This window comes from Pseudomonas sp. 21LCFQ02, from assembly GCF_024129895.2.
GTDB lineage: Bacteria > Pseudomonadota > Gammaproteobacteria > Pseudomonadales > Pseudomonadaceae > Aquipseudomonas.
Map to the genome: position 1 here is coordinate 1 of NZ_JAMYEA020000002.1, position 115,343 is coordinate 115,343.

General features: G+C 59.2%; 81 protein-coding genes and 8 pseudogenes (1 of these 89 running past the window's edge). 42 read left to right on the forward strand and 47 right to left on the reverse strand.

Annotated features, from left to right (window positions below; genetic code table 11):
• The 5 genes and pseudogenes from NJC40_RS28125 to NJC40_RS28145 all read left to right on the forward strand — a co-directional run.
• A pseudogene (locus tag NJC40_RS28125) lies at positions 1-981 on the forward strand (MBOAT family O-acyltransferase); the annotation flags it as partial.
• 10 nt (positions 982-991) lie between these two features.
• Complete coding sequence (locus tag NJC40_RS28130; RefSeq protein ID WP_253141012.1) at positions 992-2,125, forward strand: alginate O-acetyltransferase AlgX-related protein; 1,134 nt, start codon at positions 992-994, stop codon at positions 2,123-2,125.
• A 326-nt stretch (positions 2,126-2,451) separates the two neighbouring features.
• Positions 2,452-3,855: an MBOAT family O-acyltransferase gene (locus tag NJC40_RS28135; RefSeq protein WP_253141013.1), complete on the forward strand. Its 1,404-nt coding sequence runs from the start codon at positions 2,452-2,454 to the stop codon at positions 3,853-3,855.
• 49 nt (positions 3,856-3,904) lie between these two features.
• Positions 3,905-4,963, forward strand: a complete 1,059-nt coding sequence (locus NJC40_RS28140) for an SGNH/GDSL hydrolase family protein (RefSeq protein ID WP_253141014.1) — start codon at positions 3,905-3,907, stop codon at positions 4,961-4,963.
• A gap of 151 nt (positions 4,964-5,114) precedes the next feature.
• Complete coding sequence (locus NJC40_RS28145) at positions 5,115-6,227, forward strand: SGNH/GDSL hydrolase family protein (protein WP_231906520.1); 1,113 nt, start codon at positions 5,115-5,117, stop codon at positions 6,225-6,227.
• A 218-nt stretch (positions 6,228-6,445) separates the two neighbouring features.
• On the opposite strand, the gene NJC40_RS28150 is transcribed toward NJC40_RS28145, so the two are convergent.
• From NJC40_RS28150 to wecB, 14 genes are all read right to left on the reverse strand, one after another.
• Positions 6,446-6,802 carry a GFA family protein gene (locus NJC40_RS28150; protein ID WP_253141015.1) on the reverse strand — a complete coding sequence of 119 codons (357 nt, stop codon included), beginning with the start codon at positions 6,800-6,802 and terminating at the stop codon, positions 6,446-6,448.
• A 5-nt stretch (positions 6,803-6,807) separates the two neighbouring features.
• Positions 6,808-6,951 (reverse strand): hypothetical protein, encoded by a 144-nt coding sequence (locus tag NJC40_RS28155; protein ID WP_253141016.1) that lies wholly within the window; start codon positions 6,949-6,951, stop codon positions 6,808-6,810.
• 5 nt (positions 6,952-6,956) lie between these two features.
• The gene (locus NJC40_RS28160) at positions 6,957-7,352 is read right to left on the reverse strand and encodes a lysozyme inhibitor LprI family protein (protein WP_045492879.1); all 396 of its coding nucleotides are present in this window, start codon (positions 7,350-7,352) and stop codon (positions 6,957-6,959) included.
• Between the two features lie 61 nt (positions 7,353-7,413).
• Positions 7,414-7,707: a curli-like amyloid fiber formation chaperone CsgH gene (gene csgH, locus NJC40_RS28165; RefSeq protein WP_253141017.1), complete on the reverse strand. Its 294-nt coding sequence runs from the start codon at positions 7,705-7,707 to the stop codon at positions 7,414-7,416.
• 5 nt (positions 7,708-7,712) lie between these two features.
• The gene (locus NJC40_RS28170; RefSeq protein WP_253141018.1) at positions 7,713-8,219 is read right to left on the reverse strand and encodes a curlin-associated protein; all 507 of its coding nucleotides are present in this window, start codon (positions 8,217-8,219) and stop codon (positions 7,713-7,715) included.
• Between the two features lie 18 nt (positions 8,220-8,237).
• Positions 8,238-9,062, reverse strand: a complete 825-nt coding sequence (locus tag NJC40_RS28175) for a CsgG/HfaB family protein (protein WP_231906518.1) — start codon at positions 9,060-9,062, stop codon at positions 8,238-8,240.
• A 90-nt stretch (positions 9,063-9,152) separates the two neighbouring features.
• Entirely contained in the window at positions 9,153-10,289 is a 1,137-nt protein-coding gene (locus NJC40_RS28180) for a hypothetical protein (protein ID WP_045492871.1), read from the reverse strand.
• A gap of 70 nt (positions 10,290-10,359) precedes the next feature.
• Positions 10,360-10,779 (reverse strand): curli assembly protein CsgF, encoded by a 420-nt coding sequence (locus NJC40_RS28185; protein WP_045492869.1) that lies wholly within the window; start codon positions 10,777-10,779, stop codon positions 10,360-10,362.
• Between the two features lie 10 nt (positions 10,780-10,789).
• Entirely contained in the window at positions 10,790-11,230 is a 441-nt protein-coding gene (locus NJC40_RS28190; protein WP_253116529.1) for a CsgE family curli-type amyloid fiber assembly protein, read from the reverse strand.
• 444 nt (positions 11,231-11,674) lie between these two features.
• The gene (locus NJC40_RS28195) at positions 11,675-12,547 is read right to left on the reverse strand and encodes an alpha-amylase family protein (RefSeq protein ID WP_253141019.1); all 873 of its coding nucleotides are present in this window, start codon (positions 12,545-12,547) and stop codon (positions 11,675-11,677) included.
• A 2-nt stretch (positions 12,548-12,549) separates the two neighbouring features.
• Positions 12,550-14,505 carry an NfrA family protein gene (locus NJC40_RS28200; protein ID WP_253141020.1) on the reverse strand — a complete coding sequence of 652 codons (1,956 nt, stop codon included), beginning with the start codon at positions 14,503-14,505 and terminating at the stop codon, positions 12,550-12,552.
• Entirely contained in the window at positions 14,502-16,610 is a 2,109-nt protein-coding gene (locus NJC40_RS28205; RefSeq protein WP_253141021.1) for a glycosyl transferase family protein, read from the reverse strand. The genes NJC40_RS28200 and NJC40_RS28205 overlap by 4 nt, the downstream gene beginning before the upstream one ends.
• A 12-nt stretch (positions 16,611-16,622) precedes the next feature.
• A complete protein-coding gene (locus NJC40_RS28210) occupies positions 16,623-18,827 on the reverse strand; it encodes a cellulose biosynthesis cyclic di-GMP-binding regulatory protein BcsB (RefSeq protein WP_253141022.1) in 2,205 nt (734 codons plus the stop codon).
• 48 nt (positions 18,828-18,875) lie between these two features.
• Complete coding sequence (gene wecB / locus NJC40_RS28215; protein WP_253141041.1) at positions 18,876-20,123, reverse strand: non-hydrolyzing UDP-N-acetylglucosamine 2-epimerase; 1,248 nt, start codon at positions 20,121-20,123, stop codon at positions 18,876-18,878.
• Between the two features lie 914 nt (positions 20,124-21,037).
• Between wecB and NJC40_RS28220 the strand changes: the two genes are divergently transcribed.
• The 5 genes from NJC40_RS28220 to aroA all read left to right on the forward strand — a co-directional run bounded on the left by NJC40_RS28220 (position 21,038) and on the right by aroA (position 25,058).
• Positions 21,038-22,036 carry a response regulator gene (locus NJC40_RS28220; RefSeq protein WP_045492857.1) on the forward strand — a complete coding sequence of 333 codons (999 nt, stop codon included), beginning with the start codon at positions 21,038-21,040 and terminating at the stop codon, positions 22,034-22,036.
• A 3-nt stretch (positions 22,037-22,039) separates the two neighbouring features.
• Positions 22,040-22,993: a sensor domain-containing diguanylate cyclase gene (locus tag NJC40_RS28225; RefSeq protein ID WP_253141023.1), complete on the forward strand. Its 954-nt coding sequence runs from the start codon at positions 22,040-22,042 to the stop codon at positions 22,991-22,993.
• Positions 22,994-23,067: 74 nt separating this feature from the next.
• Positions 23,068-23,322 (forward strand): FitA-like ribbon-helix-helix domain-containing protein, encoded by a 255-nt coding sequence (locus tag NJC40_RS28230; RefSeq protein ID WP_253141024.1) that lies wholly within the window; start codon positions 23,068-23,070, stop codon positions 23,320-23,322.
• Positions 23,319-23,732, forward strand: coding sequence for a type II toxin-antitoxin system VapC family toxin (locus NJC40_RS28235; protein WP_253141025.1), 414 nt, complete (start codon positions 23,319-23,321; stop codon positions 23,730-23,732). Before NJC40_RS28230 ends, NJC40_RS28235 begins: the two co-directional genes overlap by 4 nt.
• A 63-nt stretch (positions 23,733-23,795) precedes the next feature.
• Positions 23,796-25,058 (forward strand): 3-phosphoshikimate 1-carboxyvinyltransferase, encoded by a 1,263-nt coding sequence (gene aroA / locus NJC40_RS28240; RefSeq protein ID WP_253141026.1) that lies wholly within the window; start codon positions 23,796-23,798, stop codon positions 25,056-25,058.
• 523 nt (positions 25,059-25,581) lie between these two features.
• On the opposite strand, the gene NJC40_RS28245 is transcribed toward aroA, so the two are convergent.
• The 6 genes from NJC40_RS28245 to NJC40_RS28270 form a co-directional block, all read right to left on the reverse strand.
• Positions 25,582-26,235 (reverse strand): ChrR family anti-sigma-E factor, encoded by a 654-nt coding sequence (locus NJC40_RS28245; RefSeq protein WP_253141027.1) that lies wholly within the window; start codon positions 26,233-26,235, stop codon positions 25,582-25,584.
• Entirely contained in the window at positions 26,235-26,747 is a 513-nt protein-coding gene (locus tag NJC40_RS28250) for a sigma-70 family RNA polymerase sigma factor (protein ID WP_045495056.1), read from the reverse strand. The genes NJC40_RS28245 and NJC40_RS28250 overlap by 1 nt, the downstream gene beginning before the upstream one ends.
• Before the next feature lie 161 nt (positions 26,748-26,908).
• A complete protein-coding gene (locus NJC40_RS28255; RefSeq protein WP_253141028.1) occupies positions 26,909-27,799 on the reverse strand; it encodes a glucurono-1,5-lactonase in 891 nt (296 codons plus the stop codon).
• A 1-nt stretch (position 27,800) separates the two neighbouring features.
• A complete protein-coding gene (locus tag NJC40_RS28260) occupies positions 27,801-28,622 on the reverse strand; it encodes an NAD-dependent epimerase/dehydratase family protein (RefSeq protein WP_253141029.1) in 822 nt (273 codons plus the stop codon).
• 174 nt (positions 28,623-28,796) lie between these two features.
• Positions 28,797-29,204 (reverse strand): type II toxin-antitoxin system VapC family toxin, encoded by a 408-nt coding sequence (locus NJC40_RS28265; protein ID WP_253141030.1) that lies wholly within the window; start codon positions 29,202-29,204, stop codon positions 28,797-28,799.
• Between the two features lie 11 nt (positions 29,205-29,215).
• On the reverse strand, positions 29,216-29,458 hold the full coding sequence (locus NJC40_RS28270; protein ID WP_045492834.1) for an antitoxin: 243 nt from the start codon (positions 29,456-29,458) through the stop codon (positions 29,216-29,218).
• A gap of 424 nt (positions 29,459-29,882) precedes the next feature.
• On the opposite strand from NJC40_RS28270, the pseudogene NJC40_RS28275 reads away from it, so the two are divergent.
• Together NJC40_RS28275 and NJC40_RS28280 are read left to right on the forward strand one after the other, a co-directional pair.
• Positions 29,883-30,824: pseudogene (locus tag NJC40_RS28275) on the forward strand (glycosyltransferase family 4 protein); the annotation flags it as partial.
• Between the two features lie 78 nt (positions 30,825-30,902).
• On the forward strand, positions 30,903-33,080 hold the full coding sequence (locus NJC40_RS28280) for an amylo-alpha-1,6-glucosidase (RefSeq protein WP_253141042.1): 2,178 nt from the start codon (positions 30,903-30,905) through the stop codon (positions 33,078-33,080).
• A gap of 137 nt (positions 33,081-33,217) precedes the next feature.
• Here the strand turns inward: NJC40_RS28280 and NJC40_RS28285 are convergent, their stop codons facing one another.
• The gene (locus tag NJC40_RS28285) at positions 33,218-34,006 is read right to left on the reverse strand and encodes a substrate-binding domain-containing protein (protein WP_045492831.1); all 789 of its coding nucleotides are present in this window, start codon (positions 34,004-34,006) and stop codon (positions 33,218-33,220) included.
• 275 nt (positions 34,007-34,281) lie between these two features.
• Between NJC40_RS28285 and NJC40_RS28290 the strand changes: the two genes are divergently transcribed.
• The 5 genes and pseudogenes from NJC40_RS28290 to NJC40_RS28310 form a co-directional block, all read left to right on the forward strand.
• Positions 34,282-34,914 carry a hypothetical protein gene (locus NJC40_RS28290; RefSeq protein ID WP_253141031.1) on the forward strand — a complete coding sequence of 211 codons (633 nt, stop codon included), beginning with the start codon at positions 34,282-34,284 and terminating at the stop codon, positions 34,912-34,914.
• A 426-nt stretch (positions 34,915-35,340) separates the two neighbouring features.
• Complete coding sequence (locus NJC40_RS28295) at positions 35,341-35,574, forward strand: CopG family ribbon-helix-helix protein (RefSeq protein WP_045492828.1); 234 nt, start codon at positions 35,341-35,343, stop codon at positions 35,572-35,574.
• Positions 35,568-36,485, forward strand: a complete 918-nt coding sequence (locus NJC40_RS28300; RefSeq protein ID WP_253141032.1) for a type II toxin-antitoxin system RelE/ParE family toxin — start codon at positions 35,568-35,570, stop codon at positions 36,483-36,485. The genes NJC40_RS28295 and NJC40_RS28300 overlap by 7 nt, the downstream gene beginning before the upstream one ends.
• Positions 36,486-36,629: 144 nt before the next feature.
• A pseudogene (locus NJC40_RS28305) lies at positions 36,630-37,310 on the forward strand (PAS domain-containing protein); the annotation flags it as partial.
• Positions 37,311-37,421: 111 nt separating this feature from the next.
• A pseudogene (locus NJC40_RS28310) lies at positions 37,422-37,853 on the forward strand (methyl-accepting chemotaxis protein); the annotation flags it as partial.
• A gap of 49 nt (positions 37,854-37,902) precedes the next feature.
• On the opposite strand, the gene NJC40_RS28315 reads toward NJC40_RS28310, so the two are convergent.
• Both NJC40_RS28315 and NJC40_RS28320 read right to left on the reverse strand, forming a co-directional pair.
• Entirely contained in the window at positions 37,903-38,766 is an 864-nt protein-coding gene (locus tag NJC40_RS28315; protein WP_492180597.1) for a methyl-accepting chemotaxis protein, read from the reverse strand.
• Positions 38,767-38,805: 39 nt separating this feature from the next.
• Positions 38,806-39,813 (reverse strand): annotated as a pseudogene (locus NJC40_RS28320) (methyl-accepting chemotaxis protein); the annotation flags it as partial.
• Positions 39,814-40,198: 385 nt separating this feature from the next.
• Here NJC40_RS28320 and NJC40_RS28325 point away from each other — a divergent pair.
• The 3 genes and pseudogenes from NJC40_RS28325 to NJC40_RS28335 form a co-directional block, all read left to right on the forward strand.
• Positions 40,199-41,176: pseudogene (locus tag NJC40_RS28325) on the forward strand (cache domain-containing protein); the annotation flags it as partial.
• Positions 41,177-41,485: 309 nt separating this feature from the next.
• Positions 41,486-42,082, forward strand: a pseudogene (locus NJC40_RS28330) (methyl-accepting chemotaxis protein); the annotation flags it as partial.
• A 233-nt stretch (positions 42,083-42,315) separates the two neighbouring features.
• A complete protein-coding gene (locus NJC40_RS28335; RefSeq protein WP_253141036.1) occupies positions 42,316-43,521 on the forward strand; it encodes a tyrosine-type recombinase/integrase in 1,206 nt (401 codons plus the stop codon).
• Here the strand turns inward: NJC40_RS28335 and NJC40_RS28340 are convergent.
• The 3 genes from NJC40_RS28340 to NJC40_RS28350 form a co-directional block, all read right to left on the reverse strand.
• Positions 43,496-44,521 carry a DNA replication terminus site-binding protein gene (locus NJC40_RS28340; protein ID WP_253141037.1) on the reverse strand — a complete coding sequence of 342 codons (1,026 nt, stop codon included), beginning with the start codon at positions 44,519-44,521 and terminating at the stop codon, positions 43,496-43,498. The two genes, NJC40_RS28335 and NJC40_RS28340, sit on opposite strands and share 26 nt — an antisense overlap.
• 304 nt (positions 44,522-44,825) lie before the next feature.
• Complete coding sequence (locus tag NJC40_RS28345; protein WP_253116420.1) at positions 44,826-45,131, reverse strand: hypothetical protein; 306 nt, start codon at positions 45,129-45,131, stop codon at positions 44,826-44,828.
• Positions 45,128-45,760, reverse strand: coding sequence for an AAA family ATPase (locus NJC40_RS28350; RefSeq protein ID WP_045492811.1), 633 nt, complete (start codon positions 45,758-45,760; stop codon positions 45,128-45,130). The genes NJC40_RS28345 and NJC40_RS28350 overlap by 4 nt, the downstream gene beginning before the upstream one ends.
• Before the next feature lie 1,231 nt (positions 45,761-46,991).
• Here NJC40_RS28350 and NJC40_RS28355 point away from each other — a divergent pair.
• The 4 genes from NJC40_RS28355 (at position 46,992) to NJC40_RS28370 (ending at position 52,775) form a co-directional block, all read left to right on the forward strand.
• Positions 46,992-47,738, forward strand: a complete 747-nt coding sequence (locus NJC40_RS28355) for a replication initiation protein (RefSeq protein ID WP_045492808.1) — start codon at positions 46,992-46,994, stop codon at positions 47,736-47,738.
• A 621-nt stretch (positions 47,739-48,359) separates the two neighbouring features.
• On the forward strand, positions 48,360-50,111 hold the full coding sequence (locus NJC40_RS28360; RefSeq protein ID WP_045492805.1) for a type I secretion system permease/ATPase: 1,752 nt from the start codon (positions 48,360-48,362) through the stop codon (positions 50,109-50,111).
• A 7-nt stretch (positions 50,112-50,118) separates the two neighbouring features.
• Entirely contained in the window at positions 50,119-51,453 is a 1,335-nt protein-coding gene (locus NJC40_RS28365) for an HlyD family type I secretion periplasmic adaptor subunit (protein WP_045492802.1), read from the forward strand.
• Between the two features lie 2 nt (positions 51,454-51,455).
• Positions 51,456-52,775 (forward strand): TolC family outer membrane protein, encoded by a 1,320-nt coding sequence (locus NJC40_RS28370; protein WP_231906515.1) that lies wholly within the window; start codon positions 51,456-51,458, stop codon positions 52,773-52,775.
• A gap of 93 nt (positions 52,776-52,868) precedes the next feature.
• On the opposite strand, the gene NJC40_RS28375 is transcribed toward NJC40_RS28370, so the two are convergent.
• Together NJC40_RS28375 and NJC40_RS28380 are read right to left on the reverse strand one after the other, a co-directional pair.
• Positions 52,869-54,704 (reverse strand): O-linked N-acetylglucosamine transferase, SPINDLY family protein, encoded by a 1,836-nt coding sequence (locus NJC40_RS28375; RefSeq protein ID WP_253141038.1) that lies wholly within the window; start codon positions 54,702-54,704, stop codon positions 52,869-52,871.
• 78 nt (positions 54,705-54,782) lie between these two features.
• On the reverse strand, positions 54,783-62,804 hold the full coding sequence (locus NJC40_RS28380; RefSeq protein ID WP_492180596.1) for an SPM autocatalytic domain-containing protein: 8,022 nt from the start codon (positions 62,802-62,804) through the stop codon (positions 54,783-54,785).
• A gap of 431 nt (positions 62,805-63,235) precedes the next feature.
• Between NJC40_RS28380 and NJC40_RS28385 the strand changes: the two genes are divergently transcribed.
• Positions 63,236-63,838 carry a class I SAM-dependent methyltransferase gene (locus tag NJC40_RS28385; RefSeq protein WP_045495035.1) on the forward strand — a complete coding sequence of 201 codons (603 nt, stop codon included), beginning with the start codon at positions 63,236-63,238 and terminating at the stop codon, positions 63,836-63,838.
• Between the two features lie 132 nt (positions 63,839-63,970).
• On the opposite strand, the gene NJC40_RS28390 is transcribed toward NJC40_RS28385, so the two are convergent.
• Positions 63,971-65,080, reverse strand: a complete 1,110-nt coding sequence (locus NJC40_RS28390; protein ID WP_253142608.1) for a glycosyltransferase family 4 protein — start codon at positions 65,078-65,080, stop codon at positions 63,971-63,973.
• A 281-nt stretch (positions 65,081-65,361) separates the two neighbouring features.
• On the opposite strand from NJC40_RS28390, the gene NJC40_RS28395 reads away from it, so the two are divergent.
• From NJC40_RS28395 to NJC40_RS28430, 8 genes are all read left to right on the forward strand, one after another.
• Positions 65,362-67,095: a type I secretion system permease/ATPase gene (locus NJC40_RS28395; RefSeq protein WP_045492791.1), complete on the forward strand. Its 1,734-nt coding sequence runs from the start codon at positions 65,362-65,364 to the stop codon at positions 67,093-67,095.
• A 13-nt stretch (positions 67,096-67,108) separates the two neighbouring features.
• Complete coding sequence (locus tag NJC40_RS28400; protein ID WP_173426704.1) at positions 67,109-68,431, forward strand: HlyD family type I secretion periplasmic adaptor subunit; 1,323 nt, start codon at positions 67,109-67,111, stop codon at positions 68,429-68,431.
• Entirely contained in the window at positions 68,428-69,840 is a 1,413-nt protein-coding gene (locus tag NJC40_RS28405) for a TolC family outer membrane protein (protein ID WP_045492788.1), read from the forward strand. The genes NJC40_RS28400 and NJC40_RS28405 overlap by 4 nt, the downstream gene beginning before the upstream one ends.
• Entirely contained in the window at positions 69,837-70,883 is a 1,047-nt protein-coding gene (gene gmd / locus NJC40_RS28410) for a GDP-mannose 4,6-dehydratase (RefSeq protein ID WP_045492786.1), read from the forward strand. Before NJC40_RS28405 ends, gmd begins: the two co-directional genes overlap by 4 nt.
• A gap of 370 nt (positions 70,884-71,253) precedes the next feature.
• The gene (locus tag NJC40_RS28415; RefSeq protein ID WP_253142609.1) at positions 71,254-74,610 is read left to right on the forward strand and encodes a glycosyltransferase; all 3,357 of its coding nucleotides are present in this window, start codon (positions 71,254-71,256) and stop codon (positions 74,608-74,610) included.
• A gap of 318 nt (positions 74,611-74,928) precedes the next feature.
• Positions 74,929-76,776, forward strand: coding sequence for a DUF4214 domain-containing protein (locus NJC40_RS28420; RefSeq protein ID WP_253142610.1), 1,848 nt, complete (start codon positions 74,929-74,931; stop codon positions 76,774-76,776).
• 140 nt (positions 76,777-76,916) lie between these two features.
• Positions 76,917-77,693, forward strand: a complete 777-nt coding sequence (locus tag NJC40_RS28425; RefSeq protein WP_045492780.1) for an ABC transporter permease — start codon at positions 76,917-76,919, stop codon at positions 77,691-77,693.
• A 334-nt stretch (positions 77,694-78,027) separates the two neighbouring features.
• Complete coding sequence (locus tag NJC40_RS28430; RefSeq protein WP_253142611.1) at positions 78,028-79,941, forward strand: DUF4214 domain-containing protein; 1,914 nt, start codon at positions 78,028-78,030, stop codon at positions 79,939-79,941.
• On the opposite strand, the gene NJC40_RS28435 is transcribed toward NJC40_RS28430, so the two are convergent.
• The 3 genes from NJC40_RS28435 to NJC40_RS28445 all read right to left on the reverse strand — a co-directional run bounded on the left by NJC40_RS28435 (position 79,910) and on the right by NJC40_RS28445 (position 81,774).
• Complete coding sequence (locus NJC40_RS28435) at positions 79,910-80,206, reverse strand: RepB family plasmid replication initiator protein (RefSeq protein ID WP_363321698.1); 297 nt, start codon at positions 80,204-80,206, stop codon at positions 79,910-79,912. The genes NJC40_RS28430 and NJC40_RS28435 overlap by 32 nt on opposite strands.
• The gene (locus NJC40_RS28440; protein ID WP_253142613.1) at positions 80,203-80,616 is read right to left on the reverse strand and encodes a hypothetical protein; all 414 of its coding nucleotides are present in this window, start codon (positions 80,614-80,616) and stop codon (positions 80,203-80,205) included. The genes NJC40_RS28435 and NJC40_RS28440 overlap by 4 nt, the downstream gene beginning before the upstream one ends.
• A 255-nt stretch (positions 80,617-80,871) precedes the next feature.
• Positions 80,872-81,774, reverse strand: a complete 903-nt coding sequence (locus tag NJC40_RS28445; protein ID WP_253142614.1) for a replication initiation protein — start codon at positions 81,772-81,774, stop codon at positions 80,872-80,874.
• A gap of 624 nt (positions 81,775-82,398) precedes the next feature.
• Between NJC40_RS28445 and NJC40_RS28450 the strand changes: the two genes are divergently transcribed.
• A complete protein-coding gene (locus NJC40_RS28450; protein WP_253142615.1) occupies positions 82,399-82,857 on the forward strand; it encodes an REP-associated tyrosine transposase in 459 nt (152 codons plus the stop codon).
• 140 nt (positions 82,858-82,997) lie between these two features.
• Here NJC40_RS28450 and NJC40_RS28455 read toward each other — a convergent pair whose 3' ends face one another.
• Positions 82,998-83,288, reverse strand: a complete 291-nt coding sequence (locus NJC40_RS28455; protein WP_253142616.1) for a hypothetical protein — start codon at positions 83,286-83,288, stop codon at positions 82,998-83,000.
• A gap of 347 nt (positions 83,289-83,635) precedes the next feature.
• Between NJC40_RS28455 and NJC40_RS28460 the strand changes: the two genes are divergently transcribed.
• Positions 83,636-83,893: a DUF6124 family protein gene (locus NJC40_RS28460; protein WP_253142617.1), complete on the forward strand. Its 258-nt coding sequence runs from the start codon at positions 83,636-83,638 to the stop codon at positions 83,891-83,893.
• 66 nt (positions 83,894-83,959) lie between these two features.
• Here the strand turns inward: NJC40_RS28460 and NJC40_RS28465 are convergent, their stop codons facing one another.
• Positions 83,960-86,593: a DUF3616 domain-containing protein gene (locus tag NJC40_RS28465; protein WP_253142618.1), complete on the reverse strand. Its 2,634-nt coding sequence runs from the start codon at positions 86,591-86,593 to the stop codon at positions 83,960-83,962.
• A 272-nt stretch (positions 86,594-86,865) separates the two neighbouring features.
• Here NJC40_RS28465 and NJC40_RS28470 point away from each other — a divergent pair, with 272 nt between their 5' ends.
• The gene (locus NJC40_RS28470; protein WP_253142619.1) at positions 86,866-88,914 is read left to right on the forward strand and encodes an acyltransferase family protein; all 2,049 of its coding nucleotides are present in this window, start codon (positions 86,866-86,868) and stop codon (positions 88,912-88,914) included.
• Between the two features lie 136 nt (positions 88,915-89,050).
• Here NJC40_RS28470 and NJC40_RS28475 read toward each other — a convergent pair whose 3' ends face one another.
• The 8 genes from NJC40_RS28475 to NJC40_RS28510 form a co-directional block, all read right to left on the reverse strand.
• On the reverse strand, positions 89,051-89,998 hold the full coding sequence (locus tag NJC40_RS28475) for a GDP-mannose 4,6-dehydratase (RefSeq protein ID WP_253142620.1): 948 nt from the start codon (positions 89,996-89,998) through the stop codon (positions 89,051-89,053).
• Positions 89,970-91,109: a glycosyltransferase gene (locus NJC40_RS28480; RefSeq protein WP_045492989.1), complete on the reverse strand. Its 1,140-nt coding sequence runs from the start codon at positions 91,107-91,109 to the stop codon at positions 89,970-89,972. Before NJC40_RS28480 ends, NJC40_RS28475 begins: the two co-directional genes overlap by 29 nt.
• Positions 91,106-92,584 (reverse strand): methyltransferase domain-containing protein, encoded by a 1,479-nt coding sequence (locus NJC40_RS28485; protein ID WP_052483552.1) that lies wholly within the window; start codon positions 92,582-92,584, stop codon positions 91,106-91,108. The genes NJC40_RS28480 and NJC40_RS28485 overlap by 4 nt, the downstream gene beginning before the upstream one ends.
• On the reverse strand, positions 92,568-93,806 hold the full coding sequence (locus NJC40_RS28490) for an ABC transporter ATP-binding protein (RefSeq protein ID WP_253142621.1): 1,239 nt from the start codon (positions 93,804-93,806) through the stop codon (positions 92,568-92,570). Before NJC40_RS28490 ends, NJC40_RS28485 begins: the two co-directional genes overlap by 17 nt.
• Before the next feature lie 350 nt (positions 93,807-94,156).
• On the reverse strand, positions 94,157-96,205 hold the full coding sequence (locus NJC40_RS28495) for a DUF7024 domain-containing protein (protein ID WP_253142622.1): 2,049 nt from the start codon (positions 96,203-96,205) through the stop codon (positions 94,157-94,159).
• Positions 96,206-96,309: 104 nt separating this feature from the next.
• Positions 96,310-96,660, reverse strand: coding sequence for an EamA family transporter (locus NJC40_RS28500; protein WP_045492974.1), 351 nt, complete (start codon positions 96,658-96,660; stop codon positions 96,310-96,312).
• Positions 96,661-97,644, reverse strand: coding sequence for a glycosyltransferase family 2 protein (locus NJC40_RS28505; protein WP_045492972.1), 984 nt, complete (start codon positions 97,642-97,644; stop codon positions 96,661-96,663).
• Positions 97,645-97,884: 240 nt separating this feature from the next.
• Positions 97,885-98,751 carry a class I SAM-dependent methyltransferase gene (locus NJC40_RS28510; protein WP_045492969.1) on the reverse strand — a complete coding sequence of 289 codons (867 nt, stop codon included), beginning with the start codon at positions 98,749-98,751 and terminating at the stop codon, positions 97,885-97,887.
• A 990-nt stretch (positions 98,752-99,741) separates the two neighbouring features.
• On the opposite strand from NJC40_RS28510, the gene NJC40_RS28515 reads away from it, so the two are divergent.
• Positions 99,742-102,078 carry a DUF4214 domain-containing protein gene (locus NJC40_RS28515; RefSeq protein ID WP_253142623.1) on the forward strand — a complete coding sequence of 779 codons (2,337 nt, stop codon included), beginning with the start codon at positions 99,742-99,744 and terminating at the stop codon, positions 102,076-102,078.
• 378 nt (positions 102,079-102,456) lie between these two features.
• Here NJC40_RS28515 and NJC40_RS28520 read toward each other — a convergent pair whose 3' ends face one another.
• From NJC40_RS28520 to NJC40_RS28535, 4 genes are all read right to left on the reverse strand, one after another.
• On the reverse strand, positions 102,457-103,344 hold the full coding sequence (locus NJC40_RS28520; RefSeq protein ID WP_253142624.1) for a DUF4214 domain-containing protein: 888 nt from the start codon (positions 103,342-103,344) through the stop codon (positions 102,457-102,459).
• 477 nt (positions 103,345-103,821) lie between these two features.
• The gene (locus NJC40_RS28525; RefSeq protein WP_052483550.1) at positions 103,822-104,715 is read right to left on the reverse strand and encodes a DUF4214 domain-containing protein; all 894 of its coding nucleotides are present in this window, start codon (positions 104,713-104,715) and stop codon (positions 103,822-103,824) included.
• Between the two features lie 48 nt (positions 104,716-104,763).
• Positions 104,764-105,621 carry a DUF4214 domain-containing protein gene (locus NJC40_RS28530; RefSeq protein ID WP_253142625.1) on the reverse strand — a complete coding sequence of 286 codons (858 nt, stop codon included), beginning with the start codon at positions 105,619-105,621 and terminating at the stop codon, positions 104,764-104,766.
• Positions 105,622-105,661: 40 nt separating this feature from the next.
• Entirely contained in the window at positions 105,662-106,567 is a 906-nt protein-coding gene (locus tag NJC40_RS28535) for a DUF4214 domain-containing protein (RefSeq protein ID WP_253142626.1), read from the reverse strand.
• A gap of 449 nt (positions 106,568-107,016) precedes the next feature.
• Between NJC40_RS28535 and NJC40_RS28540 the strand changes: the two genes are divergently transcribed.
• Together NJC40_RS28540 and NJC40_RS28545 are read left to right on the forward strand one after the other, a co-directional pair.
• On the forward strand, positions 107,017-108,435 hold the full coding sequence (locus tag NJC40_RS28540) for a mannose-1-phosphate guanylyltransferase/mannose-6-phosphate isomerase (protein WP_253116492.1): 1,419 nt from the start codon (positions 107,017-107,019) through the stop codon (positions 108,433-108,435).
• A gap of 670 nt (positions 108,436-109,105) precedes the next feature.
• Positions 109,106-111,958 carry a DUF4214 domain-containing protein gene (locus NJC40_RS28545; protein WP_253142627.1) on the forward strand — a complete coding sequence of 951 codons (2,853 nt, stop codon included), beginning with the start codon at positions 109,106-109,108 and terminating at the stop codon, positions 111,956-111,958.
• Positions 111,959-112,006: 48 nt separating this feature from the next.
• Here the strand turns inward: NJC40_RS28545 and NJC40_RS28550 are convergent, their stop codons facing one another.
• On the reverse strand, positions 112,007-113,146 hold the full coding sequence (locus tag NJC40_RS28550) for a glycosyltransferase family 4 protein (RefSeq protein WP_253142628.1): 1,140 nt from the start codon (positions 113,144-113,146) through the stop codon (positions 112,007-112,009).
• 317 nt (positions 113,147-113,463) lie between these two features.
• Here NJC40_RS28550 and NJC40_RS28555 point away from each other — a divergent pair, with 317 nt between their 5' ends.
• The 3 genes and pseudogenes from NJC40_RS28555 to NJC40_RS28565 all read left to right on the forward strand — a co-directional run.
• Positions 113,464-114,672, forward strand: a complete 1,209-nt coding sequence (locus NJC40_RS28555; protein WP_290447762.1) for a Calx-beta domain-containing protein — start codon at positions 113,464-113,466, stop codon at positions 114,670-114,672.
• A 39-nt stretch (positions 114,673-114,711) separates the two neighbouring features.
• The gene (locus NJC40_RS28560; protein WP_231906526.1) at positions 114,712-115,098 is read left to right on the forward strand and encodes a hypothetical protein; all 387 of its coding nucleotides are present in this window, start codon (positions 114,712-114,714) and stop codon (positions 115,096-115,098) included.
• Positions 115,099-115,278: 180 nt separating this feature from the next.
• Positions 115,279-115,343, forward strand: a pseudogene (locus tag NJC40_RS28565) (PAS domain-containing protein) (its annotated part continues 607 nt past the right edge of the window); the annotation flags it as partial.

Here is a 115,343-nt window from a genome sequence, read left to right on the forward strand (position 1 = left end):
CCGGTGGAGCGCAGCTTCATCAACTACGCCACCTACATCTCGATGTTCGGCCATTCGATTGCCGGCCCCATCATCCGTTATGACTGGGTGCGCCGTGAGCTGAACCAGCGTCAGTTCAACTGGACGCTTTTTTCCTTGGGGGCGCGGCGTTTCATGATCGGCATGAGCATGAAGGTACTGGTGGCCGACACCTTGTCGCCGCTGGTGGACGTCGCTTTTCATCTGCCGCAGCCGAGCCTGGTCGATGCCTGGATCGGTTGCCTGGCCTATTCGCTGCAACTGTTCTTCGACTTTGCCGGCTACAGCGCGATGGCGATCGGCCTGGGCCTGATGCTGGGCTTTCACTTTCCGGAGAACTTCAACCGGCCGTACCTGGCGCGCAGCATCCAGGATTTCTGGCGGCGCTGGCACCTGTCGTTGTCGAGCTGGCTGCGCGATTACCTGTACATCGGCCTGGGCGGCAATCGCCATGGGGTCTGGAACACCTACCGCAACCTGTTCCTGACCATGGCCATCGCCGGCCTGTGGCATGGCGGTGACAGCTGGAATTACCTGCTGTGGGGGGCGGCGCATGGTATCGCGCTGTGTGTCGATCGGGCCTGGGCGCATTCGAGCCTGCCGGCGATCCCCAGACCGTTGGCCCATGTGCTGACCTTGTTGTTTGTATGCCTGGCCTGGACGCTGTTTCGCTCGCCGGACTTCCATACGGCCTTGAGCATGTACGCCGGCCAGTTTGGCCTGCACGGCATTGGCCTGGGGGATGCCATGGCTGTGACCCTGCGTCCGGCGCATGGCATGGCGGCCGTGCTGGGGCTGTTGTGCATCGTGGCACCGTTGCTGCAACGCCGCGCCGAACAACGCTGGGCCCAGGCGCGCTGGTTTGTCACCGGCGCGGCGGTGTGGCCGGTGGCGGGTTTCCTGCTGTCGTTCGCGTTGATCGCCAGCCGTGAAACCGTGCCGTTCCTGTACTTCCAGTTTTGAGGGCCTGTTCATGAGCCAGCCATCCAATGCACCGCTCGCGCCCACTGAACTGGCCTTGCGCAGCAGCCCTTTGGCCGGAGTGACCCTGGCGGCATTTCTGGGCATCGGCCTGCTGAGTTGTGGAGTACTGATCGCCAGCGGCAAGCTGCAATGGTTGCCGGCCAACGTCGACCGCGAGGCGTTGCTGCACGGTGAGGTGACCCATGCCCTGGCCAAGCAGTTGTCTGCCACGCTGTTGGCTGAGCAAGCGGCCAATCTGGAACGCGGCGCCAGTTGGCTGTTGTTGCAAGACAGTGGCCCGCGGGTCCGCCAAGGCTGCCCTGGCTGGCTGTTCCTGACCGATGAACGACGCATCCAGCGCAATGCCCAGGCCAACGCCCAGCGCAAAGCCCAGGCGGTGATCGAACTCAAGCAGCGGCTGAAGGGGCAGGGTATCGACCTATGGGTGGCGGTGGTCCCGGACAAGAGCCGCATCGCCTCCGGTCAGTTGTGCGGGCTGTATCGCCCCGAGCAATTACAGTCACGGATCAGCGATTGGACCCGCCAGTTACAGCGCGCAGGCGTCACCACCCTGGACCTGACCTCGAGTTTGCAGCCGTTGGGTGAGGCAGCGTTTCTGCGCACCGACACCCACTGGAGCGAAACCGGCGCCAACGCTGCCGCCCTGGCGTTGGCGCGGCAGATAAAAGAGTCGGGCTTCAGGGCCAGCCCGCAGCGTGACTTCGACACTCGCGTAGCACCTGCCGCGCCGCGCCCCGGTGATCTGGTCCGCCTGGCCGGTCTCGACTGGTTGCCGCTGTCGCTACAGCCCACGCCGCAAAGCGTGGCCGAAACCACCATCAGTGAACAGGCGAAAGCGGCCCAGGGTGACGCTGACAACCTCGATGATTTGTTCGGTGATGCTGAACTGCCCAACATTGCGCTGATCGGCACCTCGTTCTCGCGTAACTCCGGATTCGTGGGTTTTCTGCAACGGGCGCTGGGGGCGCCGATTGGCAACTTTGCCAAAGACGGCGGCGAATTTTCCGGCGCGGCCAATGCCTACTTCAGCAGCCCGGCCTTTACCCAGACCCCACCGAAACTGGTGCTCTGGGAGATACCCGAACGAGACTTGCAGACGGCTTATGTGCCGTTGAAGCCCTGATAACGGGGGCTGTAGGCCTGCCACCTATATTTATAGCTAACTAGATATATTGCTATCTATCTAGATAGCTATAAATCTAAATCCGGTGAACATGCCGGTGATCGCTTCTCTCAAGACGTGTTCTTATCTTGCCAATATGAGCTACCCCTCTGTACAAGAACCGACATTTCAAGCGGCTGTACAACCTATGAGTTAGCGCTTCAGCTTCAACTGCGTTCTATCTTTCAGGCTGCGTTCTTCATACATCCTGTTACAGATCCCTACGCTCTGACATAATCGCGCCGCTTCGCCCAGCCCGCTGAAATCGGACGTAACGGACTACGCGCATGAGCTATTTCTCGATCGAATTCGGTCTCTGTTTCCTGCTTTTTTTCATCCTCTACTGGGGCCTGTGCGCCAGCACGCGCTTGCAGAACCTGCTGTTGCTGGCGGCCAGTTACGGCATCCTCGCCTCGTTTGGCCTGAGCTTTCTCTATGTGCTGCTGGGCTACACCGCGGTGGTATATGGCCTGGGGCATCTGAGCGCGCGATGGCCCGGGCGCTGGTTCATACGGCTGCTGATACTCACGGTGGTGTTTGGCTGTTTCTACTGCTTCAAGTATCAGGACTTGCTGGCCACGACAGTGCAGGCGGCCGGGCAGTCATTGGGTCTGAACCTGGCGTTGCCGGTGTTTCAGGTGCTGCTGCCGGTAGGGCTGTCGTTCTATGTGTTCCATTCGGTCAGTTATCTGGTGTCGATCAACCGGGGCGAGCTCAAGCCGGCGGGGCTGCCGGATCTGGCCCTGTACCTGGCGTTCTTTCCGAGCCTGATTGCCGGCCCGGTGAACCGAGCCTTGCATTTTCTGCCGCAGATTCGTCCCGACGGCCTGCGTCAGGTGCTTGAGCCGCAGCGCGCGCTGGGTTTGATCGGTCTGGCGGCGGTCAAGCTGTTTTTGCTCAGCTCCTGGCTGGCCAACGAGTGGGTCGACCCGATTTTCGACACCCCCTCGGCGGGTTCGCCGGAGCAGATCCTGCTGGCGGTCTACGGTTACTCGCTGCAGATCTACTTCAACTTCAGCGGTTACACCAACCTGGTGACCGGCATCGCGCTGTTGCTGGGCTTTCGCTTGCCGGACAACTTCAACGACCCGTACCTGGCGCATAACCTCAAGGAGTTCTGGGGCCGCTGGCACATCAGCCTGTCGCGCTTTATCCGCGACTACATCTATATCCCGCTGGGCGGCAACCGGCATGGCCTGTGGCTGGGTATGTTGTACATGATGATCGCCATGCTGATCTCCGGTCTTTGGCACGGCGCCAGCGTCAACTTCATCGTCTGGGGCGCGCTGCACGGTATTGGTCTGGCGATCTATAAATTGTGGTCGCACTGGGTGCCTGAGCAGGCCAGTTGGCCGGGCGGACGTCTGTTGGCACGTTTGCTGACCTTCCATTACGTGGCGTTGGCGTGGATCTTCTTTCGCAGTGCGACGCTGGAAGACGCCAGCGAACTGCTCAACGGTCTGGCCGGTCTGTCATTGCACGGCCTTAGCAGTGATGCGGGGCTCAAGGTGTTGGCGTGCCTGGCGGTGCTGGTGTTGTATCCGGCCTGGGTGAGTGTCGTGCGTGAGCTGCTGGCGGCGGGCGAGCGGATGCCGGCGGTGGTGTATCCGGTGGTGCTGGGGCTGTTCATTTCCGTGGTCATCTTTGCCTCGCCTGCGGGCGTGCCGGGTTTCATTTATGCCAGTTTTTGAGTCCACCACTGTTGGGAGCAGTCTGCGGGTTGCGTTGAAGACCCTGCTGATGCTGCTGACGACCATGATCATTCTCTGCTGGCTGAATCAGGACTCGATGCGTCTGTACTGTCAGCAGAAGTACCACCGCAGTTGCGAACTGCCCGGGCTGGGCGATAACCCGGCGTGGCGCCTGGGGGCGGACATCACGCGGGCCATGGGCCAGGGGCGCGATGCGTTTGTCGCCGAGCTTGGCAAGCGTACAGACGGCGTGCCGCCGGAGCCGGTGGTGCAACTGCCCGCCACGGTGGCAGCGGTGACGGTCATGGCCGGTGCTGCCGAGGCACCGGTGTATATTGCGCCGGTCGAGGTTCCTGTGCTGCCGCCGCCTGCTGCATCCCAGACGCCTGTTGCGGCGCCCGCAGTATCGACCGTCGCGCCGGTGCCTGCCCGTTCAATCAATACCCGGCAGGTCATCCTTGAGCCCGGCGACGAGGTGTTCTTTGTCGGCGACTCGCTGATGCAAGGCGTGGCGCCGCATCTGGCCAATACCTTGCTCAAGCGCTTCAACATCAAGAGCATCAACCTGAGCAAACAGAGCACCGGGCTTGCGTATCCAGGCTTCTTCAACTGGCCGCAGACCGTGCATGAAACCCTGGAGGCGCACCGCAACATTCGTCTGCTGGTGGTGTTTCTCGGCCCCAACGATCCCTGGGACATGCCCGAAAGTCGTGGCAAGCCATTCCTGCGTTTCAAGAGCGAAGCCTGGGAAGCGCTATATCGTCAGCGTGTGCAATCGATTCTCGAACAGGCCCGGCAATACAATGCCCGGGTCATCTGGGTCGGCCCGCCGAACATGAACACCCCCAGACTGTCCACGGCCATGCAGTACCTGCGCGAGGTGTATCGCAGTGAGGCGCAGCAGTACCAGCAGTTCTACCTGTCGGCCAACGATGTATTCGGTTACGGCGCCGATGATTTTTCGTTCTACATGACCGACGAGACGGGCAAGAAGAGCAAGATTCGTGGGGACGACGGTATCCATTTCACGCCATTGGGCCAGCGGCTGATCGCCAATAAGGTGCTCACCCTGATTGATGTCCACCAACCTGGTTTATCGGAGCGTTGAGTTGATCAAACATGCCCTTTGGGGTGCTTCTAAAAACGCTGCGATGGCAACGCAGGTCGTTTTTAGAGGTGCCCTTTGTCTGCTGCTGACGGGCCTGTCCCTGAGTGCGGCTGCGGTTCAGCCTGAAGCGCCGCGCCCGCCCACGCGCATCGTGACCAAAGCCTGGACACCCTTGCTGCCGGCCAACCGGGTCGACCCGAACCTGAGCCAACTGGCGCTCAAGCTCAAGAACGCCCAGCGTCAGCCGGTCAATATCGTCCAGTTGGGCGACTCACACACGGCCGCCGACCTGTTCAGCGGCGAGCTGCGCCGGCTGTTCCAGCAAGACTACGGCGACGGCGGGATCGGTTTTATCGCCGCCACGCCGGTCCCGGGCACCCGTTACGAGCAGGTGATCATCAACACCGGCAAACGTCAGTGGGACCTGGTGTCGGCGCGCAATCAGCAAAGCACACAATTTCCGCTGGGCGGCTACCTGTCGCTGCCGATCGCCAGCCGTCCCGGCGTGACCCTGCAAAGCCGTGAGCCGAGCGAACAGCGCTATACGCTGTCGACCCTCTACCAGACCAGTCGCGGCACCATTTTGCAGGCTAAAGACACCGCGACCCAGGCCCGGGCATTGCCGGTCACTCAAGGCCAGTGGCGTTTCAGCCAGCCGATCAGCAATGTGCGCCTGCCTGTCGAGCTGAACTTTGCCAGCAGCAATGGCCTGGCGGTGGGCGGCTGGCTGTTGCAGTCGCAGCGCAACAATGGCGTGCTGTATTCGGCGCTGGGCATCAATGGTGCGACCTTCGATGTGGTCGATAAGTGGCAGGCCGGCTGGCTCGACACCCTCAAACAACTGCGCCCGGACTTGCTGATCCTCGCCTATGGCACCAACGAAGCCTACGACGACAGCCTGGAGCCGGCGCTCTACGAGCAGCGCCTGCGCGAGCGGCTGCAGATGCTCCGCAAGGCCTTGCCCGGCACGGTGTTGTTGGTGGTCAGCGCCCCGGACTCGGTGCGTAACAAGCGTGCGGCGCGTTGTGAAAGCAAACAGGCCAACAACCTGCGCCCGGTGATCCAGATCCAGCGCCGGGTCGCCGCTCAGGTCAATGCGTTGTTCTGGGACTGGCAGGCGTTCATGGGCGGCAACTGCGCCATCGAGCGCTGGCAAGCCCGCGACCTGGCCCGCCCGGACCTGGTCCATCTGACTGCCGAAGGCTACCGGCAGAGCGCAGCCGGGTTGTATGCCTGGTTCAAGGGCCAGGTCGGGAAACGCTAGGTCTTTTCAGCAGACAATAAAAAACCCGCCGAAGCGGGTTTTTTGTCCCAGACCATTCCAACTCCCTGTCGGCAGTATCCTTTCACGGTCGATCGTCCTTGATCCTGGTGAGCATCCTGTTCACCAGTGGTTGGATGTAAATATAGGCCTGTCGCCGGGGGCAGCAAATGGCAATTGTTCTCTGCTGCGTGTAAGCCTTTGGCTATTCGTGCGTACGCTCAAACAAGCCGGTCTTCAAACGAGTGATACTCCGGTTTGAAGTCCAGGCTACGTGGGGCGTCGAAGCAGCCGATCAGCAAGGCAACTGTCGGCGCATCGTCTATCGCGCCGAGTGAGCTGCCGCAGGTGGCGCAGAAGGCCCGGCTCGAATAGTCGCTGGAACGCCAGGTGGCCGGTGCGCCGCCGGGGCCGGTCCAGCGTATCTGGTCGCTGGGGTATTCCACCCAGGGTGCGCTCAGGCTGCCGGTGTGGCGCTGGCAGAACCGGCATGAGCAGTTGTGCGGGTTGCCAGCGGCGCCGTGGGCTTCGAAGCGGATCGCACCACACAGGCAGCCGCCGGTAAAGGTCTGGGCCATGTGTTTCATCCTGTTGAATACTGCACCGTCAGCCATGGTTTCCAGGCCATCGTCGCTCTGTCGGCGGAGGCCGGTTGCTCGGGCGTGGCACTCGTCTGGCGTATTTCCTGAAACTGGTAGCCGGGCAGGTAGTGGTCGAGCAGGTTCATGACGCTCACATACCCGCCAGTCCTTCCAGCTCATCAGCCCGCCGCGCGGTGGCTTCGAGTACGCAACTGCTGCTGTTGAGGCGGTCCATGGTGCCGCCGGTGAGCTGGGCATAGAAGCTGCAGTTGGCATCGCGGTACTTGATCCACTGGCGCTGGGCCTCGCGCAGCAGCGCTTGCTGGGTTTCGCCGTGGGCAGCCAGGGCGGCTTTGTACTGGGCGTTGAGGCGGGCGTCGTGGCGTTTGAGCTCGGCGGCATTGCAGTCGAGCATTTCCACCGTAACGCCGCCGGAGGTGTCCATGCAGCGGTCATAGGTGACGCTGTATTGCGGTTCTTTGGCCTGGACAGGCAGTGCAGGCAGGATCAAGGCGGTGAGAAGCAGCAGCGAGCGTGGCAGCGACATAGGTCCCTCTGTCGATCAGTGATGTTGGCGACAAGCATACTGATTCGCAGCCGGATATGGGCTATTCGCAATCGCGTTCGAGTTGTTTGAGCACCTGATTGTCCTGCAGAACTTGCAGATGGATCTGGCATGTCGCGCCTGAAGGCAGGCTGATTTGCACGACTGAAGAGGCCACGCCGCTGTGCAGGTCGCCGCTCTGGCTGATGCTTGAGGTGCCGTTGCTGCTGGTCTGGCGAACGCTCAGGCGGTATTGCAGGGTCAGCGGCGCAGGGCTTTGCAGCAGCGGGCTTATCAGCACCGCCTCGGCGTTGCGCTGGGTGTCGATCGATACCACCAGTTGGGAGATGTCGATCATCGGGGTCACCATTGTTTGATGCTGGCGGTGGAATTGTTGCCGTACTGGGTGACTGAGGCCGTACCGCCGAAGCCGCTCTGTTGCACGCTGGCCTGGTTGCCATTGCCGTACTGGCTGACCTGCGCCTGATTGTAGGCGCCGCTCTGTTGGACGTTGGCGCTGTTGTTCAGACCGTTTTGTTGCAGGCTGACCTGGTTGTAGCTGCCGGCCTGGCTGAGCACGATGTCGTTGGCGTTGCCGGTCTGCTGCAGGTAAGCCTGGTTGTTCGCGCCGCTCTGGCTGATCTGCGCCTGGTTGCGATTGCCGTCCTGACGCTGGGTCAGTTGCTGGCTGGCACCGCTTTGCTCGACCCGGGTCTGGTTCCAGGAACCGATCTGTTCGATGTTTGCCACTTTACCGTTGACGATGCCGGCGTAGCGGGCTTCAGCTTGCAGATCGGCGGCCTGGCAGAGGCCGCTGCTGATCAGCAGGACGGCGGCCAGGTAGCCGCGCAGGTTGAGATGAAATGCCATGATCTGCTCCGTAGAGGATTATTTGTCGGACCCGGTAAGAGGCATGGCCAGCGTCTGTTCGTCGTAATTCTTCAAATAGGCCTGCAGCAGCGGCTGGTTGATGTCGTCAGGGTTTTTCAGACGCCAGCTGCCGTCACGCACACCTTGGGCAACCATGTGCACCAGCGCGGTCTCGATGGCTTCACGCACACACTGCTGGACCGGTTCATTGCGGCTGATACCGGTCTCGACTTCCAGCAGGTGCTTGAGCGAGACATATTTGAAAACGCCGAAATCGACCTGGATGGAAAAGATCGTTTTGGTCGTGGTGATGCTCTGGATAATCTCGCCCGTGCGGATGTCCACGGCCCGCAGGTTGACGGTGACCTGATCCTGGCGATACAGCTCTGAAGGGCCGATGCCCAGGTAACGCACGCCCAGGCCACCGGTGCGCACGTTACTTTCGTAGCCGACGATGGCGCCTTCAACGATCAGGTTGGCGGGCCGCAGGGGGGGCAACTGTACCTGGGCCTGGTCCTGAGGTTGCTCCAGCGCGCGGATGATCTTGCGCTCGGTGAGCAGGTCCTGCAGGTTTTCACGCTCCATCGGCTTGAACCACTTCGAGTCACGCAGGGCGGTCACCAGCAGTGACGCGGCGCCTTGGGTGACGGCCGTGGAAAACGAGCTGTCTGGTGAAGGCTTGTATTGGCCGGTCTGGTCGCGCAAGCCATAGACTGCCACGGAAATCGGGCCGGCCGGGGCTGGCAGGTTGGCCAGATCGCGGGAAATTTGGGTAGGGGGAGCCAGCGACGCGGGGTTGAAGGTCGCCGCTGGACGGGACGTAGCACAACCGCTGACCAGCATTGCTGCACACACAATTAATGATAACGCGCGGATGTACATGTCCGTGACTCTCCAGAACGCCCCGTCGGGTGAGCGGCGGGGCTACAGCCATTAACGCTGGGTGATAGTGGCGGTGTTGCCGGCGCCGCCGGTCTGGGTAACGTTGGCCACGTTGTTGCTGTTGGCCTGGGTCAGCGCCACGACGTTGCTCTGACCGACCAGGCCGATGCCGCTCTGGTTGACGTTGGCCACGTTGTTGTAGCCGTCCTGCAGCAGGCGGGCTTCGTTGTAAGCCCCGGTCTGCACGGTGTTGGCCTGGTTGTTGTTGCCTTTCTGCTCGACGTTGGCGACCAGTTTCCAGCCGTAGGACTGGTTGACGTTGGCGGTGTTGTTGCTGCCCTGGGTCTGCTTGACGGCGGCGCTGCTCTCAGCCACGGCGGTCTGGGTGACATAACCCTGGTTCTGGTTGCCGTTGGCCTGGGTCACGGTGGCGGTGTTGTTCCAGCCGCCGTTCTGGCCGATGGCCGCTTTGTTGGCACTGCCATAGCTTTGGTCGATGCCGGCCGCGTTGTTGTAAATCGCGTACTGCTGGTTGATCGAACCTTCGTTGCTGTCGCCGCGTGACTGGGCAATGGTGGCGGTGGCCACGTTGTTGCCGACCTGGGTCACCCAGCCCTTGTTGTTATTGCCATCGCGCTGGCTAATGGTGGACTGCGCAGCGTTGTTGACTTGCTGGTTGCTCGACGCCAAATTGTTTGAGCCGGCCCATTGAATGGTGTTGCTGGTGGTGCCGTTGTTACCGTTCTGGGTGGCGTACGCCTGGTTGTTGTTGCCGCCGTAGGTATGGCCCTGGTCGATCTGCACGGTGCTGTTGGTGTTCCAGGTCTGCTCGACGCTGGCGGTGTTGTTCGCGCTGCCCTGTTTCACAGCGGCTGTCTGACCGCCATTACCAACCTGTTTGATGCCGGTCTGGTTGCTGTTGCCGTTTTGCTGGGCTGTCGCGGTGTTGTTGCTGCCGGCCTGCACCGCGCTCACGCTGCTGCTGGTGGCGGTCTGCTCAATACCGGCGGTGTTGCGCCTGCCGTTCTGCTCGGCATAGACCGAGGACTGGTTGGCACCGATCTGAGTCGAAGTAATGGCGTTACTTGAGCCGTTCTGGATGGCGTTGACGGTGCTGTTGTCAGCCAGTGCAGAACCGGACAGGGCAACCAGAACCGCGAGTGAAAGCAGGGATTTTTGAGTGCGCATGGACGTCTTCCTTATTAATAGGATCAGGTTCTTGAGGTCGGTGAATGCAGGAACAGCAAGTACGGCGGTATTACGGTTGGTTCACTTGAAACTGGGTGGTCTGGCCGGTTCTTTTGTCGGTTGTGACAATCTGTAGCAGCCCGCCTTGCAAGTTGGTAATGGCAATACTGAAGTCGGTGGTTTCAACCACGCCGGGCGAAAGTTTGCCATCGGCGCCCACGATGCTGGAGGTCACTGCCGAAGAGACCCGGCTTAAAATGGCGCTCTGCAACATGCTGTTGAACTGCTCCAGCGAACTTTGGGTGGTGGACGCGCTGGACTCTTTGAACTTGTTCTGTGCCGTGGCCTGGTTCATCAACACCGAACCGTTCAACGGATTGCCACCGAATGAAGGGTTGACCGGTGTGTAGACCAGTTCGCTGGCCTGCACGCGACCGCCCAGAATAAAGAGCAGCCCCAAGCTGATAGGCAACAAAGCATAACGGTGCATAACCTTACCTTTAGAGTTCGTCGCGACCGATATCGGGATCGCCAAAAAACTGTGCCACCTGATACTCCAGAATTGCCTGATAAACCTGCTCTGCGGCATTGGCGCCCAACGCCGGGATAAGGCTGCGGTTAGGCGGCAGAAACATCTGCACCAGGCGCCGGTGGCCGTAATCGACAAACACCTGACTGCCCAGCCGGGCCGTGGGCCGTTCGCTGATGGACACGCTAAAGCGGCCATCGGGGTCCTTGTCGTTCCAGGCACTGGCGAAACTGTCGTAGAACGCGCGACCTGCCAGGGTCATGGTTTGCGCCACGACCAGACCGCCCACGTCCTGGTCGAGCGTGCGTTTTTGCGTCAGCGCTGGCGTTTGATCGACACTCGACTGCGCCAAGCCAATAGAGGCCAGTACCAGTTGCAGAACGAGAACGCTCAGGAGCCGGAAGTAGTTCATGGGTCGTTGAGTCACAACAGGTGTGTGATGCCAATTTATAACTGGTTAATTACAAAGTGCTACTGTTTTTTTAAACTAAACAGGAAATAATTTTCTGGCGCCAAATTGTTATTTATAACTAACGAAATGAATGGTCTTATGGGGTGTTTTCTGGCGTCAATAATAGATCTGGGCGCGCCAGCCTTTCATCAGGGGCCGTCAGGCGAAGAGGTGACGTCAATTAATTTGACGGGTTGAGCACATAAGCCATTAAAGGCATGATCTAACGGTGGGCGGGTTATAGATGTTGAGAATCCAGTGGGCGATGAAATATAAAGGCGGCTTATAGGCCGCTGCTTGGATATAAGATGGCGTTATTTGGCATCAAATGAATTATTAGTTGCATTCATTTGAGTGAGGTATTTAACCGTCCCGGTTGTTGTCTTACGGCACCCCGGCAGATGTTTATGGGTTCAGACCCTCGACCAGCTCAGGCGTCACATAGTGCGGGCCATCGAACAGGTACAGCGGATAGCCGGCATACGCTGCCATTTGCGGTTTGAGCTCATCCAGCGTTGCCGGACGAAAGCCGCCGCCCCATTGCGGCCGGAAGGCTTCGACGATCAGCCGTACGCGGTCTTTGCCCAGCCGCTGGCTGAGCACGTCCATGTAAGTGCGGGCCACCGGCGCGGTGCGCGCATAGACGCCCACGCCGTCCTGGAAGAACACCCCGACATCTGCCGGCAGCCAGCTCTGCAGCCAGTCGGCAGTGGCGGCAGGGCCGATGTTGGCACCGTCATAGACACTGATCCACAGCGGGCGAGGCAGTTTGGCCAGTAGCGCGGGCAGCTCTTTGGCGCGGGTCCAGCTGGGGTCGACTTCCGCGGGGAAATACCAGCCGGTGACGTTTAGCGGTGTCTGGACCCTGGCCAGCTGTTCTGACAACGCTGCGAGGTGCTCGATGTTGTCCCGTGAGCGGTTTTCGCTGAAATAGCCGGCCAGGCCGAGAATCACACCCTGCGCCCAGGGTTCGCGGGCGATGCGTTCCCAGTCGGGCATCACCGGCACGCCCGGCAGGCCGGTGCCGGGTATGAATGCCTGATCGTCGACCACTGACCACTGCACCAGCAGCTCTTTGGCGCCGAGTGTGTGCCACTGGCCTTGGATGCCCACCGTCGCGTTGTCCGGCTGCCAGACGATGCCGGCGATGTCGGGCGCGGGCCGCTCGCTGTCGATGGCATAGAGCAATCCGGTACCGAGTGCTATCAAGCCCAGCAGCACGCCGGTGAGCACCCGGGCGCGGGTTGACAGACGACGGAGCAGCGGTAGCTGGGGCATGGTCACCACGAGTAGGTAAAGCGAGCGAAGACGCCTTCGGCGCGATCGTCACCGAAGACCCGCTCGCGATATTGCAACGACAGGTCAATGTAGGACTGTGGTGCCTTGCTACGAGTTTCACGCATCCAGTAGCGCACCCCGACACCGACTCCGACGCCGCCGGCGTTGCCGGATGAGCTGCGCTGGCGGCCCAGGTCATCGACCTGGCTGCGCATCTTCGAGTCGTAGTCGGCGGCCGCCACGATGTGCGGGAAAATCACCAGCCGGCGGCTGATACGGTCCAGACGAATGCTGCGGCCGATCTGCCATTCGCTGTTGAAGTAGTTGCGCCTGTTCTGCAGGTAGCGCCCGGCCTCCATATACAGTTGGGAGGTCCACCAGCCGGGTTTGTCGACCCGCAGGTCGGTGCCGATGCTTGAGCCGTAGCCCAGGCGCACCAGCCAGTCGCCGTCGACATTCGAGCCGGCCAGCGGGAAGGTGCGCTCCAGGGCCAGCATCACGTTGTACGCCGACAACGGCTTGAAGCGGATCCCCAGCGCGCCTTGCAAGGCATCGCGACCGGTGTCGTTGTCGTCCTTGCTCCACAGTGTGTCGGTCAGCCGGCCGTACAGCTCGAAGAACCGCGCATTGTTGTAGCCCAGCGGGCGCCAGGCCACTTCGGTGCTGTTTTGCAGGCTGTCGTTGCTGGCACCGGGTGCGCCGCCCAGACCGCTGCTGGTGCTGGCGCCGCGGTAAGTGCTGGTGTTGGTCAGGCTCCATTGCCGTGACAGGTCGGCTACCGAGCGACGGGTGTCGAATACCTCCTGTTCGCTCATGTCCAGCGTGCCGGCCCGCTGATAATCGAGCACCCGCTCGAAGTAGGCAATCGCCTGCACGTCATCGCCACTGCGCTGTGCGGTGTAGGCCGCGTTGCGCAGGTCGACCGGTTTAAGGCCGGTACTGCGGTCCACCTGGCGAAACGTCGCCAGCGCTTGATCCTGCTCGCCGGCCTGGCTGAGGAAGTAGGCAATCTGCACTTCGTCGCCGGCCTGTAGCTCGCCCTTGGCCCGTGCCTGTTGCAGATAGCGAAGCGCTGTATCGGGTTGGCCCATGGCCGCATACAGCGCCGCGCGTTCACGGTCGGGCAGGTTGCCGACAGCCAATGCCTGGGCGTAGTCCTGGCGCGCGCCGGCGTCGTCGCCCAGGCGCTGGCGCAGCTGCCCGCGCTGGGCCAGTAGCGTGGCGTCATTGCCTTGCAGGGCCAAGGCTTCGCTGGCGGCGGCGCGGGCCGCTTCGTATTGCTGATGGGCGATCAGGGCACTGACCAGCAAGCGCCGGTACGCGACGTTCTGCGGATAGCGCTGCACCACATCACGGGCCAGGCTCACCGCCTTGTCGTTGTCACCCCGGGCCAGCGCCTCGTAGCCTTTGGCGGCAATCACTACCGATTGCTGTTCTTCGATCGCCTGCCGGCGGCGCACCAGCTCCGGTTGCGGCCCCAATGTTGCGATGGCCTCGGTGGTGGCTGCGTGGGCTTGCTCCAGCTTCTGCTGGCGTTGCAGGGCTTCGATCAGCATCAGCCGATAGTCGAGGTTTTCAGGCGCTTGGCTGATGGCCTTGAGTGCAGCCCTGGCTGCGGCATCGTAATGGCCGTTGCGGTATTCGCGCAGCGACTGATTACCGGCCAGATAACCGGGTTTTGGTCGTGCATCGGGGTATCGTTCGGGGTGGTCGCGGCGATCCTTGTCACGCAGCGCCAGTTTGACCAGATCGTTCAGCTCGCTCACATCAGGGCGCTGGCGCAGGGCTTCACGGGCTTTGGCGACCGCCTGGTCGTAATCTTTGCGGTCATAGGCCAGGTAAGCCTCGTTGGCCAAGTGATACGCCGGGCCGCTCAAGGCCAGCGGCAGGACTTCGGCCATGACGCTGGCCGGCAGCAGGGCCAGGCTTGCCATTAACGGCAGCAGTGCGCGCTTCATGGCGTGGACTCCATTGGCTCAAAACGGTATTGGCGTTCAACGGCCTGTTCGATGGTCTCGCGCGGCAACACGCCCAGATCCACCAGGTAGTCGCCGATTCTTCCGTGTTGTTGTGGCTGATAATTGAGCATCGCCCGGTCGAACACCTGACGGTCGATCAGCCCGGCTTCGATCAGCAAGTCGCCGAGCAGCGGCGTGCCTTTGGCAGGTTGCTGGCCTTGTGTGGCGGCGCCGATCCGGCGCAGTAGGGCGTTGATTTCGCTTTCCCGGGCAATCAACTGCAACGGCTCACCGCCCAGCGCGATGCTGATTTGCTGCAGCGCTTCGTCGCTCAGCGGGCTGGTCACGGCGATGCGTGGCTGGCCGTGTTCATTTGCGCCCAGCGCCACGGCACGCCAGCGCAGGACGAGCGCATGGTCGATCAGGTCATCCTGACACTGCGCCTGCAGGTCGAAGATACGTGGCAGGTCATTTTGAAAGGCGATCGCCTCGGCCAGGGTTTCGTCATCCAGCCAGCCACGGCTCAGCAGGATTCGGCCCAGCGGCAGGGGACGGCTGTGCTGTTCATCCAGCGCGCTTTGCAGGCGTTCATCACTGATCGCCTGCCACGACAGCAGCACGCTGCCCAGCTTGCGCGGCGCGCTGGCCACCAGGTCGGTGGAAGGGAAGTCGTGCATGGTCTTGTCCCAGACCAGCTTGCGCCCCAGCAGCTTGCCAGTCAGGAACATGCGCCAGGCGCGGGCGGCGGCCATGAAGTTGACGAAGTTGCCTACCACCATGCGCGGGATCGACAACAGCCCGTGCTGCCAGCCGTACAGCACGCTGGTGAAATAGAAACGGTGGGCCATACGCCAGAGCAGTGCCGCGCCGTTGGCCAGCAACAGGACACTCAACAGGTCACTGTTATCGAACAGGGTCGGAAAGCTGGTATCCCACAGGCCGCTGTAGCGCAGCACGATCAGCGCCACCAGTTGAATCAGGATGAGGTAGGCCAGGATGCTGACGAACGAGGTGACGATACCCTTGCGGTCGCGAAATAACAGATAACGGTTGGCCAGCGAGCCGCTCCAGCCCATCTGCTCCCAGCCCTGCAGGCCGATGCCCAGGGTCCAGCGGGCTTTCTGGCGGAACGCGGTGCGGAAGGTATCGGGAAAGAACTCGCGCACGCACAGCGGCATGTTCAGGGTCGATTCATACGGCTTGCGAAACCACGACTTGCGCAGCACCCGGAACTGCACCGGGAAGCGCACAAAGATCGCGTTCATGCCGTATTTGGCCAAGCGTGCACCGACGTCGTAGTCCTCGGTCAGGCTGTCGGTGTTGAACGGCTGGTTCTGGTTTTCCGCTGCCAGCACTTCCAGGGCGCGCCGTGAGAAACAGGTGCCGACCCCGGCCGAAGGCACGGTGTCGGTCATGCTTTCGCGCACCACCAGATCCTTGCCGTGCCATTCGGCGAACTCGTCCATGTAAGTGCCTGCCACCCACTCGTACCAGTTACGCTCCAGCGATACCACCGGCAACTGGATCATGTCCTTGCGCGGCAGCAGGTAGTTGAACAGGCGCAGCTCCAGCGGATGCAGCACGTCTTCGCTGTCATGCAGCACGGTACCGGCAAAGCTCATACCGTGGGTTTTCTCGTAGTGGAAGATCGCCTGGATCACCCAGTTCAGGCAGTCGGCCTTGCAGGTCGGCCCGGCATGCGGTACCTCGACGCGGTGCAGTTGCTTGTAACGGCGGCGCATCCGTTCGACTTCATCAATGGTGCGCTGGTCATTGATGTAAGTCCCGACGAAGACCACGTAATGCTTGTAGTCCAGGGTCGAGACCATGTTTTCGATCATCGGCGCGATGACGTCGTACTCCAGCCAGGCCGGGACCATGATGGCCATGGGTTGCTGGTCACGGGCCAGCAACTGCGCCTCGGTCAATGGCCGGTAGCGGCGCTCGGCGGTGTACTTGCGGTACAGCCGCCGCGCCCAGTACCACAGGTCGACGATCAGGTCGTCGAGGCTGGAGATGAGGATGATCACCGCGACCACCAGGGTCGCGGCTTCCAGGTAGCTGTAGTAATGAGCCAGCCAGTACGGCCAGTAGAGCGAGGTCATCGAGCGGTCCCGTTACTGGCGTTGACGGCGGGCGCGGCGGCCGGCCAGCAGGATGACGACGAGCAACAGCAGGGCACCGGGGATCAACCACAGCAGTGACGGCTGACGCCAGGCCTCCAGGCCGCGTGGCTCGTCGGCGTCGATCAACTGACTGCCGCTGGGGTCGTGCGTGTCGAAGGTCGACAGCACACCTTCAGAGCCCAGTATCGAGGCGTTGCCGCGGGTCAGCAGCAGTGGCTCATCAAACTGCGGGGCATGGCTGCCCAGGGTGCGATACACCAGGCCCTGCTGACCGCCGGACGTGACCACTTGCAGGGCGGCCATGCCGTCCAGCTGTTGCAGGTCAAGCAGGCGTTGCTGCTTGTGGTTGATCAGCAAGCGGCCCTGGTCATCGACCTGCACAGCGGCATCGCTGTCCTTGATGGGCAATTCGAAGGCCAGAAACGTCTGGTCTGGGGCCACCGCGGCCTTGCCGTCGGCCTGTACCTTGAGCTGCGCACGCAGTGGCGAGAGGCCGGCTGCGTCGGCGATCTTGATCAGGGTTGGCAGGCTGCTGGCGGGTTGCTCCAGCCAGGCTTGCGGTACCAGGATCTGGCTGTTTTTGGCAAAGCGTGCGGCCATGCCGGCGAAGTCGCTGCCCGGCGTGCTGTTCTCCAGCACGATATGGCTGGTGGGCAGCACCGTAACCGGAAACGCCTGCGGGGTTTCCAGGCAACGGTTGCTGACTGGCTGGCGCTGGAACGACACGCGCAGCACGTTACGCGAGCCCAGCGCATAAGCCGGAATCCGCGCCTCGATGCGTTGCTTGTGGCCATCGCTGACCAGTTGTGCGGCGCCGATCAGGTAATCGTTGAGAAACACCGAGGCCACCGGTGCGGTACTTGAAGCGCCCGGTGAACTGGCCAGATCGACCACCGCCTTGACCGGCAGGCGGCCGTCATAGGCAACGTTGCCCAACGGGAAAGTGGCGCTCCAGTCACTCTTGGCCAGCACTTGCAGACCACCCGGTGAGCCGCCCAGACGTGACAGGGCCAGACGCCCGTCCTCGCTCAATGGCAGTTGCGCTTCGGCAATGGTCAACTGACGATTGCGGGCCAGTTTGTTCCACGCCGAGTTGAACAGGCTCATGGCCTTGACCGTGGCGTCGGGGGCGATCAGCAGCATCGGCCGGGCACCGACCAGCGCCAGGCGCGCTTCGTTCTTGCTCAACGCGCCGAGGCCTGCGCCGATATGCCGTTGGCGCCACTGGGTCAGCGCGGCAGCGGCCTGACCATCCAGGCTCTGGACTTCGGCCTGCAAGGCGTCCAGGGCCAGGTTGATGGCCTTGAGCAGCTGCGCATCGTCAATCGCCAGATCAGCCTGCACATTCGGGGTCTGGCCCAGCACCAGCAGGGCACCCACTTCGGCGGGGGTCTTGAGGGTATAGCGGCCCTGGCCTGCCAGGCTGGCGAAAGCCGGCACGTTGCGCAGCGCTGCCGGGATATTCAGGGCGCTCAGATCAAGCTGATCGCCCACGGCGGGCAACGGCAGAATCTGCGCCTGCTTGCCAATGCGCTCCAGCGCCACCCCCAGGCGCCAGACCGCGTCGTAGCTCTGCGCGCTCAGGCTGCCGGGCGCGACCAGCACGCCGGGTTTGCCAGGCAAGGCGTTCCAGGCCGCGCCGATATCACGCAATTGACCGGCGTCGTAGCTGTACTGCAAGCGGGTGTCGGGCTCGATGCGCAGCACGTTACCGATGACCCGTTCGTCTTCGCATAGATCCCGGGAAACGATCGACGACCAAGCCACGCCCAGCCGCACCGAACCACTGTCACGCGGCGCCTTGTCGACGCCCAGACTGACGCTGGCATCGCCTTGGGCTTCGTTCAGGCCTTGGGCGCGCACCGGGTAGCCATCGAGCGACAACAACAGGGTGTTGCGGCCGCCTTCGCCATTCAGGTAACTGGCATCGAACTTCAGGCTGGCATCGAGCAGCGGCACGCCGGCCGGTACCGGCAGGTACAGCTCACGTCGCGCATCGGTCGAGCCCAGGATGATGGGCGCCTTGATGCCCAGTTCCGCCAGGCGGATCTCGCGGTCCTGGCGCAGATCACTGTTGAGCCGGGCAATGGCCTGGGTCAGCGGGCTGTCGGCGGCCAGGGTCAGGTTGGGGGCGAGCACAAACAGGCTCGCACCCCAGGCCAGGGCGCTGAGAGCGCCCGCAGGGATGGACTTCATCAATGTGGTCTCGAACGAATGGAAATCGCGGGTGAAGTAAGCGCCGAACTAGGAGTTGAACGGCCGTGAATACGCTGAGTGCGCCGCCGGTGGCAGGCTTGCGGTATTTTGTAGCCAGTCTGCGCGGGGCCAGTCGGCCTGGCCGGGAACGAAGTCATCGACCGGTCGGCCCATCAGTGCATCGACGATGCGCGTGCAGGCTTTGCCGTCGCCATAGGGATTGTTGGCCTGGGCTGTGCGGCGCCAGAGCAGGTCGTCGTCATACAGCGCACTGACGCCCTCGACAATCGACTGCGGCGCGGTGCCGACCAGCCGCACGGTGCCAGCGGCCACGGCTTCCGGGCGCTCGGTGACGTCGCGCATCACCAGCACCGGCTTGCCCAGCGACGGTGCCTCTTCCTGAACGCCGCCGGAGTCGGTCAGCACTACGTGGGCGCGTTGCATCAGGCGCACGAAGGACAGGTAATCCAGTGGCTCGATCAGGTGCACGTTGCCGAGGTTGCCCAACTGCTCGGTGACCGGGCCCTTGACGTTGGGGTTCAGGTGCACCGGGTAAACGATCTGGATATCCGGTCGCTGTGCCAAGGTATGCAGCGCCTTGCAGATATCGAGAAAACCTGCGCCGAAGTTCTCGCGCCGGTGACCGGTCACCAGCAACACCTTGCGGCTGGGCAGCAGAAAGCTGAACTGGTGGTCCAGGCGCTGGCGCAGTTCGCTGTCGCGTTCGATGCGTCGGGCCGTTTGCTGCAAGGCGTCGATGACCGTGTTACCGGTGACGAACGAACGGCCCTGCTGGCGTTCGCCAAGCAGATGGCGACGCGCCTCAGCGGTGGGGGCGAACAGCAGGTCGGCGGTCATGTCGATACTGCGCCGGTTCATCTCTTCAGGCCATGGCTGGCGGATATCGCCGGTACGCAGCCCGGCCTCGACGTGGCCCACCGGAATACGCCGGTGGAAGGCGGCCATCGCGGCGACCATGGCCGTGGTGGTATCGCCGTGGACCAGCACCCGGTCGGGCTGGGCAATCTCCAGCATCGGGTCGATGGCCTCGAACAGTGCGGCGGTCAGGCCGTTGAGCCCTTGATTGGGGCGCATGACCTCCAGGCTGTAATCGGCTTTGAGCTCAAACAGTTCCAGCACCTGGTGCAGCATGTGTTGATGCTGGCCAGTGACACAGACCCGTGAACTGATACCGGGCTCGGCGGCCAGCGCCTTGACCAGCGGTGCCATCTTGATGGCCTCGGGGCGAGTGCCGAAGATGGACAGAATACGGACTTTGGGTTGGTTGCTAGCGATGGTGGCCTCCCGCGCAGTCATCGTGCGCTTACAGCAGTCGGCCCGTACGCTACAGCGTGCGGGCAACTAATGATTCGGGTTCTATCGTAGTACCGGGGTCAACAGAATCGACACTAGGGGGGTCACATCATGTGATGAAGAACTGCACTGCTTTGCATCCCGGAAGTGCAGGGATTATTAGCACTTAATTTAAGAATTGCAAAATATTAATTTGATTTTTGCGTAGGAAAGAACTGGAAACTTTTGAAGTTACGGGCAGTCGTGATTAACTCAAACGAGGGTGTTATCGTTTTGATATCATCGTAACTATATGATATTTCTCATTTTTCTATTTTTGATTGAGCTGTTTTGAGGGTATTAATTATCTGGCGCTCACGCATTGGCTAGCGACTGTTGTTCGACTGAGCGGAGTCATTAATGTCAGCACTATGACGCCTGCATATTGGCAGAATGGCGAACGGGTTGGCAGAACGCGTAGAGCGCGAGGAATTAAAAGTTCAATCATTTCGTACAGGGCGAAACAGGACCGCCGCAAGGTGGGAAAGTTCAGCAGGCTGATGCGTTGAGTGCCGTGTTTGCGCACTATTAGTCGTCAACCGCGGGCGGTTAATCATCGGCCGGGTTGAGAATGATTAGCGGGTTCAATATTGATCGGCCGTCGGCTGTCCTGCGGCGTATTGCAATGGTCTTCGCACAGGCCTGGTATTTTCTGGCAAGCCCGTGCTGCAAGGGCTTGAGCATGCTAATTGCATTGCTGCAGGCAAGCGTGCGCAAAGGTGAATATTCCACCCACCGTAACGTTTCGCAGGCAGCATTGAGTGTTATACGCTCGCTTTTAATTGCTCTTTGCCAATGGCCATCAAGGCTGTTCCATTATTGGTCTGAAACTTTTCTTTGCAGTGAGAAACCATGCGATGCCCACGATAGCGCTACTGATCTGCGATGACTCGAACATGGCGCGCAAGCAGTTACTCCGGGCCTTGCCTGAAGACTGGGATGTGTCGGTGACCATGGCCACCAACGGACTTGAAGGCCTCGATGCCATACGCCGGGGGCAGGGCGAGGTGGTTCTGCTGGACCTGACCATGCCGGTGATGGACGGCTATCAGACCCTGGCAGCGATCCGTTCGGAGCAACTGGCGGCCAAGGTCGTGGTGGTGTCCGGGGACGTCCAGGACGAAGCGGTGCGGCGAGTGATGGAGCTGGGCGCCCTGGCATTTCTGAAAAAGCCTGCTGACCCCACCGAGCTGCAAGCGACCCTGAGTCGCCTGGCGCTGTTGGGCCCGCCTGCCGTCAAGGCGCCGCATATCGTTGCTGGCGCCGATGGCCGGATCAGCTTTCAGGATGCCATGCGCGAGACAGTCAACGTCGCCATGGGCCGTGCCGCGGCGTTGCTGGCCAAGGTGCTGGGGGTGTTTGTGCAACTGCCGGTGCCCAACGTCAATATGCTTGAGGTGGGCGAGTTGCACATGGCCCTGGCCGATGCTCAGCGTGGTCAGCGGCTGACCGCTGTGTGCCAGGGTTACATCGGCGGCGGTATTGCCGGTGAAGCCTTGTTGCTGTTGCATGACTCGGAGGTCGCTGACATCGCCCGGCTGATGCAGCGAGACTCCACCGATTACACCGACATGGAAATGCTCCTGGACCTCTCGACCCTGGTGATCGGTGCCTGCCTGAGCGGTATCGGTGAGCAGATCGACGTGCCGTTTTCGCTGGGCCATCCGCAGATTCTTGGCCAGCAGGGCGGCATCGACGACCTGATCGACGTCAACCAGAAACGCTGGAAGAAGACCCTGGCCGTCGAGGTCAGCTACAGCGTTGAAGGGCACAATATTCACTTCGATCTGCTGATGTTGTTCACCGAAGACTCGGTCGAGCGGCTCACGAACAAACTTGCCTACATGATGAGCTGATCCATGAACGAGCGTATCGATATCAAAGAGCTTCACTGGCTACTGGCGGTCACTCAGAACATTGATGTGGGCATTGTCGTGCTGGACCGCGACCTGCAAGTGCAGGTCTGGAACACGTTCATGGAAAACCGCTCGGGAGTGATTCCGTTCGAGGCCATCGGCAAGTCGTTCTTCGAGCTGTTTCCGGAACTCAACCGGGCCTGGTTCAGCAAGAAGGTCGATAACGTCATCACCTTGGGCACGCCTGCATTCACCATTTGGGAACAGCGGCCGTACCTGGTGCGCTTCAAGAACTACCAGCCGATCACCGGCCAGGAAGAGTTCATGTACCAGAACACCAGCCTGTTTCCGTTGCGTGGCACCAACAACCAGATCAGCCACACCTGCCTGGTGATCTATGACGTTACTGACGTGGCGGCCAACCGGCATCAACTGCTCAACGCCAACCGCCAGTTGCAGAAGCTTTCCAGCACCGACCGGCTGACTGGCCTGAACAACCGCGGCCACTGGGAAGAAGCGCTCAAACAGGAATACGCCCGGCACAGTCGCTACGGTTCACAGACCTCGCTGGTGATGCTCGACATCGATCACTTTAAGCACGTCAACGACAGCTGGGGGCATCAGGTGGGCGATCAGGTGCTGCAGGCGATGGCCGAGGTGGTCCGTGCTCAGGTACGCGGTGCCGATATCGCCGGTCGTTATGGCGGTGAAGAGTTCGTCGTGTTGCTGCCCGACACCGACAAGGAAGGCGCGCGTATCTTTGCCGAGCGCTTGCGCACGGCGGTTGAAGCGCTTGAGGTGAAACACGAAGGCCAGAGCATTCGCTGCACGATCAGCCTGGGCGTGGCTGACCTCAGCAAACCGAGCAACGGTTACAAAGCCTTGATCGAATGGGCCGACCAGGCGCTGTACCAGTCGAAGAAAAACGGCCGTAATCGGGTGACGGTGCATGATTGAAGTAGTTTTTGCTGTTTAAGTGACAGCAATGATCTATATTTGCTGTCATTGACATCGGTTTTGAGGGTCGCATCATGGCTGTTCTAACGGTTCGCAATGTGCCTGATGAAGTTCATCGGGCTTTACGCGTGCGTGCTGCCCAACATGGTCGCAGCACAGAAGCAGAAATCCGTGAAATCCTGGCCTCTGTGGTCAAGCCACAGCAGCGGTTGCGCTTGGGGGATGCATTGTCAAACCTGGGACGCAGTGCAGGTCTTAGCAATGAGGATTTTTCGATTTTTGAGCAGGTGCACGACAGGACACCCGCTGAGCCAATGGGGTTCGAATGATCGTTCTGGATACCAACGTGGTTTCTGAAGCAATGAAGCCACAGCCTGATCCAAAGGTGTTGGCTTGGCTGAATGATCAAATAGCCGAAACATTGTATTTATCGAGCGTTACGGTCGCTGAATTGCGTTTTGGCATTGACTCATTACCGGCGGGAAAGCGCCGAGGCATGTTGGCAAATGTCCTTGAAGGGCTTCTGGAATTGTTCAAGGAGCGCATTCTGCCTTTTGATCTTGAAGCCGCTCATCATTACTCGAAGATGGCTGTTGCTGCTCGAGCCAGTGGGCGAGGCTTTCCTGTTCCTGATGGCTACATTGCGTCGATCGCGGTATCCAGAGGATTTACCGTGGCGTCGCGTGATACGGCTCCTTATGAAGCCGGGAGACTTGTAGTCATCAATCCTTGGGATTGAGTCTCATCGCTGCCTCAGCATGCTAGGATCGCGCTTTTTCCGCCGACATCCTTCAGGGGCATCATGCGACCTCAATCCACGATCACCGTTGTGCCTGTCAACCGCCCGCTGACCGGTCGGGTCAGCCCACCGGGCTCCAAATCCATCACTAACCGTGCCTTGCTGCTGGCCGGCCTGGCCCAGGGCACCAGTCGCCTGACCGGCGCGCTGAAAAGTGACGACACGCGTGTGATGTCCGAGGCGCTGCGGCTGATGGGCGTGCAGGTCGATGAACCGGATGCCAGCACCTTCGTGGTCACCAGCAGCGGCCGCTGGAACGCGCCAGGCCAGCCGCTGGTGCTGGGCAATGCCGGTACCGCCACGCGCTTTCTGACCGCTGCCCTGGCCAACTTCGACGGCGAGTTCGTGGTCGATGGTGATGAATACATGCGCAAGCGACCGATCGGTCCACTGGTCGATGCCTTGCAGCGCATGGGTGTTGAAGCCAGCGCGCCGACCGGCTGCCCGCCGGTGGCCATCAAGGGCCGTGGCGGCCTGGCGGCCGGACGCATCGAGATCGACGGCAACCTGTCCAGCCAGTACGTGTCGGCTTTGTTGATGGCCGGTGCCTGTGGTCAGGGTCCGATCGAGGTGGCGCTGACCGGCAGCGAGATCGGTGCCCGCGGTTACGTGGACCTGACCCTGGCAGCGATGAAGGCTTTCGGTGCCGAAGTCGAAGCCATTGGCGAGGCGGCCTGGCGTGTGTCGGCCACCGGTTATCACGCCACCGATTTTCATATCGAGCCGGACGCTTCGGCCGCCACCTACCTGTGGGCCGCTCAGGCCTTGACCGGCGGTGAGATCGATCTGGGCGTGGCCAACGATGCTTTCACCCAGCCCGATGCGCTGGCCAGCCAGTTGATCGCGCAGTTCCCGAACATGCCAGCCGTGATCGACGGTTCGCAAATGCAGGACGCGGTACCGACCCTGGCCGTGCTCGCAGCGTTCAACAACCAGCCGGTGCGCTTTGTCGGCATCGCCAACCTGCGCGTCAAAGAGTGCGACCGCACTCGTGCCCTGGCCGATGGCCTGAACGGCATTGCTGCAGGCCTGGCAGTGGAAGAGGGCGATGACCTGCTGGTGCACGCCAATCCGGCACTGGCCGGGCAGACTGTCGATGCGCTGATCGACACCCACGCCGACCACCGCATTGCCATGTGCTTCGCCCTGGCCGGCCTGAAAGTCGCCGGCATTCGCATCCAGGATCCGCTGTGTGTCGGCAAGACCTATCCGGGTTACTGGGATGCGCTGGAGTCGCTGGGTGTGGCGTTGCAGCGGGTGGATTGAAGCCCAAAAGCCGTTTGATTGAGGTGCTGTGTTTCGGCCATGAAATGCGGCATTTCAGTCTGCTTCTTACGGGAATTTGCACGAAATCTCTCTTTCTATTGAAGGACATTTCCGAGAAAATCCCGACCGCTTGCGCCTGCATATTTGGCTGTCTAGTCTGCGCCAGTCGCTGCTCATCAGCGACCGGGTGTGGTAGCCCGACGTGACTTGGCGTAACGCGCCACCTCTTTTGAAGGTGCCTGTATTCGGCCTTCATTCATGGTGGCCGTGCGCATGGCATCTTCGGATGCGCCGGTTTGCCTAGTCAGTGCTGAGCAAGCTGAAAAAGAGGAGGGGCTGCCAGTTGGCCCCAGCTCGATTCTGACTTGAAATACGGTGGGAACGAGCTTGCTCGTGAAGACGGTAGTATATCCAGAGCAGATGTAGGGTTCTTACCGGCCTCTTCGCGACCAAGGTCGCTCCCACTGTGATTCTGACTTGAAATACGGTGGGAGCGAGCGGTGGGCTTTACGCAGCCCAAATCTCAAATCTTGAACAGTGGCTGCAACAACCGCGACACCCAGCCATTAAAGCGCAGTGGCGCATCTGTGGCGGCTAGGCAGATGCACGGCTGGTCGCCGGCGACGATGGGCTGGTGTTCGATGTCTTCGTCCAGGTCGGCAATGTCGCCAGGCTGGAACAGTCCCAGACGATCTTCATACGCGCCCTTGAGCACCAGGGTCAGTTCGCTGCCGCCATGGCTGTGCACTGGCATGGCCATGCCGGGGGCGATGTTCAGCAGCATCAGGTTGCCTTCACGCACCCCTTTGGCCTGCACCCGGCGGATGCCCGGCAGCAGGGTTTTCCATTGCAACTGGCTGTAGCGCTCGCCGAATGTCTCATGCAGGCACGCCGGCAGGAGATCGGCATCAATGGTCTGTGGCGGCCTGTGAGGCGTATCAGCCGGCGCCGCTTCGTCCAGGCGAGCGAGCATCGCTGAGCGGCCCCGGATCGGCACCACGGTGCTGCGGTACTGTTGCACCAAGGCACCGCCGATGCGCTCGGCTTCACGCAGTTGGCCTCGGCATTGCGCGCACAGCTCCATGTGCGCAGCCGTGGCCAGTGACAGTGCCTGGGGCAAGGCACCGCTGGCATAGCTGACCAGGGTGGCATGATCCAGATGATGGAGCGGGGTCATCACGACTCCTTGAGCGTGGCGCGCAGCTTCTGGAAAGCCAGGCGCAGGTTGGATTTCACCGTACCCAAGGGCAGGCCGAGACGCTCGGCGATCTGCCGGTGGCTGAGGGATTCGAAGTACGACAGTTGCAGCACCCGGGCCTGATCGGCAGGCAGGGCCTTGAGCGCGCTGTCCAGTTGCTGGGCCTGACGGGCGCTGAAGTCCAGCGAGGCATCCTGAGGCGCTTCCAGGCGTTCAAGTTGCTCCAGCGAGTCCTGGACCTGCACCCAGCCGCCGTCCTTGCGCACGGTATCGATGTACAGGTTGCGAGCGATGCGAAACAGCCAGGTGACCAGGCTGGCACGCGCCGGGTCGAAGCTGTCGGCTTTGTGCCAGAGCTTGAGCAGGGTCTCCTGAACCAGCTCTTCGGCCTGACCTTCGGAGATGTTCAGGCCCATCAGGTAGCGCAACAGGCGCGGCGCGAAGTGATCGTAGATGCGCATGAAACTGTCGCGATCCCGGTGACGGGCCACGGCATCGATTTCGGCAAGCCACAGGCGGCTGGCCAACGGGTCGGGGTGCAGGCTGGACACGTGGCGCAAGGTCCTGGTGGTGGCGATGCCGCTCATGATCCATCTTCCGGGCGTGGTTGTCCTGCTTATACGCAGCCCGGAAGAAAATGGATCACTTGAATCTATGCCTGGAGGCGGAACATCGGCTCAGCCAGACCCTGCACGCCGGGGTTCACGGCAAACAGCCCGCCGGCCAGAGGCTGGTCGGACAGATCGCCGCCCGGACGGATCGAGGTGACGAACAGGGTGTCCAGGTTGGCGCCGCCAAAGGCGCACATGGCGGGCTTTTTCACCGGCACGGCGACAGAGCGGTCCAGCCGCCCGTCCGGCGTGAAACGGTGGATCAGCCCTGCGTCGTTGCCGCAGATCCAGTAGCAGCCATCGACGTCTACTGCCGCGCCGTCCGGGCGTCCCGGATGCGGCTGCATGTCGACAAACAGGCGGCGATTGTGGGGTGTACCGCTGTCGATGTCGTAGTCAAAAGCCCAGATTTTCTGTACATCCGGGTGCGAGTCGGACAAGTACAGGGTCTTGCCGTCCGGGCTGAAGGCCAGCCCGTTGGGCACGATCAGCCCGTCTAGCTGTACGGGTAGGGCCTTATCGCCGGCGCCGTAGCGGTACATCGCACCGACCGGGGCGGCGGCGGCCATGTCCATCAGCATGGTGCCGGCCCAGAAGCGGCCCTGCCGGTCGCAGCGGCCGTCGTTGAAACGCATGCCCGGTCGCGCATGGCTGACCTCGGCCAGCAGCTGGTGAGTCAGGCTGCCATCGCTCTGCGGCTTGAGATGAAACAGGCCGCTTTCCAGGCCGGCCACCCAGCCGCCCTGGCCGTCGGCGGCGATGCAGGCGAGCATCTCTGGAGCTTGCCAACTGCGCAGGCTGCCATCGGCCAGGCTCCAGCGCTGCAGTTGACCGGCGGGAATATCCGCCCAGTACAGCGCTTGCTCAGCGACGCTCCACACCGGGCTTTCACCCACGCCATTGCGGGCATCGACAATCAGTTCGGCGCTCATGTCATTGGTCTCCGAACGGGCCGCTGGCCGCGAAGGCGCCGCCCTGATACAGGCGTGCCGGGTCATCGGCGGGCGGCAGCGGCTGACGCTCGACCTGGGCCCGGAAGGTTTCGGAGCTGTCCTTGGGCTGGTAACCGAGGTGGCTGGCCAGGCGGTTGTCCCACCACACGGTCTGGTTATTGGAGACGCCATAGACCACGGTGTGCCCGACCTGCGGGGTGTACAGGGCGCGTTCGATCAACTGGGTCAGGTCGGCATAGCTCAGCCAGGTGTTGAGCATGCGGTGGTTCTGCGGCTCCGGGAACGAGGAGCCAATGCGCAGGCTGACGGTCTCGATGCCATAACGGTCGAAGTAGAAGCTGGCCATGTCCTCGCCATAGGACTTCGACAGGCCGTAGTAGCTGTCTGGACGGCGCGGCGCGTTGGCGTCGATCACCTGGTCCTGGCCATGAAAGCCGATCACGTGGTTGGAGCTGGCGAACACCACGCGCTTGACCCCATGCCGGCGTGCCGCTTCATAGATATGGAACACGCCGCAGATATTCGGGCCGAGCACTTCCTCGAAAGGCCGCTCTACCGAGACGCCGCCAAAGTGCAGGATCGCGTCGACACCGGCGACCAGCTCATGCACTGCGTTTTTGTCCGCCAGGTCGCACGGCCAGATTTCTTCTGACTCGTCAGTGGCCGGCGCCATCGGGGCGATATCGGAAAGACGCAGCACGCGCGCGTAAGGCCGCAAGCTCTCACGCAGGATCTTGCCCAGGCCGCCGGCGGCACCGGTGAGCAGGAGGCGATTGAAAGGCGTCGGGGAAGGCTGGGACATGCGGGTACCTTATTGTTGTATGTTGTCGTATGAGTTTGTCGATTATTTGGGGTGTCCGGGATGGGTGTCAAGTAGCGTTTTTAGGTTGAATAACCAAAGCGAACCCAATTATTTATCTTCAAAAATAAAATTTTAGGTAATGTCATCATACGACAAGGGTTGGCTCTGGCTGCTCTAATCCTTGGTCCAGTCGAGCGTATGCAGACCCTTGATCTGTCTGAATGCCTGGTCATTGCTGATCAGCGAAACATTGGTCGCTTTGGCATGAGCGGCAATCATCATGTCCAGATTGCCGAGCGGTTTGCCAACGCGTTCCATAGAGGCCCGCAGGTCGCCATAGCAGTTGGCGACATGTCTGTCCCAAGGCAAAACATCTATGCGAACCAGAAACGCCTGCACGAGTGCGTGCAGGCGCGTCGCGTCAGGTCGCTTGGCCAGGCCATAGCGTAATTCACCCAGAGTAACCGCCGAGATGCATATGTGATCCATGGGCGTATTGAGCAGATGCTTCTGCACGCCAGGGTAAGTGCCCTTGATGATATGGCTGACCATGTTTGTATCGAGCATATACAGCGGACTCATAGGCATCCTGTTCAAAATGGATCGCGTTCTTGAGGTGGCAGATCCTGGCGATCAGACATGAAGTCGTCGGGCACCTTGCTGTCTTTCAAGAGTTCAAAAAAACCGTCCCAGGTACCCGGCTTTCGCGAAAGAATGACGTCACCTGTTGTGGGGTCCTGGCGGATATAGACTTCCTTGCAATCGAATCGAAACGACGCCGGGAGACGCACAGCCTGACTTCTGCCGTTGTTGAACAGTTTGGCAACGTGGTGCATTGGCATTCTCCGGGTTGAGGCAAGGGTCAGATGTTTTTGATATATACCATGGTATATCACAGCGGCATGAATCGCTTTGCCACTCATCTCCTGAAACCGGATGTGCTATCGAAAATTGCTTTTTCATTCAGTGGTTGAGACGGACAAGCCCGGGACGTTAGGCCTCCCCACTCACAGGCGCAAGCACTTGGGTTTTTTTCGGAAATACCCTTCAAGAGAACCAGAAGCGTCCTGCCTTGAACACTAGAAACAAGCCGTGCCAGGCCGTTTCTACCCGCCTGTACTCCTGCTTTGAACTGTCTCGCTCACAAGCCCTCAACCTTCTAAAGCCCTCCTGAAGTCCCGGTATCTCGCCGTGTAGGGGACACCCTCATCAAGCAGTCCATACGCGGGCCGTTCGCATGCCCGTCAGGAGGCCGCCGCGATGCGTATCGCCCAGATCGCACCTTTGGCAGAGAGTTGCCCGCCGCAGTTTTACGGTGGCACCGAGCGCATCGTGTCTTACCTCACCGAAGAGCTGGTGCGTCAGGGCCACGAGGTGACGCTGTTCGCCAGCGGTGACTCGCAGACCCGGGCGCGACTGGTGGCCGGGTCTGGCCAGGCGCTGCGCCTTAACCCGCAGATCGAATACCCGCTGCCGTTCGAGGTGATGATGCTCGACCAGGTGATGCGCCAGGCCGATGAGTTCGATGTGCTGAATTTCCATAGTGACGTGTTGCACTTGCCCATGGCCCGGCGCTTGGGCTGGCGTTGCGTAACCACCTTGCATGGCACGTTGCACCGTCCCGATTGCCAGGACTTTTACCCACGGTTTGCCGAAGCGGCGCTGGTGTCGATATCCATGGCGCAGCGCCGGCCAATCACCCGTTCCGTGAACTGGGCGGCGAATATCTATCATGGCTTGCCCAAGGATCTGCTGCCGTACACGGCCCGGCCGGAGGGTGATTACCTGGCGTTCCTGGGGCGTATTTCGCCGCAAAAGCGCCCTGACCGTGCCATCGCGATCGCCCTGGCCTGTGGTCTGCCTTTACGGATTGCAGCGAAAGTCGACGCTCAGGACCAGGCCTATTGGGAGCAGCAGATCCTGCCGCTGGTGCAAGCCAACCCTTCGGTGCAGTTCATTGGTGAAATTGACGAGCGGCACAAGGCCGACTTTCTCGGGCATGCCCGCGCCTTGCTGTTCACCATCGATTGGGACGAGCCGTTCGGCCTGGTGATGATCGAAGCCATGGCCTGTGGCACACCGGTGATTGCTTTTGCCCGTGGTTCGGTGCCGGAGGTGATTGATCATGGCCAGTCCGGGTTTATCGTCCATACCGTGGCCGAGGCCGTGGCGGCCGTGCAGCAGCTTGAGCATCTGCAACGCCATCAGGTGCGGGCGATTTTCGAGCAGCGGTTCACGGTCGAGCGTATGACCGCCGACTATCTGGCCTTGTACCGGCGCATGATCGAGCACGCCGAGCGTGAGCAAAAGCCGGTGTTTGCGATTCCAGGCGGTGCCTCCTTGCCTCAGGTACGCCCGCGCACCCTCAAGCATGACGACACCTTTGGCGTGTTCGACCCCAATGGTGATGTGCTGGCAACCCCGGACAGTCCCCAAGGGATCTTTCACTGCGATACCCGCCATTTGTCGCACTGGTGCCTGACCCTGCAAGGGCTGCGGCCGCTGCTGCTCAGTTCTACCTTGCGTGATGACAACGCGATGCTGACCTGTGACCTGAGCAACCCGGACCTGTACGATCGCCAGGGGCGGCGCTGGTTGCTGCACAACCTGATTCACCTGCGCCGTTCGCGGTTTCTCTGGCGTGGCGCCTGCTTCGAACGAATCAGAGTGCGCAATTTTGACCAGCGCTCGCGACGGCTGCGTCTGCAACTCGGTTTTGCGGCCGACTTCCGGGATCTTTTTGAGGTTCGTGGTCAACAGCGCAGTCAGCGTGGTGAAACCCATGCTGCGCAGTGCCAGGTGCAACAGGTGAGGTTGTCCTATACCGGCCTGGATGACGGGCTGCGCACTACGACCTTGCGCTTTGAGCCGCCACCGCAGCAGTTGGATGGCCGCCAAGCGCAGTTCGAGCTGCATCTGGCCGCCGGCGAGAGCCGTTCGCTGTTTGTCGAGATCAACTGTGGTACGCCGAGGCTGCCGTGGTCCGTGCGGCACGCATTTTTCAGCTCGGTGCGTGATGCACGGCGTGAGCTGCGCACCTTCGCTTCGCGGGCCACGGCAATCCACACCTCTCATGAAGTCTTCAACGAGGCGGTGCGCCGCAGCATCTCCGACCTGTACATGCTCACCAGCAAGACGCTCCACGGCTTGTACCCCTATGCCGGAATCCCTTGGTACAGCGCGGTGTTTGGCCGTGACGCGCTGATCACCGCCTGGGAAATGCTCTGGCTCGATCCTGGCATAGCCCGTGGCGTGCTCGGGCATCTGGCCGCGCATCAGGCCTGCGAGCTTGATCCGCGGACCGATGCGGAGCCGGGCAAGATCCTCCATGAAATGCGCAATGGCGAGATGGCCGCTCTCGGTGAAATTCCGTTCGCGTGTTACTACGGCAGCGTCGATGCCACGCCCTTGTTCGTAATGCTGGCCGGTGCTTATCTGGAACGCACCGATGACGTGGACACGTTGCGCGCGCTATGGCCTGCCATCGAGCGCGCGCTGGGCTGGATCGACCAATATGGTGACCGCGACGGCGATGGCTTTGTCGAATATGCACGCCGCTCCAACAAAGGATTGATTAATCAGGGCTGGAAGGACAGTCACGATTCGGTATTCCATGCTGACGGCCAGTTGGCCCGGGGACCGATCGCACTGGTGGAGGTGCAGGCCTATGTCTATGGCGCATGGAATGCAGCACGCAGCATTGCCCTACGGCTGGGGAATCGGCAACGGGCAGCGCTGCTCAAGGATAAAGCGGTAGGTTTGCGCCGGCAGTTCGATGCACAGTTTTTCGACGAAGAACTTGGCACCTATGTACTGGCTCTGGACGGTGACAAGCGCCCGTGCCGGGTACGCACCTCCAATGCCGGGCATGCGCTGTTTGGCGGCATTGCCTATGACGAGCGTGCACCTCAGGTGGTGGCCACACTGATGGAACGTACATCGTTCAGCGGCTGGGGGATCCGTACCCTGGCGTCTTCCCAGGCGCGCTACAACCCGATGAGCTACCACAACGGGTCGGTATGGCCCCACGACAATGCGCTGATTGCCGCCGGTTTTGCCCGTTATGGTTTTCGACATGAATCGGCGCAGCTTTGCGAAGGGCTGTTCGCTGCTTCTACTTATCTTGACCTGCGCCGTCTGCCGGAGTTGTTTTGCGGCTTTGCCCGTCAGCGCACTCAAGGACCGACCTTCTATCCGGTGGCCTGTGCACCTCAGGCCTGGGCTGCTGCTGCGCCTTTGTCGATGCTGCAATCGTGCCTGGGGCTGAGCTTTGAGCCGCGCAGGCAACGAATTCTGTTCGACGAGCCGGTGCTGCCGGCTTTTCTCGAACAGGTACGTCTGCATCGCCTGAGCGTCGGTCAGGGGACGGTGGACCTGGCTTTGCGTCGAGCCGGCAGCAACGTGTTGGTCGAAGTGCTGCGCCGCGAGGGCAAGGTGCAGGTGCTGAGTACAAGCTGACGCCGCTCGCCGGTCGTCTGTGCACACTCTTTTACTTCGCATCATCCTGTGGCGGTGCGTACATCGAACAGCAGCAGACACCCCACTGCAACCAGGGACGGCTACGCCGTCCGCGCTATCCTTCCCCGCCCCGATGGTCAGCGCACCATCGGCTCCAGGCCACTGTTGCGCAGGGCGGCGGCGGCTTCACTCGAGGCCAGGTAGTCGAGCAGGGCCTTGGCATCGACCGGATGTGCGCTGCGACTGGCGACAGCCCCGCAGTACAGGGTCATCTGCTGGACCTGATCGGGGATCAGACCGACGATCTGGATGCCGTCGGCCTGTTTCAACTCGCTCAGTTGCTGAAAGCCCACCTGTGCCTCGCCGCGTGCCAGCACAGCGCCCACAGGTTCATCACTCACCATCCGGCTTTTGTCCTGCAGCCGCTCGGTCAGGTGCAGTTGGTTGAAGAGCACACGTGAGACGTACAGGCCGCTGGAACTGTCGGAGTAAGCAATAGAGGGGGCGTCGATCAAGGTCTGCCGGAAGCTTTCCAGAGTGCTGATGTCTGGCTTTGGGGCACCTTGTGGCACGGCCAGGGCGATGAAGGCTTTGCCCAGCTCGACACGACTGTCGGCATCGGCATGGCCATCCTTGATCAGTCGATCAAGGCTTTGCCGGGTCAGCAGGACGACATCGGCCGGCTCCTGGCGGGCCATGCGGTTGGGAATTGTATGGGGCGCGCTGCCGGCTGAAGGTGCCAGCTCTGCCACCAGGCGTACGCCGGTGCGTTTCTCGTAGTCGGCGCTGAGGGCCTGAAAGGCACCCATGGTGGCGCTTGAGGCCAGTACGATGAGTTGTACAGGCTTGGCAGTGGCTGCATGAAGAAAAGACAGTGGCAGGAAAGAAAGAGCGCCACCGAGCAGCCAGGAAAGCAATTTTTTCATCTTAAAACAACCTTGCGATAAAACCTGGTCGGCCATTATGAGCCAAAACATCAGACAGGCGGAGCTTGATACCTGTTTTGGCCGCCGCGGGGCTGATTGCAGGCCCACCAACGTACGAACAATCGAAAGGAATATTGCGCTACCAACCGCGAACAGACGACAGCTTGTCCAGTACGTGAAGTTGTTGAGGAAAACAAAACTATTCTAACTAGAGGGCCTGAGCCATGTGCCTCAAGAGCCCGCAAGACCTCCCACTCAATCTGCGGATAGTCGGCATGAATACAGCGTCTGAAATCGATATTTCAGGCCTGAGGTGTTACGACAGAGTTGTCGATGGTGTCACCTACAGCGTTCCACGCGGCATCACCCGGGAGACCCGTGGTCGAGTGTGGATCGTGCGGGTCCTGAAGAACAGCCAGTTGCTCGTGGCTGCACGCTTTACCGACTTGCGCTTTGGCGGTACCCGGCGGGCACTGGATGCAGCGATCATTCATCTGATCCACAGTGGTCACGCCTGGCGGCGTGAAGATGTCCTGCAACTGAATGAACGTACCGCCGTGCATTGGCGCAAACGCAGTGGCGTGGGTTTGTGTGCGGTGGCTTACGTCACGCGCTCAGGGCCCGGGCGTGGTGAGACGTTCTTTCTCTCGACCTGGCGGCGAGTGGCCAGTGGCCGGGGCCTGGAAAAATTTCGTGGCAAGCTGGTCAGCGTGCTGGAAAGCGCTTGGGAAATCGAGCATCAAGCGATTGCCACGCCCTTCCCCGTGCAGAAAAGCATCCGCCAGGACGTTGACCAGTTGCTCGACAGCACCGCCTGGCAGCGTTTTTTGCTGGCTGGCCGACGCAAGGTTGATCAGATCGCGGTGGCCGAGTATGTCGCCGCCCTGGGGGGGACTGCCAAGGCGTGAGGTGATCGTTGCAGGTTTTTGCTACAACGCCTGCAGCCCGCGAAAACGCCCGACATCAGTGAGTTAAATGGCCGATATTACAGGAGATTATTTCCGAACTGGTACAATGATGGCACTTTATAAGTTGCTGGATTGCTTGCTCGATTACAGGCGGTTATGAATAATGTCTTGTGTTTCGATTCACCCATTACTTAATGTTAAATGAGTGTGCTGATAACAGATGAATGAACTAATGTCTGGCGAGACGGTCTGTTGGTAGTCGTCCCGGTAATAATAGCCGACAGTGGAATGGTCATGGCTATTTGATATTGGGTTATTGTTTATTACTTGATTTGTCTGGCAACCGGAGCGCCAGTCGATCACATCATTGCGAACAGCCATCGCACGCCATAACCTGGCGCCGTATGGCAGGTGCAGGATTCTTCCATGACCTCCGTCGTTTCTCTCTCCCTGGATCTCCAGCAGTTCGAGACCTTGCAACGTCTGGCGCATATGACGCGCCGTGATCAGGGCTGGCATCTGCGTCAGGCCTTGGCCCTTTATCTGCAAGAGCAACCATGCCTGGACCCTGTCGAAGAAGGCTTGGCCGATGCCCGTGCGGGCCACCTGCTGGACCTGGCTGACATCGAAGCCAAGTGGAGGAAAAAACCATCATGTTGAAACTGACACGCAAGGCCAGTGCTGACCTGGATGACATTTTCGAGCACTACAAGGAGCGTTTAGGGGCCGAGCAGGCTCAGGCCATCGTTCATGATGTCGTTGCCGAGAGCCGTGCTCTGGAGCGCTCTGCGTCCGCCAAGGAGGCTTGCCGGGCATCGAAGGTCGGTGAGCTGGCGCTCAAGCGCTGGCCCTTTCTGACGACCTTTCAGGTCACTCCGGAATCGGTCCAGATTCTGCGTTTTTTGCACAGTAGCGGTCAGCCCATCAATCAGCCGCTGGACGTTGAACCCGCCATTCGGGTGAGTTCTTCAGTCGATGTGTCCGGTTTGCGCTGTTATGACCGTCTGGTCGATGGCCTGACCTATCGGGTGCCGCGCGGTATCAGCCGGGATCCGCGCAGCGCCGGCTGGCTGGTGCGTGTGGTGCGCAATAAACAGGTGGCGCTGCAGGAGCGTTTCACTGACGCTGCCTTTGGCAGTGTTCTGGGCTCTTTGGAGGCCGCGATCATTCATCTGAGCCACAGCGGCCTTGCCTGGTTGCAAGAGGATGTCCTGACGCTGGATGAGCACTGTGCGGTGCACTGGCGCAAACGTAGCGGTGTGGGCTTGTGCGCGGTGTCTTATGTTTCGCGCAACGGTCCGGGCCGTGGCGAAACCCTGTTTGTCTCGACCTGGAAGCGGGTCGAAAGCGGTCGTGGCCTGGAGAAGTTTCGCGCCAAACTCGTTGAGACCCTGCTGTGCTCTCATACCCTGCAGCATGGACCTGACAGCGTGTCTGACAGCCTGCGGCGCCACCTTGATGCACGAGCCGGAAAAGTCATGGCCAGCGAGCGTTTCAAGGACTTTTTGCGCGCCGGGCAACGCAAGGCCGAACGGGTTGCTGTGAGTAATTATCTGGGCGCGCTCAAGTAACATAGTGGTCAGCCGATGCTCAGAACAGCCCATTGCATTGAGTTGACCGGCATCATGTTTAACAAGCGCCTGAAGCAAGAGTTGAGTGCGTTACGAGAAGAGCTTTCTTCCCTGCAGCAAGTCAAGGAAAGTCTTGATAGCGAGATGATCGTTGTCTATCTGGACCCTCAGGGGCGAATTGTTTCGGTCAATCAAAACTTCGAAAGGGAAATGGGCTACAAGGCGGCCGATCTGATCGGGCGTCCTCTCGAAACGCTGATTCCTGACTACGTCAAGCCGCTGGACTTCTTTACGAGGGTCAAGCAAGCCATTACCCGTGCCGAGCACATGAATGGTGTGATCCGGCTGTCGCGTGGCAATGGTGAGGAAGCCTGGCTGCGTTCGATTTTGCAACCGGTGCGCAACTCGGCCGGGGTCGTGCAGAGCATTTCAATCCATGCCAGTGATCTGACCCGGACCATCGAAAACTCCCGTGAGCACGAAAACCTTATCGAAGCCCTGCAGCGCTCCACGGCCGTGATCGAGTTCGATCTGAGCGGCCATGTGCTGGAGGCCAATGATCGGTTCTTGCAGAGCATGGGCTATAGCAAGAATCAGGTGGTCGGCAAACATCACCGGATGTTCTGCGAGCCGGAAGAGTACAACGGCGCTGATTATCAAGCGTTCTGGGACAAGCTTCGTCGTGGGGAGTTTGTCACCGGGCGCTTCAAGCGTCTCGACAGCCATGGCCGTCCGGTGTGGCTGGAAGCCTCCTATAACCCGATTACCGACGCCCATGACCGCTTATACAAAGTCGTCAAGTTCGCCACGGTAATCACGGATCAGGTCAATAACGAGCTGGCTGTATCGCAAGCGGCGAGCATTGCTTACGGCACCTCGCAACACACTGACGAGAGCGCCCGGCGTGGTGCCCAGGTCGTGCAGCAGACCGTCGAGGTGATGCGTGGCCTGGCCGGGCAGATGCAGCAGGCTGCCGAAGGCATCGCTGCGCTGGATAAACAATCGCAGATCATCGGTTCGATCATCCAGAGCATCAGCAGCATTGCCGATCAGACCAACTTGCTGGCGCTCAACGCTGCCATCGAGGCGGCGCGCGCCGGTGAGCAGGGCCGTGGTTTTGCGGTGGTGGCCGATGAGGTGCGGCAACTGGCTTCGCGTACCAGCAAGGCCACTGAAGAGATTGTTTCGGTGGTGCAGCAGAACCAGAAACTGGCCGAGCAGGCGGTGGCCGTGATCGACAGTGGCAAGCACCAGGCTCAGCAAGGGCTGGACCTGGCGGCGCAAGCCGGTTCGGTGATTGTCGAGATCCAGGACGGTGCTCAACGGGTAGTCAACGCGGTGGGGCAGTTCGCCAACCGCTTGGGTTAACGATTGCAAGCAACCTGGCCGCCTGAAGCGGCCAGGCTCTCGGGGTGGGTCAGACCTTGAAGTGGCTGACCATGGTCTGCAATTGACCACCCAGGCGGGCCAGCTCGACGCTGGAGGCCGCAGTTTCCTCGCTGGCCGAAGCGGTTTGTTCGGAAACGTCACGCACGTTGATGATGCTGCGGCTGATTTCTTCTGCGACCGCGCTCTGTTGTTCGGCCGCTGCAGCAATCTGCTGGTTCATGGCCTGGATGCCGGCGACGGTCTGGGTGATGCTGCCCAGCGAATCGCCAGCCTGGCGGCTCAGCTGCACACTGCTTGAGGTCAGGTCGCGGCTGCCGAGCATGATGCTCGACACTTGGCGGGTACCACTTTGCAGGGCGGCGATCAGGCTCTCGATTTCCTCAGTCGACTTCTGCGTGCGCTGGGCCAGCCCGCGCACCTCATCGGCCACCACCGCAAAACCACGTCCGGCCTCACCGGCACGCGCCGCCTCAATGGCAGCGTTGAGGGCCAGCAGGTTGGTCTGTTCGGCAACGGCCTTGATCACGTCCATGACTTTGCCGATCTTGTCGCTTTCCTGTTCCAGCAGGTTCATGGCGTCGGCCGAGCGGCCCACTTCCGTAGCCAGGCGCTCGATCTGGGCGATGGCTTGCGCAACGACTTTATCGCCATCGCGTGCTTCACGGTCGGCGGCAGAAGCCGCGTGCGAGGCCTGTTCGGCGTTACGTGCCACTTCCTGGACGGTGGCCGACATTTCATGCATGGCCGTGGCCACCTGATCGGTTTCAGTCTTCTGATTATTGACCCCGGCGCTGGTCTGCTCCGTGACGGCCGAGAGCTCCTCGGCGGCGCTGGCGATCTGAGTGACGCCGTCGCGGATACCGGTGATCAACTCGCGCAACGTGCTGCCCATGCGCTGGATGCCTTGTTGCAGGACGCCCAGTTCATCGCGGCGAGTCACGGTTTCACTGTGGGTCAGGTCGCCGGCGGCAATGCGTTCGACCACCACCAGCGTCTGCTGCAGCGGACGGGTGATCTGCCGGGTAATCAGGACGGCGGCGACCACACCCAGGAGCAAGGCCAGCAAGGTAAAGATGATCTGCCACTGCCGAGCCTGGGCGCTTTCAGCGTCGCGACGGTCCAGTTGCAGTTGGTAAAGCTGCTCGTTGAGCTTGACGATGTCTTGACCCTGAGTGGTCATTTCCTTGCGCGCCTGGACGACTTGGGCATTGCCAGCCTTGAAGTCCTGCAAGGCCGTGCGGTAATTGCGCAGTGCCGTTTCCAACTGCTTGACGCGCTCAGCCTGGGAGCCATTGAACACACTGTTCATACGCTCCAGATCCTTGAGGGTGGTATCGAGTTGGCTGAACGCTTTTTGTTCGCCTTCGTCACTGGGCGCTGCGGCATAGCCGCGAACCTCATAACGCACCTTGAGCAGGTCGAGCCGGGCCTGGGTCATGACCTGGTATTGATCCAGGCGATCCGGATCACCTTGTACTTCAGCCAGAGTCTGGTCGACCAGTTCCACGGCTTTGGTGGCATGGGTTGTCATGTCGCTGCGCGCCTTGCTACCGGTTCGGTAACCGTTGCGCATGTCGTTGAACGACTTCTGGTACTCGTTGGTTACCTGACTCAATTGATTGAGCAGTTTGACATTTTCCGGGCTTTTGAAAGTGCCGATCAATTGATCCAGCTGGCCTTTGAAACCGTCAAAAGAGACCTGCACGGTATCGGCAACCTTTTCATCACCATTGGCGAGCATGTATTGCAGACGGGTCACGCGCAGTTTGGTCAGTTCGTGGCCCAGGGACGTGATATCGCCCATCCAGTTACTGCGCTGGATCAGGCTGTTCACACCGGTCCAGCCGACCAATGAAAGAATGGCAGTAAATAAAAGTACCAACCCGAATCCTAGGGCCAGCTTCATATTGACGCTGATGTTGGCGAACCAGCTATTCATTCGACGTTCTCCGGGAATGTCTGATTTTTAATAGGAATGGCCGTGGGAGGGATTGTTGTTGTGAACCACACAAGGCGTTAAATCATCTCGGTATCGGCCGCAAACGGCCGAGCTATAAGCGCCAATCGTCGGAAAATGTAAAAAAACAGGCGAACCTTTCACTCTGCTTTCATTCTCCGCATTAGCCGTTTATAAAGGTGGAAAAAGCCAGCATACCCGGTCAATCAAAGGATAGATGTACGACAAGTACACCACCAAAAATTGCCTATACTGCTGAAGTCCTCGTTGTTGAACACAGGCATTACTGGCGTACAAGAGAATGAAACTCTTGAACTTTGAAGTGTGCCTTTCGTTTTCGTGCCTGACAGTTCCTGAGTACACCCTGATGAATTTGAAGTTTCGTCACAAAATCCTGCTAGCCGCCTCTGGCGTTGTTGTGTTGGCGTTTGCATTGTTCACGCTGTACAACGACTATCTGCAACGCACCACCATCAGACAGAACCTTGAGGCCTCGGTTGGCCAGGCAGGAGAGCTGACCGCCAGTAGCGTACAGAACTGGCTCAACGGACGTGTCCTCATACTGGACAACCTGACCCAGGACGTTGAGCGCCTGGGTATCAAAAACAGCGATCTGGGCGGCATGGTAGGCGCGCCTTCTCTGCTTTCGACCTTCCAGTTCACCTACGTGGGTGACAGCGACGGGGTGTTCACCCAGCGTCCTGATGTCGATATGCCAGCCGGATATGACCCACGCAAGCGGCCATGGTTCACTACCACCGTGGCGGCTGCGAAAACGATCATCAGTGCGCCTTATCAGGCGTCGGTGGGTGGACTGGTGGTCACTGTGGCCAGCCCGATCCGCAACAAAGGGCAGATCATTGGGGTTGCCGGTGGCGACCTGAGCCTTGATACCCTGGTAAAGATCATCAACTCCGTGGATTTTGGCGGTATTGGTCATGCCGTGCTGGTCAGCGGCGATGGTCAAGTAATTGTCAGCCCTGACAAAGATCAGGTGATGAAAAACCTCAAGGATATTTACCCAGGGCAAAGCATCAGCCTGGATAAACCCTTGCGCGAAGTCGTGCTCAATGGCCAGTCCCGACTGCTGTCATTTACCGCGATCACTGGTCTGCCGGGGGCTGACTGGTACATCGGCCTGTCGATTGACAAGGATAAGGCTTATGCCCCTCTGAGCCAGTTCCGTAGTTCGGCATTGATCGCGGTTCTGATTGCCGTGGCCGCCATTGCCTTGCTGCTGTCGCTGTTGATCCGGGCGTTGATGCAGCCGCTGACTGCCATGGGCCGTGCCATGCAGGACATTGCTGAGGGCGAGGGCGATCTGACCCGACGCCTGAAGATTCATGGCCAGGACGAGTTTGCGCAACTGGGCGGCTCGTTCAACCGTTTCGTCGAGCGGGTGCATGCTTCGATTGTGGAAGTGTCCTCTGCCACGCTGCAGGTGCATGGCCTCTCACAACGCGTGGTAGAGTCGTCCAATTCATCGATCATCGGCTTTGACGAACAAAGCGCGCGCACCAACAGTGTGGCGGCGGCGATCAACGAACTGGGCGCTGCGACCCAGGAAATCGCTCGTAATGCCTCCGATGCTTCGAACCAGGCCAGTGAAGCACGTCAGGAAGCCGAAGACGGTCGGCAGGTGGTAGAAAAGACCATCAAGGCCATGAACGATCTTTCCGGCAAGATCAGCAGTTCTTGTACCCAGATCGAGAAACTCAATGCCAGTACCGACAACATCGGCCACATTCTTGACGTGATCAAGGGTATTTCCCAGCAAACTAACCTGCTGGCCCTCAATGCTGCCATCGAGGCTGCACGTGCCGGCGAAGCCGGACGCGGCTTTGCGGTAGTGGCTGATGAAGTGCGCAACCTGGCACACCGAACCCAGGAATCGGCTGACGAGATCCACAAAATGATCGGTGAGCTGCAAAGCGGCTCTCATGATGCGGTGGTCAATATGAATGAAAGTCAGGCGTCCAGCCAAGGCAGCGTCGAGGTGGCCAACCAGGCCGGTGGCCGCTTGCTGGATGTGACCCGGCGCATTGGCGAAATCGATGCAATGAACCAGTCAGTCGCCGCCGCCACCGAGGAGCAGACTGCGGTGGTTGAGACGCTCAATGTCGATATCAACCAGATCAATACCCTCAACCAGCAGGGCGTGGCCAACCTCAACGAAACCCTCAAAGACTGTGCCGCACTGTCACAGCAGGCGGGCCGTCTCAAGCAACTGGTCGACAGCTTCAAGATCTGACCGTCGTCTTTCGTCCAGGACAGAGACTCATCTGTCCTTTGGACCCTCTTCCATAACCACTGTGGGGTCAGGTGTGGGTCAGGCTATTTGACCCACACCTGAATTGCCGTATTTATTGGGCTAAATCGCATATGTACGCGGAGGGACCCTCCGCGTACATTTTGTTGTAGAATTTGTGCCTTGGTGTGTCATTACCCTGATTAGTGCAGGAGCGGCGCAGGTCGCGAACACTCATGAGCAAGCTGACTCAGTCTTTTGTCAAAGCCGTGCTGGAGCCGGGCCGTTATAGCGACGGTCGTGGGTTGTTCCTGCGCGTTGCTGTCAGTGGCGGCAAGAGTTGGGTACTGCGTTATCAATTTGAAAAGCGCCGTCACGATCTGGGGCTTGGCGGCTATCCAGCGGTCTCCCTGAAAGCCGCGCGCCTGGCGGCAGACACCTTGCGCCTGGGCCTGGCGCAAGGCATCGATCCGCTGCTGCACCGCCAGGTTGCGCGCATAGATGAGATTCAGCCGACAGGGCCGGTGACCTTTCGGGTCGAGGCTGAGCGCTACATCGCCACGCACCGGCAAAGCTGGAAAAACGCCCGGCACGCTCAGCAGTGGTCCCATTCGTTGCGCGACCATGTCTATCCGGTGTTGGGTGACTTGCCGGTTGACGCAATAGACACCGATCACGTGCTGCAGGTGCTGGTACCGATCTGGACCCAGATTCCGGAGACCGCGTTTCGCCTGCGTAACCGTATCGAACTGGTGCTCGATGCCGGCAAGGCCCGCCAGTTACGCAGCGGAGAAAATCCTGCGCGCTGGCGCGGCCATCTGGATAAATTGCTGCCCAGGCACAAGCGCAGCCAGGTGCCGTTTTCAGCCATGCCGGCCGAGCGACTGGGGGCTTTCGTGCGTCAGCTCGACAGCCTGGACACAACGGCAGCACGGGCTTGCGAGCTGATTATCTATACCGCTTGCCGCAGTGCCGAAGTCTGCGAAGCGCGCTGGTCTGAGTTCGACCTGGTCAATCGGACCTGGACCATCGATGCAACCCGGATGAAAGCCGGTAAAGCGCATCGGGTGCCTCTGGTCGACGCCGCGCTGCAGGTTCTGGAACAGCAGCGCGGCCGCCATCCAGTCTATGTGTTCCCCAACGCCCGCCGTAGTCGCGGGCTGCCCGGCAACGCAATTCGCAGAATGATGGAGTCACTGCAGGCCAGTGACTACGTGCCACATGGGTTCCGCTCCTGCTTTCGTACCTGGGCGGCTGAGTCCACGGACTACCCCCGCGACGTCTGCGAAATGGCTCTGGCGCACAGCCTGGACGACAAAGTCGAGGCTGCTTATCACCGCGGCGACCTGCTGGAGAAACGCCGGCAGTTGATGCAGGCCTGGAGCGATTTCATTGAGCAGGGCGCCAGGCTGCCGCTCAGTCCTCATCTGTCGGCAGATTGAGGTCCAGCTGCTCTTCGTCCTGGGCGTGCTCGACGGTGTTTTTGCTACGGCTCTCTGAGTAGGTTGATGCCACCAGGGTATTGCGCCCTTCAGTCGGCTGCGATTTGCGCATCCCGACCAAGTCGTCCGGGTTTAGGAACAGGTTCATGCGCGGAATCACCTCAATGCGCGGCTTTTTGTCTGGCCGCTCAGCCTGCCGTGCATGCCGATCGAAATGACGCAACTCGTGCACCTCTATGGGCTCTTGCCCGGCCAGCACGAACATCGGCAGGTTGCTGTGAATCATCGCGTCGTAGCGGGTGCTGGCGGAGAAATACAGCATGGCCCGGGGGTGCGGCGCGACTTTCTTGTACTTGATCAACGTCGCGTGGTCAGCCAGGTTAACGATACGCCGCAACTCGGCACCGGCTAACGTCTCAGTTGGCGCGACGTTATCGCGGCCGGACTGCAGCTCTGCGTTCTTGTTCAACAACTCGCGCACCTTGCCCACCTCGATCCGTTCGCCGCCGGTGGTATGTCCGGCCCACGTAAACACGATCAGTCGCGGACAGCTATCAAAGACCTGAGTGTGCCGCCCCAGTTGCTTCATGCTGAACTGATGCCCCAACGCTTGGCGGAGAATCTTTGATCGCGCGGTAGGTGCCAGATTCAACTCAAGCCGGGTCTTCTCGATCATGGCCATGAGTTCATCTTTCAACTCATTGATCTCACGAACCTGCGGCAACACGCTGTCGCGCAAGGCGAAGTAACCCGGCAGACGCATCACCGTCCCCGGCGCCTGGCCCGCGACCCGTTCAAAGGCAGTCATGGCCTGGCGTGTTGCTTCAATCGCCTGACTGCCCTGCAAACGCTCGACTTCAATACGATCCGGGGCCTTTTGTTCGGCCAGCACCGGCAGCCGCCAGACCGTACCGGACACCACCTGTGAGGGCCAGATCTGCGCAAAGGCGGTCAATCTGGACTGCAGCCGTTCATATACCGTGACGATATCAGTAAGCATCTGGAACACCTTTAAGTAATACCACCCCTATACTAGCGGATTTGCTAGACAGACAACCTCCCGCACTTCCGCTGCCGATTCACGCAGCGCGAGGGGAGTTAAACAGCAGAAGGTTATATTCATAAGGGGTGGTATTAATCGATTGGTGTGAATTGATAGCTGGCTATATAGCTAGCTATCAATTCACAGTGGCGGTGGACTTGCCCGGTTTCAGGCTTGGGTCTCGGATGACGCATCATTTTAACCTTCTGCTAGCTAGCTAGATATATACATATATATAGCAGCCGCAAAATGATGCCGACGATCAGTCGAGGTTGTAGTGCTGCTTGAGCAGCTGCTGCACGATGTCTGTCTCGGTTACCCGTTTGCCGGTTTTCGCCGATTCCTGTGCTGCACCAATCTTCAAGGCATTGGCGATATCCCAACGCAGGCGAAACAGCTTCTGCACAGTGGGTTCTGGTTTGAGGGCTTCGACCAGCACTTCGGGTGCTTTGGCCGGCGCTTGCTCACGAGCGGCCGATTTGCTCAGTGCTTTGTCGGCCTCTCCCCCTTCGAGGAACTCATTTGGATCTTTCCGGAAACTTTTGATATCCGGCTTGGATTTGATCATACCAACACCTCGGCAAAGAACGCGTTCATTTCCTGGATAGCGGCGTGGTCACGCTTGAGTTCATGAACGATCGCACCTTCGCTGATGCAACGGCGGAAGGCGACCCGTTCGCAGATTTTGGTTTTGAACACACTGAAAGATTGCTCTTCCAGGAATGTAAGCATTTCACCGGTGTCTTTGGTGCGGGTGTCGACCCTCGACAGCAGCATCTTCACATCCAGGTCCGGGTTGTAGTCACGGGCCAGGTCGACAACCGTCAGCAGGTCAGTCATGGCGGCTGCATCGAATGAACTGGCACCGACAGGAACAATAACCACTTCAGCCAGCAACAGCGCTGAACGCAGACCCACTGAGTCACGACCACCGGCATCGACGACAACATGCTCATAAGAGCTGGCCAACTGGCGGCCTTCAGAGTTGATCGCCTTGCCCTGCAAGCACACGGTCGTCGGGCTTGGGCTGTATTCAGGGTTATCACGACGCCATGCGGCCCAGCTTGCAGCGCTTGCCTGCGGGTCACCATCGATCAACAGGGTTTTGCCACGCGTAGCCAACATGGTTGCCAGGTGTACGGCAGTGGTGGTTTTTCCGACACCGCCTTTGGTGTTGACGCATGCGTAAATGGTCACTGTGTTCTCCTTCGAGTCATCCGACTTTATATAGGCAGCATTTTGTGACCACCATTATAGCTATCTATCTATATAGCTAGCTATTTTCTTGTGGCCTCATGTGGCAACGTCATGGCATACTCGTTTCGTCAGTCGAAGGAACATCAGTTGTAGGCAAATTCTCAGCTTGCTGACGGCAATCGCCTTTGCGCTTGTGTGTTTTCTCTGAGTACTTCGTCAGTAATTGACCTGAGTCTGCTGCGCTGATCGCTGGGTATGTGCCTAATCACCGTTGCTCTGGCCTGCTTCCAGGCACTCGATGCTGGTCAATGGCAGGTGATCTTCCAGACAAGGCATTTTTCGCTATCAACCGATTGTTGGTTAGCGAAAGTATTCATAGATGGCTTCTGTGGCCTCTATGAGGCTTCTGGAGCAACAAAAGACCCTGCTTCGCGCACCTCCTAGCGCGCCTGTGGTTTTCATCGCTATGCGAGCTCTCAGGGCGCTTTGCGCGCTTTGTGTTTTTTTGCTTTTTGCTTTTGCCTGTTGTCAAAGAAAAAAATCAGCTTCTGCGCGAGCTCTTCGCGCGTTTTTAAAATCTTTTTTTCTTGTTTTTAAAGCTTGTTTTTAAAGCTTGTTTTTAGCACCTCTGGAGGCCTTGATTTACGTGGCCTCCAGCAAGGTATCGACTACAAATTCCGGCTATACGACTACAAATTCCGGCTATCACGACTACAGATTTCAGCTGTATCGACTACAAATTTCAGCTATGACGACTACAAATTCCGGCTGTTATCCACAGGCTGGACGGGGCTTATAGGATCCAATAAGCCGTATTCGTTCCCTCCCCTGTGCACCTGCTCGGTCTGCATCTTCTATCGACTACAGATTCCGGCTATTGGCCCTGAATCTATCGACTACAAATTCCGGCTATGGCGCCAGGCCGCACCAGACAAGGCGTTTAGCCATGCCGGTGCGTCCTACAGACGAGTCCTACACGCTGAATACTCGTCAATAACGACTACAAATTCTGGCTAGGGTCATTTGATGGCTGAACGACTACAAATTCCGGCTATGGCCCGCTGCCTGCCATCGACTACAAATTCCGGCTATTGCTTGCTCATCTATCGACTACAAATTCTGGCTATGGGCTAAAACAGTTCGCGCCTGATTGCAGGCGGCCGCAAAATCGGTGCGATATTCCTTCGGCAAGCTTGTTACTATCGACTCATCACCGCGTCAGGAATAGTCGATGTCCGCCAAAGAACCTTCGTCATTGCTTGTGACGAAAGCCAACGATCTGATCAGTGCGTCCTATCGTCTGACGCTTCAGGAACAGCGCCTGTTGTTGGCGGCGATCGCCCAGGTCGACCCGCGCAAACCCATGCCTTCGAAGATCACCGTCACCGCGGCGAGCTTCGCCGAGATCTATGGCGTGCCGATCCGCTTTGCTTACACCAACCTCAAGGAAGCGGCTGATTCGCTGTACGAGCGTGACATCCAGACCTTCGACGGCAAAAACCGCACACGCATTCGCTGGGTGTACAAAGCGGCCTATGCGGAAGGTGAAGGCCGGGTGACCCTGAACTTCACCGTTGACGTGATCCCCTACCTGTCGATGCTCAACAGCAAGCTGACCTCCTACGACCTGCGTCGGGTGGCCAACCTCAACTCGATGCACAGTTTTCGGCTGTTCGAGCTGCTGATGCAGTTCAAGAGCACCGGCGTGCTGGTCATCGAAGTCGAAAAACTGCGGATCCTGCTCGACCTGGGCGACAGCTACAAACGCTTCAACAACCTGCGTCAACGGGTCATCACCCCCTCGATCACCGAGATCATGGCCAAGTCCGGAATCTCGATCACCTACGAGACCATCACCGAAGGCAAGACAGTGAAAAGCCTGGTGTTTCGCTTCCAGGAAGCGGCGCAGATGCGGCTGTCGCTCGGCGATAGCCTGGAGCCATTGCCGGAGAATCCGCTGGAGATCCTCAAGGACTAGCCGGTAGGGGGGCAGGTGGTTTTATAGCTAGCTATATAGATATATAGCTAGCTAATAGAGAGTGATAGATAGCCGGAATTTGTAGTCGATAGGATGCTTTTTATTGGCGCTGCTTTCGTCGAATGCATCGTCTCTCCTGATGCCCGTGCAGATTCGGCACAAAACCCTCGTTATTGCTTTCACGACCGCTCAACCCAATGAAGCTCCATGGTCTCGGGCGTTCGGGCGGTTGATATATACCTAGCTAGCTACATAGCTAGCTTTTATTTATAGCTATATTGATAGCTATATATCTTTTTTCGCGACTTCTTCTCTGGATAGCCGGAATTTGTAGTCGATAGATCCATGCCGGATATTGAACGGTGCATTGGCTCGGTTCCAGCCGTGTACGAGGAGGCTGAGCGTCGATAAGCCACATAACTTCTGGCGGGGTGCCTTCGCAGATAAAACCGGTTCAAGAACACAGCATGCAAGCCGATGAAATAAGCGTGTGTGGACAGGGTTCGTGCTGTTCATGAGTATGGGGCAAACTGCTAGCATCGCGCCGTCAATCATTGGCTCCGTCTCTGTGACACCGCGTCACTACTGCTCATCATCCCGCCACTCTTTTTCCAGGATGCCATGCGATTTTTTCTTGATCCCAAGCGCGATATCGATGCCGCACTGTTGCGTTATCGGCGCCTTTTCGGCGTGCTGGCATTGTTCAGTGGGGTAATCAACCTACTGATGCTGGTTCCTTCTGTTTATATGATGCAAGTCTTCGACCGGGTGCTGACCAGCCGTAACGAAACCACGCTGCTAATGCTGAGCCTGATCCTGCTGATCTTTTTCGCGCTGAGCTGCGCCCTGGAGTGGGTGCGTGGCCAGGTCATGATCAAGATGAGTGCCGGACTGGATACCCACCTTGGTGAGCGAGTCTTTGATGCGGCTTTCCAGCGCAGCCTAAAGGAACACAATGCCAACCCGGCGCAGGTCTTGAGTGACCTCAACAGCATTCGTCAGTTTGTCACCGGTCCTGGGGTAGTGGCATTGTTCGACGCGCCCTGGCTGCCGATCTACCTGGTAGCGACTTTTTTGTTTCATCCATGGCTGGGGGTCTTCACCGTAGTAGGTTCGCTGATCCTGGTCGGGCTGGGGATCTGGAACGAACTGGCCACGCGCAAAAGCATGAGCGAAGCCAATCGTCTATCCGTGTCTTCCTCCAGCTATGTGAACAGCACCTTGCAGAATGCCGAAGTCATTCAGGCACTCGGCATGCTCACGCCATTGCGTCGGCGCTGGTTCGAGGTTCAGCAGCGGGTCATCACCGAGCAGGGCGAAGCCAGTGATCGCAGCTCATTGATTGCAGCGCTGTCGCGCTTCGTGCGTATGACCTGGCAATCCCTGGCCTTGGGGCTGGGCGCGGTGTTGGTCATTGAAAACCAGATTTCTGCCGGGGTGATGATTGCCGTTTCGGTACTGCTGGGCCGCGCCATGGCGCCGGCTGAAGCCTTGATCGGATCATGGAAACAAATGGGCAGCGCCAAGAGCAGTTACGAGCGCCTCAACCGGCTGCTCAAGGAGTTTCCTCAAGAGCCTGCGCGTATGCCATTGCCGGCACCCAGCGGGGCCTTGAGCATCGAGCGGTTGGTGGTGACCCCGCCGGGCCAGCAGCGGCCTGCCGTCAATGGTGTAACGATCAAACTGGACAAGGGCGAAGTGCTGGCGATCATTGGCCCCAGTGCTTCAGGCAAGTCATCCTTGACTCGTGCCATGGTGGGCATCTGGCCGACCAGCCACGGTTCGGTGCGCCTGGATAATGCAGAAATCAGCCAATGGTCGCGTGAAGCATTGGGCCCGCACCTGGGTTATCTGCCTCAGGACATCGAACTGTTCGACGGCACGATCGCGCAAAATATCGCCCGGTTTGGCGAGGTCGATTCAAGCAAGGTCATCGAAGCGGCGCAACTGGCCGGCATTCACGAAATGATCCTGCACTTTCCCAAGGGCTATGACACCTTGCTGGGCAATGGCGGCCTGGGGCTTTCTGGTGGTCAGAAGCAACGTGTCGGCCTGGCTCGAGCGCTATACGGCAAGCCGGCACTGGTGGTGCTTGATGAGCCGAACTCCAACCTCGATGAAGCCGGTGAGGCGGCATTGCTCCAGGCGCTACGGCAACTCAAGGCTGATGGCAGCACGGTGGTCTTGGTGACGCATCGGCCTAGCGTGCTGGGTGTGGTCGACAAGTTGTTATTCATCAAAGACGGCATACAGCAGTTGTACGGTCCGCGTGATCAGGTGATGAAGACCCTGGTGCCGCAGAACGCCCAGAAACCGGGTGCTGCTGCGAGCCCGACGACTGTCGATCCAGAAGTCAGCAATCCCCAAGCCTGAGGCCATCATGCCAGTCACTTCAAATGAGCTTTCGACTCCACTGGCCAGGCCTGATGTCGAGGCCCGCAAGATTGCCCGTATCGGTGTCTGGTGCCTGCTGATCGGCCTTGGAGGTTTTATTCTCTGGGCTGGCCTGGCGCCACTCGATCGAGGCGTAGTCGGCAGCGGTACCGTTGTCGTCGCGGGCGAGCGCAAGACTGTACAGTCGCGCACCGGCGGAATCATTGACCGGATTCTGGTACGTGAAGGCGACCAGGTTCAGCAGGGCCAGGTGTTGGTGCAGCTCAATACCGTACAGGCCAAGTCGCAGCTGGACGTGGCCATGGGACAATGGATCAGTGCCCGGGCAGTCGAAGAGCGGCTGATGGCCGAGCGTATGGATCAAAAAAGCATCCCCTGGTCGCAGGACCTGTTGGCGCGGGCCAATGACCCTCGGGCCAAGGCGGCCATGGAACTGCAAGGCTATCTGTTCGCCACACGGCGTGCCGAGCTGGCCAGCCGGTTGCAGATCAACCAGCACGAAGTCGACTCGCTGAACCAGCAACTGGCCGGCTATGAAGAAATCAAGCGCAACCATTCGGCGCAACTGCAGTTTCAACAGCAAAGCCTCAAGGGCATGCGTGAACTGGCCGGTGAAGGCTACCTGCCGCGTAATCGATTATTCGAGGCCGAAAGCACCGCTGCCCAGTTGAGCGCGCAACTGGCGGCAACCATCTCCGATATCGGCCGCACCCGGCAGGCCATCAACGAAAGCCGGCTCAAGTCGCTGCAACAGAGCCAGGTGTTTCGTAGCGAGGCTGAAGCTCAACTGACCCAGGTGTCTGCACAAAGCTCCAGCCTGGCTGACCAGATCAAGGGCCTGGAATTTGAAGTCAACAGCGCTTCGATCGTGGCCCCGGTGGCCGGCCAGGTGATGAGCCTGGTGGTCCACACCGTAGGCGGTATTGCGCCGGCCAGCCAGCGGCTGATGGACATCGTACCGCTGGGGTCGAGTTGGGTGGTCAAGGCGCAGTTTCCGCCGATGATGGCTGACCGCCTCAAGCCCGGGCTGGTCGTTGATCTGCGCTTCGGTTCTTTGCAGCGTGTGCATACCCCGGTCATTACTGGCAAGGTCGAGACCGTATCGGCTGATCAGTTGATCGACGAGCACAACAACACGCCGTATTTCGCCGTTGAAGTCTCTGTCAGCCCTGAAGAGGTGGTGCATCTGCGTGAAATGGGTCTGGAGATCAAACCCGGCATGCAGGCCGAGGTGCTGGTCAAGACCGGCGAGCGGACGTTGGCCAACTACCTGATGCAGCCGATCACCGAGCGTATGGCCGGTGCGCTTAAGGAGGAATGAGCATGCGCATAGCCCTGGTCCTGCTCACAGTGGTGTTCTCCTGTCGTGCACTGGCGGCCGATGAGGCTCTTTCGCTGCTGGCTTTCTATGACGCCTCGCGGCTCAACGATGCGGCGTACCAGGTGTCGGGGCATGACTACCAGGCCTCCCGTCAGGAAGAAGCCATTGGTCGCAGCGGCTTGTTGCCTCAGGTGGCGATCAACTCGCGCTATGGTCATGGAGGTCAGTTCAACAAGCGGGCAACCCCCAACAGCAGTGAGGACCAGTACGCGTCCGACAGCATCGCCCTGACAGTCAGTCAGCCTCTTTACGACAAAGGCCGCTGGGCGGCTTTCGAGCAAGCCAAGGCCCGGGCACGGTTAGGTGAGGCGCAGTATGAGGGGGCCGGGCAGAGCCTGTTCGACCGGGTGGTTGAAGCTTACTTTGATGTGGCTCAGGTCGAGAACGAGCTGCTGTTGACCTCCCAGCAGAAGACTTCGATTGCCGGCCTGGCCAAACAGTCCAAGCGTCTGTTCGATGCCGGCGAAGGCACCGTTACTGATATGGAGGAAGCTCAGGCCCGGCTGGATTCGATCAGCGCCCAGGAAATCGAACTGCAGGCCCGGCGCCGGGCCGCGTTGCGCAAACTGTCCGGCAGGGCCGGCGTGCCGACTGTGGACATCCGTCCGATGCAGGAGCAGTCCCCCATGACCGTTCTGCTGGCCCCAGAGGAAGATCTCGACTACTGGATGTTCAAGGCCGATCAGGCCGCTGCTGAACTGGGCGTCAGCCGGGCCACGATCAAGGTGGCCGAAGCCAACCTGAAGCTGCAGAAGTCCGGGCATTACCCGACCGTGGCCCTGAGTGGCCGCGTGGCCCGGGTCGATCAGAGCGACCTCAACGAGCTGTCGCAGCGCCAATCGACCTACTACGTGGGAGTCGTCGTGGACATTCCGCTGTATCAGGGCGGTGGCGTCAGCGCCTCTTCGGAAAAAGCCCGTTCGGCATTGGAAAGCGCCCGTTCAAGCTACGACAGCCAGTTGCAGCAGCTGACCGAAGACATCGAAGCCAACTACCTGGGGGTGGTGGCCGGTGGCGAGAAGATCAAGGCGCTGGTCACGGCTGTGCGCTCCAGCCAGTTGGCCCTGCAGTCGGCAGAAAAAGGCTATCAAGGCGGAGTGCGCTCCACCGTGGACATCCTCGACGCTCAGCAGCGGCTGTTTTCGGCCAAGCGCGATCTGCTTGATACTCGCCTGGCCATGTTGCTGAGCTACGTCAACTTGCACACCCGCACCGGCCAGATGACCCGTGCCAAGCTGGAGAAGGTGCAGGCGCTGTTCTGAATCGGCCGCATGGCCATACAGATGTAATGTCTGAGCCGGCCTCTTCACGAGCAAGCTCGTCCCTGCAATCGAACTGAACGGGCAGCCATGCGGCTACCCCTGCTTGGGTGCCACGCTGATAAGGGCCGTTTCGAAGTCCCGCACGAATGCAGGCGAGTTGAACAGGACAGATGTTTCCCGGCCGTTGACCAGGCGTTGACGCAGGTCGGGCAGCCGTTGCGGATCGGTGGCCAGTTGCACTGCACGTTCCTCATAGTCAGCCAGCGTCGTGGTGATCAACTCTGGCAGGTCCAGGGCGGTCAGCAGTGCGCCGGCCATGCGTGAGGCGAAGGTGCGGCCCGAGCGGGTCAGCACGGGCAGGCCCATCCACAGCGCATCGTTGGCCGTGGTGCCGGCGTTGAATGGATAGGCATCGAGAAACAGATCGGCAGCGCTATAGCGCGCCAGATACTGCTCTGGCGATACCCGCGGGGCGAAGATCAACCGCTGCGTATCAATGCCGTGCTGTCTGGCACGGGCGCATAGATTGGCTTGAGCCCACTGATTGTCAGCCAGTAACCACAACACACTGTCCGGCACGCGCTGCAGAATGCGCATCCAGCTATCGAACACCTCTTCATTGAACTTGTAATTATTGTTGAATGAGCAGAACACGAAGCGATCGTCTGGCAAGCCACACTGGGCGCGGCTCGGCAACTCGGCGACTGGGCGCTGGCGATCGCTGCATTGGTAGATCTGCGCCAGATACAGCGGTTTTTCGCTGTAGTAAGGGCGCTCCTGGTCAGGGATCAGATACCGATCGGCAATCACATAATCGATACCCGGCAATCCGGTCGGGCCAGGGAAACCCAGATAGGTCATCTGCACCGGGGCTGGCCGCCAGGCCAGGATGTTTGGCCGTGCACCGGAGGTCAGGCCATGCAGGTCGATAAGAATATCGATCTCATGCTGGCGGATGAGGTGCGCGGCCGTTGCGTCGTCCAGATCGGCAATACGTACGAAGTGATCCATGGCGCTCTTTACCCGCTGTCGCAGGGCCGAGCCATCTTCACGGCTCCAGCAGAAGCCGTACACCTCAAAGCGTTCACGATCGATCAGTTCGAACAGTTCCACGGTCAGCAGCGACACCGCATGCAGGCAGAAATCCGAAGACAAAAAACCGATGCGCAGCTTCGAATGTGCATAGCCTTGATCACCCGCCAGAGCCGGTACCCGCACATTGACCCGCTCTCTGGCGAAATGCATGGCACCGGCCAGTTGCAGGCCAGGATCATCACTGCCGGCCAGCAGGGCCAGTGGTGAGGAAGCCTTGAGCAGATCACCCTGGGTGACACCGGCCGGCGGTGCATACACCGGCCACACGCACTGTTTCTGACGCAGATGCACCCAGTGTTGAATGACCTTCGGCTGGGCCGGGTCGACTTCCAGGCTGGTGCGCAGAATCGCTTCGGCGGCTTGCAACTGGCGGGTTTCCTCCAGCAATCGCCCCAGGTTGTTGCACACCATCAGATACAGATCACGACTTTGCTGCGGATCGACCATGCCCTTGTCGAGGATTGACTGCCAGGTGGCCAGTGCCTGCTGGGGTTGCTGCTGGCGTTCCTGCAAGGTGCCCAGGTTGAACCAGGCCTGGGCGAACTCCGGATTCTGGGCGACGGCGGCCTGGTAAGCCTGCTCGGCCTCGGCCAACTGTCCCAACTGGGTGAGGGTCACGCCCAGATTGAACTGGATGACGTAATTGACCGCCGAATGGCAATGCCCAAGCCAGCGCTGATACAGCGCCGCGACATCATTGAAACGTTGCGCAGCATTGAGGCGCTCGGCGGTCTGCAGCAGTTGCATCGGTTCCAGAGCGACCTGTCCGGACAACTGCAGGGCCGCAGCCAGCATGACATCCAGATCCGGGCTTTGAAGATTCTCGGTAAGCATTCAGGGCTCCACCCATAAAAAAATACCGGACTCTTGCGAGTCCGGTATCAAGGTCTATCAAAGGTTTAACACTGAATATCAGTTAATCCAAGTGTGAACGTCAGTGGCGACCAGCAGTTGCACGTCACCCTCGTTGTACACGTTGTAGCTGGTGCCATCGATGGTGGCGGTACCGGCTGCTTGCCACTCGCCAGTGGCGCCCTGGATGTGCACGCTGTCGTTCTGGTCGCCGTTGATGATCATCTGCACCGGCGCAGCTGCACCGTTGCCCAGATCCACCTGGCCGGCCTGGCCCAGTTGCGCGACGGCCTTGGCGTCGACGGTCAGGCTGGTGGCCTCACCGTTGTCACTCGCCAGATCGATCGCGCCCAGTTTGCCAACCACGGCAGCATTGAGTTGCGTCAGGTCCAGAGACTGGTTACCGCCGGCCTGGGTATGGAACCAGACGTCGGCAATGGTGTGGCTCTGACCATCGCTGGTCTCGAAGCTGGCTTGCAGGCCGATCAGGTTGCCGTGGTTCAACTCGGTGGTCTTGGCCGCATCCAGATTGAACTGAGTGATACCCAGATCTTTCAGGCTGTGCAGCTCGCCGGCGTCGCTGACCCCATCGTTGTTGCTGTCGACCCAGACTTGCAGGGCGCTGAACAGTTGGTCACCGGCATTGATCACGCCATCACCGTTGCTGTCCAGGCTTTGCAGAGCCTGGAAACCGTCCTTGGCCAGCGAGCCGTCAGGCAGGCGGAAGGACGAACCGAACAGCTCGGAACCATTGTTGACCTGGCCGTCGCCATTGACGTCCAGAACCAGCAAGCCATCGCCACCGGCAGTCCAGCCGGTATTTTCTTTATGGCCGTCGGCGTTCAGGTCAAAGCGAGTGCCGTTGAGCAGATGCGAGGTCTGCACGCCGTCACCGTTGAGGTCCAGAACCAGCGGAGTCGACAGCGCCATGGCATCGACCTGGGCGGCATTCATCGCTTGAATCTGTGCGGTGGTGAATGCGTTGACCTGGGTCATGCTCAGATTCGACAACTGAGCGGTGGTCAGTGCCGTGATCTGCGTGGTGGTCAGAGCAGCCACTTGCGCCGTGGTCAGTGCGGCCGTGTCGGTCGTCTGAATCGCGGCGATCTGAGCGGTGGTCAGCGCTGCAATATCAGCCGTCTGCATGGCGCTGAACTGAGTCGCGGTGAGAGCCACAACCTGTGCGGTGGTCAGAGCGGCCACGTGAGCGGTGGTCAGCGCGACGATTTGAGCCGTGGTGAGGGCTGCAACGTCCGCAGTTTCCAGTGCCGCCACCTGTGTGGTGGTCAGGTTGGCCACTTGAGTGGTGGTCAGGGCCGCGACTTGAGCAGTACTCAGTGCGACGATTTGGCCAGTGGTCAGTGCGGCCGCCTGGGCAGTGGTCAGCGCGGCAACGCTGGCCGCAGGCAGAGCAGCGAGGTCAGCGGTTTCCAGTGCAACCACCTGAGCGGTGGTCAACGCAGCGACCTGAGCGGTCTTCAGCGCGGCCACTTGCGCGGTGCCCAGCGCAACCACTTGAGCGGTGGTCAGGGCAGCCACATCGGCGTTTTCCAGGGCGCTGATCTGAGTCGGCTTGAGAGCGGCGACTTGAGCAGTCGTCAGGGCAGCCACTTGAGCCGTGGTCAGCGCCACCAGCTGGGCGCTGGTCAGTGCACCGACATCGACAGTTTCCAGTGCCGCCACTTGAGCGGTGGTCAGGTTAGCGACTTGAGCCGTGGTCAATGCGGCGACTTGAGCGGTGCTCAAGGCGACAACCTGGGCGGTGGTCAGGGCGGCCACGTCTGCGGTTGGCAGGGCAGCGATCTGGGCAGCGGTCAGGCCTGGCACCTGAGCGGTGGTCAGCGCCGCCGCTTGTGCTGTGGTCAGACCGGCCACAGCCGCCGTGGTCAGCGCTGCGAGGTCGGCGTTTTGCAGTGCAGCGACCTGAGCGGTGGTCAGTGCAGCAACCTGGGCCGGTTTCAGTGCAGCCGCCTGAGCGGTGGTCAAGGCAACGACCTGGTCGGTAGTCAGGGCGGCGACCTGAGCGGTGGTCAGGGCACCGACGCTGGCGGCTGGCAACGCTGCGAAGTCAACGGTTTCCAGTGCGGCGATCTGCGCAGTGGTCAGTGCAGCCACTTGAGCGGTGGTCAGTGCTGCGACCTGAGCGGTACCCAGTGCCACCACTTGGGCGGTGGTCAGGGCGGCCAGGTCAACGGTTTGCAGAGCGGCGACTTGAGTTGGCTTGAGAGCCGCGACTTGAGCGGTGGTCAGTGCAGCGACCTGAGCCGTGCTCAGGGCGACGACCTGGGCGGTGGTCAGTGCGCCGACATCAGCGGTTTCCAGCGCGGCCACCTGAGCGGTGGTCAGGTTGGAAACCTGCGTGGTGGTCAGTGCAGCCACTTGAGCGGTCGTCAGCGCGACAACCTGGCCGGTGGTCAGTGCAGCAACCTGAGCAGTGGTCAGCGCGGCGACGCTGGCCGCAGGCAGAGCAGCAATATCAGCCGTTTCCAGTGCAGCGACTTGAGCGGTGGTCAGTGCAGCAACCTGAGATGTTTTCAGCGCCGCCACTTGTGCGGTGCCCAAGGCCACGACCTGAGCGGTGGTCAGGGCAGCGACATCGGCGTTTTCCAGGGCGCTGATCTGCGTTGGTTTGAGTGCGGCGACTTGAGCGGTGGTCAGGTTGGCCACTTGAGCCGTGGTCAGCGCCACCAGCTGGGCGTTGGTCAGTGCACCAACGTCGACGGTCTCCAGTGCGGCGACTTGAGCAGTGGTCAGATTGGCCACTTGAGCGGTGGTCAAGGCGGCCACTTGAGCGGTGCTCAAGGCGACAACCTGGGCGGTGGTCAATGCGGCCACGTCTGCGGTTGGCAGGGCAGCGATCTGGGCAACGGTCAGGCCTGGCACCTGAGCGGTGGTCAGCGCCGCCACTTGGGCAGTGGTCAGACCGGCCACAGCCGCCGTAGTCAGGGCAGCAAGGTCGGCGTTTTGCAGGGCGGCGACCTGAGCGGTGGTCAGTGCAGCAACCTGGGCAGGTTTCAGTGCAGCCGCCTGAGCGGTGGTCAGAGCGACGACCTGGCCGGTAGTCAGTGCGGCGACCTGAGCGGTGGTCAATGCACCGACATTGGCTGCCGACAGAGCCGCCAGATCAGCCGTTTCCAGTGCAGCGACCTGGGCAGTCGTCAGTGCAGCCACTTGAGCGGTGGTCAGAGCCGCGACTTGGGCAGTACCCAGCGCTGCGACTTGATCGGTGGTCAGCGCGGCCAGGTCAACGGTTTGCAAGGCGGTGATCTGGGCCGGCTTGAGGGCCGCGACTTGAGCGGTGGTCAGTGCTGCAACCTGAGCGGTGCCCAGCGCGACAACCTGAGCGGTGGTCAGTGCACCCACGTCGACAGTTTCCAGCGCGGCCACTTGAGCCGTGGTCAGGTTGGCCACTTGAGCGGTGGTCAATGCGGCGACTTGAGCGGTGCTCAGGGCCACGACCTGGGCGGTGGTCAGGGCTGCGACGTCTGCGGTTGGCAGCGCGGCGATCTGGGCAGCGGTCAGGCCTGGCACCTGAGCGGTGGTCAGAGCAGCTACTTGGGCTGTAGTCAGACCGGCCACAGCAGCTGTGGTCAGCGCTGCGAGATCAGCGTTTTGCAGTGCGGCGACCTGAGCGGTGGTCAGGGCAGCAACCTGGGCCGGCTTCAGCGCAGCGGCCTGAGCGGTGGTCAAGGCAACGACCTGGCCGGTAGTCAGTGCGGCGACCTGTGCAGTGGTCAGGGCACCGACGCTGGCGGCTGGCAGGGCAGCAACATCGACCGTTTCCAGCGCGGCAACCTGGGCAGTGGTCAGTGCAGCCACTTGAGCCGTGGTCAGCGCGGCCACTTGAGCGGTACCCAGTGCAACCACTTGGGCGGTGGTCAGGGCGGCCAGGTCAACGGTTTGCAGCGCAGCCACCTGAGTTGGCTTGAGAGCCGCGACTTGAGCGGTAGTCAGTGCAGCGACCTGGGCGGTGGACAGCGCGACAACCTGGGCGGTGGTCAGTGCGCCGACATCAGCGGTTTCCAGCGCGGCCACCTGAGCGGTGGTCAGGTTGGAAACCTGCGTGGTGGTCAGTGCAGCCACTTGAGCGGTCGTCAGCGCGACAACCTGGCCGGTGGTCAGTGCAGCAACCTGGGCAGTGGTCAGCGCGGCGACGCTGGCCGCTGGCAGAGCGGCAATATCAGCCGTTTCCAGTGCAGCGACTTGAGCGGTGGTCAGTGCAGCAACCTGAGACGTTTTCAGCGCCGCCACTTGTGCGGTGCCCAAGGCCACGACCTGAGCGGTGGTCAGGGCAGCGACATCGGCGTTTTCCAGGGCGCTGATCTGCGTCGGTTTGAGAGCGGCGACTTGAGCGGTGGTCAGTGCAGCCACTTGAGCCGTGGTCAGCGCCACCAGCTGGGCGCTGGTCAGTGCACCGACATCAACGGTTTCCAGTGCGGCGACTTGAGCCGTGGTCAGGTTAGCGACTTGAGCCGTGGTCAATGCGGCGACTTGAGCGGTGCTCAAGGCGACAACCTGGGCGGTGGTCAGGGCTGCGACGTCAGCGGTTGGCAGCGCGGCGATCTGGGCAACGGTCAGGCCTGGCACCTGAGCGGTGGTCAGCGCGGCCACTTGAGCGGTGGTCAGACCGGCGACAGCCGCTGTGGTCAGGGCTGCGAGGTCGGCGTTTTGCAGGGCCGCGACCTGAGCGGTGGTCAGTGCTGCAACCTGAGCTGGTTTCAGCGCCGCTGCCTGAGCGGTGGTCAGAGCAACGACCTGGCCGGTAGTCAGTGCGGCGACCTGAGCAGTGGTCAGGGCTCCTACGCTGGCGACAGGCAGTGCGGCGAAGTCAACGGTTTCCAGCGCGGCGACTTGAGCCGTGGTCAGTGCCGCGATTTGAGCGGTGGTCAATGCGGCGATCTGAGCAGTACCCAGCGCTGCGACTTGATCGGTGGTCAGCGCGGCCAGGTCAACGGTTTGCAGGGCGGTGATCTGGGCCGGCTTGAGGGCGGCGACTTGAGCGGTGGTCAGTGCCGCAACCTGAGCGGTGCCCAGCGCGACGACCTGAGCGGTGGTCAGGGCACCCACGTCGACAGTTTCCAGCGCGGCCACTTGAGCCGTGGTCAGGTTGGCCACTTGAGCGGTGGTCAATGCGGCGACTTGAGCGGTGCTCAGGGCGACGACCTGGGCGGTGGTCAGGGCTGCGACGTCAGCAGTCGGCAGCGCAGCGATCTGGGCAGCGGTCAGGCCTGGCACCTGAGCGGTGGTCAGCGCCGCCACTTGGGCAGTGGTCAGACCGGCGACAGCTGCAGTGGTCAGCGCTGCGAGGTCGGCGTTCTGCAGTGCCGCGACCTGAGCGGTCGTCAGGGCAGCAACTTGTGCTGGCTTCAGTGCGGCGGCTTGAGCAGTGCTCAGTGCGACGACTTGAGCAGTGGTCAGCGCGGCCACTTGGGCAGTGGTCAGAGCACCGATACTGGCGGCTGGCAACGCTGCGAAGTCAACGGTTTCCAGTGCGGCGACCTGCGCGGTGGTCAATGCAGCCACTTGAGCGGTGGTCAGTGCTGCGACCTGAGCGGTACCCAGTGCCACCACCTGAGCGGTGGTCAGGGCGGCCAGATCGACGGTTTGCAGAGCGGCGACTTGAGTCGGCTTGAGGGCGGCGACTTGAGCGGTGGTCAGTGCAGCCACTTGATCCGTGGACAGTGCCACGATCTGGGCGCTGGTCAGTGCGCCGACATCAGCGGTTTCCAGCGCGGCCACCTGAGCGGTGGTCAGGTTGGAAACCTGCGTGGTGGTCAGTGCAGCCACTTGAGCAGTAGTCAGCGCGACAACCTGGCCGGTGGTCAGTGCAGCGACCTGAGCAGTGGTCAATGCAGCAACGCTGGCCGCAGGCAGAGCGGCAATATCAGCCGTTTCCAGGGCAGCGACTTGTGCAGTGGTCAGTGCCGCGACCTGAGCGGTTTTCAGCGCAGCGACTTGAGCGGTGCCCAGTGCGACCACTTGAGCGGTGGTCAGCGCGGCGACATCGGCGTTTTCCAGGGCGCTGATCTGCGTCGGTTTGAGAGCGGCGACTTGAGCGGTCGTTAGAGCTGCCACTTGAGCCGTGGTCAGCGCCACCAGCTGGGCGCTGGTCAGTGCACCGACATCAACGGTTTCCAGAGCTGCCACTTGAGCGGTGGTCAGGTTGGCCACTTGAGCGGTGGTCAAGGCGGCCACTTGAGCGGTGCTCAAGGCGACAACCTGGGCGGTGGTCAGGGCTGCGACGTCAGCGGTTGGCAGCGCGGCGATCTGGGCAACGGTCAGGCCTGGCACTTGAGCGGTGGTCAGCGCCGCCACTTGGGCAGTGGTCAGACCGGCGACAGCCGCCGTGGTCAGGGCAGCAAGGTCGGCGTTTTGCAGTGCAGCGACCTGAGCGGTCGTCAGGGCCGCGACCTGGGCTGGCTTCAGTGCCGCGGCTTGAGCAGTGCTCAGTGCGACGACTTGAGCCGTGGTCAGCGCGGCCACTTGGGCGGTAGTCAGTGCGCCGATGTTGGCAACTGACAGGGCTGCGAAGTCAACGGTTTCCAGCGCGGCCACCTGAGCGGTGGTCAGGTTGGCCACTTGAGCGGTGGTCAGTGCAGCCACTTGGGCAGTACCCAGTGCAGCCACTTGATCGGTAGTCAGAGCGGCCACATCGACGGTTTGCAGGGCGGCGACTTGCGCCGGCTTGAGTGCGGCGACTTGAGCGGTGGTCAGGGCCGCGACCTGAGCGGTGGACAGCGCGACAACCTGAGCCGTGGTCAGAGCACCCACGTCGACAGTTTCGAGTGCGGCGACCTGAGCGGTGGTCAGGTTGGAAACTTGTGCCGTGGTCAGCGCCGCCACTTGAGCGGTGCTCAGGGCGACGACCTGGGCGGTGGTCAGGGCTGCGACGTCAGCAGTCGGCAGCGCAGCGATCTGGGCAACGGTCAGGCCTGGGATCTGTGCGGTGGTCAGTGCAGCGGCCTGTGCGGTGGTCAGACCAGCGATGGCTGCGGTGGTCAGTGCCGCCAGATCGGCGTTTTGCAGGGCGGCGACCTGAGCGGTGGTCAGGGCTGCAACCTGGGCTGGCTTCAGCGCAGCCGCCTGAGCGGTGGTCAGCGCCACGACCTGAGCGGTGGTCAAGGCGGCCACTTGGGCGGTCGTCAGTGCGCCGACGTTGGCAGCTGACAACGCAGCGAAGTCAACGGTCTCCAGCGCAGCCACTTGGGCAGTGGTCAGGTTGGCCACTTGAGCGGTGGTCAGTGCTGCGACCTGAGCGGTGCCCAGTGCCACGACCTGGGCGGTGGTCAGAGCGGCCAGGTCAACGGTTTGCAGGGCGGCGACTTGAGTCGGCTTGAGGGCGGCGACTTGAGCGGTGGTCAGTGCAGCCACTTGATCCGTGGACAGTGCCACGATCTGGGCGCTGGTCAGCGCGGCGACGTCGACAGTTTCGAGTGCGGCGACCTGAGCGGTGGTCAGGTTGGAAACTTGTGCCGTGGTCAGCGCCGCCACTTGAGCGGTGCTCAGGGCGACGACCTGGGCGGTGGTCAGTGCCGCGACATCAGCGGTTGGCAGCGCGGCGATCTGTGCGACGGTCAGGCCAGGAATTTGTGCGGTGGTCAGGGCTGCAACCTGTGCGGTGGTCAGACCGGCCACAGAGGCGGTGGTCAGTGCAGCCAGGTCAGCGTTCTGCAGGGCGACGATTTGTGCAGTCGTCAGCGCAGCCGCTTGAGCCGGTTTCAAGGCAGCTGCTTGCGCGGTGGTCAGCGCCACGACTTGAGCGGTGGTCAGGTTGGCCACTTGAGCAGTGGTCAGGGCACCAACGCTGGCCACTGGCAGCGCAGCAAAATCAACAGTTTCAAACGCCGCGACCTGAGCGGTGCTCAGTGCAACGATCTGTGCGGTCGTCAGGCTGGGCACCTGCGCGGTCGTCAATGCCGCGACTTGCGCGGTGGTAAACCCTGGCACCTGAGCGGTGCTGAACAGCGCGATGTTGGCCTTGCTGAAGGCCGGAATCTGCGCGGTGGTCAGCGCAGCGATCTGAGCGGTGCTGAAGTCTGCAATGTCTCCTGCCGCCAGACCGGCAATGGTCGTGGTGCTCAAGGCAGCAACTTGTGCGGTAGTCAAAGAGGAAATAAAGCCCATGTGCATGTCCTATCTAAGGTGATTACCACAATGTCAGCGTTGCCGCCGGGGTCGGAAAAAGGGGGTAATGGTTACCCACGTGTCATCGTTAGCGACTGGGATTCTTGAAACATTAAGACCGATTTCTGGTGGCATTTTGCCTTTTATAGCTTTTTGGTTATAAAAAATTAACCGAACGAAAACCTATTGACATTAATGATTTTGTGGTATGTGGCATGAATATTGGATCCATTTTATAGGTGCGCTTTTTCTTGTCAGCCAGCGTGCCCTGGCTGACCTTGACCCTCTTGGGCTCTTGACCTAGTGTGCGTGGCAACCCCGCTGACCGGCGGAGTACTTCCCCATCACCCTCTGGCTAGCCAGCAAGGGCCTTGATCGAGTAATTGATTGTGAAAACCTTCCTTCATGTAGGTTGCGGTCCGAAGAACAAGAGCGGTACCACCAAGGGCTTTGCTTCTGAGCAATGGCAGGAACTGCGCTTCGATATCGACCAAAGCGTCAATCCGGATATCGTGGGGACCATGACCGACATGTCCCAGGTCAAGGACGCCTCGGTGGATGCGCTGTTTTCCAGCCACAACATCGAGCACCTCTATCCTCATGAGGTCCCGGTGGCATTGGCTGAATTCAAGCGAGTGCTCAAGCCTGGCGGATTTGTGGTCATTACCTGCCCGGATCTGCAATCAGTCTGTGCGCTGGTGGCTGAAGACAAACTGACCGATGCGGCTTATGTGTCGCCTGCCGGCCCCATCGCCCCGATCGATATTCTCTACGGTCATCGTCCGGCCATGGCCAACGGCAATACCTTCATGGCGCACCGTTGCGGCTTCACCAAAAAGGTATTGACTGGCTCCCTGCAGGCTGCCGGTTTCGATATGGTCCTGCCGATTCAGCGTACGCACCCGGCTTATGATCTGTGGGCCATTGCGGCTCTGGCACCGATCACGGAAGAGCAAGTAGTGGCCTTGGCCAACGAGCACTTTCCGGCCTGATTGCTAGCTAGCTATATAGCCATCAAATGGCCGCTTCCCACCCCGATTTTGATCTGAAATACGGTGGAACGAGCGGGCGGCGATCCGTCTTGCTCAAGCGGCCTCACAGTCACAGTAGATGCTCTTGCCGACTCAGCTCAGCACTTCCCGGTAAACCTGCACGGTCGTGGCACACATCTGCTCGGCAGTGAACACCTGTTCGAAGCGCGCCCGGGCCTGCTGGCCAAAACGCTCGGCCAACTGCCGGTCATCCCACAGCCGGCGCATGGCTTCGCGCAAGGCTTGCGGGTTTTCGGGCGGGATGGCCAGGCCGGTTTCTTCATGCAGATTCACAAAGGTCGTCCCGGTGCCGATCTCGCAAGAGATCATTGGCTTGCCGTACATGGACGCCTCAAGCAATGAAATGCCGAATGCTTCTGAGCGCAGATGCGAAGGAAATACCAAGGCATGGCATCGCTGCAGCAGGCAGGCTTTGTCGATGTCATCCAGGCGCCCGAGAAAACGCACATTGCGCAAGTTCAGGCGCTCGGCATGGGCCTTGAGTTCCTGCTCCTGCGGCCCGCCGCCGAGAATCAGCACCGGGTAGTCCGCACCTTCCAGGGCATCGAGCAGCGTGGTCAGGCCTTTGTAGTAGCGCAAAACTCCGACAAACAGAAAGAACTTCTCCGGTACTTGCTGCTGCCAGTGCGCCTGACGCTCTGGCGAGACCTGCGGGTAGGCCGACTCGTCCAGCCCATAAGGCACTACTACAGTTTTGTCTGCAAAAGCTTGCAAGGTTTCGCTGGTGCGCTGGTAGTTCGGTGACGCCACCAGAATCCGGTCCATGCTCTTGAGCATCTGATTCATGAGCGGCGCATACAACTTCAGCAAAGTCCGCTGCTTGATAATGTCCGAGTGATAACTCAGTACGCTTGGGCGCCCGTGACGAGTTGCGAAGTGCACCAGGTCCATCATCGGCCACGGAAAATGAAAGTGCACCAGATCGGCTTCGGCGGCCATTTCCTTGAACCGGCGAAACACCGGCAGGGAGAATCCGGTAGAGGCCAGGTTGAAGTTCTCTTTAACGCGCACCACCTCATGATCCGCCACCTGAATACGTGCCGGTGAGGGCTCGGGGCTCAGGGTCAGCACCTGGCCTTCCACGCCAAAGGCGCGGCTGCCCTGGCACAGCTGGAACATCACCTGCTCGATACCGCCGGTGGTGTCTGGGTAGTAGGTTTTGAAGAAATGAAGAACGCGCATGAAGTACCTGTAGGTACTGCTTGAGAAGTCATGAGCCAGGCAAGGCTTGCCGGAAATGGGCATGTTGTTCGTCTGAAACACAGACGCTGGCAAGCAGTAAGAAAACAAATCGAAGTCGAACTTTACCCTTTGAAAACGGCACAAGCCAACCTGAAAAAAGGAAATTTCCCGCGTGGGAAATTTCCTTGGAGGACTTTACAGCGGCGTATTTTTCATTTGTTGCATGATAGCCGGGTGATACACTTTTGCGCTTTTCCATACCCCCGGGCAGTCAGGACGCTATGCAGAAAATTCATGAAAACAGCTTGCAGGCTGCGCTAAAAGCCTGTAAAGGCGCTTTCATATCAGTCGGTATCTTCAGTCTGTTTGTCAATGCCCTGATGTTGGTCCCCACCTTTTATATGCTGCAGGTCTACGGACGTGTCCTGACCAGCAACAACCTCACCACCCTGGCCATGTTGACCATCATCATGTCCATTCTGGTAATCACCACCGGCGCTCTGGAGTGGGTTCGTTCGCGGATCATGGTCCGGGTCAGCACCAAGCTCGATGTTCTGCTCAGCCGTCACGTCTACAAGGCAAGCTTCAAGCGCGCCCTGGAAAGCGGGGGTATGGATGCTTCTGCGCAGCCCATGAATGACCTTACCAGTCTGCGACAGTTCATGACGGGTAACGGGGTATTTGCGTTTTTCGACGCGCCCTGGCTGCCGATCTACATCGCCGTGATGTTCATGTTCCACCCCTGGTATGGCTGGGTGGCGATTGCCAGTGCCATCGTGTTGCTGATCCTGGCCTATGCCAACGAAAAGGTGACCGGCAAAGCGCTCGCTGAAGCCAACAAGGAAAACATCGCTGCAACCCTCAATACCACCAAGAACTTGCGCAACGCCGAAGTCATCGAATCGATGGGCATGCTCGATACCCTGATTGCCCGCTGGAGCCAGCGTCAGCGCAAAGTGCTGTTGCTGCAGTCCAATGCCAGCGACAAAGGCGGTGTGGTCAGCTCGATGTCCAAGACATTCCGCAGCTGGGTGCAGTCGCTGATTCTCGGCCTGGGTGCTTATCTGGCAATCAACCACGAGATCAACGCCGCACTCGTGATCGCCGGTTCCGTACTGCTAGGCCGTGCCCTGGCGCCGATCGACATGATCATTGGCAGTTGGAAAGGCTTCATTGGTGCGCGTACCCAATACAACCGCCTCAATGACATCCTCGACAAGCTCCAGGCCGAACCGCAGCGCATGCCGCTGCCTGCTCCGAAGGGCAACATTCAGGTCGAAAACCTGATCATCGGCGCGCCAGGCTCCAAGACACCCATTCTCAAAGGTGTTGGCTTCGGGGTTCCGGCCGGTGCCGTAGTCGGCATCATCGGCCCAAGCGCTTCAGGCAAATCGACCCTGGCCCGTGCCCTGATGGGCGTCTGGGCGCCACAGCATGGCTCTGTGCGTCTGGACGGTGCGGACCTGCACCAGTGGGACAAAGAACTGCTCGGTCCACACATCGGCTATTTGCCTCAGGACATTGAGCTGTTTGAAGGCAGCATCAGCGAGAACATTGCCCGCTTCGCTGAAGTCGATCCTCAGAAAGTCGTGCAGGCCGCGCAGATTGCCGGCGTTCACGAAATGATCCTGCTCCTGCCTGAGGGCTATGACACGGTCATTGGCGGCGACGGCGTCAACCTGTCCGGCGGTCAGCGTCAGCGTGTCGGTCTGGCCCGTGCCCTGTACGGCATGCCGAAAGTGATTCTGCTCGACGAGCCGAACTCCAACCTCGACGAGGTCGGCGAGCGTGCCCTGGCACATGCCATTGCGCAGCTCAAGCAAGCCGGCTCGACCGTGTTCGTCATCACCCACCGCACCAGCATCCTGTCCCAGCTGGACCGCCTGCTGGTCATGCAGAATGGTGCCATTACGATGTACGGTCCGCGTGATCAAGTGATGGAAGAGCTCAACAAGCAACACCAGGCTGCCCAGCAGCCTCAGGTTGGCGCAGGTACGGCTCCGGCCGGCGCCTGACAGGACGATATTGATGACCCTTATTCTCGCAGGCAAGACCGACAACTTCGCTGACCTCCCGACCTCGGATCACAGCATCCGCCGGGTAGGTTTCGGCATCCTGATCGTCGTATTCGGCATCTTTGGCACCTGGGCCGCGGTGGCCCCTCTGGACGGCGCCGTGCATGCTCCAGGCGTCGTTACCGTACAGACCTATCGCAAGACCGTGCAGCATCTGGAAGGCGGTATCGTTAAGGAAATCCTTGCCCGTGACGGCGACATGGTGAAGCGGGGCGACCCGCTGATCGTGCTTGACGATGGTCAATTGCGCGCCGAATTCGAAGTGGCGCGCAACCAGTTGATCAGCGCCAAGGCCATGGAAGCGCGGCTGGTGGCCGAGCGTGACGGCAAAGACAGCATCGACTTCAGCAGCATGCTCGACCCCAACAGCACCCGTGCCATCGAAGCCCGTGCCAGTGAAACCCAAGTGTTCAATACCCGTCGCGGTGCTCGTCTGGGTCAGGTATCGGTGCTGCAGGAGCGTATTGGTCAGCTTAATGCGCAGATCAAAGGCACGGAGTCGATGATCAGCACCAAGAGCAGCCTGGAGAAATCCTACGGCGGTGAAATTGGTGAACTGAGCGAACTGCTGTCCAAAGGCTTCGTCGACAAACAACGTCTGCTCGACCAGCAGCGCAAACTCGACTCACTGCGTTCGGAAATCGCCGAGCACCGCTCCAACATTACTCGCACGCGTTTGCAGATCAACGAAACCGAACTGCAGATCCTGCAGGTCAATAAAGACTTCAACTCTGAAGTGGCCAAAGAGCTGACCGAAGTCCAGGCCAAGGGCTATGAGCTGCAAGAGCGCACCGCAGCCATCGAGGACCGCCTGAGCCGCATTGTGATTCGTGCGCCGGATGACGGTATGGTGATCGGCATGACCGTGCACACCGTCGGCGGCGTCGTGCGTCAGGCGACTCCGTTGCTGGATGTGGTGCCGTCTGTATCCGAGCTGATTGTCGAAGCCGAAGTGGCGCCGCAGGACATCAACCGGGTGGCGATCGGCAAGCACGCAGACATTCGCTTCTCGGCCTTCAACAGCGCCACCACCCCGGTCATTCCGGGTGAAGTGAGCAGCGTGTCGGCAGACCGCCTGACCAACGAGCGTACCGGCCAGCCTTACTACCTGGTGCGTGCCAAGGTCACTGAAGAGGGCCTGCAAAAACTGGCTGATCGCAAGCTGCTGGCCGGTATGCCGGCTGAAGTACTGATCAACACCGGCGAGCGCACCATGCTTCAGTACCTGCTCCAGCCGGCGCGCAACGCCATTGCTGAATCGATGATCGAGGAATGATTGTGCGCCTGATCCCCTGTGTATTGTCGGGTCTACTGGTGCTCCAGGCTCATGCGGACGAGCCCAAGACCGCTGTACCCTCGACCCCCAAGCCGCCGCCTACCAGCGTCAGCGCCAAAGAGTATTCCGCTGACCTGATGACGCTGTACAAAGAGTCGCGCCTTGAAGACCCACGCATTCTGTCGGCCTATGCCCGCGCCCAGGCCGGCAAGGAACACGAACGCGAAGCCTTCGGCAGCCTCTTGCCGCAGATCTCGGCCAACGCCGGGGCCAACCGCATCAAGCAGGTCAACGAACAGGTCGACCAGGTCTACAACAGCGAGAACTACAGCATTGGCCTGAGCCAGGTGCTCTACAACAAAAAGGCCTGGGAAAACTGGCAGCGCTACAAGAGCCTGGCCAAGCAGTCGTTGTCCGAGTCCGATGAAGCCCAGGCCGAAGCCACCGTCGACCTGGCCCAGCGCTACTTTGCGGCCCTGGCGGCCGACGATGAGCTGGAACTGACCCAGGCCGAGCGTCGCGCGACGCAAAAGAACCTCGACCAGGTCAGCGCCCTGTACGAGCGTCAGTACGCCAAGAAAACCGACGTACTTGAACTGCAAGCCCGGGTCGACCTGCTGGCCGCCCAGGAAGTCGATGCCCGTAACCAGGTGCGTGTGACCCGCGCCGCGCTGTCGGAAATCGTTGGCCGCCCGGTGACTGAAAAGCTCAGCCGCGTCCGTGATGACGTTCAGCTGAAAGTATCGGAGCAAACCCTGGAGAGCTGGGTACAACTGGCCCAGACCGAAAACCCGGCGATCAAGTCCAATCTCAGTGCCGTCGAAGCGGCCCAGGCCGGCGTGCGTGGCGGCAAAGGCGACCACTACCCGAGCCTGAGCCTGAACCTCAGTGCCCAGAACACCAACGAAGGCTATAACAACGCCCTGGCGCCCAAGACCGACAGTTATGTGGCCGGTGTAGCCTTGTCGGTGCCTATATATAGTGGTGGTTCGACATCAGCGCGCGTGCGCGGTCTTTATCAGGATCAAGTGGCCGCCGAGCAGCAGCTGGAATTTACCCGACGTCAGGTTGTCAAGGAAACGACCAACGCTTACTTGACGGCAGACTCCAGCGTCGAAAAAATACGCGCCAACCGCAATGCGGTGTCGTCAGCCGAACAATCGAGCATTGCGTCCCAGGAAGCCTTCAAATATGGCGTCGTCAATGCGGTTGATGTGCTGACCGCAACCCAGAACGAATTCAAGGCGCGTCGTGACTTGCTCAAGACGCAATACGACTTCATAACCAATTTGTTCATCCTCAATCGCTGGGCCGGCAAACTCTCTGTCGAAAGCGTGGAAAGTGTGAACGTATGGCTGAGCAATAACCGCAAGACTGAGCCAGCCCCAGATCGGAAAACCAAACAATGAATGCACCTCGTAAATCCGCCATCGTTACCGGCATCACAGGCCAGGACGGCGCTTACCTGACCGAACTGCTGCTCGACAAGGGCTACAAGGTCTACGGCACCTACCGCCGGACCAGCTCGGTCAACTTCTGGCGTCTGGAAGAGGTCGGTGCGCTGAACAACCCGAATCTGGAACTGGTCGAGCACGACCTGACCGACCTGTCGGCCAGCATTCGTCTGTTGCAAAAGGCCGAGCCGAGCGAGGTTTACAACCTGGCGGCGCAGAGCTTTGTGGGTGTGTCTTTCGACCAGCCGATCACCACCGCCGAAATCACCGGCCTGGGCGCGGTCAACCTGCTCGAAGCCATCCGCATCGTCAACCCGAAGATCCGCTTCTACCAGGCATCGACCTCCGAGATGTTCGGCAAGGTCCAGCAGATCCCGCAGACCGAAGCCACTGACTTCTACCCGCGCAGCCCTTACGGCGTGGCCAAGCTGTACGCGCACTGGATGACCATCAACTACCGCGAGTCCTACGACATCTTCGGTTCGAGCGGCATCCTGTTCAACCACGAGTCGCCACTGCGCGGCAAAGAGTTCGTGACCCGCAAGATCACCGACGCCGTGGCGCGCATCTCGCTGGGCCAGCAAGAGGTTCTGGAGCTGGGCAACATGGACGCCAAGCGTGACTGGGGCTTCGCCAAAGAGTACGTCGAAGGCATGTGGCGCATGCTGCAGGCTGACCAGCCGGACACTTTCGTGCTGGCCACCAACCGTACCGAAACCGTGCGTGATTTCGTTTCCATGGCGTTCAAGGCAGTCGACATCCAGCTCGACTGGAAAGGCACTGCCGACAACGAACACGGCATCGACACCAAGACCGGCAAGACCGTTATCCAGGTCAACCCGAAGTTCTACCGTCCTGCTGAAGTCGAACTGCTGATCGGCGACCCGGAAAAAGCCAAGCGCGTGCTGGGCTGGGAACCGAAAACCACCCTGGAGCAGCTGTGCGACCTGATGGTCAAGGCTGACCTTGAGCGTGTGAAGAGCGGTAAATCGTTCTGATAGCTAGATATCTATATATCTAGCTAGCTAAAAGCCGCGTTCATACGCGGCTTTTTTGTACCTGGCCTCTTCACGACCAAGGTCGTTCCCACCACATTTCAAGTCAGGATTGAGATGGGAGAAGAGGCCGGTAAGGGCCCTAAACCTGCTTTGCAGGTGCCACCGTCTTCACGACCAAGACGGATCGCCGCCCGCTCGTTCCCACCGTATTTCAGATCAGGATTGAGGTGGGAACGACCTTGGTCGTGAATGCTCTTTGCCAGGCATCACAAATACGGCGCCAGGATTAGCCCTTTCGCCCGTTGGCTGGCTCCTACAAAATAGCGTGTTGCGCTGTCATCTTTTTCTTTTCTTGTCACCAGGTCCGTTCATGCATAACGAAGCACAGGTCACCATCCACCAGTTTTCGATCAGCGTCAGTCTAGGGGATGGCATCAGTAACGGGATGCTGCTGACCCGCAAGCTGCTGCGCCAGGCCGGTATCAAATCCGAGATCTACTGCATCGAGCCAAAACCGGAAGTGGCCGGCGACATCCTGTGCATGGACGACTACATCCCCGGCAGTGCCAATGCACTGTTGATCCACCATGGCATTGGCAACCCCGTCGAGTCCTGGCTGCGTGAACTGCCCGAAGCCAAATTCATGGTGTTCCACAACATCACCCCTGGCGCGCTGTTCCCCGCCGAGCACCCGATCCAGCCAATGCTGGCCCACGGCTGGCAGCAAGTGGACGCCTGGCAAAACTGGCTGACCGGCAGCATTGCCGACTCCCGGCAGAACCTGCAGGAACTGCTCAAGCGCGGCTACAACCAGGCCACCACCGCAGAAATCCCGCTGCTGGTCGACCTGCAACGCATCGAACCTCATAGCGTGCAACGCTGCGACACGCCACGGCCGTTCACCCTGTTGTTCGTCGGGCGGATCATGCCGCACAAGAACCAGTTGGGGTTGGTCGAAGCCTTCGCCCTGTTGCTGCGTCGCTCCCAGGTGCCGCTGCAGCTGTACCTGGTCGGCGGTGCAACGGTGCCGGCGTACAAAGAGCGCATCGAACAACGCATCGAAGAACTGGGCATCGGCGCCTACGTCACCCTGACCGGCAAGGTCGATGACGAGACCCTCGACTCGCTGTACAGCCGCAGCGACCTGTTTGTGTCCCTGAGCCATCACGAAGGCTTCGGCATGCCATTGATCGAAGCCATGGCCCACGGCTTGCCGGTACTGGCCTACGACGCCCCGGACAGCAACGTGGTCAACACCCTGGGCAGTGCCGGGCTGTTGCTCGACACCGACCGCCCTGAAGTCGTGGCAGCCACCATCGCCCAACTCATCGAAAACCCGGCGCTGCGCCGCAACCTCACCCAACATGCCGCCGAGCGCCTGCACGAGTTCGACTATCAGGCCCTTTACGACCGCCTGAGCGCCTACCTGGCCGGCTTTGAAATCATCCTGCCGGCCCATCGGTTCGCCACTACGCCGCCCCAGCCAAGCGTCGAGTGCCGCATCGAAGGCCCGTTCGACAGCACCTACAGCCTGGCGCTGGTCAACCGTGAACTGGCCCGGGCGCTGCAAGAGCAGGGCAGCAGCACCGCCCTGCGTGCCACCGAAGGGCCGGGGCCGATCGCGGTTGACCCACAGTTCCTGCTCGACAACCCCGACTGCGCCAGCCTGCACGCCCGCGCCGAACAGCCGGCGCGCAACGTGCTGCGCCTGATGTATCCGCCGCGGGTCACCGACATGCAGGGCGACATCAACGTCATGTCCTGCTACGGCTGGGAAGAGTCCTGCCTGCCGCAGGACTACTGCCACGACTTCAACCACCAGACCCACCTGATCACCAGCATGTCCGAATGGGTCACCACCACCCTGCGTGACAACGGCGTCACCGCCCCGCTGGCCACCGTGGGCCTGGGTGCCGATCACATTCTGCGCGTCCCGGTCGACGCCAGCAGCCTGCCGGCCATGCCCAAGGTCAGCGCCGAGCGCCTCAAGCTGCTGCACGTGTCATCGTGCTTCCCGCGCAAGGGCGTCGATGTCCTGCTCAAAGCCTACGGCCAGGCCTTCACGGCCGAACAGCCGGTGGTGCTGATCATCAAGACCTTCCCCAACCCGCACCACAACATCGAGCAGCAAGTCGCCGACTGGGCCGCGAGCCTGGCCAGCGCGCCGGCGGTTGAACTGATCGTCCAGGACCTGCCTGACGGCGCCTTGCGCGCGCTGTACAACCAGGCCGACGTGCTGATCGCACCGTCACGCGGCGAAGGCTTCGGCCTGCCGCTGGCCGAAGCCATGCTGCACCGCCTGCCGGTGATCACCACCGGCAACGGTGGCCAGCGCGACTTCTGCACCCCGGACACCGCGTGGCTGATCGACTACCGCTACGAGCGTGCCCGTACCCACCTCAAGGCCGCTGCCTCGGTGTGGTTCGAGCCGAGTGCCGAGCACCTGGCCAGCCTGCTGGGTGAGTTTCATCAGGCCTGGAGCCAAGGCCAACTGGCCAGCTTCACCGCCACCCGCGTCCAGGCCGCCGAAGCCCTGATCAACACCCGTTTCACCTGGGCTGCCGTGGCCCGTGCCAGCCTGGCAGCCATCGAACAGGCCCGCCACCAGCCGCTGCTCAAAAAAGCCCCGAAGCTGGGCAGCGTGACCACCTGGAACAGCGCCTGCGGCATTGCCACCTACAGCCAGAAACTGCTGGAACCGGCGTTCGGTGAGCAAGTGCATGTGTTCGCCAGCGACAACGCCGACCTCAACGCTGCCGACACCCCCAACATCGAGCGCTGCTGGACTAGCGGCCACTACGACGACCTGGCGCGCCTCAAGGCGGCCATCGAGCGTTCCGGGGTCGACACCCTGCTTTTGCAGTTCAACTTCTCGTTCTTCGACATCCAGGCCTTCGCCAGCCTGCTCGACTGGTCCCACGCGCGTGGTATCCAGACTCTGGTGGTGTTCCACTCCACCGCCGACGTGATGCACACCGACAAGCTCAAATCCCTGAGCCACATGCGCGAGTCGCTGCACAGTTGCGCGCGCCTGCTGGTGCACAGCGTCGGCGACATGAACCGCCTCAAGGACATGGGCTTGGGCCACAACCTGCTGATGTTCCCCCATGGCGTGATCGAAACCACGCTGCCCGAGCCGGGGCCTGCCCAACTCGCCGCTGGCCTGCAAGGCAAGACCATCATCGCCAGCTACGGCTTTTTGCTGCCGCACAAAGGCATGCCGGAGTTGATCGAAGCCTTCGCTTTGCTGGCCAAGGGCAATGCCAAATTGCACCTGCTGCTGGTCAACGCCGAGTACCCCGATCCGGTCTCTGCGCAACTGGCACAAACCTGCCGCGAGCGCATTGCGCAAAACGACCTCAAAGGTCGCGTCACGCTGATTACCGACTACCTCAGCGACGAGCAATCCTTGTCGTGGTTAGGCATGGCTGATGCCATTGTCTTCCCCTATCAGCACACCCAAGAGTCAAGCAGCGCGGCGGTTCGCTGGGGTTTGAGTACCGGTCGTCCGGTTTTTTGCACGCCGTTGGGCATCTTCGAAGACGTCGCCGATGCGGTGACCTTCCTGCCGGGTACCGACAGCCAGTCCATGGCCGATGGAATCGCCAAAGAATTGGCAAGCGGACCGAAAGTGCTGCAAGGGGAGTGGCTGCGTAATTACGGGTGGACAAGCGTTTCAGTTCGCTTGCGAAACATTCTCATTGCACTGGCCCAAGAAAATGTTTGAACTTTTTCCAGAGTCAGAAACTGAAATTTCCTACGTGTCTACCGAAATTTTCCTATCGACATAGATCAAAAAGTTGGGTGTCAGCTATTGTTACGCCGCTAATTTGACAGGTATGATCGGCGTGCCTTGTAGGATATTTCCTTGATAGCTTTGAAAAAAAGCTCAAAAAGTGACCTGCAAGGCTGTCGGAATTTTCCGACTTCCCATAATGGGGGCCACGGCCCTGTGGGACGTGGCAACAGGCGAGAGCCGACGGGTTCTTTTCCCTAGAGGGAAGCCTGAGTGTCGATATCGACTCATATTGGAGATGAAAACGTAATGGCTACTACTTCTGCACAAGTTCAACAGCTGTATGTTGCTTACCTGGGCCGCGCTGCCGACAAAGGTGGCCTGGACTACTGGTTGGGCCAGTTGAACGCTACTCCAGCTACCATCACTCTGGACCAGATCCGCGCCAACTTCGTTAACGATCAGCCTGAGTACGCCGCTGCCTACGCTGGTCTGAGCCGTTCCGAAACCGTTTCCAAGATCTACCTGAACCTGTTCGGCCGTCCAGCTGACGCTGGTGGCCTGGCTTACTGGACTACTGGTGGCGGCGCTAGCGTTGCTGCTGACCAACTGCTGGTTGCGTTCATCAACGGTGCTTCGGCTACCGACGCGCAAACCGTAGCCAACAAGGTTATCGTTTCCGAAGTTTACACCGCTACCGCCGGCTCCGCTTACACTCAAGCGGACGCTGTTGAAGTGCTGAACGGCGTATCTTCGACTCCTGCCAGCGTAACTGCTGCTCTGGCCAAGCTGTCTGACGGCTCCCTGGCTGGCGTTGCTATCCCTGCTGGTGTTGCCCTGCTCAAAGCAGACGCTGCTGCTGACGCGGCTGTAACTGCTTACGAGGCTTCGAAAGTTGCTTCGCTGAAAGCACTGAACGACAAAGTCGTTGCTCTGAACGCAGACTACAGCATTGGCCTGACTGCCATCGTTGACGGTGGTGACGATGGTAGCGTTGCCGGTGACTCGTACTCCGAAGTCGCTGTTGCAATCACTAACGCCAAAACTCTGCGTGACGGCATCGCTGGTGGTTCGACCGTGACTACTGCTCAGCTGGAACTGAACGCCACTCAAGCGACCGCTAAAGTTGCTGAAGAGCGCGCTGCTCTGGTTAATGTCAGTGCTACTGCTGCTACCGATATCACCGCTTACAACAACGCTGTAGCTGCTAACAACGCTCTGACTGCTCCTAGCACTGCAAAAGTACAGACTGACACTGGCGCTCTGCAAGGCGTTATCGGTGCAAACGCTGCTAACGGCACTGCTTTCTCCGACGCTAGCACTGCATACACCACTGCTGGTGGTACTGCTACCATCACTACCGCTGCTGAGCTGTACACTGCTTTGAGCACTGCGAACGCGACCGAGCTGGCTCGTCTGGATGCTGCTTTCAACACTGGCGTGTTCACTTCGGCTTATGCAAATCTGCGTGCTGACGGTGTAGCTCAGGCTGCTAAGACCGCTGCTGAAAGCGCTCTGACCGCTGCTGAAGGTAAAGTTGGTACTGCCTACGTCAACGCCGCTGAAGCAAGCGCTGCTGCTGCCAAGCTGGTAACTGACGTTAAAGCTGCTGACGCTCTGGTTGCTGAAGCTACTGCTGAAACTAACGCTCACGACGCGGTAGTGAAAGTTGCTTCTGACGCTCAAGACGCTGTAGACGCTATCACTACTGGTGCTAGCGCTTACGCTACCAACGTTACGGCTTCGACTGGTGTTACTCCTGTTGACGGTTCTGCTAAAGCAGATCTGTTCTTCTTCACCAACACCACTCACTCCAATGACTTCATCATTGGCACCGCGGGTTCGACTACCGCTGCCGTTGCTACCCAGTTCGCTAAAGGCGACGCCATCTACCTGGGCGAAGGCTACACCTTTAACTCCGGCGCTCTGAGCACCGGTAACAACAACGTTAAAGAAGTGTTCTTCATCCAAGGTTCTGCTGGTGTTCAGGTTGTTGTTGAATCGACTGTTGCTGGTTCGACCAACGCCACCACTGCTGCAAACGGCGATGTGACCACCACCACCAACGCTCTGGACACCACCACCGTTATCACCCTGACCGGTGTTACCGACGTGGCTCAGCTGTCCTTCGCTAACGGTGTTGTCAGCCACGTTTAATCGTGACTGATCGGCTGTGATGGACTTCGGTCCATCATCAAGCGATTGAAAAAAACCCGCCCCTCAAAAGGCGGGTTTTTTTATGCCAGCACACTGCGTATGCTTGCCTGCCCGCTGTTTCTGCTGTTTTGGACCCTTTGATGAACTGGAACCTGATCCTCAATTTCACCCGCCAGGACCTGATCGACCGGCACTCGGCCTCGGTGCTGGGCGCGGCCTGGACCTTCATCCTGCCGCTGATCAACATCCTGATTTTCACCCTGGTGTTCTCCAACATCATGGGCATGCGCCTCGGTGGCTTGGGCCAGGACCTGGGCCAATGGGGCTACAGCGTCTACCTGGTCAGCGGCCTGCTGGCCTGGAACTGTTTTGCCGCTACCCTAACCCGCATCACCAGCGTGTTCCACGAAAAGGCTCACCTGATCGGCAAAGTGCGCCTGTCCCTGTGGTCGCTGCCGATGTACGTGGTGCTCAGCGAAACCGTGCATTACCTGATCGCGACCGGCTTTTTCATGATCTTCCTGGTCGCCATCGGCTTTGACTTCTCCTGGCACCTGCTGTGGTGGGTCCCGATCTTCCTCTGCCAGCAACTGCTGGCCTACGCTCTGGGCATTACCTGCGCGATCCTGTCGGTGTTTATCCGCGACATCACCCAGGTCATCGGTGTGGTCACCCAGTTGTGGTTCTGGCTGACGCCCATCGTGTACGTGGCCAACATCCTGCCCGGCACCATCCAGCAACTGGTGGCGCTTAACCCGTTCTACCACCTGGTCCTGGCCTACCGCGCAGCCCTGATCGGCGGCCAGAACCCGCACCTGCTGTCGATTGGCATCCTGGTGGGCTTCTCCCTGGCCCTGCTGGCCATCTCGATCTTCGTCGGCCGCAAGCTCGAACGCGACATCCGCGACTTCCTTTAACCCCCGCAGGAGGCTGCCAAGTGGGCAAGGCTGTACAGCCCACTTGGAACCTCCTACCCCGATTCTGACCTGGAATACGGTGGGAACGAGCGGGCGGCGATCCGTCTTTCTCGTGAAGGCAGCGCAATCAAGGTAACCGCCTCACAAATCCCACATTCAAAACTCTTAACCGATCCCCGATGCTGAGCAGCCAGACTCTTCCAGGCGTCAGCCGTCCATCATGGAAAACTTTTCCAGCCTCGATAGTAGGGTTTATGGAAACCTGACAGAATCCTGAGAGTTTTTTGATGTGTCAGTCACGCGACACGCCTTTCTCCCGCATCAGGTGTCTACCTTGGCTACCTTGACAAATTCTCAGAAAATCGCCGGTTTATATATCGCTCTGTTCAGCCGTGCGCCCGACGCTGGTGGCTTCGACTATTGGATGCAGACATTGGAGGACGGCGCCACGCCCTTGGCCGTGGCACAGAGCATGCTGCGTGCACCCGAAGCTGTCGGCATCCAGCCAACAGCGCAGACCAACGTGCAGTTCGTGACCAGTTTCTACACGAATGTTTTGGGTCGTACCCCTGATACCGGGGGCCTGAGCTATTGGTCGAACACGCTGGAGGCTCTGGGTGGTGCCGCAAGCGCCGACGCTCGTGCCGCGCTGGTACAACAGATCATCGATGCACTGACGACGCCGCTGACAAGTCAGCCCCCTGATGTGAGCAACTCCGACTACCAACTTGCGCTCGCGGACCAAGTTTTGTTCACCAATAAGATCGCACTCGGTCAGTTTTTCGCCGAAGAGCTTCGCAGCAACGATGTATCCATGGCCAAGGCGGCGCTGGCCTTAGTGACTGTCAGCCAGGCGTCGCTTCAGGTTGCGATGAACTTTGCGCAGGGTCTTTTGCAGCCAACGCCATCTACCACACCTCCACCCCCCTCTATTACCGCCGCAGATACCGCAGCGGACGTCGCACGTAAGTTCGCGTCTTACACGGGGGACTCCGCTACTGTGGATGCCTTGGGCATGTCTGTCGCTCAGCTGGAGGCGGTCGCCAACGTCATAAACAAGATTGCTCATCTGAGCAACCTTACTCTGGTGCTGGCTGACGTGTCGGATGTCACCGTCATTGCCTTGTTGTCGAAGGCGGTGCCGGAGTCGGTCGTCGTCAACGCGACCTCCGCCACGATTAACGAACTGCGCGCTTTGTCCCAGTACACCGATAACATTTCTACCGGGGGCGTCACTGGTACTTTTGTATTGACTCACGCATTAACCAGCGCCGAGATCGGTACCCTGCTCAGCGATAAAAATACTGCAAGTATCAGCATTACCGTCGATGCAGACAACATGACAGCCGACCAGCTCAATGTCGTTGTAACTGCCATCGACAAAGTAGCCAGCATCGTCAATTCCAGTCTGGACCTCGATACACTGGATGACACAGAGACCGCTGCATTGCTTGGGAAGGTCAGCGCTAATTCGGCAAAGGTCGATGCAACAGGTGCATCATCGGCAGTCACGACGGTGTTATTAGACAATCTTGCCAAGGTGATGGACGGCGGCCTCAACGGTACGCTAAACCTGAGCCTGGCGCAGTTCGAAGCTGTTGATAAGAGCGTGTTGCAGAACAAGCTTGCTTCAGCGCCTGAGCCGGCGCTGCATATCACGGGTACCCACGCCAGCGAGAACATCGACTTGAGCGGTTGGTCTGGCTCGCTGATGGTCAACGGCGGCGGCGGGGCGGACCACATTACCCTTGGGTCAGGACCGCAGACGCTATTCATTGGTGCCCGGGACGAAAGCCGTAGCAGCCCCAGCGCCAGCGATACTGACACACGCAACATCGAGACGATCAGCAATTACCAGGCAGGCGATCTCATCCGTTTTTCGACCCAGGCCAATGCATTCGGCAACGGTATCACGCTTCAGGAAGGCCCGGTCGGGCTCGTCGGAGCGTTCACAAATGCCGTTGATATTCAAACGCTGGGCGACATTCTGAGTATCGTCAACGCTGTAAAGAGTTTCATCACGAACGAACCCGAATCGACAAGCATTGCGCCCAAGATCTTCGTCGTCCACTCCTACGTCTACAATGCAGGAGTTACGCCTGGCGGCTTGGCCAATAAGACATTCTTCATCCTGAATGACGACAACCCCGAAATAAACCTGGACGATACGATCATCGCGTTTGAGAGTCTTATCAACACAGTCCCAATGGGAGTGGCTACATTCGATGCAGGGTTATGGTCTGCCTAGGCTCTATGAACCTCATATTCAAAGCGTTAACCTGATCTTCGGTACTGTGCTCCTGGTATCTCTGGAGCCAGCACCTCATGATGCGATCCGATGCCGGAGCGGCTGCCGCACGCCTCGTCAGTAGTAGGCCGCGAAGCACTACTGGCGAGCCATGATCGAGCTGCGCGATGCAGGCCAGAATGATCCGTTGCTCGGCGACTGACAGCGTGTAAGACGCCTCGATGAGCGCGTTGGATTTACAGATTTCTTGGTAGGCCATTTTCATAGGTTCGGGGGCAAGAGTGTCATGTGCTGCTGGCGCTCCTGACGCTTGCTACGCGGGTGGCCCAAGCGCTGCTCGATGATGTTCTGACGCATCGATCTGGCTTTCATGTTTTTGATCCACTGCGGGCCAGGATAGAGAGTCACGCGATAATCAATCGGCACCGGGCGGCCACGACCACGAACTAACGGGAACATATCCTCGATCGTAAAGCGGGTCAGGTACTGATCTGCCTGCATCCGCTCCAGCTCCTTCCTGATCGCCTGCATGCTGCCCGCCAGCCGAATGTGGCTCAAACCAGCAGCGATCATTTTCATTTCCTGGACGGTGAATTGATAAGGCTTTCTTCCTGAAGCCTCAATGCAATGAATCCGGCGCAGTAATGCAGCACCCACCGGGCTGTAATGCTTCAAGCTATCCAGTCATGAAACACAGAATAGAAGCCTTGCGATTTTCTGGTTTGAATCAGGGCGATGCGACGAGCGTGCGAATTGGGCGGCATGGTGGATCTCGTGCTGGCACGTTCGGCGGGATGGGAAGGATTGCCATGGTAAGGATGATGGCAAATTAGAAAAATCAGAAAGTTGACTTTTTATTTATAGAAAGCTGGATTTCAAATTAGGCCTTTTTCTAAAGGCATGTAGGATGTTTCTGATTTTCTAAGTAATTTATGATTTGACGTAAACATTCAGTCGGTTCAGCGCGTCGGCCAGACTCTCACCCTTGTGTGCCATACGACTGAGTTTGTAATTAGAAACGCCCACGCGCTTTGCTGGTTTTTCTTCAACAGGATCGGGGGTTGGCGTCTCAGGGCCAGGCTCAGCAGCGGGCACGCGCTTATGACCGATGATGAAGTTCAGATGCGTGATTTTGCGGCAACTGCGTTTGAGCTCGTAACGCACCTGCAACGGGCTGTGCTCATTCATCTGGTTCACGGCGGGCTCAATCACGTACCGGCGCAGGTCAGCCATCAAGGCGTACTTGTCGTTCAGTTGGAGCCATTTGCGCAGATCCACGAGGGCGATCTCTCTGGAGCCGATGTTCGTGTACTGGATCAGCATCTCGAACAGCCTGATGCTGTAAATGCTGGTCATCTTGGCCACATCGGACAGGTTGTAGCGAGTGAACTGCTCTTTGAGCTCGGTCAGGAACGGCAGCATATCCTTGTTGAACCGAAGGTTGATGACGCCCTCTTGCTCGTTGTAGACGATGCTCTGCACCCAGCTGGCCTCAAGGGTCTTAGGCTTGCGCCCCCCGCCATTTGGCTCAAGTTCAATTTTTACACTGCGCTGACGCAGCTTGCGCGACGCTTCGAGAAGCTCCTTGTAGATGGACTTGCTGTCGGAGCCGATCGCTTTGGCGATAGTGGCAACCGGGACGCTGTACATCACCTCATCGGTAATCGGTGAGCCGCGATCAACCTGAGCGATACAGGCCAGGATGATCCTTTGCTCAGCGACTGACAGCGTATAAGACGCCTCAATGAGTGCGTTGGATTTGTAGATTTTTTCGTGGGCCATGATCGTAATATGGAAATGCACTAGATGCTTTTCATCGTCGCCCTGAATCACACCACATTACAACCCTGAATCGCACCACATTACACCCTGAATCCCTCCATATCCCACCCTGAATCGCACCACATCTCACCCTGAATCCTTCCACATAAAAAAGCTGGAGGCCACGTAAATCAAGGCCTGTAGAGTACCTAAAAGCTTTAAAAGATTTAAAAGATTAAAAAAAAGAAAAAAGGGATTGAGCTGAAAATTAGCGTGTCTGGACAAGGATCAGGTCTGAATGCGGTATCCGCAGTCACCCTGAATCACACCACATTTCGATGCGTTTCGTTATGCGACGGCCTACCGGAGAAATTGGATCAAACAGAAACCCATGTGCTATCGCCTATTTTTCATCCCTGACTATGTGGCAAAGACGATTTACAAAGGCTTAGGCCTGAATGGACAAATGACCTTGGCCCCACCCTGAATCCTTCCACATTACGCGTAGGAACATTCTCAACTCTGGGTAGGAGTGGGCCAAAGCATACTTCTCCTCCGGCTCCCTGAGCATCGCATCCGTGCGGATACGGAACGCTGTCGGCTTGCCCAACCCCTGAAAAATCCAGTCAAACCCTGACCCGCTCCAAACCGCAATCTGCCGATAAGGTCAGCCTCCACCTTCAGGAGGCACTGATCATGTCGGATAAGGCTCATGCACACAGCCTGCGCAAAGGACGGTTTTCCGGGCTCGGGCATGCCTACATGATCACTACCACTGTGGATGACCGGATACCGGTGTTCAGTGACTGGCGTGTGGGGCGCCTGCTGGTCGCTGAGCTGCGCCAGGCACAAGCCCTTGGGTTGGCCGATAGCCTGGCTTGGGTGGTGATGCCGGATCATCTGCACTGGTTGCTGGTGCTGCGTGAAGGCTCACTGGCTCAGGTGGTGCAGCGGGTCAAGTCGTGCAGTGCCATTGCGGTTAACAAGGCGCGTGGCAGCCAGGGGCAACTTTGGCAGGTTGGTTTTCACGATGCCGGCGTGCGGTCTGAGGATGACCTGGTGCGTCTGGCTCGTTACATCGTCGCCAATCCACTGCGGGCGGGGCTGGTTGAGCGGGTAGGGGATTATCCGCTGTGGGATGCGGTGTGGGTGTGATAGGGATCTGTAACGGGGTAGATCTGCTGTGACTGGACTGGCCCTTTCACGAGCGAGCTCGTTCCCACCGTATTTCAAGGCAGGATCGGGGTGATAGCCGCCGGATTTCAGGTCGGGATTGGGGGGGGCATTGCCGGATTTCAGATCAGGATCAAAGGTGGGAACGACCTTGGTCGTGAAGGCTTTTGGTCAGGCGGTACATAGGCTGTGACTGGTCTGGCCTCTTCACGAGCGAGCTCGTTCCCACCGTATTTCAAGGCAGGATCGGGGTGATAGCCGCCGGATTTCAGGTCAGCATTGGGGTGGGCATTACCGGATTTCAGATCAGGATCAAAGGTGGGAACGACCTTGGTCGTGAATGGGTTTTTGATCCCACTGTGTTTCAGGCCATGACTGGGATGGGTGTGAGTAATTGGTTGTTTTTCGGCCATGTCGCACGACGTTTCGGCCTGTTTCTGGCGGTGATTGCAAGACGCCGCTCTTTCTCTTGAAGGACATTTCCGAGAAAATCCGGACCGCTTGTGCCTGTGAACTTCGGCTACTACCCTCTCGCCGTCGCTGTAAATCCAGCGATCAGGTTTGGTAGACCTGATGTTCGTTGACGCAAGGCGCCTTATTCGTGAGGCGCTTTATCGGCCGCATGTTATGGCGGCCGTGCGTAAGGTGCCTTCGGGCACGCCGGGCGCCAACGACCGGTTCTACCAACTTGCGTGCGGCCGCCACCCGGCGTTTGGTAGCAATGGGTGACGGTTTTCTGAAATCCGTTGGAGCTTTGCCCATGAAAAAAATCGTCCCTGATCCACCCCCTGATTTCCCCCTCACCAATCTCGAATGCCGCGTGGCGCATGCTGTGGAGTTGTTGCGTTGTGCCACGGCCACGGCCTATGAGAGCGCGGATAACCTGCAAGGCCCGGCGCGTCATCTGGCCATGGCTTCGATGCACCTGATTACCCAGGCGCATCTGGTATTGGACCAGGTCCTGGACCAGTGGCCTGCAGCATGTCGCGACGTCGAGAAGGAGGGGCTGCCGGCCTGACAGCTTCAGGCCAACCTTGTGCCTCGTGGGCCCCGCCGTCTGAACAGGCGGCGGGGTTTGGTCGGGTTACTCGATCGGCTGGCCGACCAGGGTAATCGCGACGCCCGGCGAGCCAATGGAGTTGGCATCTGCTGTTTGGGCATAGCCACCCAAGGCATCGGCTTTGGCGTAGGTGTAACGGGGTTCAGCGGTCGAAGTCTGGTCCCAGACCGCCGAGTAACCTTCCTTGGAGCCGCCGAAGGCCACACCGGCATGGCTGGAAGCCTTGACCGTGCCGCTGCTGATCGCAGACGTGGCAATGCTCGTTCCGTCAGCATCGAATGCCGCCGTGCCGTAGTTGAACGCCGTCGCTACGTTGCCGTTCTGGTCGTAGATCACCACGCCGTCTGCCTTGCCCAGGCCAGGGCCATCCACGTTGATGAAATTGCTGCTGCCCGTCAGCCCCCAGGCCGTCAGGAATGCATCGAACCCCGCGTCCTTGACCGAGGCGATCACCAGGGTCTGGCCCGCTTCGATCTGCAGGTCGCTGCCCAGCGAAACCGCCTTGGCGAAGGTCTTGTCACCCGAGTCGGTGAATTTCCAGTTGGACAGGTCGATCGTGCTGGAGCCGTAGTTGTACAGCTCGATGAAATCACCGCCCGTGGCATTGGAGTTCACTTCGCTGATCAGCAGGTTGTAGTGCGGCACCTCGCCGGTCTTGAAGCTGATGCTCTGCGCGGCCAGCGCATTGTTGTAGTGGTCGAGCACCGCACCGCTCTGCAGCTCGACGCTGTACTGGGTGTTGGCGGTCAGTTTGGCGGTCGGGGTGATGACCAGTTTGTTGAAGTCGGTGGTGACGGTCGCGTCCAGAGGGCTGCCGTTGCCGTTCTTGAGCACGATGCTGCCGCTGCCCAGCGCGATGCCTTCATCAAAGATCAGGGTGATGCTGGAGGTTTTTGCCGACACCTCGTTGCTGGCGTTTTCTGGTGTGCTTTTGACCAGGGTTGGGGCGCTGATGTCGGTGAGCGGTTGGCCCAGGGTCACCAGGTTGCCTTTGAATTGCTGGTCGGCCGGGTCGAGGTCTTTGGATACCTCTTTCTGGCCGTCCCACACGGTGTCGCCGTTGTCTTGCAGCAGCAGTACCTGAGTACCGGCCTTGATGCTGGCCGGCGAGGCGATGGACTCGAAGCTGCCGCCGGTGGCCTTGAGCAGGGCATCGAGGTTGTTGTCCAGTTGCACCGGTTGATGAGTGCTGTCGCCATCCCAGGTGAACAGCCGGAAATCGTGGGTCACCTCGGCACTGGCGGTGCCCGAGGGTCCGGCGATGATCAGGTAGCCGCTGCCATCGGCCGCTTTGTCGATCGAACGAATACCACGCCCGCCCAGGTTCAGTTCGATGGCGGTAAAGGTCGGGGTCACGCTGTTATCGGCCAGAACCTGCTGGTAATTGTTCACGGCGATGATCAGCGCTTTGTCGCGCAGGCCGGTGTCCAGCTGGGGCGCCCGGAAACCCAGCCACAGGGCGCTGTTGTCCTGGGAGGTGGTCATGCCTTCAATGGAAAAGCCGTTGGTGTTCTCCGGCGCGATACCGGCGCCTGCCGAGTTGGCGAAGCCGTAGTAGCCCGCAGGCTGGCCATTGGTGCCGGCGGCATCCCAGGCGCTCAAGGCGGCCACCAGACCGGTGTATTTATCGCTGGTCACTGTGAAGCTCGGCTTGCCGTCGACGCTGGTGATTTTCAGGCTGGTCAGCACTTCCCGGCCCGCGGCTTCTTCGCCTCGTTTGTTGTTGCTGTGCGAGCCGGTCAGGTACAGGGTGTCGCCAACCAGGGTCATGGCTTCGAAGTCCATCTCGCCCGAGAGTCCCAGCGCTGAGCCGTAGTCGAATTCGCTGACTGCCACGCCGCCGCTCTTTTCGTAGACCCGCACGACGTTGGCTTCGTCATCGCCGACGATGATGTAGTTGCCCCAACTGATGACCCCGGACGCATCGGACGAACCAAAGGTGCTGTCGGCCATGGGCTTGAAGGTCAATTCGGTCGGCTGTGGCGTTGTGGGAGTGGTCGGCGTGGTTGGCGTCGGGGTGACCGGGTCGCCATTGCTGATCAGGTTGCCGGCCAGGTTATTGATCAGTTCAACCGTGCTTAACGAACCTTTGGATTGCAGGGCGGTGGTGAGTTCAGTGGTGGTCGGTGAGCGGCCGAATACGCCTTGATAGGCCAATACGACTTGGGCTTTGTCGCCAGTGACGCTTTGCCCTTCAGGCGAGGCCGTGAAGGATGCCAGCAGGTTGAGCGGGCTGCTGCCGTTGGCCATTTGTTCGACCCAGTAAGCCAGGCCGCCAGCATCTGGCGCGCGGCCCAGGGTGTTCTGGTACAGGGCGGTAATGAACTGCGTGGGCGACCCGGCTGACACCGTGGCGAATTCGCTGGACTGGGTAAATGCCTGGGTGACGTCAGCCAGCGACATGCCACTTTGCACCTGTGCGACCCAGTACTGCAGGCCGCCGGTGTCCGGGGTGCGGCCAAAAGCGGCCTGATACAGGGCGATGATTGGCTGTACCGTGCTGACGGCTTCAGTTGAGGTGGTGAAGCTGCTTACCACGTCTGAAAGCTTCAAGCCTGCTTCCACCTGTGCAACCCAATAGGCGAGCCCGCCGGCATCGGGTTCACGGCCAAGAATGTTCTTGTAATAGGAAGTGATCGATTCGGAGGTGGTGGCCATGGGGTCTGCACTCGGTATCAAAATGGATACGCGACCCTAACAAGCCATTTTGACGAAACGGTTTCAGGGGACAGACACCTTGAAAAAACACTTGATAGTGCTCGAACTCAGCAAAATCCGCTGCTTTGTCAATTTGCCACAGACTGCCTCTGCCGATATGGTGTCGACTTTTTAAAATAAGTAACCGGTTCTTGCGGTGTTCACTGCAGGGCGCAAGGGGACCTGTTCTCCAAGACGTGTCCGGTTCACCCCATCAGGCATTTGCGTTATTCATGACATCCCCAGCTCAGCGTCAGGTCCATTACCCTTACATTGATGGCCTGCGCGCCATTGCTGTCATCGCGGTGATTCTCTACCACCTTAAGGACAGCTATCTGCCCGGTGGCTTTGCCGGGGTCGACGTGTTTTTCGTGATTTCGGGGTTTGTCGTTTCCAGCTCGATGGCGAACTTCCAGGGCCGCCACTTCTTTACCTTTGTCACCACCTTTTATGCCCGGCGGATGCGCCGGATTCTGCCGGCGCTGCTGTTTTGTGTGCTGGTCACCGGACTGGTGTCAGCGCTGTTCATTCCTGCGTCGTGGCTCAGTGACAGCAACGAAAAGACCGGCTTGTTCGCGCTATTTGGGCTGAGCAATTTCATTCTGGCCGACACCGGCAACGCTTACTTCTCGCCCAAGACTGACTTCAACCCGTTCACCCATACCTGGTCGCTGGGGGTCGAGGAGCAGTTCTACTTTGTGTTCCCGATCCTGTTCTTTGTCTGGGTGGCGTTTGCCCGACTGCGCTGGCTCTCGGTCGGGCTGTTCGTCGCCGGGCTGGTGGCTTCGCTGGTATGGGCCTGGGGGTTTGCCGCCGGGCGTGAGACGCAGATGTTTTACATGCTCGCACCGCGCTTCTGGGAGCTGGCCGCCGGGGTGTTGTGTTACCAGGCCATGGCCTACAGCGGGCGGGTGAACAGCCCGCGCCCGGCCACTGCATTGTCCAGTGCCGGGGTGCTGCTGGGGCTGGGGTTGATCGGCTATGCGCTGTGGGTGTCGCAACCGGCGCAATTTCCATTTCCAGGGGCGCTACCGGCTGTGGCCGGGCTGTTGTGCGTGCTGGTTTTCGGTCATGGTCGCCAGGGCGATCTGCTCACCGGTGCGCTCAGCCATTGGCTGCCGGTAGCCATCGGCAAGGTCTCCTATTCCCTTTACCTGTGGCACTGGCCGGTGTTTGTGCTGATGCGCTGGACGGTCGGTCTGGAGTCGTTGCCCTCGCAGTTGGCGGCGGTGTTGTTGAGCACGGTGCTGGCGGTGTTCTCCTACCGGATTATTGAAGTACCGCTGCGCCGTCGGCCGCTGCTCGACAGGTTACCCAATCTGGCGGTCATCAGTTTGGGCTTGCTGGCGCTGGCGGGTGCCTGGGGTGGGTACAAGTGGACGGTAAAGTCGCAACCGCAACTGACCCTGAACACCGTGTCGCAGCACCCGCTCGACTGGTATCCCTACAGCCGCCCGCACAGTGATGCAGCCCCGGGCTGTGTGGCTCAGGCCAGCGATAGCCTGGTGGCCGGCAATCGGGTGCTGAGCTACAGCCGTGGCGGTTGCGACCGGCCGGTGCAGTGGCCTTTCACGCTTTATGTGGTCGGTGATTCACATGCCATGGCCTACATTCCGATGCTCAGCAAGCTGGTGATGGACACCGGTGTGCAGGTGCGGCTGTATAACAATGGTGGTTGCCCGTTCATGAGCTTCCAGGCCATTCGTGAGAGCGAAGCATGCCGCGCCAACAGCCTGGCGGCGTTGCAGGACATCACCGGCAAGGTGCAGGCGGGCGATGTGTTATTCATGCCTTCACTGCGGTTGTCGCGATTTTCTGATCAATTCGAGCACTTTGCCCGCAGCAAGACCATGGCCGAGATGTTCGGCGAGCAGGCTGTCAGCGGCCGCCAGCGGCTCGAAGCCGAAGCCCCGCAATGGTTGGCTCCGTTGGCTGAAAAGGGAGTAAGGCTGGTGTTTGAGGCGCCCAAACCGATCTTTGAGATTCCACCGTTCCGCTGTGCCAACTGGTTTGATCACAACAACCCGATCTGCAGTTATGGGCGCAGTGTCAAAAGGGACGAGATGCAGACCTATCGCCAGCCGGTCACCGAGATACTCGGGCGGCTGGTCGGGCAGATGCCGGCGGTGAGTGTCTGGGACCCGCTGCCAGTGCTGTGCCCGGAGTCCGATTGCCAGGTCGAACGTGATGGCCGCCCGTTGTTCTACGACGCCGACCACGTCAGCGGCCACGGCAATATGCTATTGGCTCCGGATTTTGAGCAGTTCATCAACCGCCTGTAGGCGCGAGCTTGGTTGCGAAGGTTATGGGTCGGGCAATGCATGTGTTGTGTCTGGCCTGGCCCTTTCACGAGCTAGCTCGTTCCCACCGTATTTCAGATCAGAATTGAGGTGGGAACGACCTTGGTCGTGAAGTCTTTCAGACTTGTGCGCGCCAGTAGTCCAGCAGTTCTTGCAGGGTTTGCTGCAGCGGGATCTGCGGTTGCCAGCCGGTGCTCTGGGTCAGGGCGGTGCTGTTGCCGACGGCCATCGGGATGTCTGATGGACGCAAGCGTTCAGGATCCTGGGCAACCTGAATGTCGGCTTTGCTCAGTGCCAGCAATTGCTCTAGCACCTGGCTGATCTTCAGCGAACGACCGCTGGCGATGTTGATGCGCCGCGGGTAGTCCTTGTCGCTGTCGGCCAGCTTGAGCAACTCGATGTAGGCGCTGCACACGTCCTGTACATCCAGAAAATCCCGCGCCGCTTCCAGGTTACCGACCTTGAGTACCGGCTCCTGCTGGCCGGCTTCGATCAAGGCGATCTGTCGGGCAAAGGAGGCGGTGACGAAGTCTGGACTCTGCTGGGCGCCGATGTGGTTGAACGGTCGGGCAATCACGCCTTTGATGCCTTGGCGGAAGTACTCGGCAAAGGCACTTTCCGCCGCCACCTTGCTGGCCGCGTACGGGTTCAGTGGCTGGCACAGGGTGTGTTCGTCCACGGCCTGGCCGGACTTGAAGGCTGCGCCGTACACCTCAGACGAGCTGGAAAACAGCACGAAGGCTTGCGGCGCATGCAGGCGGATGGCTTCAAGCAGATGCATGCTGCCCATCACGTTGGTCTGCCAGGTGCCCAGTGGGTCCTTGAAGCTGGTCGGCACATGGGACACCGCGGCCAGGTGCACCACATGGCTGGGCCGGGCCTGTGCCACGGCTTGAGCCAATGCCTGTGCATCGCGAATGTCGCAGCCCAGGTGCTCATCGGCGCCATGGCCAGGCTGTGGTTCGCTACTGCTCAGGGCGATCACGTGGTAGCCGGCATCACGCAGGCGTTGGGTGAGGATCTTGCCAACGAAACCGTTAGCGCCCGTCAGTAGCAAGCGTGGCATCAAGTGTCACTCCTTGAGCAGAGGGTAGGCAGTCAAGCTGGGCCAGCCATTGTTGCAGCTCTGTTTTCAGCGCGTCGTGCTCGTAACGCTGCAGGTTGCGATGGCCGGCGGCGATGATTTTTTCGCGCAGTCCCGGCTCGGTATTGAGCAGGTTACTGGCCGAGGCGAATACCAGAGGGTCGTCGCTGTCGAGCAGCAGGCCGCCTTCACCGAGGGTGGCCGGGATATTGGAGCGCGCCTGTGTGACCACTGGAAGCGAGGCATAGTTCGCTTCGAGCAACGGCATGCAGAAGCCTTCATGGGCACTGGCACACCAGTACTGATGGGCGTTGTGGTACATCCAGTGCAGTTCGGCGTCGGAGCATTTACCGGCCAGGATGACTTCGTCCTTCAGGCCCAGGTCATCAATGTAGAACTGCAAGGCGGTGGCGTAATCGGCGCTGGTGGTGCCGCCGACCAGCATCAGCCGTTGTGGTGGCTGCTCGATGCCGCTTTGCGCCTGCAGCTTGCGTAGGTGGTAGTAGGCCTCGATCAGCAGGTACTGGCGCTTGTTCTCGGCCAGACGACCGATCGCCAGATAGAAGATCGTGCCTTCAGGCAGGTCGGCCATGAATGCCGGCTGTTGCTGTTCGCCTTCCAGGCGGCGGGTGTCGACCAGCAATGGCAGCGTTTTGGTATTGGTGTAGCCCTTTTCGATCAACTCGCGCTCGTTGAGCGGCGAGTCGGCCAGCGCGTAAGGGAAGAACTCGCGCCACTCTTCAAGCTGGCGCAGCCCCAGCAGGGCGTACTGTTGCAGCCAGCTGTCTGGCGGAAAGAATTCCGGTGGCGTGATGTTGTGGTACACCAGCGCTTTTGGGCAGTCCTGTTCGTACAGCCACTGGGCGTAGTCGTGGCCCATCGAGTGGTGGTACAGCAGCAACGAACAGCCTTCTGACTTGAAGGTTGTCGCCGGCAGCGCCTTGCCGGTCATCGACTCGGGGATGTAATGGCAGTAAATGTCCGAGTCATAGCCCAGTTCGCGCAGCAGGCTCTGGGTGAACAGCAACCCGTTGGTTACGCCGTCGCCGGCCGCCACGCTGGGCGTGAGCTGGTCGATGCGCAGCCGGGTCATACCGCCCCCTTGATGGCAACCACGGAGTAGTCCTGCGGGCCGTAGAACAGGGCGTTGCAGCGCCGAGCCGTTTCGCTGTCTTCGTGGATGTGATGCTCTTCAGGGATCGGTTGCAGGCGATGGATCTGCACCTGGTCAAAGCCTTTGTACTGCACCAGAAATTCGGTGAATGCCGGTGGCAGGGGCGACAGGTGAGTCGGGTCCATCCAGAAGTAATGCGCGGCGGTGGCGAGGTTTTCCGGGTTCGGGGTCTCGAAAATGATCATGCCGCCTGGCGCCAGGACCCGCAGACACTCATCGAGCAGGACGTTGAACTGCTCGAAGGTCAGGTGTTCGATGACGTGGAAGGCGCTGACCGCGGCCACGCTGTTTTCCGGCTGGTTGGCCAGCCACACCAGAGCGTCTTGCTGGTAAGCGGTCAGGCCTTGATCCTGGCAGGTCTGGACGTTCATCGAGTTGAGGTCGATGCCAATCCGCGCGCAGTGCTCAGGCAGTTGCTGCAGCCATTCACCACGGCCGCAACCGATGTCGACCAGCGGCAGGCCGGCCTTGAGCGGCTCGATACTGTCAATGATCGGCAGGTAATAGGACTGGCGCTCACGAATGGTCTCGGCATCGCCACGGAAGCGATTTTCAAAGGCCAGGTAGAAGCTGTCGGGGATGCCGCTCTGATGTTGCGCCGGCGCGTCATTGGCGGCGGGCTGGGCAGGGGCCTGGCCCGCAGGCACGGTGGCCACCGGTGGACGTGGCTGGCGCTCGACCTGGTGCAGGCGGGCGCGCAATTCTTGCTGGACGCTTTTGGACTGTTGCAACTCATCCTTGAGCTGGGTGATCAGCTCGTTCTGCAGTTGCAGGGTCTGGCTTTGCTGCTGCAGGGCCAGGAAGTGCTCGTCGAGCGTTTTCTGCTGTTCTTTGAGGTACTTGTCTTGCTCTTGCTGGGCCACCATCCGCTCATGGAGCTGCTGGTGATAGACCGTGCTCTGGTGCCGGCTCTGGCGGGCCAGCAGGTCCAGGCGCGCCACGTAGTAGCGGTTGCGCTGTTCGGTTTGCAGCAGGCCGTAGGCGGTAAGAATCAGCTTGCCCAGTACCGGAATGCGGCGCAGGCGGTTTTTCAGGCGGGCGCGGCGCAGGCCGTGGACCTCGGCGTTATGGGCCACGCCTTCGGGGCTGTCACGCAGCTCGGCCAGGACTTCGAACTTGTCCCAGCCCGAGCGCAGCTTGTGCAGCGAGTGTTGCAGCTCGGCGGCTTCGGCCTTGCGGCCCAGCAGGGTCGGGTAGGCGGCGCGCACCAGAGCTTCATCTTCGAGCTGGACCAGTTGGCCCCAGCCATAGGGACGGTCAGCCATCCCGGCAGGGGACGGATCAAAGGCCGGCAGCGCCTTGGTGTCCTTGTTGAGCTTGTAACGCTCGACCTCGTCCTCGATGCGGCGGTTGAGTTCCTGGAAGTCGAGGTCGGGGTTATTGGGTATTAGCATTACTTAGCGTTCCGTGAAATGTATCGGTTGAGGCCGGCTGTTCTTCCAGCGTTGCTGCCAGGTCACAAATGCCGCCAAAGAAGGTCCCGGTGATGCCCGCTACTTCAAAAACGACGGCGTTGTCGTGCCAGTGGTAGCAATTGACCGTGTGGTCGGCCCCGTCATGCAGTGCCAGGGTAATGGTGTACTTGCCCGGCGCCAGGCGCATCGGGAAGCTGTAACGCAAGGTCTTGCGTTCACCGGCGCGCATGGCGATGGGGTGGTTCAGGTAGTGGCTGTTGGTGCCGAACACATCCTGACCGAAGCGATCGCGGACCATCAGCCCCAAGGCTACGTCCGGCAGATCTTCAGTGGCCGCGATTGTCACGTCCAGCGTGCCGGTGTCGCCACTGGCCAGAATGGTGCCTTGCGAGTGCAGGCCCTTGAACACCACGTTTTCCATGGTGGCCTGACGTGTGCCGTAGCCGTTGCGTTCTACCTCAAGACGTTCTTTGTAATCGTCGTCGTCGGCACCGAGCAACTGGTTATAGACGTTGACCGCATCCTCCGGGTTGCCATCAGCGACCACCTTGCCTTCGCTGAGCACGATGGCGCGATCGCAGATCATCTTCACCGCGTTGAGGTCATGGGAAACAAAGATGATCGAGCCGCCGTTGGCCCGGAATTCCTTGATACGGCGCATGCACTTCTGCTGGAAGTGACCGTCGCCCACCGACAGGGCTTCGTCGATCAGGAAGGTTTCCGGGTCGGCGTGAATGGCGATAGAGAACGCCAGACGCATGTTCATGCCCGAGGAGTAGGTGCGGATCGGCTCATGGATGAACTGGCCCAGTTCGGAGAACTCGACGATGGCCTGGCGGCGCTCTTCGATCTGCTCGCGGGTCATGCCCAGCAACAGGCCGTTACCGACAATGTTCTGCATGCCGCTGAGGTTGGGGTCGAAACCGGTACCCAGCTCCAGCAGGCCGGTGACCCGGCCGCTGAGGCGGATCTGACCGGCGTCGGGCAGCAATACGCCGTTGAGCATTTTCAGCAGGGTCGATTTACCGGCGCCGTTGCGCCCCAGAATGCCCAAGGTCTCACCTTTGGCCACCGTGAACGAAATACCGTCCAGCGCCCTGTGGGTACGGTGGAAACTGCGGCGCAGGACGATTTCCTTCAGTCTGTGCCAGGGTCTGTTATAGAGCTTGAACTCCTTGCAGACGTTTTCCACTTCAAGCATGCATGCAACTCTTTAATTAGGGGATTCATTCCTGGTTGACCGGATTGCCAGTACAACGCATGGGGAAATTGGATCAGGGGCGCGCAGACTAACCCAAACGGGTGGCAGCTTCATTAGGCCATGATCGTGTTTTTGCAATTGCGACAGTGTAACAGGACAAGGTGCTGTTCCGGCCGCTGCTGATCGTGAGCGTTAAAGCAAAACCGGGGGGTAAGACCACAGTCTTGCCCCCCGGTTTCATAAGCCCCTATCCGTTATCAAGTTGGCCCCCACCTCAATCCTGCCTTGAAATACGGTGGGAACGAGCTAGCTCGTGAAGAGGCCAAGCCAGGCAAAACATACTGTCTGGCCTACAACGGTTCGATACTCAGACGGTTCAGGCCGATCCCCAGCAGGCGGGTGTCTTCGGCAATACCCAGTTGTTTCGGCGAACGGGCTTCAGGCACTTCGATGGTCAGGGTATGCGAGCCGGAAGGGTTGTCGATTTCAAACACCTTGTGCTCATCAATGGCGCCCACTTCAAAGGGGATTCGTTGCTCGCCTACCTGCAGCACAAACGACTTGCCGACGTTGGGGCCGAAGGCATGGGCAATCAGGTCCAGTTTGAAACGTGCCGGCAATGGCCGCATGAACTCCAGGGTGACCTCATCGGCTGCGGACCAGGTGCCCCAGGACTCTGCTGTCGACAGCCCTTGAGTGCTGCTGATGATGCCCGCCCAACTGCCGGCTGAGAAATTCAGGGCAATTGGCCCGCCCACGCGCGCCAGGGTAAAGCCCGACATCGGGAGTTTGACCGAATGCTTGCCAATAACAGGGTTGGCGCCGACCACCAGCACCCAGTCCTTGTCTGGCGGCATGGACTGCATGTCGAAGGCTGCCCCCGGTTCGATGCCCCGCACCCAGGTGCGTGGGTGATCCATATAGAACATCGAGCGAAAGGCCGCCCCCAGATCTGCATTGACGATCAGCAACCGGCCACGTTCTTCGGCACTCAAGTATTGACGGGTGAACTCGCCAGCGCGGTCAGCGGCGTCCGGCAGCAGTGCCTGACGCTGGGTCAGGGTGGCGTTGACCGAGGTGATGACCACGGCCAATGGCATGAATACATAAAGAAAAACGCGCCCGGCAGCCTGAACCGAGTACACCCACAGGGCGATGCACAGCACTGACAGGACGCCCAGTACATGGAACGCGCCTTTCTTTTCTGTGAAGCCGCGCAGCTCCGGGCTGTCGGTGTAATACGGCGTGTAGGGCAGCATATGGGTATAGAGCGCATACAACGCCGGCAGGCCGACAATCAGGGCCAGCAGGGCACGCCATTTGCGCGGGATTTGCACCGGGAAATGCGCTTGCGCAAGCACCAGGATCAGCAGCAAGGCAAAGGCGAAGTCGTAATAGCGCATATGCAGCCTGGATACGCTTTCAAAAGGTCCGGACCCCGAAACCGACGCGCTGAACAGCGCCACCACGGCGATCAGGTTGCCCAGCACCAGCGTGGTGAACAGGGCAATGTTGCGGTGATCGCCGGCCGGGACCTTGTTCAACAGCGCCTTGACGACTACGCCTACGGTGATGGCCATGGGCAGGCCAAGCATCAGACACATGGCCAGCAGGTGCCCCTGGACACTGCTCAGCGCGCGCAGCAGCAGATCGATGTGCGAGCGGCCCGGGGTGGTCGTGGAGTCGACGATTTCACCGTAGGAGGTGCCAAACAGAGTCAGGCCGGCGCTGCCGGCCAGCAGATAGCTGATCAGAAATTTGGCCAGCGCAGCAGTGACGGCAAAGGCCGCCAGGTTGCGCAAGGCCAGGCGCAGCCCGTGCTGCGGGGCGGTGATGCTCAAATAACCGATGTACACCAGCATCGCAGGGGCAAACAGCAGCGAGTGTGGCTTGATCAGCGCCGTGCAGCCGAACACCAGGCCGACCAGCAGCCAGTCGCCCATGGCCTCAAGACGGGCCCGCAGGACAACCCACACCAGCAGCCAGAAACCGAAGAAATACAGCGCCTCCGGCATGTAGTGGGCGGTATAGAGATTGATGGGTCCCAGCAGTGTCAGGCCCGTGACCCAGGCGGCTGGCAGTGGGTTGGCGATCTTTCGGGCAACCAGATAGATGAACGGCGCCGCCCCGACAAAGAACAGCGCGTTGAAGATCCGTGCGCAACTCAGGAAGTCGACACCGCAGTGGCTGGTAAAGCGATAAATCGCCAGGTACAGATAGCCTGGAATCTTCGAGTCGGAGAAGGGAATCAGGCGTGAATACAGCGAGTAGGTGTACTCATCGCCAAAGATGCGCGGATAAAGACCGCTGTTCTTGAGCAGCAGAAAAATGAAGAACGCGACAGCCAGAAATACCAGCGTGCCGATCAGCCGTGGACTTCCTTGTTGTTTGATATGCATCTGTACCTCGGACGTTATGTCTGTCCAATGCTGTTTGGTTAGCAGTAGGAGCGGGCTTGCTCGCGGCCACTGGAGCTTTGTCGGGCAGTCAAGGCCGGTGCGGTCTACTGAAACACCGATACCCAGACACCGACGGCGATGATCAAAGCGCCGGCGAAGGTGTTCCAGTTCAGGCTTTCACCCAAAAAGAAATGCGCCAGGATCGGTACGATGAAAAAAGCCATGGCCATGAACGGGTAGGCCAGGTTCAAGGGCGTGTGCTTGAGCGCCATCAGCCACAGCACCGTGGCCCCGGCATACACCACCAGGGCGATGATCAATTTGATATTGAACGCCGCATCCCACAGCCCGGCCAACGTGAACTCCAAGGTCGTGGAGGCCTGTTTGAACAGGATCTGCCCGGTCGACAGGGCGATGACAGTCAGGGAAATAAACAGGATCTGGGACAGCGACATTCAAATGTCCTTCGCGGGCGCACGTGAGTATTTCGGGTGGATGGGGCGCTGTGGCACGGACGAAATGTCGTAGGCCAGAAATGCCAGAACCAGCTGGATACCGATGATGATCGGCATGGCCGAGAGCATGACCGTGCCCACCGGCGTCACGGTGCCTGAGCCCCACGAAGCGATCCAGTGATAACCGCCGAACAGGGTGCCGAACAGGACCATCAGCACGCCCACAGGCATCTCGATCGAGGCCAGCGACATGTCGCGCAGGTAGTAGTTGTAAAAGATGCGTTTGACGAAGTTGCGCGAGTGCTTGGCCAGGAACTCGCCGACGATCTTCGAGATCTTCAGGTTGCTTTCTTCATCCCCGTACTTGGCGTCCATGGGAATGTCTTCGACCACCGCGCGCAGGGTATTGAGCCGGAACAGCATGTCGGTCTCAAAGAAATAGCGGCGGCTGATCTTGCGAAACGGCAAGTGCCGGGCCACGTCACGATGAATGGCCGTATAGCCATTGGTGGGGTCGAACAGCCCCCAGTAACCGGACGAGATCTTGGTCATGAATGACAGCACAGCATTGCCGAACAGCCGGATCTTGGGCATGGCGCTGATTTCTTCAAGGTCGTAGAAACGGTTGCCCTTGGTGTAATCGGCCTCACCGTCAATGATCGGCTTGACGAAGTTGCCGATCAGGCTGGGGTCCATCTGCCCGTCGCCGTCGATCTTGACGATGATGTCCATGCCGGCGTCGATGGCCGCCTGGTAGCCGGTCATCACGGCGCCGCCAACACCCTGGTTTTGCTCATGGCGAACAACCGTGACGCGTTCGTCCTGGACATTGGCCGTCACGAAATCACCGCTATGGTCCGGGCAGCAGTCATCGACGACGAAGATGGCCGTCACCTCCGGGCCTATGCTGCTGATGACTCCCAGGATCTGGTTGCGGACCTTATAGCTGGGAATGACGACTGCAATTTTCTGGCCTCGGTACATCGTGACTTCCTGTAAACGTCCCTGGGCATGAGAGGGGAGGGATCGGTTGGTTTCAACCGCAAGCGTGCACGCAGCACACCGGGTCGGTCGCAGCAAAACAGGCGCAAATAGATTGCGTAGCATTTTGATACGAGTAATCAGGGCGGCGATGCTATCAGAAAGCGCCAAGCCGTTTGCGGATTTTCGGCACGGCATGCAAGGCCGCCAGCCTTGCGCTGACGGCCTCGTCCACGGCCGTGATCAACCGGCTTTCTTTTGCGAGATGCTGTAGAAAATGTCGCCCGGCAGCCGGTTCAGGATCGGCAACGACAACGCCACGCAGGTATAGATGAAGGCTCTGCTGAAGCGGCCCAGATCGCCGGTGTAGGAGATGCGCGCGTGCAGCCCGTCCAGGCTCAGGGTTGGCAGCTTGCCGTCCGTCATGGTCACGAAGTCATGGCGGGTAATCAACTGCTCCAGATTACGGCGGTTGAAGTAATGCACATGTGGGGACGGCAAGCCTTTTTGCCAGAGCCGTTCGAAGGGGTTGCGCAGCGACAGGCGCGCCAGCAGTTTCGACAGCCGGTAAAACACCCCGTCGCTGCTGGGCAGGTTGAGTACCAGCAAGCCGCCATCGTTCAAATGCCGGTGACATTGCTCGATGACCTGCGTGATGTCGGGAATGTGTTCAATGACATCGTTGAACACGATGACATCGAAGCGCTCGTGCGCGTCGAGAGCTTGCGGAAAATACCCCTGGCGCACTGGCAGGCCCTTGTGGCTGACAGCCTCGACCACAGCCTTGTCTGGCTCGATGCCCACAACCTCGAAGCTTTGCTGGGCCAGTTCCAGGAACCAGCCATGGGCACAGCCGACTTCCAGCAAACGACCGCTGGATCGTTTTGATTTGATGCGCTCAAGCAACGTGGTGAAGTTACTGACCCGCAAAGCGCGAAGCCCGTCCTCCCGGGCTTGCTCGTCGATCATCTCGTGGGCCGGGTCAGAATTGATGACCGGCTCCAGGGCGGCGCTTTCATAGCGGCAGGCAGGGCACTTGAGGTGCCAATCCTGAAGACCGGGCACCAGGCCAGCGTGACAAACGGGGCATTCCTTATTATTTGCAGTCATCCAGTGGTCCTTATCGACTGGCTGCGCGAGCCTTGGCAACAAAACCGCGCATCCTGAATACATCAGGGCATTAACCGTAGTCGACAAACACCGTTTCCACAAACCGCCCACCCCATAGCCTTCACGACCAAGGTCGCACCTACCCCGATTCCGGCTTGAAACAAGGTGGGAACGAGCTAGCTCGTGAAGAAGCCAGACCAGACACAACCCATGCATCGCCCGCCCCATAGCCTTCACGACCAAGGTCGCACCTACCCCGATTCCGGCTTGAAACAAGGTGGGAACGAGCTAGCTCGTGAAGAGGCCAAGCCAGACACAACACATGCATCGCCGGCCCTATAGCCTTCACGACCAAGGTCGTTCCCACCCGGATCCTGATTTGAAATACGGTGGGAACGAGCTCGCTCGTGAAGAGGCCAGACCAGACACAACCCATGTACCGCCCGCCCCATAGCCTTCACGACCAAGGTCGTTCCCACCCCGATTCCGGCTTGAAACAAGGTGGGAACGAGCTCGCTCGTGAAGAAGCCAGACCAGATACAACACATGTAGAGCCCGACCCATAGCCCTCGCAGCCAAAACGAATCGCTGCCAAGACCCGCCCGGCATTAATTGATCAGCATCAGGCCTTTTGTAAGCTTCCCCAAGAAAAAGCAGCCACCTTCACACCGTCAAAAAAATGAAACATTAAATAGGTATCCATAACCCCATGAAAAACATGAAAAATTTAATATACGAAACAAATTGTTTCAGCGCATTGTGGCTTTTTCGTTAAAAGCTTATGTTCTTTTAGTCTTTCACTTGCTTTTTATATTTCAGGAAAGCAGGTATAAATTTCCTACAGATTTACGCCAGCGTTATCAGCAAGATGCGCCATGCGCGGACCTTCAGGCCGCCGAGGCGCAGCGGCTAAGCCGCACAACTGTCATAAAGTTGCAGTAACACATTTCGTGTCTTTATCGAGCCGTACCCACAAGGAGTTGTACGTATATGAGCACCCAATCTGATCTGGCTGAGCTGTACACCACGTTCTTTGATCGCGCACCTGACGCGGGTGGTCTGGCTTACTGGGTTGCACAAATCGATGGCGGGCAAATCACCCTGGCGCAAGTTGCTGAAAACTGGCTGACTCAACAGCCTGAAGGCCAGAGCAACTTCCCATCTACCCTGACCGATGCTCAATTCATCGAGGCGGTCTATAACAACCTGTTGGGCCGTACCGCCGATGCCGGCGGCGCCCAATACTGGCTCCAGCAACTGCAAAGCGGCGCGGTCCCCCGTGACTCGTTCGCCCTGAGCCTGATCAACGGCGCCAAGGCCAACACCTCTACTCAAGGCCTGCAAGACGCCGCCCTGATCAACAACAAGGCCACCATCGGTGTGGCATTCGCCGCCAAGGGTCTGAACGACCTGAGCCTGGCCAATGCCATCGTGCAATCGGTGACCGCCGATGCCAACACCCTGAGCGCCACCCAGGCCATCTTGGGCCTGATCCCGGCAACCACCGCCGGCCAGACCACCGCGATCCTGACCGCGGCCAACCAGCTGCTGACCAAACTGACCGCGCTGATCACTGCCGCGCCAGGTGAAGTGGCTGACGCCAACACCTACCTCAACGCACTGCTGTCCGGTGCCACCAGCAACACCGACCTGGTGACCCTGCTCAACAACGCCAACACTTTGCTGACTTCGGCTGCGACTGATCCGGCTGCGCTGGATAATCCGGCGACTAAAGGGGCTGATGCGGTTGTTGTAGCGACTCCGGGGTCGGGTGGCGGTGGCGGTTCGACGCCTACCACATTTACGGCGACTGTCGAGAATGGTGAGCTGAGCTTTGGCGGTACTGCGACTGGTAACATTACCGTAGAAATTAACGGTGCTGACGTTACATTCACGCGTGGCGGGGTTGATGCAACTTCTGTCACCTTGGCATCGATTACTTCGATTTCCGGTAATGCGCCTATTGTTCTGAATTTCGCAGAGTACGGTGCCTTCAGCTCGAAGCTCTCTGCGACTACCAACATCACGGTCAATGACAACACGCTGACCGATGCTGATATTGCGACTCTGGGTGGCGATCCAAATGTCACCTTCATTCGTGCAGCGACTCAGGTACTGGATAAAACCCAATACGCCGCTGCTTCGGCAAAACTGAACTCGGCCGATAGCATTACCGTGGTTGACAACTCCCTGACCGCAGCAGAAGTTGCTGTATTGGGTGCTGATGCCAAGGTTGACGATATTGGCGTAACCCCCCTGACTCTGGACGCTACGCAATTCACGGCTGCCGGTGCCAAGCTGCGCTCGGCGGATAACATCACTATCTCTGATACCGGTACCGCCATTTCGAACGCCATCAATTTCATCACCACTGAAGCAAGCGTGGTTGATCTGATCAAGGCGAACGACAACACACCTATCACGCTCAGTGTTGCTCAACTGACGACTATTACCGCAGCCAAGTTCGATGCTACTGATACCGTTGTGGTTGTTGATACGTCGGCCAATATTCAGGGCAGTCTGGCGACGCTGTTGAGTGAACCCAAGGTCGATACGATCGAATCGCTCGACGAAGCTGTTATCGAGCTGACAGTGGTTCAAGCCGTTACGTCTGGCAACACGGCCAAATTTTCAACGGATGGTCTACTCAAGGTGACGGGGCTTTCGGCAGATATTGAGACCAACCTGGCGACCCTGTTGGGCGATCCAAAGGTCGGTACCATCGACTCGACGGAAGATGGCGTAGCTATCGCGTTGGGCGCGGCCCAAGCGACCAGTACTAACCTGGGCAAACTGGTTATTGGCGATACCATCACTGTGTTTGATAGTGAGGCGAATCTGGTTTCGAATCTTTCAGCCTTGGCCGCGCTTCAGCCGACGGCATTGGCCAAGATCGATTCCATCGATTCAAGCGATGACACTCTGACCCTGAGTGCTGTACAAGCTGCTGTTCTTGGTACGAAGCTGACAGCTAGTGATGTCATCTCCATTACCAACTTGCTGACTCAAGGCAACCAGATTATTGCTGGTGGCTTCCAGTCGGGGGAAGACAAGCTGCAGTTCTCGGATGCCGATCTGAAGGGCTTAGGCATTACTGCTTATGCCGGTGTCGGCGACTCTATTGCCTTGGGTGATGGCACCTTGGTGGAGTGGGTTTCGGGGGCTGGTTCACAATCGGCCACAACGGGTGCAGCAGCGTTTCTGTTCAACACCACCACTGGCACCCTTAGCTATGACGCTGATGGATCCGGTTCGAGTGCGGCAGTGGATCTGATTACACTGACAGGTGTGACGCTGAATACGGGTGATTTTGCGTTTGTAGCCTGATCAGCGAGCGACCTTGGTCGCGAAGAGTCCTGCTCAGGCGCTACATAACTAGCGCCTGAAACAGCCTCGTCAAAGCCAGCCCGCCTCTATAAATACGCATCACAAAAAACCGATCCCGTAATGGGATCGGTTTTTTTATTGGCCGTTAATGCATATAAGCGAGCAGTCTTGCACTGAACCTGTGGGACACCTTGGTCGCGAAAGTGTTGGGGCAGGCATAAGATGCGTATCGCCAGACCCATGGCTTTCACGACCAAGGTCGTTCCCACCCGGATTCTGACTTGAAATACGGTGGGAACGAGCGGGCGACGATCTGTCTTGCTCGTGAAAGGGCCAATCCAGACATAGCCCGTGTGGTGACCCAAAGCCCTTAAAAGATCACACCAACCACAGACCGCCGTTGAGGTCTGCCGAGGTGTTGTTCATGTTCTCTGCGCTTTCCGAGAACGACACCAGCACTTCGCTGGCGGTCATGCCGCCGGCCATGGCGTCTTCCCAGTACTTGAAACCACCTTCATCGGCGTCACGGTGCAGTACGTGTTGGTAGAAGCTGTTAATGATCGACTTGTTGTCAGTGGCCGGGGTTAGCGCTTTGAACTCGGCGCTGTCTATAAAGCCTTTGGCGACTTGCTGGAGGGTGATGCCTTTATCCAGGTCATTGATCCAGTACTTCAGGCCGCCCATATCAGGCTGGCGATCAAACGCTGCCTTGTACAGGCGGTAGGCGGCACCGGTGTTCTGCCATTGGCCGACATCCAGTGCCATAACGGCGCCATCGTCACCCAGCTGGATCCGCTCGACGTTCACCAAGGTGTCGACCTTGCCCCAAATGCCTACGCTGTAGCCATTGCCAGTTTGGGCAATGGCCAACTCACCGGCTTGGGCGTTGTAATGAAGAGTATCGACACCGCTGCCTCCATCGTAATAGTCATTGCCCGGCCACGAATAAAAGTGATCGTTACCCCAAGAACCGGTATAGACATCGTTGCCGTATAAGTAGGCAGCCGTATTGGTGTTGCTAATGCTTTGGTTCATGCCAGTGATGGTCGCGAAAGGCTGGCCATTTTTTGAATAGACCAGGCTATCGACAACACCGAAGCGCGCACCGAAATTGAACGACCAGCCATACATTTCAGCGGTGTAGTCACCATAGGTGGCTTTCAGATAGGTGTCGCTTTGAGTGATCACTCGTCCAAAGTACCCGGCATTAGTGGCCGTCTGCAGGTCATTGGGCGTGAAAGGCTGGTTGAAGGTGATACGAGACATCCAAGGAATCCTTTTCCCGGGTGATGGAGACAGCGCGTTTGGCAGTGTTGATTGGCGGGGATTTGTATCAGAAATGACACGCGCAGAATACCGGCGTGTTGAAGAGGGTCGCGCCCACCAAAAACAGCCCTGTCTCTGTGGAAACCGCTGTGGGAACGAGCGGGCGGCGATCCGTCTCGCTCGTGAAGAGGCCAGGCCAGAGACAACATGGTGTATTGCCAGACCCATAGCTTTCACGACCAAGGTCGTTCCCACCTCGATTCTGACTTGAAATACGGTGGGAACGAGCTTGCTCGTGAAGAGGGCAGGCCAGACACAACAGGGTGTATCGCCAGACCCATGGCTTTCACGACCAAGGTCGTTCCCACCCGGATTCTGACTTGAAATACGGTGGGAACGAGCGGGCGGCGATCTGTCTTGCTCGTGAAAGGGCCAATCCAGATATAGCCCGTGTGGTGACCCAAAGCCCTTAAAAGATCAAACCAACCACAAACCGCCGTTGAGGTCTGCCGAGGTGTTGTTCATGTTCTCTGCGCTTTCCGAGAACGACACCAGCACTTCGCTGGCGGTCATGCCGCCGGCCATGGAGTCTTCCCAGTATTTAAAACCACCGGCATCGGCATCACGGTGCAGCACGTGTTGGTAGAAGCTGTTGATGATCGACTTGTTGTCCGTGCCGGGTGTGAGCTTCTTGAACTCGGCGCTGTCGACAAAGCCCTGTGCGACCTGCTGAATGGTCGCGCCTTGGTCCAGGTCGTTGATCCAGTATTTCAGGCCGCCCATGTCCGGTTTGCGGTCGAATGCAGCCTGGTACAAGCGAAAGGCTGCCCCGGCGTTTTGCCACTGGCCAACATCCAGCGCCACGGTGGCGTTGTCTTGTTGAAAGTTGACTCGCTCGATGCTGAACAAGGTGTCTTTTTTGCCCAGGCCTTCGACGTTGCTCAGGGCGCTGCCCATGGAGTCGACGGTGAAGTCTTTGCTCAGCGCGTTGTAATGGATGGTATCGATACCGTCGTCACCGAAGTAGGTGTCGTTACCCAGCGAAGCCTGGAAATCATCGTTGCCTGCCGAGCCTCGGTAGGTGTCATCACCGTCGTAGAACGAGGTGACGCTCGACGCATCGGCGACTTTGACGTCGAGCCCGGTGACGGTCAGAAACACCACGTCGTTCTTCGAGTAGCTGACCCCGGTGAATTTATCGACTTGGGGGTTGCCCGAGCCCAGGAAGCCGCTTACTTCGGCCTTGTAGGTGCCATCGCTGTAGACGATGCGCATGCTGTTGGCCGAAACAACCTGCCCGTTAACGCCTGCATGGGAGGCGCGGTCCAGATCAGTGCTGTCGAAGGGGCTTCTGTAGGTAATAGTTGCCATTGAGAGTCTTTGTCCCGTTTGGAGTTGGAGGTGAAAGGTGATGGGTGATCAGACCAGCCAAAGCCCGCCATTGAGGTCGGCGTTGGTGTTGGCGAGGTTTTCGGCGCTTTCCGAGAACGACACCAGCACTTCACTGGCGGTCATGCCGGCGGCCATGGAGTCTGCCCAGTAGTTGAAGCCGCCTTCATCGGCGTCACGATGCAGAACATGCAGGTAGAAGCTGTTGATGATCGAGCCGGCGTCGTTACCGGGTGTGAGGGCCTTGAATTCGGCGCTGTCGATGAAGCCCTGTGCGACTTGTTGCAACGTGGCGCCATTGTCCAGGTCGTTGATCCAGTATTTCAGGCCACCGGTATCGGGTGTACGGTCGAACGCTGCCTTGTACAGGCGGTAAGCTGAGCCGGCGTTCTGCCATTGACCAACGTCCCGGGCCAGGGTCGAGTTATCGCCTTCGAAGTGGATGCGCTCGATGTCGGGGTTCAGGAAGTCGGTTTTTCCCTCGCCAGTCAGGTTGCCGCCGTTGAGGGTGTAATCGTTTTTTGAGCCGCTGTAATGAACGGTGTCGATGCCGCCATTACCTCGGTAAAGATCGTTACCGGCAGACGCATAAAAATGATCGTTGCCGTCTGAGCCTTCAAAGGAATCACTGCCGGAAAACAACGAGGCGGCACTGGACAGGGAGGTGTCTGGTGTCAGGTTTTGAACCGTCAGGTAGAGCTTGTCGTCTTTGGCAAACTCCGCGCGAAATAGCCGGCCGCCGACCTGCGTTGTATTGACGCTGTAGGCGCCCAATTCATAGTCGACGGCAGGGCCTAACGCGGATTTAACGTGTTCTGGTGCGACGGCGCGCAGCGCTTGGTCAAGATCAAAGCCATCGAAAGGGCGTTTATAAACTACACGGGCCATAGGGACTCCTTAGCTCCTTAATGTCTTGGATGGACAGTGATCAAACCAGCCACAGCCCGCCATTGAGGTCGGCGTTGGTGTTGGCGAGGTTTTCGGCGCTTTCAGAAAACGACACCAGTACTTCGCTGGCGGTCATGCCGGCGGCCATGGAGTCTTCCCAGTATTTGAAGCCGCCTTCATCGGCCTCACGATGCAGGACGTGCTGGTAGAAGCTGTTAATCAGGGATTTGTTATCGGTGCCTGGTGTGAGTTTCTTGAACTCGGCGCTGTCGATAAAACCCTGGGCGACTTGCTGGAGAGTCGCGCCTTTGTCCAGATCGTTGATCCAGTATTTCAGCCCGCCCTGGTCCGGCTCTCGGTCGAACGCGGCCTGGTAAAGGCGAAAGGCTGCGCCGGTGTTTTGCCATTGGCCAACGTCCAGGGCCAGGGTCGAGCCGTCACCGAAGTTAACCCGTTCGATGTTGACCAGCGTGTCGGTTTTGCCGGGTGTCTGCAGGGTATAACCGCTGTCGGTGGCGGTTACGCTGGCGCTGGATCTGCCGGTGGTATAAGCCACGGTATCGATGCCCGCGCCGCCGTCGTAATGGTCGTTGCCTGTACCACCGATCAGCAGGTCATTGCCCGCAGAGCCGATGATGGTGTCGTTGCCTTTGAGGACTTCGCGCATGGCGCCTGCCATGTCGAAGTTGTAGACATACTCGGCCATGATCGCGGCGTCGATGTTCAGGTCGGTGACTTCGTAATACAGGCCGTTTTGATAAGCGCTCGTCGCGGTTAACGTACCGCCGCTGAGTTCGCCGTTGCTGTACTGGAAAGAACCGAAATAATCCTGGGTTCTGACGCCATCGGTAGCCCTGATATGCCCCGCATCGGCAATGGGAAATTCGCCATCCCAAGCCTGGAGGGTGTTCATATTGATGGGTTGATGAAGCTTCAGCGTTGCCATTGATCCTCCTGGGTTCGAAGGCTGGCCGCGCACGATCATCATGAATCGAACTAAGGGTATCCAGCCCGTACTTCTGTATCGACGTTTACAGGTGGCCGATACAAATTTGTAACCTTCGACCTCGTAATGGATCCAATTGTTCCGTATTGATTACAATTCGTGCTAAAGCCGCGCTGAATGAGTGAAAATACGGGGCTTTCAGAGAAGATCGCAGCGAGATTGTGGCTAAACGCCATTTATCCATCGAGGGTCTTGAACTCTTGCCAGCAAGCCATGTTCTGAGCAGCGTTCATTGCCTCGAATGACTTCGATGTCAAGCCAGTGCAGCAGGCTTGTAACGCCTATAAAACACCGGCGGGACTCATACCCGCTTTATATTGCATCCCCCTTACAGCCCCCGGATAATGCGGCCCTTCGCATGCCCGCGTGGCTATCAGAATGGAGCTTCTATGTTCACCCCTGTAATTCTGGCTGGCGGTAACGGTTCACGGCTGTGGCCGCTGTCGCGGCAGAGCTTCCCCAAGCAATTTCTGGCCCTGGACGGTCAGGATCAGGGGACGATGTTTCAGCGCACCCTGGCGCGCCTGGACGGCCTGGAGCACTCGCCAGCCCTGGTGGTGAGCAACGAAAACCATCGCTTTATCGTCGCCGAGCAACTGCGTGTGGCGAAGATCAAGAGCCAGCGCATCATCCTTGAGCCGCTGGCGCGCAACACCGCGCCGGCCATTGCTCTGGCGGCGCTGCAAGCCACCGTAGACGGTGCCGATCCGGTGCTGCTGGTGCTGGCGGCCGACCACCACATTCATGACGAGCAGGCGTTTCGCAACGCCGTGCAGGTCGCCCAGGCGCATGCCGAGGCGGGCCGTCTGGTGACTTTCGGCATCACCCCGACGCATCCTGAGACCGGCTTCGGTTATATCCAGTGTGGCAAGGCCATTGAGCAGGGTGGTTTCGCGATCGCCGCGTTCAAAGAGAAGCCATCGCCGGAGCTGGCCGCCGAGTACCTGTCTTCAGGGGCTTACCTGTGGAACAGCGGCATGTTCATGTTCCGTGCCTCGGTGTTCCTCGCCGAGCTGGAGCGTCATCGCCCGGATATTCTCAGTGCTTGCCGGGTGGCGCTGGAGCATGCGCAGACCGACAGCTACTTCACCCATGTCCAGGCCGAGCAGTTCGCGCTGTGCGCTGACGAGTCGGTCGACTACGCGGTGATGGAGCACACCGAAGCCGGTCTGGTGGTGCCGCTGAACGCTGGCTGGAACGATCTGGGCAGCTGGTCGGCGATCTGGGATGTCGGCCCGCATGATGCCAACGCCAACCGCCTGGAAGGCGACGTGCTGGCCATCGACACCAACAACTGCCTGGTGCAGTCGCATCACCGCCTGGTGGCCACCGTGGGCGTCGAGGACCTGATCGTCATCGAGACCAAGGACGCCATCCTGGTGGCCAACAAGCACGACAGCCAGCAGGTCAAGGACGTGGTCAAGCGTCTGCAGGCCGAAGAGCGTCCGGAGTTCGTCACCCATCCGCTGGTCAATCGTCCGTGGGGCCATTACGACACCATCGACAAGGGCGACCGCTACCAGGTCAAGCGCATCAGCGTATTGCCGGGTGAGTGCCTGTCGCTGCAACTGCACTACCACCGCGCCGAGCACTGGATCGTGGTGTCCGGTACCGCCAAGGTGACCTGTGATGACCAGGAACTGATCCTCTCCGAGAACCAGTCGACCTATATTCCGCTGGGCGTCAAGCACTCGCTGGCCAACCCGGGCAAGGTGCCGCTGGAACTGATCGAGGTGCAGTCCGGTGCCTATCTGGGCGAGGACGACATTGTGCGGTTTGAGGATCGTTACGGGCGTCTGGCCAAGTAAACCGATGTCGGTGGCGCTTGCGGGCTAGCCACTATGTTCGGTTAAAGGCGCAAATCCCGGTGGGAGCTGGCTTGCCAGCGAAGGCGAAGGCACATTCGCAGCAGATGCTGTGACTTTAGAGGTGCCCTTCACCGACTCTTTCGTGACCACGGTCGCTCCCACCGGAATCGAATCAGGTTCGATAATCGCTGAACGGATCTGCATTCTCCTGTCGGCGCACCATGAGCGTCTGGCCGTAAATCCTTTCGCATCTGCCAAAAGATGCCCTTTCTATTTTGCTTGCTCATACCTTATGAACAGTCTATTTCGAGACTTGCAGAGGTACGCAGGTATTTCTCGACAGATGAGCTGGCAACGGGTTCCCAGGCGCAGGATAAAGCGAGTTATCAAGAAAGTGCCTATCTATATAGTTTTATAACTTTCAGGTATTGAGTTTTGTTGGCGTCAATTGAATGGCTGTTTCATTTAGCCAGAATTGGTTATGTCCTTATCAAAAACGACGTCGTTAAATATTTTTATAGAAGTTGCCTTGTTTGTTTGAGATGCTCGGAAAGCACCCTGTAACAAAAATTTTCAGGGGCGTCGCTTAGCCAACACCTAACCATTGATAAAGGATCGCCTACTCACTCGTAGAGGTGAGCCGCTGGGGCCTTTTCATCAGGAGCAACTCATGAGCTTTCAATCAGATCTGGCAGAGCTGTATACCGCCTTTTTCAATCGTGCCCCTGATGCCGGTGGCCTGGCCTATTGGGTCAACGAACTGAGCAACGGCAACATGAGCCTTGAGTCGATCTCCGCCAACTGGGCAAATGAACAGGCCGAAGCGTTGGAGAAGTACCCATCCTCCTTGTCGACGGACGCTTTTATTGAAGCGGTCTACAACAATATTTTCGGTCGTAGCGGCGACAGCGGCGGTGTGGCTTACTGGAAAACCGAGCTGGAAGCCAATGGCATGAGCCGTGAGGTGTTCATCGCTGCCGTGCTCAATGGCGCCAAGGCCAACACCTCGACGCAAGGTCAGGCTGATGCGGCATTGGTCAATAACAAGGCCCTGGTAGGTGTGGCCTTCGCTGAAAAGGGCCTGACGGACCTGTCTCTGGCGGCCAAGGTGCTCAGTGCAGTATCCAGTGACGCCGATACACTCACGGCTACTCTGGATCTGATCAAACTAGTACCTGCCGATCCTGCTGCACAGACCTCTGCCATTCTGACTCTGGTCTCATCGACACTCGACCAGGTTGCGCAATTGATCAAGACTGCGCCTGCCGAGGTCAAGAACCTGGCAACCTATCTGGAAACCGTTGTTGCCAATGTCAGCAGTGGCACCAACCTGACCACCCTGCTTACCACGATCAACACCAAGACCACTGCCGCTCTGACAGACCCGACCGCACTGGCCAATCCGGCCACACAGGCAGGTAATGATGTTGGCACTGCAACGCCGGGGACAGGCGGTGGCACTGTTACGCCGACCTTTACCGTGACTGAAACGAGTGCCGGGCATTACACCGTTGGCAACGGCAACGGAAATGTCACGTTGTCGCTGGTGAACGAAAAATACGTATTCACGCCGGCGGTTGGAAGTTCGGTAAGCATCAATAAGCTGGACGTTTCCAGTTTGACTGTGGACAGTATAAAACTGTCGCCCACCACCACCGTTTACCAGTTGGGTACGAATTTCTCTGATATTGAAATCAACGGTACCGGAACGCTGGTCATTCCGTTTCTGAAAGGTGAAGACCTGTCGGTTCAGGCCGCCTCGCATATCGCCAATACCTATGACATCAAGGTAGACCTCAATAAGTTGGCAAACGTTTATGGATCTCAGGCCGATCTGCTTGCGTTCTATAACCTGGCTTCTACTGATGTGACGGGCTTGAGTACCCTCAATGCCCGGGTGACGGAGACGTTGAATATTGCCCAACTAAGTGCTTTCGACGATCAGATTTCAGGGCCGGTGCTGGCGACCAGCATCCTGGACACGGCAACCGCGCTGAAGACCAATACCACTTATGTAAAAGGTCCTGTGAATCTTGAAGTTTCCGGTCCGGTGACGTTGGCTGACCTGAATGCACTGGGCATCAAGATTACCGGTACGGTTTCGTTCGAGACCCTATCGTCCACTGCCTCGGCGCTGATAAATGCCACGTTTACCCCTGGTACCGGCACCGTCACGCTCACTGACCTTGATCTGAACGGTAACGTGCTGGGTGTTGTGCTTACCGCCAAGCAGTTTAATGTGCTCAAGACGTTGGTCACCACTCAGGCCTGGTACGCCGACGTCGAAGACACGGCGCTGAATCTTCTGCAATTGACCCAAGGTGAGACGCGCAATACCAACAGTCTGACACTCGTCAATGATGCGGCAGGAACCCTGACGGTTCAGCAGCGCAGCGACCTGGCCAAGATGATTTATGACCCGAATGACACAGAGTGGACTTACAGCCTGAGCGACACTGCCAAGAACCTGCTCGCCAGTAAAATCAATGACGCTACTGTTCTTGACGGGGCTGAGCATATTACCGTTGTGCCGGCAGGCCCGATCAGTATCGCAGACTACAATGAGCTTCAAAGCACCGCTAACCTGTCATTTCCCAATAGTGGCATTGTCCTGCGCGATACCCTGACAAATCTGGGCGCGTCGGCGCTGACGAGCTCGCATGACTATATCATTGCTGATTCAGTGGCCAATCTTGATGTGCCTGTGAGCACTGGCACGAGTATTGTGATCGACGCCCAAGGGTTTGTAGTCGCAGACAGCATTGCAAACATCACCGCCGCGCAAACCAATAACAGTTCGATTTTCAATGCGCCTGGTTATACGGGTGTCATCCTTTCAGACACCCTCAGCAATCTGGTGGTCCCGCAAAGTTTGCAAGGCCAGAATGTCGTGGGCGTCAAGGTCGTTGATTTTGTGGCCGGTGGCGTGGTCACGGCTTTAGAAGGTTTTGTCTTGTCAATTGCTGAAAATAGCAATGAGTTCATCAATAACTTCTCGGTGTCAGGAGCCGTTACCGATGTCAGCAACTTGCCAGAATATGGACTGAAATATGCCAGTGCGCTGGCACTGCAGGCTACAGCAGGCAATGATGCGCTCAATGGCAACATTTCCGATGGCAAGATCACTGTCACGTACACGTCTGCCGCACAGGCTGACACATTCAGTTTCTCTCAGGGGGCCTTCACGGCGGCAGACGGTAGTTTTGATACCTACTCGGCGTTTTATGGCAGTTTAGCTGACTCTAATCGGGACCATATTAATCTGAGCAGCTTCCAGTTGAGCAACAATGATTCTCCAGCGTTGCAACAGGGCAGCATCACCACGGTCAGCAATGGCGGCTATGCGTTCGTCAAGGGTATATACGCCGACGGCGAGTTTGTGGCTTCGCAAAACGGTAACTCTGAGGACACGCTTGTGGTGTGGGATGCTGACACCGGATCAGGTATCGAACAGGTTGCGATCGTTCTGGTCGGGCAAAGTCCAAACAATGCTGGAGCCATTGTCAACTTGGGATTGGTTTGAGGCCGGGGGGGCTCGTCTGAAAGACAAGCCCCCAGGGGTTGCGGTGCGTTAGCCCCGTACCTTGTGATAAACCGCCAGGGTCTGACGCGCGCATTCTTGCCAGGTGTACTGGCGTGCGCGTTGCAGACCGCGCTGGACCTTTTCTTCACGGGCCTGTGGCTGGTTCAGCAGGTCCTGCATGGCAGCGCTGATACTCTCCACGCTGTAGGGGTCGACAGCCCAGGCAGCATCGCCCGCCACTTCAGGCACCGAAGTACTGTTGGAGGCAATCACCGGGCACTGCGCGGCAAAGGCTTCGATCACCGGCAGGCCAAAACCTTCATACAGTGAGGGGAACACCAGCGCGCTGGCACTCTGTAGCAGGGCCATGACTTCGGTTTGTGGCAGGTAGCTGAGCCAGCGGCCTTCACCTTGTTGTTCCAGCTGTGCCAGTTGCGGCAGCAGCTCTTCGTTATTCCAGCCGTCACGACCCACAATCACCAGCGGGTGTTCCTTGCGCAGCGCCTGCGGCAGCTGTTTGAACGCTTGCAGGATGCGCGGCAGGTTTTTGCGTGGTTGCAGGGTGCCGACGAACAGGAAGAAGCCGGGCTTGAGGCCGTGCTTATTCAGTACGGCTTCTTTGTGCTGCTCTGCGATCTGCTCGAAATAAACCGGTTCGACCCCAAGCGGGGTGACGCTGATGCGCTCCGGGGCGATTTTCAGGTGCTCGACCATGTCCTGTTTGCTGTATTCGGAGATGGTGATGATGTGATCGGCCTTGAGAATCGCTGTTTTGAACAGCCAGCTTTTGAGGCTGCGCAGGTCATTCTTGATCCACTCGGGGTGCAGCATGGGGATCACATCCATGATGGTGGCCACCGTGAGCACCCCGGCGATACGCGGGATGTGGTGGTCAGTGGCATGGAACAGGTCAATGTCCTGGGCGATGGCGCGAGAGTTGGCCAGGGGCAGCTTGAGAATACCGCTGAGCAGGGCGTGTACCGGGAAGCGTTCGGCAAGTTGCTTCGGTGTGCCGCACGCCATGTTTGGCAAGTCACGACCGAAGGCATAAGGGCTGAGGCTGTCGCCTGTCTGTTGGGTGATGTCGCCCAGGCCATTCCACAATGCACGGGAGTAAGTGCCGATGCCATCCAGGTGACCAGCGCGTTCGCCGCCTGCCCAGACCGTACAACTCAAGCCAATCTTCATTCTGTGATTTATCTCGATTCAATGATGGCTGGTTCATTCGACGGCAGACTTTTAACAAGTCTTCAGCCGATGCCAGCGTGTGCATATATGCAACTTGATCAGGGCGCGGAGCCTAACACGACTGGGGCTTAAAGGCATTTTCCAGGCCAGTGGAGAACGGCACCTTAACTTTAGCGTTAGCTCTTTAGCGTTATACCGTTTGGCGGATAACTAAAGAGATGATGGCACCGTGACGCCAATCCGACGACCAGCACTCCCTTGCGTAATGGCAAATCGACACAATCGCGGCCATCACAACCAGCACCGGGTATTGATTCATGGTCTCGACGGTCACCTCCTACACGGATTCTCGCAACAAGGCAGCGCTAGGCCAGGGATATGATGGCGTTGTAAAGGTTTCCACAGGAGGTGTTTACGGAACCGGCGTGCTGCTCTACGGCGGCCAGGCGATTCTCACGGCGGCGCATCTGTTCAAGCCGGGCAATTCGCAAAGTACCGTGACCTTCGAGACCTCGGCTGGCACCAAGAGCATGAGCTCAAGCAAGGTCACGATCTTGCCGGGTTATGACGCTGCCAACCTGAACAACGATATGGCCATTGTCTGGCTCAACGGCCACGCCCCGGTGAGCGCCGAGCGTTATGACATCTACCGCAATACCGACGAGATCGGCCAGGCCATGACCATCATCGGTTACGGCAAGCCAGGTACCGGCGCCGCCGGGATGTCCAGCAGCTACTCGTCGGCGCCGATTCGCCAGAAGGCAATGAATACTTTTGATGCCGATGCGGCTGCACTCAAAGCCAAGGCCGGCGGCTATCTGCCTTTCTCACCCAAGGCCGGCACCCAATTGATCGCCGATTTCGATAATGGCAGCAGCAATCAGGATGCTTTGGGGCGCTTTCTCAATCTCAAGCACACCGGGCTTGGCCAGAATGAAGGCATGCTCAGCAGCGGTGACAGTGGCGGACCTGCTTTCATTGGCAACAAGGTGGCCGGCATTGCCAGCTACATCAGCACCCTGAGCCTGGGCAATGTACGCCCTGACATCGACAACAGCCTTAACAGCAGCTTTGGTGAGTTTGCCGCCTGGCAGCGGGTCAGCGCCCAGCAACAGTTCATCGACCAGGCCATTCGTGCCAGCTACACCGATGCGCCGACCAAGATGTCCGAAGTCAAGCAGAAGGTGGTTGAGGGGCAGGCCGGTACGTTCACCAATGCCTATTTCATGGTCGAGCTCACCACGCCAAGAAAAGATCCCAACAAGCTGATCAGCCTGAACTTCACTACCCGTGATGGCACTGCCAAAGCCGGTGAGGATTACCTGGCCAACAAGGGCACCCTGGTGTTCTACCCGAATGAAACCAAAGCCGTGGTGGCGGTCGAGATCGTGGGCGATAACAAACTGGAGTCCAACGAAACCTTCTACATGGACTTTACTAACCCCTCAGGCGCAGCGTTCGACAACGGGGCATTGGTTCTGACCGGCATGCGCACCATCCTCAATGATGATGTCTGGCTGGTTTAAGCGGGCAGGGTGTTGACGCGGCAGAGCGGTCTTAGCATTGTGGCCGCCTCTGTCATTGAGCCTGTTATCGAGAACCCTATGAAGAAAGCCTTTGCCATCGTTGGTCTTTCGTTGGTGTTCATGCCAACCGCGCCTGCTGCTGCGGCAACGATCCAGATTCAGAACCAGTCATCCTGGGATATCCACGAAATCTATTTCGCGCCCTCCAGTCAAGGCGACTGGGGCGATGATCACTTGGGCAAGCAAGTACTCAAAGCCGGCATGACCCTTAGCGTCAGCAACGTGGAAGCAGGCCTTTGGGATGTGCGCCTGGTGGATGAGGATGAAGATGAGTGTGTGATTCAAAGGCAGCAGATCAGTACCTCGCAGGCCTTCGTGATCGATGATGAGGACTTGCTCAACTGTCAGGCTGATAGCGATCAGTGACAGGACATTTTATGGCCGCTTTCAAACCCCGTTTTCGGGGTTTTTTTATGTCCGGATGCATGAGTTGAATAAACCCCGTCTACGCTTGCCAATAGCAGAGGGTCCACTCCAACGATCGGTGTCGCTATGTTCAATACCCGCTTGAAAACGGAAGTCCAGGCGCTGCATTCCGAATTGTCGATGTTCCAGCAATTGCAAAAAGGCATTGATGCATGTCTGGTGCATATCATCCTTGATGCTCAATA

What these genes read in the sequence shown, in the direction of transcription:
- NJC40_RS28520 (WP_253142624.1), bottom strand. Translation starts at nt 103,344, where the DNA reads ATGTCTCGTATCACCTTCAACCAGCCTTTCACGCCCAATGACCTGCAG.
- NJC40_RS28405 (WP_045492788.1), top strand. Translation starts at nt 68,428, where the DNA reads ATGATTGTGCGCCTGATCCCCTGTGTATTGTCGGGTCTACTGGTGCTC.
- NJC40_RS28285 (WP_045492831.1), bottom strand. Translation starts at nt 34,006, where the DNA reads ATGAAAAAATTGCTTTCCTGGCTGCTCGGTGGCGCTCTTTCTTTCCTG.
- NJC40_RS28550 (WP_253142628.1), bottom strand. Translation starts at nt 113,146, where the DNA reads ATGAAGATTGGCTTGAGTTGTACGGTCTGGGCAGGCGGCGAACGCGCT.
- NJC40_RS28345 (WP_253116420.1), bottom strand. Translation starts at nt 45,131, where the DNA reads ATGATCAAATCCAAGCCGGATATCAAAAGTTTCCGGAAAGATCCAAAT.
- NJC40_RS28495 (WP_253142622.1), bottom strand. Translation starts at nt 96,205, where the DNA reads ATGCATATCAAACAACAAGGAAGTCCACGGCTGATCGGCACGCTGGTA.
- NJC40_RS28545 (WP_253142627.1), top strand. Translation starts at nt 109,106, where the DNA reads ATGAGCTTTCAATCAGATCTGGCAGAGCTGTATACCGCCTTTTTCAAT.
- NJC40_RS28490 (WP_253142621.1), bottom strand. Translation starts at nt 93,806, where the DNA reads ATGCTTGAAGTGGAAAACGTCTGCAAGGAGTTCAAGCTCTATAACAGA.
- NJC40_RS28525 (WP_052483550.1), bottom strand. Translation starts at nt 104,715, where the DNA reads ATGGCAACTATTACCTACAGAAGCCCCTTCGACAGCACTGATCTGGAC.
- NJC40_RS28485 (WP_052483552.1), bottom strand. Translation starts at nt 92,584, where the DNA reads ATGCTAATACCCAATAACCCCGACCTCGACTTCCAGGAACTCAACCGC.
- NJC40_RS28135 (WP_253141013.1), top strand. Translation starts at nt 2,452, where the DNA reads ATGAGCTATTTCTCGATCGAATTCGGTCTCTGTTTCCTGCTTTTTTTC.
- NJC40_RS28300 (WP_253141032.1), top strand. Translation starts at nt 35,568, where the DNA reads ATGTTGAAACTGACACGCAAGGCCAGTGCTGACCTGGATGACATTTTC.
- gmd (WP_045492786.1), top strand. Translation starts at nt 69,837, where the DNA reads ATGAATGCACCTCGTAAATCCGCCATCGTTACCGGCATCACAGGCCAG.
- NJC40_RS28535 (WP_253142626.1), bottom strand. Translation starts at nt 106,567, where the DNA reads ATGGCAACGCTGAAGCTTCATCAACCCATCAATATGAACACCCTCCAG.
- NJC40_RS28190 (WP_253116529.1), bottom strand. Translation starts at nt 11,230, where the DNA reads ATGAACTACTTCCGGCTCCTGAGCGTTCTCGTTCTGCAACTGGTACTG.
- NJC40_RS28150 (WP_253141015.1), bottom strand. Translation starts at nt 6,802, where the DNA reads ATGGCCCAGACCTTTACCGGCGGCTGCCTGTGTGGTGCGATCCGCTTC.
- NJC40_RS28370 (WP_231906515.1), top strand. Translation starts at nt 51,456, where the DNA reads ATGCGCATAGCCCTGGTCCTGCTCACAGTGGTGTTCTCCTGTCGTGCA.
- NJC40_RS28180 (WP_045492871.1), bottom strand. Translation starts at nt 10,289, where the DNA reads ATGCGCACTCAAAAATCCCTGCTTTCACTCGCGGTTCTGGTTGCCCTG.
- NJC40_RS28255 (WP_253141028.1), bottom strand. Translation starts at nt 27,799, where the DNA reads ATGAGCGCCGAACTGATTGTCGATGCCCGCAATGGCGTGGGTGAAAGC.
- NJC40_RS28195 (WP_253141019.1), bottom strand. Translation starts at nt 12,547, where the DNA reads ATGCCCCAGCTACCGCTGCTCCGTCGTCTGTCAACCCGCGCCCGGGTG.
- NJC40_RS28470 (WP_253142619.1), top strand. Translation starts at nt 86,866, where the DNA reads ATGACATCCCCAGCTCAGCGTCAGGTCCATTACCCTTACATTGATGGC.
- NJC40_RS28375 (WP_253141038.1), bottom strand. Translation starts at nt 54,704, where the DNA reads ATGCTTACCGAGAATCTTCAAAGCCCGGATCTGGATGTCATGCTGGCT.
- NJC40_RS28235 (WP_253141025.1), top strand. Translation starts at nt 23,319, where the DNA reads ATGATCGTTCTGGATACCAACGTGGTTTCTGAAGCAATGAAGCCACAG.
- NJC40_RS28155 (WP_253141016.1), bottom strand. Translation starts at nt 6,951, where the DNA reads ATGAACCTGCTCGACCACTACCTGCCCGGCTACCAGTTTCAGGAAATA.
- NJC40_RS28355 (WP_045492808.1), top strand. Translation starts at nt 46,992, where the DNA reads ATGTCCGCCAAAGAACCTTCGTCATTGCTTGTGACGAAAGCCAACGAT.
- NJC40_RS28290 (WP_253141031.1), top strand. Translation starts at nt 34,282, where the DNA reads ATGAATACAGCGTCTGAAATCGATATTTCAGGCCTGAGGTGTTACGAC.
- NJC40_RS28515 (WP_253142623.1), top strand. Translation starts at nt 99,742, where the DNA reads ATGAGCACCCAATCTGATCTGGCTGAGCTGTACACCACGTTCTTTGAT.
- NJC40_RS28465 (WP_253142618.1), bottom strand. Translation starts at nt 86,593, where the DNA reads ATGGCCACCACCTCCGAATCGATCACTTCCTATTACAAGAACATTCTT.
- NJC40_RS28265 (WP_253141030.1), bottom strand. Translation starts at nt 29,204, where the DNA reads ATGAGTCCGCTGTATATGCTCGATACAAACATGGTCAGCCATATCATC.
- NJC40_RS28365 (WP_045492802.1), top strand. Translation starts at nt 50,119, where the DNA reads ATGCCAGTCACTTCAAATGAGCTTTCGACTCCACTGGCCAGGCCTGAT.
- NJC40_RS28395 (WP_045492791.1), top strand. Translation starts at nt 65,362, where the DNA reads ATGCAGAAAATTCATGAAAACAGCTTGCAGGCTGCGCTAAAAGCCTGT.
- NJC40_RS28170 (WP_253141018.1), bottom strand. Translation starts at nt 8,219, where the DNA reads ATGGCATTTCATCTCAACCTGCGCGGCTACCTGGCCGCCGTCCTGCTG.
- csgH (WP_253141017.1), bottom strand. Translation starts at nt 7,707, where the DNA reads ATGATCGACATCTCCCAACTGGTGGTATCGATCGACACCCAGCGCAAC.
- NJC40_RS28460 (WP_253142617.1), top strand. Translation starts at nt 83,636, where the DNA reads ATGAAAAAAATCGTCCCTGATCCACCCCCTGATTTCCCCCTCACCAAT.
- NJC40_RS28475 (WP_253142620.1), bottom strand. Translation starts at nt 89,998, where the DNA reads ATGCCACGCTTGCTACTGACGGGCGCTAACGGTTTCGTTGGCAAGATC.
- NJC40_RS28480 (WP_045492989.1), bottom strand. Translation starts at nt 91,109, where the DNA reads ATGACCCGGCTGCGCATCGACCAGCTCACGCCCAGCGTGGCGGCCGGC.
- NJC40_RS28420 (WP_253142610.1), top strand. Translation starts at nt 74,929, where the DNA reads ATGGCTACTACTTCTGCACAAGTTCAACAGCTGTATGTTGCTTACCTG.
- NJC40_RS28415 (WP_253142609.1), top strand. Translation starts at nt 71,254, where the DNA reads ATGCATAACGAAGCACAGGTCACCATCCACCAGTTTTCGATCAGCGTC.
- NJC40_RS28540 (WP_253116492.1), top strand. Translation starts at nt 107,017, where the DNA reads ATGTTCACCCCTGTAATTCTGGCTGGCGGTAACGGTTCACGGCTGTGG.
- NJC40_RS28220 (WP_045492857.1), top strand. Translation starts at nt 21,038, where the DNA reads ATGCCCACGATAGCGCTACTGATCTGCGATGACTCGAACATGGCGCGC.
- aroA (WP_253141026.1), top strand. Translation starts at nt 23,796, where the DNA reads ATGCGACCTCAATCCACGATCACCGTTGTGCCTGTCAACCGCCCGCTG.
- NJC40_RS28505 (WP_045492972.1), bottom strand. Translation starts at nt 97,644, where the DNA reads ATGTACCGAGGCCAGAAAATTGCAGTCGTCATTCCCAGCTATAAGGTC.
- NJC40_RS28230 (WP_253141024.1), top strand. Translation starts at nt 23,068, where the DNA reads ATGGCTGTTCTAACGGTTCGCAATGTGCCTGATGAAGTTCATCGGGCT.
- NJC40_RS28175 (WP_231906518.1), bottom strand. Translation starts at nt 9,062, where the DNA reads ATGCTGGTCAGCGGTTGTGCTACGTCCCGTCCAGCGGCGACCTTCAAC.
- NJC40_RS28340 (WP_253141037.1), bottom strand. Translation starts at nt 44,521, where the DNA reads ATGCTTACTGATATCGTCACGGTATATGAACGGCTGCAGTCCAGATTG.
- NJC40_RS28390 (WP_253142608.1), bottom strand. Translation starts at nt 65,080, where the DNA reads ATGCGCGTTCTTCATTTCTTCAAAACCTACTACCCAGACACCACCGGC.
- NJC40_RS28315 (WP_492180597.1), bottom strand. Translation starts at nt 38,766, where the DNA reads ATGGGCAGCACGTTGCGCGAGTTGATCACCGGTATCCGCGACGGCGTC.
- NJC40_RS28360 (WP_045492805.1), top strand. Translation starts at nt 48,360, where the DNA reads ATGCGATTTTTTCTTGATCCCAAGCGCGATATCGATGCCGCACTGTTG.
- NJC40_RS28185 (WP_045492869.1), bottom strand. Translation starts at nt 10,779, where the DNA reads ATGCACCGTTATGCTTTGTTGCCTATCAGCTTGGGGCTGCTCTTTATT.
- NJC40_RS28295 (WP_045492828.1), top strand. Translation starts at nt 35,341, where the DNA reads ATGACCTCCGTCGTTTCTCTCTCCCTGGATCTCCAGCAGTTCGAGACC.
- NJC40_RS28400 (WP_173426704.1), top strand. Translation starts at nt 67,109, where the DNA reads ATGACCCTTATTCTCGCAGGCAAGACCGACAACTTCGCTGACCTCCCG.
- NJC40_RS28555 (WP_290447762.1), top strand. Translation starts at nt 113,464, where the DNA reads ATGGTCTCGACGGTCACCTCCTACACGGATTCTCGCAACAAGGCAGCG.
- NJC40_RS28435 (WP_363321698.1), bottom strand. Translation starts at nt 80,206, where the DNA reads ATGAAAATGGCCTACCAAGAAATCTGTAAATCCAACGCGCTCATCGAG.
- NJC40_RS28200 (WP_253141020.1), bottom strand. Translation starts at nt 14,505, where the DNA reads ATGAAGCGCGCACTGCTGCCGTTAATGGCAAGCCTGGCCCTGCTGCCG.
- NJC40_RS28455 (WP_253142616.1), bottom strand. Translation starts at nt 83,288, where the DNA reads ATGGCCGAAAAACAACCAATTACTCACACCCATCCCAGTCATGGCCTG.
- NJC40_RS28260 (WP_253141029.1), bottom strand. Translation starts at nt 28,622, where the DNA reads ATGTCCCAGCCTTCCCCGACGCCTTTCAATCGCCTCCTGCTCACCGGT.
- NJC40_RS28450 (WP_253142615.1), top strand. Translation starts at nt 82,399, where the DNA reads ATGTCGGATAAGGCTCATGCACACAGCCTGCGCAAAGGACGGTTTTCC.
- NJC40_RS28500 (WP_045492974.1), bottom strand. Translation starts at nt 96,660, where the DNA reads ATGTCGCTGTCCCAGATCCTGTTTATTTCCCTGACTGTCATCGCCCTG.
- NJC40_RS28205 (WP_253141021.1), bottom strand. Translation starts at nt 16,610, where the DNA reads ATGACCTCGCTCTACTGGCCGTACTGGCTGGCTCATTACTACAGCTAC.
- NJC40_RS28280 (WP_253141042.1), top strand. Translation starts at nt 30,903, where the DNA reads ATGATCGAGCACGCCGAGCGTGAGCAAAAGCCGGTGTTTGCGATTCCA.
- NJC40_RS28270 (WP_045492834.1), bottom strand. Translation starts at nt 29,458, where the DNA reads ATGCACCACGTTGCCAAACTGTTCAACAACGGCAGAAGTCAGGCTGTG.
- NJC40_RS28225 (WP_253141023.1), top strand. Translation starts at nt 22,040, where the DNA reads ATGAACGAGCGTATCGATATCAAAGAGCTTCACTGGCTACTGGCGGTC.
- NJC40_RS28160 (WP_045492879.1), bottom strand. Translation starts at nt 7,352, where the DNA reads ATGTCGCTGCCACGCTCGCTGCTGCTTCTCACCGCCTTGATCCTGCCT.
- NJC40_RS28140 (WP_253141014.1), top strand. Translation starts at nt 3,905, where the DNA reads ATGCTGCTGACGACCATGATCATTCTCTGCTGGCTGAATCAGGACTCG.
- NJC40_RS28130 (WP_253141012.1), top strand. Translation starts at nt 992, where the DNA reads ATGAGCCAGCCATCCAATGCACCGCTCGCGCCCACTGAACTGGCCTTG.
- NJC40_RS28530 (WP_253142625.1), bottom strand. Translation starts at nt 105,621, where the DNA reads ATGGCCCGTGTAGTTTATAAACGCCCTTTCGATGGCTTTGATCTTGAC.
- NJC40_RS28335 (WP_253141036.1), top strand. Translation starts at nt 42,316, where the DNA reads ATGAGCAAGCTGACTCAGTCTTTTGTCAAAGCCGTGCTGGAGCCGGGC.
- NJC40_RS28245 (WP_253141027.1), bottom strand. Translation starts at nt 26,235, where the DNA reads ATGACCCCGCTCCATCATCTGGATCATGCCACCCTGGTCAGCTATGCC.
- NJC40_RS28425 (WP_045492780.1), top strand. Translation starts at nt 76,917, where the DNA reads ATGAACTGGAACCTGATCCTCAATTTCACCCGCCAGGACCTGATCGAC.
- NJC40_RS28210 (WP_253141022.1), bottom strand. Translation starts at nt 18,827, where the DNA reads ATGAAGTCCATCCCTGCGGGCGCTCTCAGCGCCCTGGCCTGGGGTGCG.
- NJC40_RS28510 (WP_045492969.1), bottom strand. Translation starts at nt 98,751, where the DNA reads ATGACTGCAAATAATAAGGAATGCCCCGTTTGTCACGCTGGCCTGGTG.